Below are 114,232 nucleotides of genomic sequence, written 5' to 3'. Positions count from 1 at the left end.
CGGCCGACGGCATCGTCCCGCCCGTGAAGAAATGGCGCGACATCCAGTCGGTGTCGTCGCGCACCGCGAAGTGATAGGCGAGCAGCTTGTGCGCGAAGATGTGCACGAAGAGCTTGCCGTCGTCGTGCATCCAGCGCGCGATTTTGGCGAGCAGTTGCCCGTAGTTCTTCATGTGCTCGAACATCTCGATCGAGAGCACGCGGTCGAAACCGGCGTCCGCGGGATCGAAGTCGAACTCCACCACGTTGCCGGTCACGATGCGCAGATTCGTCAGCCCGCGCTGCGCCGCGCATCGCTCGATGAAGTGGCGTTGACCGTGCGAATTCGACAGGCCGACGATCCGCGCCGCCGGATACCGCTCGGCGAGCCAGAGCGACAGCGAACCCCAGCCGCATCCGAGGTCGAGAATGCGCTGGCCGTCCGCCAGCCTCGCGCGCTGCGCGTACAACGCCAGCATGGCCTCCTCTGCCTGCGAAAGCGTTTCGTCGCCACGCGGGTAATAGCCGCACGAATATTTGAGCCGCGGGCCGAGATGGGCCTCGAAGAAGCTGCCGGGCACTTCGTAATGCTGCGTGTTCGCCGCGAGCGTCTCGATTGCGATCGGGCTCGCGCTTAGCTCGCGCACCAGCGTGTCGTGGGCCGCCGCGCGCTGTTCGCCGTCATCCGCGTGTTCGGCGCGCAGGCGTTGCCGCATGAGCGAGCGCATGCCGGCCCGGATCAGCCGGTCCGGCAGCCAGCCGCGCTCGCAGCAGCGGATCAGCCAGGTGTCGTGGGGTGCCGCCGCCGAGGCCGGCGACGGTTGCGAGGTGGTAGCGGTCATGATCGCGTGCTCCGGTCTTCAGGGTGATCGGATCGAGTGGGGGAAGGGCCGGGCGCCGGCCTCGGAGGCCACGGAACGATGGCGCTGGTCGTGCGCATGTACTCGCGGTAGCCCGGCCGGCTTTGCACCAGACGCGCTTCGAGCAGCGGCAAGCCGGAGACCTTGAGCAGCAGCCATGCCATCAGGACGGGCGGGAACAGCGTCAGCCAGCCCCACGGCATGCCGATCGACAGGGCCGTGTAGGCGAGCCAGTGCACGCACTCGAAAAAATAGTTGGGGTGCCGCGAATAGCGCCACCAGCCGGCCCGACAGACCTGGCCGCCGTGGTCGGGATCCGCGAGGAACCGCTTGAGTTGCCGGTCGGAGGCCGTCTCTCCGGCGACGGCGGCGATCCAGATCGCGACTGCCGCGGCAATCGCGAACCGGGACGGGGCTGCCGCGCTGTAGGCGGGGATGAAGAACGCGATCGACAGCAGCATCGAGATCAGCGCCTGCAACTGGAACAGCCAGAACATGTTGCGCGGCGCGGCGTCGCCCCACTGCAGGCGGAACTGTCGATAGCGCGGGTCCTCCGGCTGCCCGCGATTGCGCCGCCACAGGTGCCGCGCGAGTCGCAGCCCCCAGATGCCGCCACCCGCGGCGACGAGCGCACGATTCAGTTCCGGGCCGGTCGCCAGCGCGGCGACGAACACGGCGACGCCGCCGAGCGTCGCGGCCCAGACCGGATCGATCATCCCGGCGTTCCGGGAATGCAATTGGGCAATCCATACCGCCGTGAAGGACAGGATCAGTCCGACGAAGGCGAGGACGGCAACGACGACGGCGGGCATACGGGCTCCGGGGGCGCGATATCCCCTTATACGGAGCCGGCGACCGAACGGATGCAGACGGATGCGACGAGATGCGGCGTGATCCCGTCGAGCGAGACGGCAGCGGGCGGCCCGCCGCCGCGCTTGACGTTTACGGGTCGAGCGCGCGTTGCGCGCGTCAAGTGGTGTGCATCGCGCCGGTAGCGAGCACCGGCCCGGTGGGTTGGCCGCTCGGCGAGCCGCCGTGGGGCTCGAGCGAGACGGCGAGCACTGCGCGTGCATCGAGTTGCGCGACGATCGCCGGCGGCAGCGTCATCGACGCCGGTGCGTTCGATGCGAATACGCCGAGCGAGATTGGTTTCGCATTCGGCGGAATCAGCCAGAGCTCCGTCGAGCGGTCCGCGGCGACGGCTGGCGTGTTCGCGGGCACCACGACCATCCGGGCACGCCGCAAGTCGACCGTGGCGGTCCACCGTGCGACGCCATCCGTTTGTGCCAGCGTGGCTGCCATGTAGTGGCTGTCCTCGGCAGCGGGGCGCGGCGGCGCTTCGCCCACCCGGAGCACGTTGACCGCGAGCAGCCCGAGCGCCGCCACGCTCGCGCCCATGCCGACCCAGCGCCACAGTCGCAGGCTGTCCCACCATCCGGCGGATGGCGCCGCGCTGCGTGGGCGCGGCGGCGGGATGAAGCCCAGTTGGTGCTGGATCCTCGTCCAGGTTCGCGCGGGCGGGTCGACGGGCGTGATGTCGTCCGCGAGCGGGGCGAGGCGGCGCTGCCAGCGCTCGAGCGTGGCTTGCAACGCCGGGTCGCGAGCGGCGGACTGCTCCAGCTCGCGGCGCGCGTCTGCGTCGAGCACGCCGAGGGCGTATTCGGCGCAGCGCAATTCGGGATCGTGATCGGCCGGCGTATTCATTGCTCCAGACACACCTTCAGCTGCATCAGGCTGCGCCGGATCCAGCTCTTCATGGTTCCGAGCGGCACACGCAGTCGCGCTGCCAGCTCACTGTAGGTCGCGCCGCTGAAGAAGGCCTCGCGCACCGCGCGGCCCTGCTGCGGATCGAGTTGCGCGAGGCAGCGCTCGAGGCGCAGGCGCTCCTGCGAGGCCTCCGCCAGCGCGGCGGGCGTCGGATCTTCGGCGGGCAGCGCCAGCGCCTGTTCGTCGTCGAGTTGCGCGTCGCGATGCTGCCGCAAGCGGTCGATCGTCTTGTTGCGTGCCAGCGTGATCAACCACGTCATCGCGCCGCCGCGCGTCGGGTCGAACGTATCGATGCGCCGCCATGCGGTGGTGTAGACCTCCTGGAGCAGATCCTCGGCTTCGCCGTGATCGTGAAGCATGCGCACGATTGTCCCGAATACCCGCGATGCGCTCAGCTGATACAGCTCCGCGAAAGCCGCCTGGTCGCCGGTTGCTGCCTGAAGCATCACCCGGTTCAGATGTTCTCGGCGCGCGAGATCCGCATCGGGGTCGCGCGAAGGGGCTGACTGATCGAAGCCGCTGGCACCGCTTGGCGTGTCGCTCATGCGAAGTGGATGGCGCGGACCGCCATGCTGTGAATGTCGAGCGAAATATAGCACTCTCGGATGCATGTGATCGAACGATCGGCGGCGCGCCCGCTGCACGTTGTGCAGCGCGGCGCCCGCTGTGATCTCCTCAACCAGATACGAGCGACGCGTCCGCGCGGATGCAGGCAGCCGCAACGTGCGGCGAATGCGGCCGACTACCGTCGGTTGAGTGCACAATGACCGGGTTTCGTGTCTGGAGCGTGATTCAATGAAGCGAAGTATCGTGGGCCGACCGCTGTGGGCGGCAGGCGTGATCGTGGCGGGCGCCGCCCTGGTGCTGGCGGGATGTGCAGGCCTTGCCGGCGGGCCCAGCGGGAATGCACACGTTCCGCAACCCGCGAAATCCGTCGATCTCGATCGCTACGTCGGCAGATGGTACGAGTTCGCGCGGTATGAAAACCGCTTCGAGCGCGGATGCGACGGCGTGACGGCCGAGTATGCGAAGCGGGACGACGGTCTCGTCGGCGTGCGCAATACCTGCCGCGAAGGCGGGCCGGACGGCCGCGCGCGAAGCGCCGACGGGCGCGCGAAGATCGTGGCCGACAGCGGCGGCGCGAAGCTGAAGGTGTCGTTCTTCGGGCCGTTCTTCTTCGGCGATTACTGGGTGCTCGATCGCGCCGACGACTACGCATGGTCGATCGTCGGTGAACCGTCGGGGCGGTTCCTGTGGATCCTGACGCGCGACGCGAAGCCTTCCGCTGAACAGGCCGCGGCGCTCGTCGAACGGGTGCGGGCGCTCGGTTACGACACGACGATGTTGCGGCGCACTGCGCATTAGGGCGACCGCACGCAGCACGCGTGCACGGCGCCATCGGGCCGGGGCAACGCCGAGCGCCGCGTACGCGCGCCGCCGTGACCGATGAAGGCGCGATGACGCCTTTGGGTCTACGTTCGCTGAACTTGAAAGCCGGTTCGTTGCCTTCGGCCGTTAACTGCTCGCCCGGATAATCAGTTCGCACGACATCGGTCGCTGGCCTTTGCGAAGCGTCTCGAACGCCGGCGGATCCTCCTGCAGAAGCTGGAAGATCCGCGCGGCCGCCGTGACGCCGATTTCACGCGCGGGCGGCCGCACGGTCGTCAGGCCCGGCGTCAGCATTTCCGCCATCGGATAGTCGCCGAAGCCGACGATCGCGCATTGCTCCGGCACGCGAATGCCCGTGCCGGGCGCGGACAGCAGCGCACCGAACGCGAGGTTGTCGTTCGCGAAGATGATCGCGTCGGCCGTGCGGCGGGCCGAACACAGCGCGAGCAGCGCCTCGCGTCCCGCGTGCATCGGCTGCGCTTCGGTCGGTGCAAACACGATCGGCTGACGCCCATGCTCGCGCATGATCTCGGTATAGCCATCGCACCGCTCGCGCGCGCTTGCGTCGCCCGCCGCGCTGTTCAGCACGAACGCGATGCGTTGATAGCCGCGTTCCACCAGATGACGCGCCGCGATGCGTCCGGCTTCCTGGTGCACGAAGCCGATCTGCAGCGGTTTGCGCCGCGGCTGGAAGTCCCACGTTTCGAGCACGGGCACCTGCGTCTGCTCGATCAGTTCCTCGGTGCCCGGGGAATGGAAGTGCGACGTGAGCACGAGTGCCGCCGGCGACCACCCGAGCAATCCACGCACCGCGTTCTCCTCGAGATCCGTCGAGAAATAGCTCGATGCGAGCAGCAACTGGTAACCGTGTGCGGTGACCTCGTCGCTGAAGCTCTGGATCGTGTTCGCAAAGATGGGCCCCGAGATGTTCGGAATGACCATGCCGATGACACGGCTGCGCGCCGAAGCGAGGCCGCCGGCGACGAGATTCGGCACGTAGCCGAGTTCAGCGACCGCATCGGCGATCCGCTCGCGCAGCGGCGCGGACAGCCGCGCCGGATCCTGGAAATAGCGCGACACGCTGATCTGCGACACGCCGACGTGCTCGGCCACGTCGCGCAGGGTCAGGCGTCCCGACGTGCGGCGGGGACGCGCATCGCTTTTAGTCGAATCGGACATATGTTCCGCTGATTTCGTTATTTGACGCGGCTCATTCGCCACGGGAAACTGCCTGCCAATGTTAGCGCTAACCAAACGTGGTCGCCAGCACGAAACGATGCACGGCCCGGTGGTGAGGCGCTGCTTTCGCGACAGGATATCGGATGACGACAGCTTCCCGCCTCATGCATCTTGGGGCCTTTCTGATGGAGACCGGACATCATGCGGCCGCGTGGCGGCATCCGGACGTGCAGGCCGATGACGGCACGGATTTTCGTGGGTATGCGGCGCTGGCGAGCACGGCGGAACGCGCGTGCTTCGACGCGATCTTCGTCGCGGACAGCGTCGCCGCGAACGTGGGCGACGGCGCCGCGCGATCGGCCCGTTCCGACCGGCTCGATCCGCTGACGCTGCTGCCTGCGCTCGCGGCGGTCACGGAGCGCATCGGCCTGATCGCCACGGCGACGACGACCTACAACGAGCCGTATCACATCGCGCGCAAGTTTGCGTCGCTCGACCACATCAGCGGCGGGCGGGCCGGCTGGAATCTCGTGACGTCCGACAACGCGGCGGAGGCGCGCAACTTCGGCCGCGCCGAACACGTCGGTCACGACGAGCGCTATGCGCGCGCCCGGGAATTCCATCGCGTCGTGACGGGCCTGTGGGACAGCTGGGCCGACGACAGCTTCGTGCGCGACAAGGCGAGCGGCGTGTACTACGACGCGTCCACGCTGCGCGTGCTCGATCATCGCGGCCCGCATTTCTCCGTGGCGGGCCCGCTCAACGTGCCGCGTCCGGTGCAGGGATGGCCCGTCGTCGTGCAGGCGGGCTCGTCGGAGGCGGGGCGCGACCTCGCCGCGCAGACGGCCGACGTCGTGTTCACCGCGCACGCACGGCTGGATGCCGCGCAGGCGTTCTACCGCGACATGAAGGCGCGTGCGGTTGCCGCGGGCCGCGCGCCGGGCGACGTGAAGATCATGCCGGGCCTGTCGGTCGTCGTCGCGCGTACCGACGACGAGGCGCGCGAGCGCTTCGATGCGCTGCAGGCGCTCGTCGATCCGGTCGCGGGCGTCGCGATGCTGGCGCGGATGCTCGGCAACTTCGACCTGTCCGGCTATCCGCTCGACGGTCCGTTGCCCGACTTGCCGCTCACGGACAGCGGCCAGCGCAGCCGCCAGGCGCTCCTGAGCGCGCTGGCCGGCGACGAGCGCCTGACGATCCGCGAACTGGTGCTGCGCATCGCGGCCGGACGCGGGCACGTGACGGTGGTCGGCAGTGCGACGACCGTGGCCGACCTGATGCAGTCGTGGTTCGAGCGCGACGCGGCCGACGGCTTCAACGTGATGCCGGCCGAACTCCCGGGCGGCCTCGAAGCGTTCTGTTCGCTCGTCGTGCCCGAGTTGCAGCGGCGCGGGCTGTTCCGCACGGCCTACACCGGCCGCACGTTGCGCGAGCATCTGGGGTTGCAGCGACCGGTGCGGGCGTAGCGCACCCATGCGTCCCGTCGAATCCATCCGATAAGGAATCTCCGATCATGAAATTTTCCCGACGTTCGTTTCTCCGCACCGCACAGGCCGCAACCGTGGCTGCATTCGCTGGACCATTCGCCGGCGGCGCGCGTGCCGACACCGGCCGCACGCTGCGCATCGGCTACCAGAAGGGCACGCCGCTCACGCTGCTGAAGGCGCAGCGCTCGCTCGACAAGCCGCTCGCCGCGCGCGGCTTCGACGTCGCATGGACCGAATTCCCGGCCGGCCCGCCGCTACTCGAGGCGATGAATGCCGGCTCGATCGATCTCGGCTATACGGGCTCGCCGCCGCCGATCTTCGCGCAGGCGGCGGGCAGCCGGATCGTCTACCTGGCGGCCGAACCCGCCGGCCCGCACAACGAGGCCATCATCGTGCTCGACGGCTCGCCGCTCAAATCGGTCGCCGACCTGAAGGGGCGGACGGTGGCATTCGCCCGCGGGTCGAGTTCGAACTACCTGATCGTCGCCGCGCTCGAAAAAGCCGGCCTCACCTATGCGGACATCAAACCCGCCTTTTTGTCGCCCGCCGACGCACGCGCGGCCTTCGAAGGCGGCAAGGTCGACGCGTGGGTCATCTGGGATCCGTATCTCGCGGTCGTCCAGCAGACGCTCGGCGTGCGCACGATCGCCGACTATGCGTCGGGCATCGTGCAGCCGTACAGCTTCTTTCTCGGTGCGCCGGATTTCGCGAAGGCCCACCCCGAGGTGCTGTCGGACGTGCTGTCGGCGGTCGCGCGCGGCGACGCGTGGACGGCCGCTCATCGCAGCGACGCCGCACAGTTGATTGCTCGCGAGATCGGCGTGCCGCAGCCCGTCGTCGAGCGCTATCTCGCACGATCCGCATTCGGGCTGCTGCCCGTCGATTCGACCGTGCTCGGCGCGCAGCAACGCGTTGCGGATACGTTCCGTCGAGCGAACGTCATTCCGCGTGCGATCCAGGTCGCCGACATTGCACACCCGGTTTCCTTCACCCGCTGACTCGATACTCCACTCGCTCGCAGAGCCGCTGTCATGAACCGACTCGCTTCCCGTACCGCCGCCATCCGTCCCGTTCGCCGCGCCGCCGCATTGCGCTGGCGCCTTCGCTTCACGCCCCGGCTGAAAACCGGGCTGCGCACGGCCGGTGCGGTCGCGCTCGCCTGCGCCAGCCACACCGGGCACGCGCAGTCGACGCTGGTCATGTACGGCATCGTCGATGCAGCTGTGCAGTACGGCCGCTTCAACAGCACGACCGGAACGACCGCGTCGGCGGCCAGCGGCAACCTGCAGGCGTCGCGCTTCGGGCTGCTCGGCAAGGAAGATCTCGGCGGCGGCTATCGCGCGAACTTCCGGCTCGAGACGGGCTTCAATCTCTACTCGGGGATGGGGGGCGGCGCGACGGAGTTCAATCGCGGCGCATCGGTCGGGTTGTCGGGGCCGTTCGGCAGCGTCGACGCCGGCTATCTGTACCTGCCGATCTACTGGGTGTTTCTCGCGTCCGACGTCGGCACGTACGGGCTCGCGAATCCAGCCGCGATCATGTCGCTCGAACACACGACGACGCTCGGTTCGAGCGGCACCGGCGGGTTCTACCGGAACGCGGTGCGCTACCGGACGCCGGAAGCGCTCGGGGGCTGGTCGAGCGAGATCGGTTATTCGTTCGGCGCGCAGGACCCTGCGGGGCAGACGCTGAACGCGCGCAACGTCGGCGCGAACCTCCAGTACGCGAAGAACGGCGTGCTGGTCGGCTATGGCTTCAACCGCTACCAGTACTATGCGAGCGCGACGGCATCCGACGCGTCGTCGCAGCTCACGCATGTACTGACCGCCGCCTACGATTTCGGTCGCATGGTGGTGGGCGGGAATTACGTGTATTCGAAGCGTACCGACGGCACCGGATGGTTCGCGTCCGCCGCGTTGCTCAACGCGCGCGTGCGCGTCGGGTTCGGCGACATCAACGTCGGCGTGTCGCGGCGTATCGAGAATGGCGATGCGCGTGCGATCGCTTGTGATGTCGGCTACGTGTACTACCTGTCGAAGCGCACGCAGTTGTATGGCTTCGCGACGACGATCCTGAACAACGGTCATTCGACACAAGGATTCGCGCTGCTGAACACCCCGGCGGCGACGGTGACGCCGGGGTTCGACCCATGGGCGGTGACGGCTGGCATTCGAACGTCGTTCTGATCGCGACGATCGACGGTTCAATTCAGCAGGCACCAGATCGCGAGGAGCGGCGCGTCGCCGGAGCGCATCGCATGCAGCGCGCCGGGCGGGTTGTGGATGCCGCCGCCGATCCCGGGATCGAACCAATCGCCGTTCTGCTGCCGGAATTCGCCGGCGGTCATCAGCACGTAGGCCTCCTCCGGCGCGTGGCCGTGATCGGGGTAACGCACGCCGGGCATCATCAGCGAGAAGCCGAGTTGAATGTCGTCGCGGCTTTCGGCGCCGCCGGGCCCGCAGATCATTCCGTTCACGTGCCCTTCGATGTAGTTCGGGCTACCGTCCTTTCCTGATGTACGGCGCGTCCAGCCGACGACCGGCTCCAGCGACACGATCAGCCGCGCGACGGCGGCGAACGTCGGGTTCACGCGTGCGACGGCCTGGAGCGCCGGGCCAAGCCATTCGCATGCGGGGTAGCGCACTGCGTTGCGCACGCCGTTGTCCGACGGCTGCTGCAATCGTGCGAAGACGTGCGGCGCGAACGCGCGCGCGGCGGCGGGCAGCCTTTCCGACTGGAACAGTTCGCCGGCGATCCGGACGAAATCCGCGATGGGCTTCGGACGTTCATGCATGCTGCTTGCTGCTCCCTGAGCGATGTGGGCCGATCAGCGAAAGTCTAGGCAGAAACCTGTCGGTGCGGGCAGCGAAAAAGCGTGACGGGCTTGGCATTGGCCGCCATCTGCGTGCCGCGGTTGCGGTTCGGTCTGCGCGCTGTCGATCGACCGCCGCCGGCACCCTGATATGGGGGTAGCGGGCCGTTCGTCGCGTACGAATGGTCCAAAGCAGCTCGCGAAGTCGCTGGCCTGATTTCTCGGTAGTTTCCCTTAAATCCCCGCGTCGGGATTTTCCCCTAGCGGACGCTTGCGCGCGCTGTACGCGCCGCCGGGCCGCCGCCCCCGCAAAATACAGCACAGCCGCGCCGGCATTGCGTTTCGCCTATTTCGCACCGTTTTGCGGCGATCACGCCTTTTCGCCCCGAAACGATGCATTACCAAAGGTATGGAAAAGCGCACAGAAAATGTATCTGGAGCGACGAAATTGGATTGATACGCTGCATTCACTGCATCAGCGCCGTCAACCACGCAGGAGCGGCATCGTGCCTACGCCATGGGGGCGATCGATGACGACTCGGACGAAGTTCACGGCTTTCCTTACCAGTCAGTCGGGATGACAGAATGGCTCCAAATATGACGTTTGCGCCGGGCGACGTACTTCCCCCCGGAGCAATCCACGCCGGCGATGCGCCGTCGATTGCACGGTCGAGTATCGCGACCGGAACGGACATCCTGACCGTCAAGCACCTGTCGAAGATTTTCGGTCCGAAACCCGAGCGTGCGATCGAGATGATGAAGCGCGGCGTCGGCCGCAACGAGATCTTCGCGGAAACCGGCAACATGGTCGCGGTCAACGACGTGAGCCTGAGCGTGCGCGCCGGCGAGATCTTCGTGATCATGGGGCTGTCGGGTTCGGGGAAATCGACGCTCGTCCGATTGCTGAACCGGCTGATCGAGCCAACGGCCGGGCAGGTCGTGCTCGAAGGCCGCGACATCGCACCGATGTCGACGCCGGAACTGCGCGACGTCCGGCGCCAGAAGATGGCGATGGTGTTCCAGTCGTTCGCGCTGCTGCCGAACCGCACCGTGCTCGACAACATCGCGTACGGGCTCGAAGTCGCGGGGATCAGGAAGGCGCAGCGCTACGAGCTCGCGCGCGCGGCGCTGGAGCGCGTCGGCCTCGGCTCGTACGAAAAACTGCTGCCGAGCGAGTTGTCCGGCGGCATGCAGCAGCGTGTGGGCCTCGCCCGCGCACTGGCGGTGAATCCGTCGGTGCTGCTGATGGACGAGGCATTCTCCGCGCTCGATCCGCTGATCCGCTTCGAAATGCAGAACGAGCTGCTGCGCCTGCAGAAAGAAGAGCAGCGCACGATCGTGTTCATCTCCCACGATATCGAGGAAGCCATCAAGATCGGCGGCCGCATCGGCATCATGAAGGACGGTTGCCTGATCCAGGTCGGCACGCCCGCCGAACTGATCCAGACGCCGGCCGACGCGTACGTGCAGGACTTCTTCCGCAACGTCGACGTGTCGCGCTTCCTGAAGGCGTCGAGCATGATGACGCCGGTCGGGCGCGGGCTGCTTCGCTGCGATGCGCTCACGCCGTCCGACCGCTATCTGAACCAGCTGATCGACAGCGGCGCGGAATGCGGCTACGTGTGCGACGAATCCGGCCGTTACCTTGGCTGCGTCACGCCCACCACGCTGCACCGATCCGGCGCGAAGCCGATTCGCGACGCGTTCCTGAACGACTTCAACGCGGTGTCGATCGATACGGACCTGCATCGGCTCGCGTCGATCGCGCTGACGCAGCAGCACGACGTGCCGGTGACGGACCGAGTGGGACAACTGGCGGGCGTCGTGTCCTGCCGGACGATACTCAAGCAGATGATGCAACGGAGGGCAGCATGAATTCGTCGGTGATCGGGACGTTCGCGGAGAACGTCGTCAACTTTCTGTTTCTGCATTTCCGCGGGGGCTTCGACACGTTCTCGGCGGGGCTCGGCGCGGTCGTGAAGCTGCTCGAGGACGGTCTCGCCGCCGTGCCGTTCATCGCGATGGTCGTGATCCTGGTGGGCGTCGCACTGTGGCGCCGGGGCGTCGTGTTTTCGATCTTCGTCGGTTGCGCGCTGCTCGTCATCCATTACATGGGCCTGTGGGCGCAGACGGTGTCGACCCTCGCGCTCGTCACCGCGGCGACGTTCTTCAGCCTCGTGATCGGTGTGCCGCTCGGCATCTGGGGGGGCGCGCAACAACCGGATCGGCATGATCCTGCGCTCGCTGCTCGACTTCATGCAGACGATGCCCGCGTTCGTGTACCTGATCCCGGCCGTGATCCTGTTCGGGCTCGGACGCGTGCCGGCGGTGATCGCGACGATCGTGTTCGCGATGCCGCCCGTCGTGAGGCTGACGACGCTCGGCATCAGGCAGGTCCGCGAGGAACTGATCGAAGCCGGCCGTTCGTTCGGCAGCACCGACTGGCAGCTGCTGTGGAAGATCCAGCTGCCGAACGCATTGCCGTCGATCATGGCCGGCGTGAACCAGACGATCATGATGGCGCTGTCGATGGTGGTGGTCGCGTCGATGATCGGCGCGGGCGGCCTCGGCGAATACGTACTGAGCGGGATCCAGCGTCTCGACATCGGGATCGGCTTCGAAGGCGGGCTCGGCGTCGTGCTGCTCGCGATCGTGCTGGATCGCCTGACCGAGAGCTTCGGCGTGAAGGCGAAGAAGAAGGTGAAAAGGCCGCTCGCGCGTGCCGGCAACGCGGGGCCGCGCGGCGCGGCACGGACCTGACGGATACGGCAGTCGAAGATCATCGAAGGACGATGAAGCGCCGCGGCCACGGTGCCGCGGCGGAACCGGTGTAGCAGTGCGTGGAGACCGGAAACGCCGATCGAAGGCGTTCCTCATCTTCGAAAGAATCGCGTGATTAAAAAGGAGTACTAGATGAATGTCCATACGTTAAAGTCGCTTCTGGCGAAACTTGCCCTATCGACGGTAGTCGCCTGCAGCGCAGGTGTGGGTGCCGCGTCGGCGGCGGAGCCGGTCAAGATCGCGGTCACCAACTGGGCGGACGTGCTCGCGGTGGCCAACGTCGCGAAGTACGTGCTCGAGACGCAGCTCAAGCAGCCGGTGCAGTTCGTGCAGGCCGACATCGGCATCCAGTATCAGGGCGTCGCGCGCGGCGATCTCGACATCATGGTCGGCGGCTGGCTGCCGGTCACGCACGGCGCGTACTACGCGAAGTACAAGAACGACCTGGATGACGTGGGCATTATCTACACCGGCGGCAAGAACGGCTGGGCCGTGCCGACCTACGTGCCGGAATCGGCGCTGTCGTCGATCGCCGACCTGAACAAGCCGGAAGTCAAGAGCAAGCTGAACGGCACGATCCAGGGCATCGAACCGGGCGGCGGCCTGATGCAGGCGTCGGAGCGGACGATCAAGGGCTACAGCCTGGACGGCTACACCCTCCAGGCGTCGAGCGAGGCCGGGATGCTGGCCAGCGTGTCGCGCGCGTACCAGTCGAAGCAGTGGATCGTCGCGACGGTCTGGAGCCCGCACTGGCTGTTCCAGAAGTGGCAGATGCGTTACCTGAAGGATCCGAAGGGCACGCTGGGCGGTGAAGAGCAGATCCACGCGTTCGCGTCGAAGAAGTTCGCGGGCAAGTTTCCGCGCGCCGACGTGTTCTTCAAGCACCTGAAGCTGACGCTGGCCGACGTCGAGGCGATCGAGTTCGAAGGCAACAGCACGAACGACTACGCGAGCGCCGCGAAGAAGTTCGTCGACACCCATCCCGAGAAGCTGAAGGCCTGGCTGCAGCAGTAAGGCTACGCGCGCGCGCTGGCCGATGCCGGCGGCCCGGGCCTGGGGCCGTCACGACGGCGCCGGCCTTGTAGCGCGCGGTGCATTGAATCCACGCAGCACGTCACGAATCGCGTCGCGGAGTCACCAAGTGAACGAGAACGCCCGTTTTTTTTCCGAAACGCTCCAGAGCCGCGATCCGGTGATCGCATCTGAAATCGCGTTGGAGTTGCGTCGCCAGCAGACGCAGATCGAACTGATCGCATCCGAAAACATCGCGTCCGCGGCGGTGCTGGAAGCCCAGGGCACCGTGTTGACGAACAAGTACGCGGAAGGCTATCCGGCGCGCCGGTACTACGGCGGTTGCGACCATGTCGACCGGATCGAGGCGCTCGCGATCGACCGCGCGTGCGCGCTGTTCGACGCAAGCCACGCGAACGTGCAGCCGCACTCGGGTGCGCAGGCCAACGGCGCGGTGATGCTCGCGCTCGTCAAGCCGGGCGATACGGTGATGGGGATGTCGCTCGATGCGGGCGGCCACCTGACGCATGGCGCGCGCCCCGCGCTGTCGGGAAAGTGGTTCAACGCGGTGCAGTACGGCGTGAGCCCGGACACGCTGCGCATCGATTACGACGACGTGTGCCGGCTCGCGCAGCGCCATCGGCCGAAGCTGATCATCGCGGGCTATTCCGCGTATCCGCGCGCGCTCGACTTCGCCGCGTTCCGCGAGATCGCGGACAGCGTCGACGCGAAGCTGATGGTCGACATGGCGCATATCGCCGGCATCGTCGCGGCCGGCCGCCACCCGAACCCGGTGCCGTTCGCCGACGTCGTGACGTCGACCACGCACAAGACGCTGCGCGGCCCGCGCGGCGGTTTCATCCTGACGAACCACGCCGACGTCGCGAAGCAGATCAACTCGGCCGTCTTTCCGGGGCTGCAGGGCGGCCCGCTGATGCACGTCGTCGCGGGCAAGGCGGTGGCCTTCGCGGAAGCCCTGCGCCCGGAGTTCGCGCGCTATATCGACCAGATGCTGCGCAACGCGCAAACGCTCGCACAGGTGCTGGCGGCCGGCGGCCTGACGCTCGTTACCGGTGGCACCGACAACCACCTGCTGCTGGTCGACCTGCGCGCGCGGCGCATTACCGGCATGCAGGCCGAGAAGGCGCTGGAGCGTGCCGGCATCACCTGCAACAAGAACGGAATTCCGTTCGATACGGAAAACCCGACCGTCACGTCCGGGATCCGGCTCGGCACGCCCGCCGGCACGACGCGCGGCTTCGGACCCGCGCAGTTCGAGCAGATCGGCGACATGATCCTCGCGGTCCTGGCGGCGCTCGAGCGCAATCCGGACGGGGACGAGGGCGTCGAGCGCGCGGTCCGGACTCGCGTGCGCGATCTGTGCGCCCAGTTTCCGATCTACGCACACGCGGAGGCGTTTGCGTGATCGCCGGAACCGGATCGGGCGGACGCATGGTTCGAACCGCATGACGAATCGATCGGCGTGGCTGCGCGGAACACGCGTGGCGCGCGCCGACGTCTTGTCCAGTGCCGGCTCCTGCGTGGCGACGGGAACCGGGCACCCACTCACCTGAATGAGGAATTGAAATGAGCTTCGAGGGCGTACACACACCGCTGGTCACCCCGTTCGACGCGGACGGCGAAATCGATCACGCACTGCTGGGCCGGCATGCGGCCGATCTCGCCGGCCGCGTGTCCGGCCTCGGCATCGGCGGCACGACGGGCGAATACTATGCGTTGAGCTTCGACGAGCGCGTGCGCACGTTCGACACGGTCGCGGCTGCTGCCGGCGGCAAGACGTTCCTGACCGCGGGCATCAACGCGACGACGACGAAGGAAGTGCTGCGCCTCGGCCGCGAAGCGAAACGTGCGGGGCTGGATGCGCTGCTCGTGGCGGCGCCGTACTACGCGCAGCCGACGCAGCAGGAACTGCTCGCGCACCTGCTCACGATCGACGACGCGCTCGACATGCCGATCATGCTGTACAACTTTCCGGCCCGCACCGGCACCGAAATCGGTGACGGGATTCTCGAGACGCTGCTCGGGCGCGAGAATTTCGTCGCGATGAAAGAGAGCACCGGCGACATCGCGCATCTGCATCACCTGTCCACGCATTTCAGCGGCCGGCTCGTGCTGAGTTGCGGCATGGACGACCAGGCGCTCGAGTTCTTCGCATGGGGCGCGCGCAGCTGGGTCGGCGGCGCGTCGAATTTCCTGCCGGAAGCACACACCGACCTGTTCGATGCGTGCGTCACGCGCGGCGATTTCGCGACCGGCCGCAAGCTGATGACGCAATTGCTGCCGGTGCTCGAACTGCTCGAGCGCAGCGGCAAGTTCATTCAGTACGTGCGTTACGGGTGCGAGCTCGCCGGTTTGCCGGTCGGAGTCGCACGCGCCCCGCTTGGCGCGCTGTCGGGCGACGAGCGCGACGCGTTCGCGAAGCTCGTGAAGCCGCTGCTGCGCAACGGCCGGTAATTCATCATGCGTTCGAATCTGGAATTCGCGCGGTTTCCGGCGCCGGACGGTATGAACGGCTGGTGGGAGAGCCTGCCGCCCGCACCGGACGCGCGCACCGTCACGTCCGACGGCCGGTTCGACTGGGTCGTCGTCGGCGGCGGCATCACGGGGCTGTGCGCGGCGCGCCGGCTCGCGGAGCTCGCGCCCGGCGCGTCGATCGCGCTCGTGGAGGCCGACCGGATCGGCCGCACGACCGCCGGGCGCAATTCCGGATTCTTCGTCGACCTGCCGCACGACATCAGCAGCGAAAGCTACTCGCGCAGCATCGACGAGGACCGCGCCGACGTGCGGTTCCAGCGCCACGGCATCGACTATGTGCGCGACATCGTGCGGCGCTTCGGCATCGATTGCGACTGGCGCGACGACGGCAAATTCCACGCGTCGGTCAACAGGAAGGGCGCCGCGGCGCTCGCGCATTTCGCGGACGGCCTGTCGCGCATCGGCGAAGCGTTCGAGTGGCTCGACCAGCCGGCCATCCGGGCCGTGACCGGCACCGACTTCTACACGGGCGCGCTGTTCACGCCGGGCTGCAGCACGGCGCAGCCGGCCGCGCTGATGCGCGGCCTCGCGGCCACGCAGCCGGACAACGTGACGGTGTACGAGCTCAGCCCGGTCACGCGGATCGAGCCGCGCGGCGACACGCGCGCGCTGCATTTCGCCGGCGGCACCCTCGTCGCAAAGCAGGTCATCCTGTGCACGAATGCGTACGCAGCGACCTTCGGCATCCATTCGAACGGATTGCTGCCCGTCTATACGTTCGCGTCGCTCACGCGGCAGATGCATGCCGACGAAGTCGCGAAGCTCGGCGGAACGCGGTCGTGGGCGGTGATTCCGGCCGATCCGATGGGCACGACGGTGCGGCGCCTGATCACCAATCGCATTTGCGTGCGCAACCATTTCGCGTTCAGGCCGGACGTGAGGGTGTCGCCTGCGGATCTCGCGAAGGCGCGGCATCTGCATCAGCGCTCGTTCGAGCGCCGCTTCCCGATGCTCGGTGGCGTCGAACTCGAATATACGTGGGGCGGGCCGCTGTGCCTGTCCGCGAACAACGGCGCGCTGTTCGGCAAGCGCGACGACGGTCTCTACGAGGCGATCGGCTGCAACGGTCTCGGGCTGAGCCGCGGATCGTCGTCCGGCAAGCTCATCGCCGAATACGCGCTCGGCGAATCGAACAGTTTCGTGCAGCAGTTGCTGAAGCAGCCGCATCCGCGGCCGCTGCCGGTTCGGCCGCTCGTCGACCTTGCCGTGTCGGCGACGATCTGGGCCAAGGAATTCTCGGCCGGTGCCGAGCTTTGATCATTGAGGAAACGACATGACGACCCATCAGGAGTGGAAGCAGAAGGCGAATGCGTTGTCGCTCGACGGCCGCGCGTTCATCGCGGGCGAGCGCAGTGCGGCGGCGTCGGGCGAGACGTTCGCGACGCTCAACCCGGCGTCGGGCAAGGTGCTCGCTGAAGTCGCGCGCTGTAACGAGCGCGACGTCGATCGCGCGGTCGCGGCTGCGCGCGAAGCATTCGAGTCGGGTGTCTGGTCGAAGTCCGCGCCCGCGCATCGCAAGGCGGTGTTGCTGCGCGTCGCGCAGCTGATCGACGAGCATGCGGAGGAACTCGCGCTGCTCGAGGCGCTGGAAGCCGGCAAGCCGATCGGCGAGTGCCTGGGGCTCGACATTCCCGAGTCGGCCGCGTGCATCCGCTGGCACGCGGAGGTGACGGACAAGCGCTACGACGCGTTGTCGCCGTCCGGCAGCGGTGTCGTCAGCATGATCACGCGCGAGCCGATCGGTGTCGTCGGCGCCGTGCTGCCGTGGAATTTCCCGGCGCTGATGCTCGCGTGGAAAATCGGCCCCGCATTGTCGGTGGGCAATAGTGTTGTCGTGAAGCCGGCCGAGCAGACGTCGCTGTCGACGCTGCGCATCGCCGATCTCGCGCGGGAAGCCGGCGTGCCGCCGGGCGTGTTCAGCGTCGTCACCGGGTTCGGCGGCGAGGCAGGCGAGGCGATTGGCCGTCATCCGGACGTCGATCTCGTCGCGTTCACCGGCTCGACCGCAACCGGCAAGCGCTTCCTGCACTACTCGGCCGATACGAACCTGAAGCGCATCGTGCTCGAATGCGGCGGCAAGAACCCGCAGGTGATCCTGCCGGACGTCGCGAATCTCGACGCGGTCGCCGAACAGGCGGTCGCGGCCGCATTCTGGAACATGGGCGAGAACTGCAGCGCCGGCTCGCGGATCCTCGTGCCGTCGAGCCGCAAGGCGGAACTGCTGGAGAAGGTTCGGGCGGTGCTCGACGGCTGGAAGACCGGCGACCCGCTCGACCCGGACGTGAAGCTCGGCGCGCTGATCGAGCAGAAGCACTACGACAAGGTGCTCGGCCATATCGAGAAGGCGAAGGCGGAAGGCGCGCACGTGGTTCGCGGCGGGCAGGCAATGCTCGCCGAAACCGGCGGCTGGTTCGTCGAACCGACGATCTTCGACCAGGTGACGCCCGAGATGAGCATCGCGCGCGACGAAGTGTTCGGGCCGGTCGTCTGCTTCATCGAGTACGACGACGTCGACGACGCGGTGCGGATCGCGAACGATACGTGCTACGGGCTCGCTGCGTCGCTCTGGACCGACAACGTGAACAGTGCGCACAAGGTCGCCGCGCGCATTCGCGCGGGAACGGTCACGGTTAACTGCTTCGGAGAAGGCGATCTTTCGACGCCGTTCGGCGGATTCAGGCAGTCGGGGTTCGGCGGCCGCGACAAGTCCGTGTACGCGCACGATCAATACTGTGAGCTGAAGACCACCTGGCTGAAGCTCGACTGAGTGTTGCCGAGCATGCGGCATCGCAGGCCCGTACGGCCCGCGATGCCGGTTGGCGGAGCGGTTTCGGCGGCGCGCGCTCTGCCGCCGATCGACCACGATGTCGTGCTGCACCCTGTTGCGCGGGCATGGTCATCGGCCGATCGCCGGCTCGCGCCCTGCAGGCGGCGCGCGAAGGAAGGCGCGATGTGCGCCCGGCGGCGTGCGGCGCATCGGCCAGGCGCGGAGCGGAGATGTCTGCCGAGCGTGCGTGTTGCGGCCCTCATCATCGCTTCCGATAATAGCGATGCGGTGCACAATCGATCGAAAATGGCGTCATCGTGACGCCGTTTGCGCGGCCGAGCCGCTCTTGCGAGCCGCCCGACCGATGTGCAGGCTGCAATATCAGCCAATTGAAAGGTTTGCGACGAGACTGACTGAGGGCAGCCGGCGGGACTGCCGTCGACGCGTTCGTCGGCGCAGCGTCCGACCGCCGTTTTGAGAGTGGAAGCCATGTTGAAGAAGCAATTGTTTGCCGACCGACTTCTCGCGCAGATGCCGTCGCTTCGCGCGCTGCGCTGCTTCGTGACGGCGGCGCGCTACGAGAGCTTCACTCAGGCCGCCGAAGTGCTGTGCGTGACGCAGGCCGCGATCAGCCGGCAGATCAAGGAGCTCGAGGATTCGCTCGACGTCGCGCTGTTCGAGCGCACGGGCAGGCATATCGCGCTGACGGATGCCGGGCGGGTCCTGTACAACGCGTCGTATCTGTCGATCATGAACATCGCCGAGGCGGCGGAGGCCGTGCGCCGGACCGACAAGCACGCGCTGATGGTCTGCGCATCGCACACGTTTTCCGCACTGTGGCTGTCGTCGCGATTGCCCGCGTTTCGCGAGCGGTTTCCGGATATCCAGCTGCACGTGATCGTCACCGAGCATTTCATGGAGCTCGACGGCCTCATCGAGCCTGACGTGATCATTACGAAGAACCCGCCGCGCGCCCCGGAGTTCGAAGCCGAACCGCTGTTTCACGACATCGTGTATCCGGTGTGCAGCCCGTCGTTTCGCGAGCGGCATTTTCATGGCCGGTCGCTGAAGCCGCTGGACCTGCTGTCGTGCCCGACGCTGAACCTGTCGATGCTCGGCCGCGCCCAGGTGTGCGAGCACGTCGACTGGCGCGTGTGGCGCAACTGGTTCCAGCAGAGCGACGGCACCGATACGCTGGCCGGGAGCAAGTATCTGGAAAGCAACGACTACCGGCTGCTCGTCGCGCAGGCCGAGGCCGGCGAGGGCACGCTGCTGGGCTGGCACCACCTCGTGCACCGGCAGATCGACGCGGGCGTGCTGGTGCGCCCGGTGCAGGATGTCCTCGTGTTTCGTGATCGCCATCATTACCTGATCACGCACAGGAATGCGCACTCGCGGCCGGAGTACCGACTGTTCCGTCAGTGGCTGCGTGACGAGGTCGCCATCATGATGCGCGACTGGCTCGATGCCGGCGTCGAGATCGGTCGATAGCACGCTGCCCCGGCCAGCCTCGATCGGCATCCGGCCCGCTCTGCTAGAACGTATAGGCGACGTTCAGGAACACGCTCAGCGGATTGAGCCGGAGCGTCGAGGTGGACACCACCGGCGTGCCGGTCGCGGTTTGTCCGTACAGCGTCAGGTGGGTCTTCACCGGCATGTAGTTGACCGAGGTGCCGACCGACCAGTGCTTCGTCAGCGCGTAATTCGCGCCGATCTCGAACACGGGGTTCCATGATGCGCTGAGGGTCGCGCGTGCCGAGCCGCCTGGCCCGAAGCTGTCTGAAATGAACTGGCTATTGGTCGCGCGAACCTGCGTGAACCACGTATAGTTCACGCCGATGCCGAGGTACGGACGGAATGTCGATGCGGCTGCAAAGAGGTGGTAGCGAAGCTCGATCGCGGGCGGCATCGGCCGTGTCGTGCCGAGCGTGCCGTACTTCTGCAGGGTGCCGTCGCCGATCAGGTTCACTTTCAGCGGCATGCCCAGAAGTATCGCGACACCCAGATTGTCCGTGACGTAATACTCGGTCGTGATGCCCATCGTGTCGGTCGAACTCGCATGTGCGCCGGTGCCGGCCACTTGCTGATCGACCGCGACGCCGCCGACACTTTGCACGGTCAGCGGCGTCGCGTCCCCCTGCGGCGCAATGTGCAGCCATCCCACCGACGTCGTGATGCTGCCGGCCGTCTGCGCATCCGCGCGGCCCGCCAGCGAAGCCAGGCAGATACAAGCCGCCACGTTTGCTGCACTCATCGTCCTGTTGAAATTCATCTCGTGTCTCCTCCGTCTCGATCCGTTTTGCGAATGACGATTCAGTTTTGAAAGTTCATACGGATTACTGATTAAATAGCTCGAACTACCTTGAAGCGCGATAGTCATCCGGGCGACTGGTAATCTTCCGTCGCCCGGAATCCGTCGTTGTCGGTCAGGCTGACCGCATCGGTTGCGCGGCGATCGAGATCGAGAATGCAAACGGGAAACGCCCGAGCACCGAGCGCGCGGCGGCCTCGAGCGCCGGGTCGCTCAGTGTGAGCGCGACCGACATCCTGCCTGCGTCGTCGGTGTTGACGTCGAGCGACGTGCACGGCGCGCCTGCCTGAGCCAACGCGGCGTGCAGCGCATCGCGTGTCTCGCGGCGCTTGAGCTCGGGCTTGAAGATCTTGCCGACGCCCGTGAGCGGGATGGCCTCCACGATCCGCACGTGCTTGGGCACCGCAGCCCGTTCCGCGATTTCCTGCTGCATGAACGCGGCCAGATCGTCCTCCGTCGCGTGCATGCCGGGCTTGAGCTGAACGTACGCGACGGGCAGCTCGCCGGCATGCGCATCGGGACGCCCGACGGCCGCGGCGACCTGCACGGCCGGATGCCGATGGAGCGGTTCCTCGATCGCCGCGGGATCGATATTGTGGCCGCCGCGAATGATCAGTTCCTTCTTGCGGCCGGTCAGCCAGAAGTACCCGTCGGCGTCGCAGCGGCCGAGGTCGCCGGTGTTCAGCCAGCGCCGGCCGTCGCCGAGATCGAGCCACAGCCCGTTGTTCTGGTCGGCACGCAGGTAGCCGCTGAACACGTTCGGCCCCGCGATGACGAGCAGCCCCACCTCGTTTGCCGCGCAATCGCGCACATACCGTCCCGCATCGTCCACGACGACCGTCTTCATCGCCTGGAACGGGAGGCGCAGCCCGATCGAGCCCAGCCGGCGCTCGCCGGTCGGCGGATTGACGCTGCTCACGCACGTTCCTTCGGTCAGGCCGTAGCCTTCGAGGATCCGGATCCCCGTTTTTTCCTGGAATGCCTTGAACACGCCGACGGGCATCGGCGCCGCGCCGCACAGGCCGTATTCGAGCGAATCGATCGCATGACCGTCGACGGGAACGTCGAGCAGCGACGCATAGAGCGTCGGGACGCCACTGAAGAAATTGATGCGATGGTGTTCGACGATTTCCCAGAAATGTTTGACGACACCGTCTCCCCGGTAGCCTTGCGGCGTCCCGAGCACGACATGGGCGCCGCGCGAGAACGGCAGCAGGCCGGTCACCATCGCGGCATTGACGTGAAAGAGCGGCAATCCGCAGAACGTCGTCTTGCCGGGGCCGATGCTGTCGCCGAGGAACCGGCTCGCGCTCCATGCGTTCGCGACTTCGTTGCCGTGGCTGCGCATCGCGATTTTGGGCAGGCCCGTGGTGCCGCCGGTACAGAAGAACGAGGACATGTCGTCGGGGCGGGCGCGGCGCGGATGATCCAGCGCGTCGCCGGATTCCCGCGCGATCGCCGTACCGAAGTCGTGGATCTCGATGTGGGCAGGCACCGCGGCGCGCAAGCCGCCATCGTCGCGCTCGCCCGCCAGAGTGCCGGGTGGCACCGTGCGGCCGCGCACACGATCCGCCGGATCGACCAGCACGAGGTGCCGCAGCGACTCGACCCGATCGACGATCGTGGCCGCTTTCTTCCAGAGATCGATTCCGGGGAACGGCGCGAGCGTGACGAGCACGCTCGCGCCGGACGCCTCGAGCAGCCTCGCGATCGCTTCGCCTTCCAGCAGCGGATTGATCGCGCAGACGATGCCGGCCGCCTGCCCGCCCCAGATCACGAAATGCGTTTCCGGAAGATTGGGCAGCACATAGGCGATCACCGAATTCGCGCGCACGCCGATGCGGGTGAACATGTTCGCCGTCCGCGTGATGTCGCGCACCAGCTCGCGATAGGTCCAGCGCTCGACGTCGCGGTGGGCGTCTGCGGTCGGAATGAAGGACAGCGCGGGCGCGGACGGGTCGATCGCCGCACCGGCGCAAATCATCTCGTACGTGCTGGCGGGCAGCGCCGGCGGAAGGCCCTGCGCTTCGATCGCCAGCACGTCGTCGTGGGTCGCGATGCCGTTCATGCCGCTTCGTCCATGATTTCGTTGCGTTGCACACCCAGATCGATCGTGCCGTCACGGCTCGCGATCCGCGCTTCGACGATGTCGCCGGCCTTCAGGTACTGCGTGCGTCCCGCCTGCACCTTCATGAACATCTTCCACTTGACCGATTCGGGAAAGAGCGCGACGGCCCGCTGCTTGAGCGGCGACGGAATGCTGAGGGCGCAGCCGGCCGGCGTACCGGTCGCGAGCAGGTCGCCGGCGTGAAGGTCGTGCACGCCCGACAATTCCGTCAACGTCTCGGCCGGGCCATAGACGAGGTTCGACGTCGAATCCTGCTGGCGCACCGCGCCGTTGACCGTCAACGTCAGGTCGAGCGCCTTCAGCTTCGGGAAGTCGCGCCGCTCGAGCAGGCACAGATAAGGGCCGACCGGGCCGAACGTCCGGAAGCTCTTGCCCTTGTAGAACTGCATCTGCGGGATCTGGACGTCGCGCGCGGAATAGTCGTTGACGATCACGGTGGCGGCGACGTAGTCGTGCAGGTTCGCGTCCGTGATCCGCTGGCGGCTCGTGATGTCGCGCTTGAGGACGAGGCCGAGCTCGATCTCGTAGTCGAGAAACCGCACGTGCCGCGGCTTCACGACCGGCGAATTCGCGGCGACGATGCAACTCGTCGCCTTCGTGAAGATCATGTTGAACTTCTTCGCATCCGGATCCATGCCGGATTCGATCATGTGCTGGCGATAGTTCGCGCCCTGGCAGACGAACTGCTGGTTGGCGGTGACGGGGGGCAGCCATTCCACGTCCGCCTCCGGAATCGTGGGTCCGTCGAGCGTGACGAGCCGCTCGACCGGGTTCGCCGCCAGAAAGCGTGCGGTCGTATCGAAGTCGCCGGGAATCGGCGTGACGGCGCCATCGGCGACGACGCCCCACTGGGCGCGGCCGTTGTGCCGGAAGTGCAGGACGAGCAGTGACATGAGTGGGTCTCTCGTGAGTCGAACAGGCGGTCGGAGTCAGGCGAACAGTTTTGCGAGGGTCAGCAGCTTGCCGAGCGTCAGATCGGGGCTGCGGCGCAGGTTGCGAAGCAACGCGGCGATGCTCGACGGCGTGAAGCGCGGCTTCGTGAAGCTGCGCGGCATCGTCGGGCCCCACTGCGCCATCGCTTCGCGGCTCACCGGATGGATACCGGTGGGTTCGTCGGCGGTAAACAGGTCGCCGTCGCAGTAGTGCTCGTGCTTGGCGCCCCACGGGTCTTGCCAGTAATCGAATACCTGGCTGCCGAGAATGTGCCGCCCGATGCCCCACGCGTGGGTCCAGCCGGCATCGCGCAGCATGCGCTGGCCCATGCCGAGCGCGTCGGTGTCGACGACCTCGAACGCGCTGTGGCTGTAGGTCGACACGAAGCCCTGCGCGAGCGCGAGCGTGTGATGGTCGGCCGGCGTGTCGCCGCGGTCGAGCCGCATGAACGCGACCGCCGGCGAACCGTCCGGCAGCACCTGGACATCGCTCGGGATGAAACCGAAATGCCGCGTGTACCACGCGCACGTTTCCTGGAAATCGGCGATCTCGAGCACCACGTGGCCGATCCGGACGATCTCCGGCGGCGCGGCGGGCGGGCGCTGCGTGTCGTTGATGCGAACGCGCGCATCCACGGAGTTGAACGCGAGCGGCGCGCGGTGCGCCAGCGCCGGCAGTCGCGTCATGCCGGCCACCGCATCGACGCGAAAACCGGCCGGATCGACGAGCCGCACGCGCTCGCCGCCGCCCGGCCACGCCGACGGCTCGATGCCCGACGCACCGGGCACGGCGGTCAGCGCATGGAGGTCCGCGCGGCTGTCGACCTCGAGCCCGAACCCGGCAAACGCCGGCTTGGGCGCGCGGCGCACCACGTAGCAGAAGCCGGACGCGCCGGTGGCGCGCAACAGCAGCAGGTCGGCATCGCGCGATGTGGTTCGCAATCCGAAGTCATTCAGGAAACGTTCGGCTTCGTCGAGATCCGGGCGCTCGAAGACCAGGTAGGCGAGGGCGGCGGCTTTCGTCGTCGGCCGCGGATGGCGGGCAGGCTGGGCGGTGGTGAGTTTCATGGCGATGGAGGCTCAGGAGGGACGGACGACGGATGAAACGGGAACGGGCATGGCGCGCGGCGCCGCGCCGAGCAGCGACAGGCTGTCGAGCACGATGCGCTCGACGTCGGCGGCCGGCCCGTCGTGGACGACGGTCTTGTCGGGGCGCACGACGGCCACCCAGCCGACCCGCGCCATGCCGGGAAGGAAGGTGCCGTCCAGGTCTTCCCAGCAATCGCGGCCGCCGCGATCCTGGCGCTGGCCGCGTTGCGCGATCCGCACGATGGTGCCGCCGGCGCCCGCCAGCGCGGCTGCGGCGTCCGCGGTGAGCCCGACGCGCGGGTCGCAGCCGAAGCCGACCAGCGTGTAGCCGTTGCCGAGCACGTCGTCGCTCAGGCGCGCGGTGCCGTCGGCGCCCCTCAGCCATCCCTGTGCGAGCGTTGCGCCGCGCGTGAGCTTCGCGCCCGAGCGGCCGCGCACGAAGAGCCCGGTGCGGAACGCGTTCTTCGGCTTGATGCGCAATTCCTCGAGTTGCGCGCGCAGCACCGGCACGCAGCGCAGCGCGCGCATCAGTCCGTGCGTGGCGAACGCCAGGGCCGCGTTGCGCGGCATCACCAGGCGCCCCATGAGTTTCGCGAGCCGGATCATCGCGCGCGCGTGCGGCCGGCGTTCCGCGTCGTACGTATCGAGAATGTGCGGATCGGCGCGGCCGAGCACCACCCATGCGAGCTTCCAGCCGAGGTTGGCCGCATCGCGCAGCCCGGCGACGAGCCCCTGGCCGACGAACGGCGGCGTGATGTGCGCGGCGTCGCCCGCGAGAAAGACCCGGCCGTTGCAGAATGCGTCCACCGTGCGCGCGTGGAAGCGATAGACCGCCTTGCGCTCGATGGTGAGTTCGTCGACGTTGCCCCACGGCGCGAGCAGTTCGCGAATGCGGGCATCCGACTCCATCTCGTCGCGGCGCTCGCCCGGGTGCAGCATGAACTCCCAGCGCTCGCGCGCGCCGGGCGCGACCATGTGCGGCGTCGGGCGCCGATGGTCGCAAATGAATTCGACATGATCGATCGGCTGCGGCACGTGACGCGCATCGACGATGAGCCAGTCCTCGGCATAGGTCTTGCCGTTGAACTGCTGGCCGATCAACTGGCGCACCTGCGAGCTTGCACCGTCCGCACCGACCAGGTAGCGGGCGCGGACCGTGTGCCCATGGCCATGCTCGTCGGTCAGCGACGCAACGACGCCGTCGCGTTCCTCGACGAAACCTTCGAACGTCATGCCGAGCGCGACGTGCACGTTGGCGCGCTCGCGCAGCCGCGCGCGCAGGCAGCGTTCGAGATCGGGCTGGTAGAACGTGACGAGTTTCGGATGGCCGTCGAGCGTGCCGAGCGTATCGATCCGCGCGAATTCACCGAGCGCGGGCGAGCGCATCCGGACGTACGGGATCGGCACCGTGTCGAAATCGCGTTCGTCGACGCCCGCCATCTGCAGGATGCGCAGCGCTTCGTTGTCGAGCGCGATGGCGCGCGGCGCCATGAAGATCCCGGTCGCCTTGTCGATCACCACGACCTTCACGCCGTAACGTGCCAGCAGGTTCGCGAGCGCCGCGCCGACCGGCCCGCACCCGACGATCAGGATGTCGGCCGCCGACGGCAGCCCGCACGCGCCGGACTGCGCCGCGCTGCCCGCGGCGCGCGAATGCGCGCCCCTTGCTTCAAATGTCTCCACCGTGTCTCCATTCGTCTGTCGATCTCGGCTGCCGCGTGCGATCGGATGTGTTTGATGACATTAAAGTCATAGATGATGACTTTGTCAATGTAGACATTTGAATCTATACTCGACCCATATCAGAACCGGATCCGTCATGTCGAACACTCCGAAACGCCGGGCACCCAAGCGTGCCGCCGCCGAGCCTGCCGTCGCCGTCGCTGCCGACGTCGCCGCGCCGGTTGCCGAAGAGCGCGAGCCGCGCGGGGCGCGGCGCAAGCGCGAAACCCGTGGCCGTCTGCTCGAGGCGGCGTTGAAGCTGATGGCTGAAAAAGGCATGGAAGGCGTCGCCATCAACGAGATCACCGAAGCCGCCGACGTCGGCTTCGGGTCGTTCTACAACCACTTCGAATCGAAGGAAGCGATCTACACGACACTCGTCGAGACGGTATTCGAGGAGTTCGCCGATTCGCTGGATCGCCTGGCGAGCGGCCTGTCCGATCCCGCGGAGATCATTGCGGTGGCGGTCCGGCACACGCTGATGCGGGCACGGCGGGAGCCCGTATGGGGTCACTTCCTGATACGCGAAGGTTTTTCCGCGCGGGTGCTGACGCTCGGCCTGGGCCAGCGCCTGCTGCGGGACATCGGGCGCGGCATCGCCGAGAAACGCTTCGTGGTCGCCGACCCGTTCATCGGCTTCCTTTCGGTTGGCGGTACGGTGCTGACCGCAATTGCGGCTGAGCTCAACTTCGTCGCCCCGGGCGCGCCGGCGGCCGGTGTGCTGCAGGAGCTCGGCTTCAGCGGCGAGCATTTCCCGGAACGCACGGCGGCCACGCTGCTGCAGACGCTCGGGCTCAAGCGCGCGGAAGCCGAGAAGATCGCGAGCCGGCCGCTGCCGGTCGTGGAAGCGGCCGAGACGGAGCAGTGACGCAGCGCCGTCGCCCGCTGCCAGGGCCCGGTGGGTCAATAGCGGATGAGCGGCAACACGGCGGCTTGGGCCGGAATGTGGCGGATGTTTGGCGAATTCCGGCCGGGTGGCCCTTTCTTACGCGTCGCTGAACGGCCGGATGGCCGGTGACGGCGTCGATGCGGCGCCGGTCGCGACCTCGATCAGCGCGACGCGGATCAAGATCGATCCGATCACCCCGTTCGTGTCGGTGGGTGATCGGTTCTGAACGGGATAAAACGGCACGCGCGCGAATCGCGAGCGGTCACGGCGCGCGCGGTCGCATCGGCCGGCATCTCGACGCCCGATAGATCCACCGTGGCGAGCCGTTCGCGGCGCGCGTCGCTCATGCTCGCGGCGAGGCATTCGAGCGGCGCGGCGCCGCCGACCGTATTGCGCAACTGACGGACCAGCTCGCAAGCGTCGTCGATACGCGATCGCTCCGTGCCCGTTTCCAGGCGCATGGCCGCCGACAGCGCGTCGAGTTCGTCGGTCGCGCAGCACGCCCGCCGCCTCGCGGCAATCAGGTCGTCTGCTTCGACGCCGCGCTTCGACACGAATGCACGGACGAGCTCGATGTATTCGGCCACCGCGGCGATCGCCCGGTTCGATACGGCGTCGAGCTTGCCCCGCTCCCACTCCGGCCATGCGAGCACGCTCACGCCGAGCGCAACGAGCGCGCCCGCGACGCTGTTCGCGACCCGTATGCCGGCGAGCAGCCAGGGCGATGCGACGGGCATGCCGAGATACGCAACGAGAATGAAATGCGGCGTGAGGAACAGGATGTATGACACATAGCTGACCGGCCGCGTGGAAAAGGTCCCGGTTGCGAGCGGGACGATCGCCAGCGCGAGAAGCGCCATGTTGTGGGACGCGAGCGCGACGCTCGATGCGACGATCGCGCCCAGGATCGTTCCGAATACCCGCAGGCCGGAAATTCTGACCGTGTGCGGCACGGTGGGCTGCATGACGAACAACGTGGTCAGCACGATCCAGTAACCTTGCTGAACGCCAAGCGCGCGGGCAAGGACGGCGGAGAGCATGGCCGCCACCGCCAGCCGTAGCGCATATCGCGCGACGCGTCCGTTTGCGCGAATTTCCGTCCGCGCCAGCGCCATGGCGAAGCCGATCGCCTGGAATGGGCGCGGCCGTTCGCGCGCGGCGGGCGGCGCCTGGTTTCGATCGCCGGCGCGGATATCGCCGATATCGGTGAACGCCGTCACGAGCGTCATGCACGATTGCAGCCATGCGCGCGCGTGGTCGTCGAGTGCCGAACCGTCCGCGCGCAGCGTCGCGCCGCGCACGTCGGCCGCGAGGCGGTTGCGCAGCCGTGCGAGCGCGGCGTCGCAGCCCGGCCGTTCGAGCACCGCATCGGCATGCGCATCGATCAACGCGACGAGCCGGTGCAGCAACGGAACGAGCAGGGCGGCCGTGGTGGCGCAGTCCGCGGGACGGTTGCCCAGCAGGCTTTCGAGGCCCGCCAGCAATGCGATCGACCTTTCACCGCCGAGTTGCCACGCCACGGTGGCCGTGCCGGCGCCGGTCGGCTCGGCTTGGGCCGTGCGCGTCATCGCGTCGAGTCGCGTTCGTAATGCGGCGCGATTCGGGCCGCTCGCGCGCCGCGGATCCTGTGCGACCGGCACCAGCGCGCGCACGAACGAACTCGCCGCATACAGGTAGGCGAAGGCTGCCCTGCGTGCGCGGGCCGCGTGGCTTTCCCGCCAGAAGCCCACGAGACAGACGACCGCCCACAGGCTTCCGCCGGCAAAGCTCGCGGCATACTGGGCGGGCGCCGGCCACGGATGCGCGGGAAACGCGGCCGACACCGCGCATGCGGTGGCGAGCAGCAATCCGCGCGTGCCCATCACTGCGCCGCCGAGCCGTGCGAGGCCGCCGATGTAGACCGCGACGCCCGTCAGCGCGACGGCGAGCCACCCGACCTCCGCGACAGTCGTCGCGCACGCGGACGCGAGCGCACCGATCGCACCGAACCACAACCCCGCGGCGATCCGCGCGCGGATCGATTCGGACGGATCGTCTGCAAGACACGTCCAGAACGTGGCGATCGCGGCCCAGCACAGCAACGGCGCGTGCAGCATGGCGGCGAGCAGCGCGGGCGCCGCGCAGATCAGCCCGGCCTTGAGCGCTGCCGAGAGCGGCAGGTGGTGCCGCCCGTCGCGCATGGCACGGGCGATCGTGTCGCGGATGCGCTTGATGACACTCATCGCATGCTCCTGCGTTATCGCGTGGTAACGGGCCTCGGCACCGGGATGACGGTGAGCGACCGAATGCCTTGCGCGCCGCGAACCAGTACGCCCTCGATGTCGGCGGTTGCCGACGGTCCGCTCATCAGCACCGCATAGTTGGCCGCGAAGAACTCGCTGCGGTGATACGCGTGATGCAGGTTGCCGACGATGTCCGCGGGGTCGAGCAGCGCGACCAGGTGCTGCGACAGGTAACCGAGCGCGTTGACGTTGTACTGGGTCTCGCTGAGCCATATCGAGCCAGTCTCCGCGACGGCGAACGCGGGGCGCACGATCCCGACGTCGACATCGTTCAGCGCGCGCGGATCGTCGATCGCCGCGAGGTCGCGGTTGCCGTCGAATTCGGGGGTCGCCGAGCAGAACACGGATGCGCCGGGAAACCGGGAGCGGATGAATGCGTCGAGCGACGTGCGCTCCGGCAATGCGCACCACGTGCCGCCGAGCCGCGCGAGCGACGCGCGAAACGTGTCGACGGCAGGCGGCAGGTTCGCGTCGAACATCGGCACCTGCGGCAGCGGCCGGCGGGCGGGGCGCACTTCGCGCAAACGGGAAAGCATCAGGTCTCGGCTGCTCATTTCTTGTTCCTCTTCAGATACCAGTCACGGAAAGTCTGCTCGGGCGCGTCGGGCACTTCGCGTTGCTTGCCCCACACGTTGAGCGGGTTGTAGAGCACGGCGCGCGGCAGCACCGATACCGCGGTGCCCGCCGTCTTGACGGCCGCGCGGTACAGCGCGGGCCGCGACAGCACCTGGCCGGCGACTTTCATCGCCTCCTGCTTGACGAACGGCAACTCGTGCTGTTCGGCCACGATCTGCCGCCACTTGTAGATTTGCTCGTGGATGTTGATCCTCACCGGGCACACGCTGGTGCAACTGCCGTTCATCGTGGACGCGAACGGCAGCGAGCTGTACTTGTGCAGGTTGAAGGTCGGGTTGATGATCGCGCCGATCGGCCCCGAGTACACGCCGCCATAGCTGAGGCCGCTGCTGCGACGATAGACCGGGCACGTGTTCATGCACGCGCCGCAGCGGATGCACTTCAGCGAGTACCAGAAATCGTCCATGCCGAGTCGCTCCGAGCGGCCGTTGTCGACCAGCACGAAATGCATCTCGCCGCCTTTTCTGGGCCCGCGGAAGTGCGACGTGTACTGCGTGATCGGCGAACCGATCGCGTTGCGCGACAGCATGCGGATGAACACGCCGAGATGTTCGAGCTTCGGAATCAGTTTTTCGATGCCGATCGACGCGATGTGCAGCGGCGGCACGTTGGCGCTGAGGTCCGCGTTGCCTTCGTTCGTGCACACGGTGATGCCGCCTGTTTCCGCGACCGCGAAGTTGCATCCGGTCATGCCCGCGTCGGCGTTCAGGATCAGCGGGCGCGTGGCGTTGCGCTGCGCTTCGGCCAGTTTGGGAATGCTGCTTTCGTTCGGATCGGTGCCGATCTTCTCGGAGAAGATCCTGGCGACGTCGGTCGCGAGCTTGTGCACGGCCGGCACGACGATGTGCGAGGGCAGCTCATCGTCGAGCTGCTGAATCTGCTCGCCGAGATCGGTCTCGACGACCGTGATGCCGCGCTCTTCCAGATACGGGCGCATCTCGCATTCCTCGGTCAGCATCGACTTGCTCTTGACGAGCAGCTTCGCGTTACGCCGCTTCAGGATCTCGTACACGATCCGGTTGTGTTCCTCGGCGTCTTTCGCCCAGTGGACGACGACGCCGTTGGCCGTCGCATTGCGCTCGAATTCCTCGAGATACTCGGGCAGGTGCGTGAGCGTGTGTTCCTTGATCCCCGAGGCGAGCGTACGCAGCTCCTCCCATTCGGGGATGCCGTGCACTTCGGCGTCGCGCGACGTGCGCAGCTCCCACAAGCGCTTGTCGTGGAACTGGATGTGTTTCTCGTCCGCGATGAATTTCTCGGACGCTCCGACGTGGTCTACGCGTTTCATGCTCGTGCTCCGTTCAGGATCTGCGCGATATGGATGAATTTCAGGCCGAGCCCGAGGCGGTCCGAGCAGCCTTTCTGGTGCATCAGACACGACGAATCGGCCGATACGATGTACTCGGCGCCGTTGCGCTGGTGGTCGCGAACCTTGTCCGCGCCCATGCGCGCCGACACGGGCGCCTCCGATACGCAGAAGGTGCCGCCGAAGCCGCAGCATTCGTCGGGGCGATCGGGCTGGATGAATTCGATGCCTCGCACGCCCTTGAGCAGCGTCAGCGGCTTCGAGAAGAACGGCTCGTCGATCTCCGACATCTTCGCGGTACGCAGCGCGCGCAGCGTGCCGCAACTGTTGTGCAGCCCGACCTTGTGCGGGAACTCGGCCCACGGGAATTCGCGCACGCGCAGCACGTCGTGGAGAAATTCGACGAGCTCGTACGTGTTCTTGCGCACGGCGACCGCGTCGCGCGTCTGGTCGGCGGCCGTGAGGTGGTCGCGCACGTGGTGCACGCAGCTGCCGCTCGGCGCGACGATGTAGTCATAGCCGGTGAAGTTCTTCACGAACAGGTTCTCGGTCGCTGCGGCCTGCTTTTCGCAACCGCTGTTGCCCATCGGCTGGCCGCAGCAGGTCTGGTCGAGCGGATAGTCGACATCGCAGCCCAGGCGCTCGAGCAACTGCAGCGTGGCGATGCCGACCTCCGGGTAGAACGCGTCGATGAAACATGGAATGAAAAGGGCGACTTTCATGGGATTCCTCGGTTGAGTCGAATGCTGGAAGCGAATGCGTCAGTGGTACGCGTGCACGCTGGACGCCTTGCCGCGGAACACCGAATACGCGACGTACGTGTAGAACACGATCAACGGCAAGACGAACAGCCCGGCTCCCCAGAACATGAACGTCTGGCTCGAACGCGGCGCGGCAGCCGCGTCGAGCGTGACGTCGAACGGCACGATGAACGGCAGATACGACGCGGCGAGCATCAGCACCATCGCGAGGCATCCGGCCGCGGCGAACAGATAGGCCGACGCCCCCTCGCGTCGCGCCGCGGTGGGCACGTAAAGGAAAGTCAGGCACGCGGCGATTGGCAGCGCGAACAGCAGCGGATGCAGGAGCCAGCGCGTTTCGACGGCCGCTTCGGTCAGCACGGTCGATGCGAGGATCGACAGGGCGAACAGCGCGGTGATCGGCGCGAGCCGGTTGATCGCATCGCGACCGAGGCGCTGCAATGCGTCGCGCCCCTTCAATACCAGCCACCCCGAGCCGAGCAGCGCATAGCCGAGCGCGAGGCTCGCGCCGCACCACAGCGCGAACGGCGAGCACCATTCGAAGCCGTTGCCGGCGTAGCGAAGGTGGTCGACCGGCAACCCCTGTGCGTAGGTACCGACGCACACGCCCTGCATGACGCTTGCGAGCAGCGAACCCGCGAACAGCAGCACGTCCCAGATTCGGCGCGAGCGGACCGCCTTGTGGCGGAACTCGATCGCGACGCCGCGCATGATCAGGCCTGCCAGCATCATGCCGAGCGGCGCGTACAGCGCCGGCAGCACGATCGAATACACCGACGGAAATGCGCCGAACAGGATCGTGCCGGCAATGACGAGCCACGTGCCGTTGCCGTCCCACACCGGCGCGATCGACGCGATCATCTCGTCGCGCGCATCGCCTGCAAAGGCAGTCAGCATGCCGACGCCGAGATCGAACCCGTCGAGCATCAGGTAAGCGACGAGCGCGAACGCGAGTTCGACGAACCAGAACCAGTTCATCATCAAAGTTCTCCTTATCGAATCTTGTGGATGTTCGGCGTCGGTGCGCGCTCCGGCCGCGCCGCGAGTGCATACGTCCGTTGAATGACGTGGCCGTTCCAGACCGTCAGCACGTTGCCGTCGGCGAGGCCGCGCTGCACGATTCGCACGATGTAGTACACGCCGAAGCAGAAAATGAACGCGTAGATGGCGACGAACAGTGCGAGCGTCGCGGCGGCGAAGTGCGCGGTGAGCCCGGGCGTGAGCGCGTCGGCGGTGCGCAGCACGCCCCACACGGTCCAGGGCTGCCGCCCGACTTCGGCCGTGAACCAGCCGGCCAGGATCGCGATGAAGCCGAGCGGGAAGCTGAGCGCGAGCGGCCAGAGCAGCCAGCGTCGTCGCTCCAGCTTTCCGCGCCGGGCAACGGCGGTGCCTGCCCACGCAAGCGCCAGCATGACGAGCCCGCACCCGGCCATGACGCGGAACGCGAGGAACGGAATCAGCACGGGCGGCCGGTCGGCCGCGGCGAAATCGGTCAGCCCGACTTCACGCGAGTCGACGGTGCCTGACGCGACGAGGCTGCCGAGAACGGGCACTTTCCATTCGAGGCGATTGCGCTCACGCGCGGCATCGGGAATCGCGAAGATCACTTCGGCGGCCGGCTGCTCGTCGGTCCAGCGGCCTTCGACCGCGGCGAATTTGGCCGGCTGATCGTCGTGCAGGTAGTCGCCGGTGAGGTGGCCGAACAGGATCTGCAGCGGGACGAGCACGGCGGCGAGGGTCACGGACATCCGTACCATGACGGTGGCCTCGATCCGGTAACGATCCTTCAGCAGATAGGCGGCGCCGACGGCAGCCACGCAAAATGCGGTCGTCAGATAGGCACCCAGCAGCATGTGCGGGAAGCGGACCCATACGACGTGGTTGAAGATGATCGCCGCCCAGTCGGTCGGCACGAATACGCCGTTTTGTACGACGTATCCGACCGGATGCTGCATCCACGAGTTGTTGACGAGAATCCAGAACGCCGACATCGTCGTGCCGGCGGCGACGAGGATGCACGACGTCAGATAGAACCACGGCCGCACCCGGGCGCGGCCGAACATCATCACGCCGAAAAACGTGGCCTCGAGCGCGAACGCGGTAAACGATTCGTAAGTGAGCAGCGGCCCCTGGATCGGGCCGCTCGCGCGGGACAGCTCGCTCCAGTTCGTGCCGAACTGGAACGCCATCACGATGCCCGAGACCACGCCCATTCCGAACGCGACGCCGAAAATCTTCAGCCAGAACGCGAACACGCGGCGGTATACGCGATTGCCGGTCGCAACGGACATGGCCTCGAGCACCGCGAGCCACGCCGCGAGCCCGATGGTGAACGACGGGAAGATGATGTGAAACGAGACCGTGGCCGCGAACTGGATTCGGGACAGCAGGAGTGCCGTTGCTTCCATGCGTACGCTCCATTGCGAGATTGCGTTGCAATGGAGTGTCGGCGTCCGGCATTTCTCGTGCGTTGCAGATTGCGGCTGCCGTGTTACATCTGAAATCGAACGTGCCGTCGACTGTGACGGCGCGTCATGAGCGTCATGCGCGGCCGGCCCGGCGGGCCGTCAGCGCAGCACGGCGGCGAGCGCGCGCGCGAGATCGGGCGTCTTCAGCGGTTTGCGCAGCACCATCCTGACGCCGAGCGCGTCGGCCTCTCGTTCGAGCGCCGGTGTGCTGAAACCGCTGCACAGGATGACCGGAAGGTCGTTGCGCCGCCGCGCGACGCGCGCCGCGAGCTGCAAGCCCGTCAGATGCGGCATCGCATGGTCGGTCACGACGACGTCGAAGCGGGCTGGATCGGCATCCAGGGCAGCCCAGGCGGCCTCGCTCGATGAAAATCCGACCGGTTCGTAGCCGAGATCGGCCAGCACCTCTTCCCCGAGCCGGACGAGCGCGTCCTCGTCGTCGACCAGCAGGACCACCTGCCCGTCGCCGTGAGGCACCGGGATCGTCTCGGCTTGCCGGGCCGGGCGCGCGTCAGCGGCGGGCAGATAAACGTCGAAGCGTGCACCTTCGCCGGGTGTGGAGTGGACGTCGACGGCCCCGCCGTGTTCGCGGACGATGCCGTCGACGAGTGACAGGCCGAGACCGGTTCCCTCGCCGGCCGCGCGCGTCGTGAAGAACGGATTGAAGATTCGCTCGAGGATCTCGGCCGGAATGCCGTTGCCGTTGTCCGCAACCGAGAGACGCACGAAACGGCCGGCGCTCACCGCGCCATGCGACAGCGAGCGCGGTGTCTCGATGCAGACCAGGTCGAGTTCGACGCGCAGCGTGCCGCCTGAAGGCATGGCATGGATCGCGTTGCTGCACAGGTTCATCACGACCTGATGCAGATGCGTGGCGTCGCCCAGAATGCACGCAGCGTGCGCAGGCATGCGCACGTCGAGTGCGACATGCGCCGGCAGCGTCTCGCGCACGAGCTCGATCGCCTCGTCGACCACCGCGCCGACATCGACGGGCACCCTGGCCGTCCGCCCGCTGCGGCTGAACGTCAGGATGCGCTCGACCAGCAGCCGCGCGCGTTCACCGGCCCTCAGCACCTGTTCGACGTAGCGGTGCGCCGGTGCGTCGGGCGCGACGCTGGCGAGCGCCCGATCGCCGAAACCGAGAATCGCGGCAAGGATATTGTTGAAGTCGTGCGCGACGCCGCCGGCAAAGGTGCCGAGCGCTTCGAGCTTCTGCGACTGCCGCAACTGGCGCTCGAGGCCATGTCGCGCCTCTTCGTCGGCCCGGCGTTGCGTGATGTCCTCGATCGTCGCGATGATCAGGTCTTCCGCGTCCGTGTCCGCCGGCTGATGAGCGGAAAACACGCGCGCCACGCTCATGTCGGCCCACACGACGCGGCCGTCCCGGTGCACGTAACGCTTTTGAAACCTGACGCGATCCTGACCGCGCACCAACTGGTCGATATGATTCTGCGTGAGTGCCCGATCGTCGGGATGCGTGATGTCCGATGCGCGCCGCTCAGCCAGCTCGCGGTCGCTGTAGCCGACCATCTGCTGAAAGGCGGGGTTGGCCATCAGGTAGCGGTCGTGCGCGCGCAGCACCAGGATCCCGACGGGGGCATTCTCGAATACGGTCCGCCAGCGCTGCTCGCTTGCGCGCATCGCCCGGCTCGCGTGTTCCAGCCGGCGCATGTACGCGGTCAGCACATACATCAGCAGAATCACGCACACGACGATGGCGCCGACGCGAAACGCCGTGTCGTGAACGAACCCGGCGAGTACGAGCAGGAGGGCGAGGCAGCCGGCCAGCATCATGGCCCGGTGGCGCCTGGCTCGCCAAAGCGTACGGTGATAGGGCGATGTGTGTTGCATTGGCGTTCAGTCCTGCATCGACGGCGGGTTTCGGCTGTCACGCGCGGCGCCGCTGCTTGAAACGGCGCAGGGAAGGACAGGCCGCCCGGGGTGCGCGGCCGGCCCGCTCATTCGGCGCTCGCGCTCGTCCAGCCCGCCGCCGCGCTCAATCGGGTAACCGGCGCGTCCATCACGTAACCGGCGCCGCGCACGGTACGGATGAAAACCGGATGCGACGGATCGGGTTCGATCTTGCGGCGCAGGCGCAGGATCTGGACGTCGATCGAGCGGTCGTACACGTCGTCGTACAGCCGGCTGGACTCGAGCAACCGGTCGCGGGACAGCACGCACCCGGGTGCGGCGAGAAACGCATTGAGCAGACAGAATTCTCCGTTGGTGAGCTCGACCGGGGCGCCGTCCGGATCCGTCAGCCGCCGGGTGCCGAGGTTCAACTCCCAGCCGCCGAATCGATACGCGCGGGCGTCGTTGTTGCGCCCGGTCGCCGGGGCGGTCGCGCCGGCCCGCCGGAGCAACGCGCGGATGCGTGCGAGCAGTTCGCGGTTGCTGAACGGCTTGGTCAGGTAGTCGTCGGCGCCGAGCTCGAGCGCCATCACGCGGTCGGCTTCGTCCCGTTTGCCGGACACGATGATGATCGGCAGGTTCGAGCGCGCGCGCAGCTCGCGGGCGATCTGCACGCCGTCTTCTCCCGGCATGCGCAGGTCGAGAATCACGAGATCGATCGCAAACGTGTTCAGCGCACCCGCCATTTCCTGGCCGGAAGCGGCCACCGTCACGCGGATGTCGTTGTCGGACAGATAGCCGGACAGCAGTTCGCGGATCGCCGGATCGTCGTCGACTACCAGCACGTGAGGAAGGTTGGCGTCCGTCATGGTGCGGATACTTGTCGGGGAATGGCTGAAATTATAGCCGGGGCGACGGTTCGAACGGGCGCTCGCGTGGCTGCTGGCTACGCTGGATCGTCGCGCCGGGCATCCTGCGCGCCGGTGCCCAGCAGTGCGACGCCGAGCGCAGCCGCCCAGCCGGTCGTGGACGGCATCCGGTCGGCGGCGCCCGCCGTGCCGCGTGCCGCCTCCGGTAGCGCGGCGGGTTCGGTGTGCAGGCAGTCGACGATGTGTCGAAACCCGGCATCGCGCAGCGCGTACAGATGAACCTCGACCCACAGCGGGAAACATTCCCAGCCGGCGGCAATCGCCGCGTAGTCGGCCGTGGTGCAGGCGCTGCCGCTCTCCGGTGCCGCCAGCCGACCTTTCGTGATCATTCGATCATGGTCGCGGCGAAGGATCTCGATCAGCACCTCGCGCTTGTGTTCGAAGTGCGCATAGAACGCGCCGCGCGTGTACCCGGCGCCCTCGGCGATCTGTTCGACGCTCGTATCGGCAAAGCCTTTCGCGATGAATAGCGCGCGAGCGGTAGCGATGAGCCGTTCGCGGGTGTCGAGCCTGCGTTGCTCGCGCGTGAGTCGGGCGGGTTTCATCGTGGTTTTGTCCATGCAGGTGGAAACGATCGAAGCGGCGCAACACCGCGCCGCGCGAAACGCCGGATCGACGCGGGAACGCCGGAGCGCCGATTCGTCGTTCGTCGGGATGGTTTCGCCCGACGATGTCGCTTGATCGGGCAGGGCACCGGCGCGAGGCCGATCGCCCAACCCGACCCGACCGCGCGCGTTTTCCCGGCCCGATTCAATCGCCGAGCGGATCCGGCGCGCCGCGCTCGGCGGTGGCTGGCGCGATCCGCCGGTCGGGTGTTCCAGCGCGGCATCCGGCGGGCGGCGGCGCGTGCGTGGCCGCCGCGCGAATGCCGGCGGCGATGCCGAGCGCGAGCGTGTCGAGCGCATGGCGATGCGCGTCCACGAGCGCGTCGTAGCCCGCCGACGCACCGGCCCGAACGATGCTGCGGCACGTCAGTACCGGCTGTCCGGAGCCGACGTCCACCGTCCACGTCGCATCGAGCAGCACGTGAGACGCCGGCCACGACTCGACACGCTGGACGTCCACGGCGACCCGATAGACCGGCGTGCCATCCGGATGGGCGACGCGGTGAACGTCGAACGTGTTCAGCCGGGACGTGACGCGCGTCGACAGTCCGTCGCGCATCTCGTCGCCGAGCGGCGCAACCCAGCGCTCCTGTTCCAGAATGTCGACCCGTTCGGGGCCGCGCTGCACCGCGAGCCGGTTGCCGTCCGCGGGCGCCGCCACGTGCACGCGCTGCATGTCGATCAGCCATGCGGGACGCGAGGCGTCGGTTTCGCCGCCCGCGCCATCCGCCATCCCGAGCGTATGGAACCGTACGGGCGGCGAGGTACAGGCGCCGAGCACGACCAGCGCGATGCACGTCGCGATGCGGATCGGCATCCGGTACGTGCGAAACGAATGCGGCGTCATTTCGGTTCTCCTTTCTTGCCGAAGAGCAGCGCTTCCGGATGCCGCTCGAGATAGTCGGCCAGCGTATTGAGCGACTGGAGCGTATGCGTGAGCGATTGCATCGCGTCATGAACGTCCGATTGCATCGGCGAATCCTGCCGCAGCGTCGCCTGCGCGGCGTCGAACGTGCGTTGCGCGGCCGCCAGCGTGTCGCGTGCCTGCGGCACGACTTGCTCGTCGAGGTGTCCGAACAACTGGTTCGCATGCTCGAGCGCACCGTTCAGGCTGTTGCCGATCTGGTCGAATGGAACCTTGTCGAGCTTTCGTGCGATGTCGGCGAGCTGCACCTGCAGTTCGTCGAGCGTGTTCGGAACGGTCGGCAGCTCGATCGGCGTGCGGCGCACGTCCACGCTCGCGCGCGGCGCTTTCGGGAACATGTCGAGCGCCACGTACAACTGGCCCGTGAGCAGGCTGCCGGTGCGCAACTGCCCGCGCAGGCCCTGCAGCACCAGGTGCTCGAGGAGGTCGTGGCCGCCGGCCGTATCGGGGGCCGGCAGCGCGGTGTCGCTGTGCCGGCTCAGTCTCGACGGATACAGCGCCATCGTGACCTTCATGCTGAACGTGCGCGAGTGCTCGTTGTACTCGATCCCGATGTTCGTGACCTGACCGAGCGCGATGCCGCGCAAATCGACCGGCGCGCCGACGGACAGTCCGCGCAGCGACTGGTCGAAGCGCATGACGACCATCAGCGGCGTGCCGTCGGGGTCGCGCATCGCATCGGCTTCGTCCTGCGCGAGCCGGAACGACGCGTTGTCGGCCGCCGGCGGTGCATCGGCTTGCCCGGGCGGCGACTGAAACGCGAGGCCGCCGACGACCACCGTCGCGAGCGACTGCGTGTTCAGCTTCAGGCCGTTCGAATCGAGCCGCAGGTCCACGCCGCTTGCGTGCCACCAGCGCGTCTGAGTGCCGACGTATCTGTCGTACGGCGCCTTCACGAACGCTTGCACGTCGACGCCCGTGCCATCCTTGTCGAGCGAGAAGCCGACCACCTGGCCGACCTGCAGGTGCCGATAGAACACCGGCGAGCCGATGTCGATCGAGCCGAGCGAATCGCCGTGCAGCAGGTAGCGGCGGCCCTGCTGGTCCGCGGTGACGGCGGGCGGTGTCTCGAGCCCGGCGAAGTCGGTCTGTTCATGCGGCGAGCGGCCGAGATCTGCGCCGATGTACGCGCCGGAGAGCAGCGTGCCGAGCCCGGAGATGCCGGTGGCGCCGATACGCGGCCGAACGACCCAGAATCGCGTATCGCGGTTCGCGAACTGCGCGGCGTCCTTGGTGAGCTGGACGCGCACGACCACGCGCTTGAAGTCGGGCGTGAGCGTGATGGCCTGCACCGTGCCGATATCGACGTCCTTGTAACGGACCTTGGTCTTTCCGGCTTCGAGGCCTTCTGCGTTCGCGAACGTGACGGTGATCGTCGGGCCGGTCGCGGCAATGCCGCGGTACACGAGCGCCAGCCCGATCAGCGCGCACACGAGCGGAACGATCCAGACGAGGGACGGGATCCAGCGGCTGCGCGGCCGGATCTCGGGTTCAGGCAAATCGAGGGGAAGCATCTTGTGAAGGGTCGTAGCGTTGTGACGGGCTTGCGCCCGTTCAGGTTCGAGGGCTGGCGGCGCAGCGGTGCGCGCCGTCCCAGATGAGTCGCGGATCGAACTGCATCGACGCGCACATGGTGAGCACGACCACTGCGCCGAATGCCAGCGCGCCGGGGCCGGGCGTGATCTCGGCGAACGAACCGAAATGCACGAGCGCGATCGTCAGCGCGACGACGAACACGTCGAGCATCGACCAGCGGCCCACGCGCTCCACCAGTCGATGGAGCCGCGCGCGTTCCAGCGGGCGCCATGGCGTGCCGCGATGCGCGGCGATGGCCTGCAACGCGAGAATCGCGAGCTTGAGCATCGGCACGAGCACGCTCGCGACGAACACGACGACGGCGAGCGGCCAGTCGCCGGACGTCCAGAAGTACGCGACGCCGGCGAGAATGGTGTCGTCCTCGGCGCGGCCGAGCGAGGTCGCATGCATGATGGGCAGCAGGTTCGCCGGAATGTAGAGAAGCGCGGCCGCGATGACGAGCGCGCCCGTGCGTGCGGCGCTGCGCGGGCGGCGTTCGTGCAGCGTCGAACCGCAGCGCGTGCAGCGCGCGTCGGCGGCTTCGGTAGGCGGTTGCACGCGTCCGCAGGTATGACATGCGACCAGCCCCGCGGCGCGGGCCGTGACGCTTGCCGGGCGGTGGCGCCGGGTCGCGCGGGTCGCGTTCGGTGCGTCCGCTGTGTCGGCCGTCACCGGCGCAGCGCGTCGCGGCGTGTGCCGCCGGCGCGATACCGCGGCGGCCGTGCCGCCGCCGCGCAGCGCGATGATTTCGTCGCGCGCTTCCCACAGGCCGCCCGGGTCGAATGACGCGAGAAAGCCGAGCATCACGGTGAGGGCGCCGAACGCGAACAGCGCGGGGCCCGGTATCACGTGCGCGACGCTCGTCATCTTGACGATCGTGACCAGGATGCCGAGCAGGAACACCTCGACCATGCTCCACGGGCGCAGCCGCTGCATGTTGCGCAGGACCGGCTCGAAGCGGGGCGGTACGCGGCCCGCGCGCAACGGTACGAGCACGTACAGCCACGCGGCGAGTTCCAGCAGCGGGAACAACATCGTCGTGCAGAACACGATCGCCGCCACCGCCGGTTGCCCGTGCAAGCGCAACGCGGCCACCGCGTCGGCCAGCGTCGCGTGCGATGCGATGCCGGCGGCGTCGAGCGCGACGATGGGAAAGGCCTGCGCGATGACGAGCGTGAACAGCGCGGCGAGCGCGATCGCGCACCGCCGGTCGAGCGCCGGACGGCCGTGCGCGCTGCCGCCCACGCGGGCACGGCACCTCGGGCAATGCGCAGCCAGCGCGCGCAGGCGCGGCGGCCGCCAAAACAGCAGGTCGCATTCGTGGCAGGCGACGAGGTTTTCGGGTTTCATCGGGAATCGATCATGCGGGGTCAAGGAGTGCCCGGCGCCGCGGTACTCGCGGTGCGCCGGGCGTCGAGGTCCGGGCCGGCGCCGGCCGAACGGCACGCGGCCGATCCGTCGACGCAAGCAGCCGTCATTGCCGGGCCGCGACTGCCGTGCGGGCGTCGGGCGGCAACTCGCCCATCGCCTGCAGCAGCGCGGCCGTATCGGTCATCCGACGGCTCGCGGCACGCACCGAATCGAGCTCCGCATTCAGGTACTGCCGCTCGCTCGCCCGTTGCGCGGTCATCGGCACCGCACCGAGCGCGCGGCGCTGCACCGTTTCGTCGAAGCCTTCGCCGGCCGCGCGCGCCGCGAGTTCGTTCGCGGCCAGCGCCTCGGCGTCGTTTTCCAGCGCGGCGAGCGAATCGGCGACGTCGCCGAACGCGGACAGCACCGTAGCCTTGTACTGCAGCACGGCCGCGTCGTACGCGTCGCGTGTCGCGCGGCGGTGAGCCAGCAGCGCGCCGCCGTGGAACAGCGGCTGCGACAGCCCGGCGCCGACCGCCCACAGCCCGCCCGCGCCCGACAGCAGCGCCGGCCAGCTGAAGCCGCCGCGCCCCATCGTCGCGGTGAGCGACAGGCTCGGGAACAACTGCGCGGTCGCTTCGCCGACGTCGGCCGATGCGGCCTTCACGGCGGCCGCGGCCGCGCGAATGTCCGGGCGCGCCTTCAGCAGGTCGGACGGCACGGCCATGGGCACGTGGGCCGGCAGCGACAAGCCGCTGAACGCCGGAATCGGCGGTGCCGCGTCAGGCGTACGGCCCAGCAGGATCGCCAGCGCGTGAACCGCGCGTGCGCGTTGCTGGCGCAACGGCGGCAGCGTCGCGGCGAGCGACGCGGCATCCTGCGCCGAGGCCAGCGCCTGCACGTGCGACATCGCGCCGAGCGCGTAGCGCTGCTGGTCCTCGCGCGCGGCCGCGTCGGCCACGGCGACCAGGCGCTCGGTCAACAGGATCTGGCGGTCGAGCGCCGCCGCGCCGATGGCGGTGCCGACGATGTTGGCCGCCAGCGCGCGCCGCGCCGCTTCGAGTTCGCAGCCGCGCACGTCGACACGCGCGGCGCTCGCCGCGTTCGCATACCGTGTGGCGCCGAACAGGTCGAACGTGTAATGCGCCTGCAGTTGTCCGACGAATACGTTGTAGCGCAGGTTTTGCGCGCCCGCGCCGGAAATGTCCGGCGTGCGCGTGCGGGCCACCTGCGCGTTCGCATCGATCGACGGCAGCGTCGACGCGCCGACCTGCGCGCGCAGTTCCTCCTGCGCGGCGGCGAGCGTCTTTTCGGTCGCGGCAAGGGTCGGATTCGCACGCAGCCCTTCGTCGACCAGCGCGTCGAGCGCGCTGGAGCGATAGAGCCGCCACCACTGCGGAACCGGCGCGGCGCCGACGTCGAATTGTTGCGCGACGCCCGCCGCTTCGGCGGTGCGCGGTGCCTGCGGCGTCGCGCTGTAGTTCGCCGGCGACGGCATCGCGGGCGGCGTGCTGCTCGGGGCCATCGCGCAGCCGCCCAGGCCGAGCGCGGCGCTCGCGGCGAGCACCGAGGTGATACGAGGGAATTTCATCAGCATGTCTCCGAGGAGGCGACGTCCATTGCGCGCGACTCGCGTTCGTCGCTGCGTACCTTGAAGCACGTCGCATAGAGGGCCGGCAGGAAGAAGACGGTCAGCACCGTCGCGATCGTGATCCCGCCCATCAGCGCGGTGGCCATCGGGCCGAAGAAGCCGGAGCGCAGCAGCGGGATCAGCGCGAGCACCGCGGCGGCGGCGGTCAGCATGATCGGCCGGAAGCGCCGCACGGTCGCGCCGACGATCGCGGTGAAGCGCGGCTGCCCGGCGGCGATGTCCTGGTCGATCTGGTCGACGAGGATCACCGAGTTGCGCATGATGATCCCGAACATCGCGATCACGCCCAGCAGCGCGACGAACCCGAACGGCTTGCCGAATAACAGCAGCGCGGCGACCACGCCGATCAGGCCGAGCGGCGCCGTCAGCACGACGATGAAGGTGCGCGAGAAGCGCTTGAGCTGGATCATCAGCAGCGTCAGCACCGCGATGATCATCAGCGGCATCTGCGCGTTGATCGACGTCTGGCCCTTCATGCTTTCCTCGGCGGCGCCGCCGATCTCGATCCGGTATCCGGCCGGCAGCGTGGCGCGCACCTTGGCGAGCGCCGCGTCGATGTCGCGCGTCACGCCGATGCTCGGCGCTTCGCCGCGCACGTCGGCCTGCACGGTGACGGTCGGCTGGCGGTCGCGTTCCCAGATCACGCCGTATTCGAGCGTGTCGCGCACGTGGCCGATCGTGCCGAGCGGCACCGGGCCGTGCGGCGTCGGGATCGCCAGGCCCGCGAGCTTCGACGGGTCGATGCGTTCGCGCTTCGGCGCGCGCAGGTCGACGTCGACCTGCTTGTCGCGCTCGCGATACTGCGTGACCGTGTAGCCCGACAGCGTCATCGCGAGGAAGCCCGACACGTCTTCCGACGTCACGCCGAGCTGGCGTGCCTTGAGCTGGTCGATGTCGAACGACACCGATCGCTCGGCCGGCTCGTCCCAGTCGAACTGCACGTTGCGCGTGCGGGCGTCGGCGCGCACCTGGTCCGCGACTGTCTCGGCGATGCCGCGTACGGTCGCGATGTCGTCGCCGCTGACGCGGAACTTGATCGGGAAGCCGACGGGCGGGCCGTTCTCGAGCCGCGCGACACGCGTGCGCACGGTCGGGAAGCTGCTCGCGAGCGTCGACTCGAGCCAGTGCGACAGGCGATCGCGCGATTCGATGTCCTTCGCCGTGATCACGAACTGCGCGAAATTCGGCTGCTGCAACTGCTGGTCGAGCGGCAGGTAGAAGCGCGGCGCGCCGGTGCCCACGAAATCGACGACGTGCGCGATTTCAGGCCGGCCGTCGAGCACCGTCTCGAGCCGCCTGGCCTCGCGCAGCGTCGCGTCGAACGATGCGCCTTCCGGCAGACGCATGTCTACCAGCAGTTCCGGCCGTTCCGAATTCGGGAAAAACTGCTGCGGCACGCGCGTGAACGCGGCCATCGCGATCGCGAACAGCACGGCCGTCACGCCGAGCACGACCCAGCGGCGCTCGATGCAGGCCGAGATCCATCCGGACAGGCGCCGGTAGAAGCCCGTGTCGTACACCGCGTCGCCATGCGCATGACCGTCGTGATGCGCTCGTTCGGGCAGCATGTGGTAGCCGAGCAGCGGCACCAGCACGACGGCCGCGAACCACGACACGATCAGCGCGATTGCCGATACCTCGAAGATCGAGCGCGTGTATTCGCCGGTGCTCGATTTCGCGAGCGCGATCGGCAGGAAGCCCGACACGGTGACGAGCGTGCCCGTGAGCATCGGGAACGCCGTGCTCGTGTACGCGAATGCCGCGGCGCGCGTGCGGCTCCAGCCCTGTTCGAGCTTCACGGCCATCATTTCGACGGCGATGATCGCGTCGTCCACCAGCAGCCCGAGCGCGAGCACCAGCGTGCCGAGCGACACCTTGTCCAGGCCGATGCCGAATACGTGCATGCAGAGCGCCGTCACGGCCAGCACGATCGGAATCGTGATGACGACGACCATGCCGGTGCGCAGGCCGAGCGACACGAGGCTCACGACCAGCACGATCGCGACGGCTTCGCCCACCGCTTCGACGAAGTCGTCCACCGAGTGCTTGACCGCGTGCGGCATGCTCGCCACCGCCGTCAGCTTCAGGCCGGCCGGCAGGCCCGTCTGCAGCTCGGCCGCTTTCGCATCCAGCGCCTTGCCGAGGTCGATCACGTCGCCGCCTTTCTGCATCGTGACGCCGATGCCGAGCACCGCGTGGCCGTTCGCCCGCATCTGCGTGACGGGCGGATCGTCATAGCCGCGCGTGACGGTCGCGACGTCACCCAGCCGGAACGTGCGGCCGTTCACGGTGACGAGCATGTCGGCGAGCGCCTGCGTGTCCTTGAACGCGCCGCTCGGCCGAACGAACACGCGGTCGTCCGAGGTCGTGATGGTGCCGGCCGGCGCGACGGCATTCTGTGCGTCGATCGCCTGCGCGAGCTGCTGCGGCGTGATCGCGAGGCGCGTCAACTGCGCGTTCGAGATCTCGACGAACACGTGCTGGGCGGGATCGCCGAAGTAGTCGACCTTCGCGACGCCCGGCACACGCAACAGCGCGGCGCGCAGCCGGTCCGCATAGTCGTGCAGTTGCGCGGGCGAATAGCCGTCGCCTTCCAGCGCGTAGATATTGGTGTACACGTCGCCGAATTCATCGTTGACGAACGGGCCGACGGTGCCTTTGGGCAGTGTCGAGCGGATGTCGCCGACCTTCTTGCGCACCTGGTACCAGGTCTCCGGTACCTGATCGACCGGCGCGGAATCCTTCATCGAGAAGAAGATCATCGACTCGCCGGGGCGCGAATAGCTCTTGATGTTGTCGACGTACGGCGCCGCCTGCAGCTGGCGGCCGATCCGGTCCGTGACCTGTTCCTGCACGTCGCGCGCCGTCGCGCCGGGCCAGTAGGTCTGGATCACCATCGTGCGGAACGTGAACGGCGGATCCTCCGATTGCGCGAGACGCGTATAGCCGATCACGCCGAAGATCGTCGCGAGGCCGATCAGGAAGATCACCAGTTGCTGGTGCTTCAACGCCCATGCGGACAGGTTGAAGCGGTCGTCGTCGCTCGGCGCGGTTCCGGCTTGGGCGCGATGTCCGTCGCCGGTGCCGTGCGGAGTGTGCGGAGCGTTCATGATGCGAGATCCTCCGCATGCAGCGGCGGCACGATGCGCACACGCTCGCCGGCACTGACCGTATGGACGCCCTGCATCACGACGCGCTCGTCGTTCGCGAGGCCGGACGTGACGGTGACCGTGCGTTCGTCGTAGCGGCCGATCGTCACCGCGCGCAGTTCGAGCGTGTCGCTGCCCTTGCGGACGACCCACACGGCCGGGGCTTCGCCGCGGTGAAAGAGCGCGGTGGCCGGCAGCGTGATCGCGCGGTCCGCAGCGGGCTCCGCGGTAGCATCGAACGTCACGTTCGCCGTCATACCGGAGCGCACGTCCGGCCCCGGCGAGAGCAGCGTCAGCTTCACGCGCCAGGTGCGGCTCTGCGGATCGGCGGCAGCGGCGACTTCACGCACGCGCGCATCGAGCACCTTGCCCGGAAGGGCCGTCAGGCTGACACGAGCGGGGCGACCGACCGCGAGATCCGGCAGGTCGCGTTCCGACACGTCGCACACGATGTCGAGATCGCCGCTCCAGTCGAGATGGAACACGGCCTGGCCGGGCTCGACGTTTTGCCCGGTATCGGCATCTTCGGACGTGATCACGCCGTCGTGATCGGCCGTCAGCGTCGCGTAGCGCAGGTGATCGCCGGCGAGCGCCATTTGCGCGAGCGCGGAATCGCGCTGCGCGACCGCCGACGCATACGCGTCCTGCGTCGTCTCGAGTTGTGCCGGTGCGATCAGGTTGGCCTGCGCCTGCGCACGATCGCGATCCAGTTGCTGTTTGGTGTACGCAACACGGTGCTCGGCCGCATCGAGCTGCGCACGCGCATTCAGCAACGTGTTGCGCAGATCGGCCGGGTCGAGCGTCGCGAGGGCCTGGCCGGCTTTCACCGTGTCGCCGATTCGCACGCGCCGCTCGACGATCTTGCCGCCGACGCGAAACGACAGCGGCGTCGAATAGCGTGCCTGAACCTGCGCCGGCAGCACACGCTGCGCCGTGCCGTTGTCCTCGTGCACCGCCAGCGCGACCACCGGCTGCAGTTCGGGCGCGGGCGTCTCGCGGGAATGGCAGGCCGTCAGCAGAATCGCGCAGCAGGCGATGACGACGGGCGCCCGCCGGGCCGGCGGGACGATGCGTGTCAGAAGCGGGCGCGTGAAGGTTCGCGCGTCAAGACCGGGTGATTTCACGATGTTTCCAAGACAAGTGAGGGTCAACTGAACAGGGTTGGGCGACCACGTGGGCGCCCCGATTCATGCAGATGCGGTGCGGCGCGTTCGTCGCTGTCGATTCTGCATATCAATCAGTACTGCGATATTTCAATTACGGCTTGCTCCGGCTGCAGGCATGCCGATTCCCTGTGCGGGGCAGACGCGAACGTGCGGATGCGCACGCAGCGCTTCGACCGGCGACCACCGCGCAAAGCCGAGCGGCACCGCTCGTCGTTGCGGCCGAAGCCGCGCGCGACACGACGGGTGACGAAGCGGCGGTTACGGCGTGCTCGGCGCTTTTGGCGCCGATTTCGCTTGCTGCCGCGCGTCGGGCACAGCCTCTCGACAGGAGCCGGATGCTGTGATTTTCGAGATTAGACTCATAACTGATAAAGTTGTCAAGTATGAGTGAGTAATCTAAAATTGCGCCATGCAGAAAGTTCTATCGAATAGAGGAAGAGGAGGCGGGCTCATGGACGATCGGACAGTGGGGCCCCTTCGGCCGGCCGGCAGCGCCGGTGTAGCGGCGCCGCGCCAGCCGCGCGGCGCTCGGCGCAAGGAGGCCACGCGCATGCGGCTGCTGCACGCGGCGTTCAGGTTGATGGCGGAAAAGGGGCCGGACAACGTGGCGATCAGCGAGATCACCGAGGCGGCGGATGTGGGGTTCGGTTCGTTCTACTACCACTTCGAATCGAAGGACGGCATCTTCGCCGCGCTGACGGAGTGGGTGTTCGACGATTTTGCGGACGGGCTCGAGCGTCTCGCGAACGGCTTGTCCGATCCGGCCGAGGTCGTGTCCGTCTGCGTACGCCACACGCTGATGCGTGCGCGCCGCGAGCGGCTGTGGGCCCGGCTCCTGATGCGGGAGGGCTTCTCGGTGCGCGCGCTCGACCACGGGCTCGGCCGGCGGTTGCGGCGGGATAGCGAACGCGGGATCGCCGCACGCCGCTTCGTCGTCGACGATCCGCTGATGAGCGTGCTGGCGATGACCGGAACGATTCTCGCGGCGATCGCCGCGGAGTGTCACGCGACGGCTGCGTCGGCGAGCGGCATGCCGGAGCGGGTGGCGGCCCTGGTGTTGCAGACGCTCGGCCTCACGCGCGCCGAGGCACACGATGTCGCGACCCGACCGCTGCCGCCGGGCGATTTTGCCATGGCGGATACGGCGTGACTGTTCGCGGCATGCCGTTGCCAGGGCGGCTGCGTCCCCGGTTCCCGCATCGTCATCGTGATCTGCGCCGTTGCAGCGATCGCAGCCTCCGGCGCCGGGCACCCGGTGGCCGGTTAGCTTATGCGGCCTGAAAGCAATGGGATGGACGCCCCAACCGGAAACGTCGCAGTCGTGCAAAAGTGGAATTGTGCGTGCACCACGTCAACGAATAGGCGCTCCCGTCATGATGGCTACGGTTATTGGCATCTATCCGGCAAAGAACGTGGTCCAGCTGCACGGCGGTAACGAGCGCGGCAGGGTGGTGCTGAAAACCTAGCCGAACGTGATGAACTGCGCCGACGACCACACCTTGCTGTCGTTGCGTTGCCGCCCAAAGAAATAGACAGGGCGGTAGCCGAACCCCGCATGGCCGGGCTCGACCTCGATGCTGCCGGAGAGATCGACGGGCAGCGGCTGGTCGGTCAGCCGCTCGAGCGCGACGAACAGCTCCGTTCCGCCAAGCGCATGCGTCGCCGTCCCACTCGCAAGCAGCTCCGCACCGCTGATCTCGAAACGGAATTCAGGCGCATGGACGAATGGATTGCGCTGCAGCGGATCGCCGACCTTCGCGAAGCTGTCGATCGTGCCTTCGACCACGATCGTCGCGGCGGCGAGATTGCCGATGTCGAGCTCGATGCTGTCGGCGTCGCCGTAGGTGTCGCTGTGGAATTCGACGTCGGTCGCGCCGGTGCGCCATGCCGATTCCTCGACATGCTCGAACCCGTTGGACCCGAAACGGTGGATCGTGCCGTTGACGATCCGGATCCGGCCGCGCCACGCGGCCCAGCGGTAGCGATCGCGAATGCGGGCGCCGCCCCAGCGCACCCGGACGAGGCGCTCCGCGTAGCCGAGTTCCGCATGCAGGTTGCGCTCCCAGAGCAGACCCTCGTGATCGTACGCGGCCACGTATTCCCACCCGGACTGGCCGAGCAGCCGGTAGTCGAGCCGCGCCGGCCCATGGTGCGCGAATGCGTCGCCTTGCCAGTGATCGCCGCAGCGCACGAGCAGCGCACTGTGCTCGCCGGTGGTCGCCCACGTGCGGCGCGCACGCAGTGCTTCGCCGACGTGCTTGCGGTCGAGTGCGGGTGCGAGTACGCCCGTCAGCCCGCCATGTACGCCGAAGACCTGCACGCCGGGTGCGCCGCCGCCCGGCCGGCCGCGATGTTCGTCGCCGCTGGCCGCGACGCCGAGCCGGTAGCCGCGTTCGATCACATCCTGATACAGCCAGCCGAAGTGGCCCCACGACGACGCGATCTCGACGAGCCGTTCAAGCTCGGGGTGGTGCCAGTCCGGAATGTAGCGGCGGCCGCCGACATGCGGCATCACGAGATGCTGCGCGGTATCGTCCGCATACGCATCCCACAGTTCCTCGACGGGCCAGCGGCCGAGCTCGACCGCCGTGCCCTTCATGTCCTCGTTCCAGACGAGCGTGCGATTGTGCTCGCCGCGCGTGTTGTACGGAAAATCCGGTCGAGCGTCGCCGAGGAACACCACGTTGTGATCGCCGCCGGCGGTCGAGCTGCCGCACCATTCCTGTACCGGATACACGACGAAGCGGCCCGGTTCGTTGAAGCGCTCGACCGCGTCGACGCCAAGCTGCCAGTTCTCGTCGGTGATCTGGAAGTCGTTCGCGGTATAGCCGAGCACGTCGATGCCGCCGATGTCGCGGGCGTAGCGCGCGTTGTACTCGGGGCTGTTGGTGCCGACCGTGTCATGTGCGTGCACATGCAGATCCGCATACAGCGCGCGCGGCGCGGGCAGCGACGCGTCGATCGTCAGCCATGCTTCGGCCGCGCGCACGTCCGGGCGCGTCGGCACGTCGGCGACGATGCGCAGCGTGCCCGCGTCGACGGGCAGGTCGTCCACCGCGCAGCTCGCAAAGTCCGCATCGGGCAGCGCGTGTTCGCGCCGGTAGACGATCTCGCCGCGAACGTCATACGCGACGACACGCGCATGGCCGCCGACCTCGCGGCACGCGTTGCCCCAGCGGTCCTGCAGCGACAGCCGGAATGGTGCGCGCGTGCCGGGCTGCACGAAGCGCGGGCCGTTCAGCAACACGTCGGAAGGCGCACCGGCACGGATGTCGATCGCTATGTCGCCGGGCACCGCGACGAAGCGCGACGTGCCGAGCGGATCGACGTAGAGCCGGAAGCGGAAGTTGTCTTCGGCGAAGGTCTGCACCCGCGTGCCGGGGCCGCGGCGGCGGTCGCCGAGGCGAATCACGATCCGGTCGCCGGCGTTCACGTAACCGTCGACGATGTCGACGATCACGGCTTTCTGGAACGGCCGCTCATGCCCCTTCTGGTCGAAGCGCACGTTCAGCGCCTGCACGGTGGCCGGGCTCTGGCCCGGCACGAGCGGCGCCGCGTGGTACTCCGCGCTGATGTAGTTCGCGGCGCTCGGGTCGCTCGTCTGGAACAGCGCCCAATCCGAATAGAACTTGAAGGTCGCCTTCAGCCAGCCGCCGTCGGCGATGCCGGACGAGCCGACCTCGTAGTCGAGCACGATCTCGCTCCACTCGCCGGCTTCGAGACGGGTGACGTTGCAGCGCACGCGTCCGGCGAACGGCAGGCGTTTGTGGCGTTCGTACAAGCCTTGCGGCGCGACGTGCGGGCCCAGGCGGTCGCGCAGCGCCGCGGCGCGCGCGTCGACGGTATCGATGGCGTCGTTGGATTCGTTCATGGTGGAATGCGAAATGATGTCGAGGGAAGGCGGCGCGCGTCAATGCGCGAACGGCCAGGGCGCACTTGCGTCCCAGACGGGAATGCCCATGTACGCGTACCACGGCGCGATCACGCAGAGGCCGTAGACGATCGCGATCAGCACCGCCACCGAGCCGACCTTCGCGTAGTCGGCCGTCGAGAACGCGCCGCTGCTGTAAGCGATGACGCCGGCGGTGATCTGCGTCGGCAGCAAATACGCGAAGCTGTCGGTATCGCTGACGAGCATCGTGAACGCGATCGGATGCAGCCCGAGGCGCGGTGCGAGCGCCAGCGCAATCGGCGCGATCATCGTGACGGCCGCGACATTGGACAACATGCCGATGCGGATCACGTGTGTGCCAAGCATCACGATCGCGATCGCCAGCCACCAGCCGTGCCCGCGCGCGGCGACGTAAACCTGATCGGCGGCCCAGCTCGCGAGCCCCGACGCGCTGATCGCCGACGATAGCGACAACGCACCGGCGAGCAGGAACAGCGTGCCCCAGATCGTGCGCTGTTCGACTTCGGCCCAGCCGAAGCGCAACACGCCGGGCGCGAACAACAGCGCGAGCGCGATCAGCGCGACGATTTCCGACGACAGGTGATGCAGCGGCTCGGTGGCCCACAACACGGCGACGGCCGCGAACAGCGCGAGCACGGCCCAGTCGTTGCGCGCGGCGCGCGGCTGCGCGGCGCGCATCGCCGCGATCGAGTCGGGGCCACCGGGAATCGCGACGGCGCGCGAGCGGAAATGGAATTGCACCCACGCTTGCGTGATCGCGAACATCCCCAGGTAGGGCCACTGCAGCTTCAGCCACGTCAGGTAAGAGATCCGGATGCCGAGCTGCTTCTCGAGCAAGCCGGACACGACCATGTTCGGCAGATGGGCCGTCAGGATGCACATGCCGCTGATCATCGCGCCGTACACGAGCGTCTGGATCACGATCGCCTTGCGTGCGGCGCGTTCGCGCGGCGTTTCGCCGAACAGCCGGACGATGCCGTTCGTGACCGGCAGCAGCGTCGCGGCACGCGCGTTCGCGGCCGGCACGACGAGCGCCATCACGCAGTTCACCGCGAACATCGCCCAGATCACGCCGTTGGCCGTGCGCACCTTCAGCCGGTCGAGCAGGAGCAGCGCGATGCGGCGGTCGAGCCCGCTCGCCTGCATGATCGCGGAGAACAGGAAGGCGGCGAGACACAGGAACACGACCGGCGCGGCGAAGCCGCTGGCCGCCTTCGGAAACGACGGGCTCGCGTGCGACAGCACGAGCAGCATCGGCAGCAGGATGCCGCTCACGCCGACGGGAATCGCCTCGGTGATCCAGACGATCGCGACCCACGCGACCACGGCGAGCGTCGCCTTGCCTTCCGCGGACAGATGCGCGGGCGCAGGCAGCCACCACGCGATCGCGAAGAACGCGATCCATGCGGCGGCGAAGCCGATCGCGGCGCGCCACTGCGCGCTGGGCGATCGGGCTGCCGGGTGCGGATCGGCGGGTCGGGGGGCTGCCGTCTCAGCCCGTGGCGGGCGACTTGCCTGCGTGCCGTCGAGCGGCGGCGTGCCGATTGCGTTTTCAGTCACTGCTATGCTCCCCGTGCGTCGGGCCCCGTGAAACTGAAACGGCAGCCCCGACCGTCTGTCGAGATGTCATAATACGTATTAATACAAGTTGAGCGATCCAATTGCTTTTCATATCGATATCGGGGATCGCGCATAGCGCGAGCCGAGCACGGAGAGGAACATTCGATGACGCTGGTGCGTGACGACGCGACGTCGCTTTACGAGCAGATCGCGACGACGCTGCGCGACGAGATCGAGCAGGGGATGTACGAGCCGACCGGCAAGCTGCCGTCCGAGGCGCAACTGAGCGAGCGTTTTCAGGTGAGCCGCGTGACCGTGCGGCTCGCGCTCGATCGGCTGGCCGACGCGCGTATCGTCGAGCGCAAGCAGGGCAAGGGCACGTTCGCCGCGAAGCAGCGGCTGAGGCACCGGCTCGATGTGCTGCGCGGGCTGCACGATTCGATCGCCGGGCAGCGCGCACGCGCGCGAATGGAGTTGCTGCGAATGGAAACATGTGACGTACCGCCGGGCTTGCAGCAAGTATTCGCCGCCGACGTCACGCGCTGCATTTATCTCGAACGCCTGCACTGGGTCGACGACGAGCCGATCGCGCTCGCGCAGACCTGTCTGTTGCCTGAGGCAAGTGACGTCGCTTATGCGCAGGCCGACAGCATGCCGACTTACGAACTGCTGGAGCAGTTGCTCGGCTGGCGCATTGCCGACGCCGACATGTCGGTGACGGCCGTGGCCGCGCCGGACGATATCGCCGCCCTGCTCAAGACCGGCAAGCTGGCGCCGCTGCTGGTGTTGCGGCGTACGTCTCGTCTGGCCGACGGCCGCACGTGTGAATCCACGCTGTTTCATATTCGGCCGGAGCGCTTCGACCTGGTGGTGCGAAGCGGTGTCGAAGCGCGATTTGTCGCCCATGGCGCGCCTTCCGCCGGGGATCACGACGATGGCGCCGCGCGGTGAATCGATCGGACAGTTCGTTCAGGCGCCTGGTAAATCCCGCCCTGATTCAGCTTCCCGATTTTTATTCCTCCCTGGAATTTCGCCGCTTCGTCATGTCGGCGGCACGGCTCGTGTCGACTGCCGGCCTGGCGCGTCACGGCAGCAGCAAGCTGCCGGTCAGCACTGACCCGGTTCATCGACGGCGTCATGCACGGCGCGAAGTTGCCCGGCTCCCGTCGGGCAACGCTGAATGCGCGATATAGAAAGCTCGAATACTTGGTTGGGCCCGCACGAAGGCTTCGCTAGTATCCGACGCTCCCATCGGAGCCGGAACCGGAAGGTTCCGGCTGCGCCGCCCGTTGCGGCGTTTCGCGACTTCCCAACTGCCGATATGTCTTCCCACTCGATTCCTGACGGCATCACGCGCCGGCTGGCCGCCGCGATTGCGTGCACCGAGCCCTCGCGTGATCCATCCGCCATCGCAGCCGCGCGGCGCGGGCTGCTCGATTTCCTTGCCGCCGCATTCGCCGGCGCACGCGACAACGGTTACCGCAAGCTGCTGGCGGTGTGCGGTCGCGATTCGGCCGGGGCAGCAGCGGTCATCGGCAGTGCGACACCGGCGTCGCCGCAATACGCGGCGCTGCTCAACGGTTACGCAGGCCACGCGCTCGACTACGACGACGTGCACAGCAGCGTGCGCGGCCATCCCGGCACCGTGCTGCTGCCGGCGCTGCTCGCGCTCGCGCAGGTGCGCGCACGCAGCGCGCTCGAACTGCTCGACGCATACGTCGTCGGCGTCGAGACGATGGCGCGGATCGGTCTCGCGCTCGGCAGCCGCCACTACGAACTCGGTTTCCACAACACCGCGACGCTCGGCACGCTCGGCGCGGCCGCCGCCGCGGCACGTCTGCTCGGGCTCGATGCGGCGGCCACCGACAACGCGCTCGGCATCGCCGCGACGCAGTCGGCCGGGCTGCGGCTGCAGTTCGGCAGCGAGGTCAAGCCATTGCACGCGGGCCTGGCGGCGCGCGCGGGGCTGTTCGCCGCCGAACTCGCCGAGGCGGGACTGGCCGGCGCGCCGGGCGCACTCGACGGCCCGGAAGGATTCTTCGCCGTATTCGGCGGTGGCGCGGCGCAGCCGGCGCGCGTGCTGGCCGACTGGGGCGCGCCGTGGCAGATCGTGTCGCCCGGCCTGTACTTCAAGCCGTGGCCCTGCTGCACGGCAACCCATTACGCGGTGCAGGCCGCGCTCGATCTGCGCGCTCGCCACCGCATCGCGCCGGCGGACATCGTTGGCATCGCGGTCACCTTCCCGCCGGGCGGCGACACGCCGCTGTCGAACCGGCTGCCGGCAACCGGCCTCGAAGCGCGCTTCAGCGTGGAGTACGCGGTGGCCGCCGCACTGACGGACGGGCCGCCCGGCGTCGCGACGTTCGCCGATGTGCCCGTGCGCGACGACCTGCTCGCGCTTGCCGGCCGCGTCACGCGGCATCACGACGCGGCCGCGCCGCGCGCGTCGACCGATCCCGCGACGCGCTTCTCGGTCGTCGAGATCGCGCTTCGTGGCGGTGACACGCTGCAGCAGCGCACCGAACGCCTCGTCGGTGCCGATGATCTCGCCGCGAAGTTCGCGGATGCAACGGCCCGCGATCCCGCGCTCGCGTTCGTCCCGGAACTGGTCGACACGATGCGAAGCACGGCCGATCTCGCACGCCTTTTCCACACCTTTACGTCGCTTCAATCATGAGCACCGATCGCAGCACACCTTCCCGCCGCCAGATGCGCCTGGGGCTGTTCCTCCAGGGCGCCGGACACCACGTCGCCGGCTGGCGCCACCCCGACGCCGAATCCGGCAGCGAGAACTTCGACCTGCTGCGCCGCGTCGTGCAGACCGCCGAGCGGGCAAAGTTCGACATGGTCTTCCTCGCCGACGGCCTGACGAGCGGCCCGGACGCGCATCCGTCGATGGCGATGCGCTTCGAGCCGCTGAGCCTGCTGTCGGCGCTCGCGATGCACACGCGGCACATCGGCCTCGCGGCGACCGCGTCGACGACGTACAGCGAGCCTTACCACATCGCGCGCGTGTTCGCGTCGCTCGACCACCTGAGCGGCGGGCGCGCCGCCTGGAACGTCGTGACGACCTCGTACGACCGCACCGCCGCGAACTTCACGCGCGGCAACCATCCCGATCACGCGCAGCGCTACGAGATGGCCGGCGAATTCGTCGATGTCGTGAAGGGGCTGTGGGACAGCTGGGACGACGACGCGGTCGTCAGGGACAAGGCGCGCGGCGTGTATTTCGACCCGGCGAAGGTGCACGCGCTCGATCACGCCGGACGCTTCTTCAACGTGAAGGGACCGCTGAACGCGTCGCGCCCGCCGCAGGGCCATCCGGTCGTGATTCAGGCCGGCTCGTCGGGCCCCGGCCAGGATCTTGCCGCGCGCACCGCGGAAGTGGTGTTCACCGCGCAGCAGACGCTCGAGGAAGCACAGGCCTTCTATCGCGACCTGAAGGGGCGGCTTGCGGCATACGGCCGCGGCGAGGACGCAACCGCCGTGATGCCCGGCGTATTTCCGGTGATCGGCCGCACCGAGCAGGAGGCCAAGGACAAGTATGCGCAGCTCCAGCAATGGACCGATACGTCGGGCGCGTTGACGCTGCTGTCCGACCGTCTCGGCCATGACGTGTCGAAGTATCCGCTCGACGGCCCGCTGCCCGACCTGCCCGAATCCGATCAGTTGAAGAGCCGCGCGAAGCTGCTGACCGATCTCGCACGCCGCGAGAACCTCACGCTGCGCGAACTCTACTACCTCGTCGCCGGCGCGCGCGGGCACCGGATCGTGTGGGGCACGCCGACGCAAGTCGCGGACGCGCTGGAGGAGTGGTTCGAGGGTGGCGCCGCGGATGGCTTCAACATCATGCCGCCTTATTTCCCGGGCGGACTCGACGATTTCGTCGAGCATGTCGTACCGGAACTGCAACGCCGCGGCCTGTTCCGCACCGAATACGCGGGCACGACGCTGCGCGACCATCTCGGGCTCGCGCGGCCGCCGAGCCGCTACGCAGCGCGTTGACTCAGACCGCGAAGCGCGTCAGGTCGAGTGCGATCGGCGCGCTGTCGCGGCTGGCGTGAGGGCTGCCCGCGGGGCCGAGCGCATGCGCGAGGAAAGCCCGCGTGCGCGCGCTTTGCGGTGCACGGAACAGTTGCGCGGCCGGCCCGTGCTCGACGATCACGCCCGCCTCGGTGAAGTAGACGACGTCGCTGATTTCCTCGGCGAACCGCATCTCGTGCGTGACGAGCAGGCAGGTCATGCCATCGCGTACGAGGTCGCGAATCACCGCCAGCACGTCGCCGACGGTTTCCGGATCCAGCGCGGACGTCACCTCGTCGAACAGGATCAGGTCGGGCTGCATCGCGAGCGCGCGGGCGATCGCGACGCGCTGCTGCTGGCCGCCCGACAGCTCGCCGGGGTACGCATGCGCCTTGTCGCCGAGGCGCACGCGCTCGAGCAGCGCGTGTGCGGTGCGCACCGCTTCGGCGCGATCGCGGCCGAGAATCCGGACCGGCGCGGCGACGAGGTTGTCGAGCACGCTCAGGTGCGGAAACAGGTTGTATTGCTGGAACACGAAGCCGACGCGCTTGCGCAGCGCGATTTCGTCGCGCTCGGATGCGAGCTGGTCGACGCGCGTGCCATCGACGTCGATCAGGCCGCGCTGCGGCCGCAACAGCCCCGTGATGCAGCGCAGGATCGTCGATTTGCCGGAGCCGGACGGCCCGATGATCGACACGGCCTGGCCGCGGTGCACGTCGAGATCGATACCGCGCAGCACGGGGGTCGTGCCGTAGGACAGGTGCACGTCGCGCAGGCGGACGAGCGGCTCGTCCGCGCCGCGCGGAGTTTCAGTGGAATGCATGACGTCGTTCGAGAAGGCGGGTGAAGCGGGCAATCGGGTAGCAGTACGCGAAAAACAGGCCGAGTACCGTGAAATAGACGACGACGGTGAAGTCGGCGCGCGCGACGGTGTTGCTCGCGACCTGCGCGGTGTCGAGCAGGTCGTGCACGCCGACGAGCGACGCGAGCGCGGTGGCCATCGTGATGCTCGCGTACAGGTTCATCCACGGCGGCAGCATGCGGCGCACGCATTGCGGCAGGATGATCCAGCGGAACACCTGCACGCGGCTGAACGCTAGCGAACGCGCGGCGTCCCACTGCGCGTGCGGAATCGACTGGATCGCGCCGCGGAAGATTTCCGCGAAGTTCGCGCTCGCCGGCAGTGCAAGGCCGAGCGTCACCTTGAACCAGTCCGGAAACGGCAGCGACGCGTGGCCGAGCCTGATTTCGAACGGGAATACGTAGGTCGAGAAATAGATCAGCACGAGCAGCGGCGCGTTGCGAAACACCTGCACGTACGCGCGCGCCGCAACGCGTGCGATGCCGAGCCGCGACAGCGTCAGCGGGCCGAGCACGAGGCCGGCGAGCGTGCCGAGCGCGATCGCCAGCGCGCTGATGCCGATGTTGACGAGCATCGCCTTGCCGAGCGCGGGCAGCCAGGTGGCGAGCGCGACGAGCGTCGGATGGTGCCGACCGGCAATAGCCAGCGCGACGACGGACAGCGCGGCCACAATTGCCGCGACCGCGGGCCAGCGCACGAGGCGCGCGGGCGAAGCGAGCGAGTCAATGGCCATAGCCGGGTATCCTCAAGCGGTGTTCGAGCCAGCGTCCCGCGAGGTTGACCGTGAACGTGAGCGCGCCGAAGAAGAGCAGGATCAGGATCATCAACTCGAGCACGTTGTCGCGCTGCGTCCAGATCATGATCGACGCATAGGTGACGTCGCCCACCGCGATCGCCGAGGCAACCGTCGTCATCTTCACGAGGTCGACCAGGTTGTTGACGAGCGCGGGCAGCGCGAAGCGCATCGCGAGCGGCAACTGCACGTACCAGAGCCGCTGGCGGCGGCTGTAGCCGAGCGACTGCGCGGCTTCGAGCGTCGCGCGCGGCACCGCTTCGAGGCCGGCGCGCAGCGCTTCCGCATGAAACGCGCCCTTGTGCAGCGAGATCACGATCACGCTCCAGATGAACGGCGTCAGCGGATTGCCGCCCAGACCGCGCAATGCGGCGCTGATCAGCATGTTGACGACGAGGAATGCGCAGAACAATTGCACGAGCGTCGGCGTGTTGCGGGTGAGCTCGACGAATGCGCGCGCGGGGCGCGCCAGTGCCGCGCGCGGCGACACCAGCAGCGCGGCGAGCACGACGCCGCACGCGAGGCTGCCGAGCGCGGTCGCGATCGACAGTTCGAGCGTCACGCCCATCCCGTGCACGAACGACGCGCGTTCGTCGGGGGCGAGCACGAAGCCGTAGTCGAGACCGAGCTTGCGGAGCGCATCGACGGCGGCGGCCGCCGTCATGTGCGTTGCGCCTTGAGCTTCGCGTGCAGGTCGAGCACGGCTTGCGATGGCGTCATGCCGTTCTTGCGCTCGACGTCGAGCAGCCAGCCGCTGCGATGCCAGTCCTGGACGATCCGGTCGAGTGCGTTCTGCGTATCGGTCTCGCCCTTGCGGACCCAAATGACCGACGGCGACGGAATCAGGTCGGTCGGCAGCGGCGTCGCATAGTCCTTCCAGTCCGGATTGCGCGCGACGAGCATGCGCAACGTCGGCGCGACGTGCACGGCGGCCACGCAGTTGTTGCCGCGAAGCGCGAGCAGCGATTCGGGCTGGCCGCGGAACGCCTTCACCTGCGCACCGTATTCCGTCGCGAGCGGCTTCGTGTAGTTGCTGCCTTGCGACACGCAGACCGGCTTGCCGCGCACGTCGGCCCAGGTCTTGATGCCGCTGTCCTTGCGCGTGATCAGCGCGCCGCCGATGAACTCGAACGGCGTCGGCGCATACGACAGGATTTCCGCGCGCTCCGTCGTCAGCTCCATGTTGGCGATCAGCGCGTCGACCTTGCCCTGCTGCAGGAACTGCACGCGGTTCGACGGCTGCACGGGCGTCAGTTCGACGTCGACGCCGAGCCGTTTCGCCACGTCGTTCGCCAGATCGACGTTGAAGCCGACCGGTTTTTGCGTCGCGGGATCGAGCGAGCCGAACGGCGGGCCCGACAGGATCACGCCGATCGTGATCTTGTGACGTTGATGGATGCGATCGAGTGTGCTGTCCGCGCGAGCCACGCCGGAAAAAGCGGAAAAAAGGGCGGCGACGAGCAGCGCGTGGCCCGACGTAGTGCGAAACGATCTGCTGAACATGGGAAAGAGAGACGTTGTTTGGGTGAGGCGGGGCGGCGCGTCGCGCGCCCGGTTGTCGGGAGCGTGTATTTTCGGGATGCGGAACGCATCCAGGAACCAAGAAATTCTCATACCGTTATCTGGTCCTCCGATTTACGCAGACGAACACGACGCTCGCACGACCGGAATGGCGATGTGGCGGAGGGCTTGCGAGCGAATCGGTGGCGATGATCGGGCACGCGTCGAATACCGCTGAATGTTGCTGGCGTTGCCGCGCGCGTTGCGCGACGCATACGGGATTCGATATCTGCGCGCGGCAGCGAAGCATCATACCAATCGGTATTTTGCGCGCGTCCGAGGTTGACTAAGATCAAGCCCTCGGGCGGACGCCCGTATCGCCAACCGGTCCGCCCACGCCTGAATCATGGACAACCGCACAGATTCCCCACCGCTCATTTCCCTGCCTGAAAGCGAGCACCGCCCACTCTCGGTGCGCGCGAAGGCGCTCGTGTTTGCCGATCCCGCGTCACGCGCCGTGCTGCGTTTCGTCGAGCAGATCGGGCCGAGCGCAAAGCGGCGCTTATCACGGCGACGAGACGCTGCTCGACTATCTCGCGCTGTTCGACCGTTACAAGGGCGCGCGCAACGTGCTCGTCGCGCATTCGCTCGGCACGGGCAGCACGCTCGCGTTGCTCGATCGGCTCGCGACGCTCGGGCGGCTGCATGAAGCAAGCGGGGCGCTGCTGCTCGGCACGCAGCTCGCGCGCCCGGTGACCCGGCCACCGGCATTGCCGGGCTGGCTCCTCGAATGGATCAAGCCGGTGTTCGCACGGCGGTTTCGGCGGCTTGCATGGCATCCGCAAGCCGATCCGGCGCTGGTCGCGTACGAGTCGCGCGTGGCGCGCCGCAACCGGATGACGACGTTCCAGGCCGTGCTGCGCGACGCGCCGTGGCCCGACGCGGCGCGGCTGGCCGTGCTCGACGTGCCGGTCGCCGTGCTGGCCGGCGATGCCGATGGATTGACGCCGCCGGCCGGCGGGCGCGCGCTGGCCGACGCGTTGCCGAATGCGACGTTCGACGTGCTGGCCGCCTGCGGGCACCAGTTGATGCTCGAGCGGCCCGATCAGGTCGGCGCCGCATTGCGTGCGCTGCTCGAGCGCACCGTTCAGCCGGCGCCGTCGGCGTGAGTGTCGATGTCTGCATCGGCCGATGGATCATGACAACCCGGCCCGGGGTTCGGGCAACGGTGGAAGAGGAGGCGTTTGATGTCTGAAGTCGAAGTTTCGTTGGATCGGCAGGACCGGCTCGTCCATGTGTCGGCCCGCGACCCGCTCGCGCAGCCGCTGTTCGACGAGCTGGCGTACGAGTACAGCAGCCGTTACGCGGCCTATATCCCGGAGGAGGAACTCGCCAGGGAGCTCGTGCGCTATCCGGTCGAAGCTTTCGCGCCGCCTCATGGCGCGTTCCTGCTGCTGTTGCGTGAGGGCCGGGCGATCGCGGGCGGGGCGTTCATGCGTCATCACACGCCGGCCACCGCGGAGTTCAAGCGGATCTGGGTGAGTCGCGCGCATCGCCGTCAGGGGTTGGCGCGGCGCGTGCTGGCCGAGCTGGAGGCGCAGGCGGTCCGGCAAGGCTACACGCGCGTGCATCTGGGAACCGGGCCGCGGCAACCCGAAGCGGTCGGCCTTTACCGGTCCTCCGGCTATACGCTGCTGTCGTCGCACGATTTCGGCGAGGACGCGCCGCCCGGTGTGTTGTTCGAGAAATATCTGCTGCCGGTTCAGCCGGTGCATACCGGCAACGTGGAATGAGTCGATGACGCCGGACGAGCCGCACGCGTGCGTGCACACCGAGCTTGCAGATGCCGTTGCCCGCGCGCGACCGTCCGGCCGGTTCGGCCGGCTCGTGCGACGGCGCGATGCGCGCGGTGCTTCGCACGACACCCGTGCCGACATCGTGCTGGGCATCTGCGTCGCGATGGGCTTTACCACGCTTCTCGATCAGGCGATCTTCACGCTTGCAGTGCCGGCGCTCCGGAGCGGACTGCGCGCGTCGACAGCGGAAATACAGCTGATCACGTCGGTGTATTCCATCGCGTTCGGTATCGCGCTCGTCCCGGCCGGCCGGCTTGGCGACGTGATCGGGCGCCGCCTGCTGTTTCTGGTCGGGCTCGCGATGTTTACCGGTTTCAGCGTACTGGGCGGATTGGCGGACGATGCGCGAACGGTGATCGCCGCACGCGTGCTGCAAGGGCTCGGCGCGGGGATGATCAATACGCAGATATTCGGCTTGATCCAGGACTTGTTCACCGGCACGGCGCAAGCCAGGGCGCTCGGGCGATACGCGATGGCAGGCGGCTTGTCGGCGCTCGTCGGCCCCCTTCTCGGTGGGCTGGTTCTTGCATCGGTTCCGCCGGGCATCGGCTGGCGGCTGCTGTTCCTCGTCAATGCGCCGTTCGGCGTTGCCGTCTTCTGCGTCGCGCTTCGGTATTTGCCGCGCCGCCGGCCGTCGGTTCGCCGGTTTTCGATCGACCTGATCGGGTTGATGCTTTTGTCCGCGATCACGCTCGCGCTCATGCTCGCCACGTTGGTCGGGAGTGCCGCGATGCCGTCGCGGCGCGTGTGCTTCGCGGTCGCGCTGGCCGGGCTGCCGTTGTTTCTCGCGTGGGAGGCCGCGTATCAGCGTCGCGGCGGCACACCGATTCTGTCGCGCAGTCTGGTCGGTTCGCGCGGCTATGTGCTCGGTACGATCGTCGCGATGTGCCAGTTTGCAGCGGGCGTCACGCTCGGGATGGTCAGTGCGCTGTTCTTTCTCGACGGCTTGCATGTCGACCCGCTGCGCTATGCCGCGCTGTCGATTCCTGCCGCGTTGGCATCGACTGCAGCGGCGATGTGGAGCTGGCGTTTCGTCCGCCGCTTCGGCCGCGGCGGGACCGTGCTCGCGATAGCGTGTCATGCGCTTGCCGTCGCCGCGCAAGGTTGCGCGGCCGAATTCCTCGAGATTCGCTGGATCGTCCTCACCTATCCCGCGATCGTGTTGCTGCAGGGCGTCGCCAGCGGCCTGATCCATGCGCCGAATCAGGCGATGACGCTCGCGGCGATCGGCCAGGATGAAGGGCGCGGGCTGGCTGCGGGGTTTCTGCAGTTATCGCAGCGGCTTGCGTGCTCGATCGGCATGTCGTGGGGAACCGGTGTGTTCCTGGTGCAGGCATCGTCTTCCGCCGGGTTGACGGCATACCGCGATGCATTCGTCGAAGTGCTGATGCCGATATTGCTGTTGGTCGCCGGCGCGTTCCTGGCGGCATGCGCGGACTGGGCAAGCAGACGAGCGCAGTGCCCAACGACGTGACCGGCAGGGCGATCGATGTTTTCGGTGCATGTCGACCTTTACGATATGTCATCCTGATTATGTGTATCTGTGTGCATAACGATTTCAAAAATGCTTGGTTTGCGCATGAATGGTTAACGCGCACTATTGGGCCTCGCGACACAGGAAATTAACCGTGTCGAACAAATCGTTCCAATCCGGCAAATCAGAGGCAGATGACTCGAAGCATCTGGCGTATCAGTGACAGACGAAGTAATCGACACATCCCCGCTTGATCCGCTCGCGCTGCCCATGTTCGACGAGTTGTCGGTCGAGTATTCCACGCGCTATCAGGACTTTCGCTCGGTGCCCTCGGCAGTCGTGCGCGATGAACTCCTGACGTACCCGGCCGAACTGTTTGCACCGCCCGACGGCGCGTTCGTGCTGATTCGCCGGGGCGACGAAGTCGTCGGCGGCGGCGCATTCCAGCGCTACGACGCAACGACCGCCGAGCTCAAGCGCATCTGGGCGCATTCCGGCGTGCGTCGTCAGGGCGTTGCGCGCCGCGTGGTGGCCGAACTGGAATCCCGTGCGTTGCGGCAAGGCTACCGGCGCGTCTATCTCACGACCGGATTTCGTCAACCGGAGGCCTCCGCGCTCTATGCCGGCACCGGCTATGTACCGCTATACGATCCGGCGATTGCACCGGAAGTGCATTGGCGGCTGCCGTTCGCCAAGGATCTGCTCGAGCCGGGCCGTACCGATCGTTTGCAGGATTTGAAGCCGGACCGGCCGTTGGGTCGGCCGTTCGGCGCATGACGGATGAACACTTCTACGGGATATCGAAACATGAATCGTCGTCGCGGAATCAGGCTGGCAGTGTCCGGCGCGCTTGCCCTCGTCGTCATGGGCGTGGCCGGCCTCGCACAGTCGGCGTCATCGTTGAATCTGAGCCCCGATCAGCAAGATCGCCCGCGCGGCACGCCGGATGCCGCGGCCATCAAGCTGATTCCGGAGAACTTCCGCTTCGTCGAGAAGGGCGTGCTGACGGTCGGGATCTCGGTGAGCGTTCCGCCGATCAGTGTGTATGCCACGGATGCGAAAACGATCGTCGGGGCCGATCCGGATCTCGCACAACTGGTGGCGGACGAACTCGGCCTGAAGCTCAAGCTCGTGCCGCTTGCATGGGCGGACTGGCCGCTCGCCGTCGCGTCGGGGAAAGTCGACGCGGTACTGTCGAACGTGACCGTGACCGAGGCGCGCAAGCAGAAGTTCGACTTCTCGACCTATCGCCGCGACGTGCTCGGCTTCTACGTCGAGCAGAACAGCGCGATCAAGCAGATTCGCGAGCCGAAGGATATTGCCGGACTGCGGGTCATCGGTGACTCGGGCACCAACCAGGAAAAAATCCTGTTGGCATGGGACAAGGAAAACGTCGCGCACGGGCTGAAGCCGATTCACGTGCTGTATTACGAGGATCCATCCGTGCGCACGCTGGCGCTGGCATCGGGGCGCGCCGACGCGATTTTCAGCGTCAATGCGGTGCTGGCTTACCAGGTGAGCCAGGGGGCGAAGATCAGGCAGGTCGGCGCGGTAAGCGGCGGGTGGCCTCGCACGGCAGAGCTCGCTGTCACGACTCGCAAGGACGGCGGGCTAGCGGCGCCCATTACCTATGCGATCAACGACCTCATTCAGAACGGCAAATACCGCCAGGTATTGAGCCGCTGGAATCTCGACAGCGAGGCGATCACCAAGGCCTCGACCAATCCGCCGGGGCTTCCCGATCTCTGATTCGGTCTTGAGCGGATGAAGCAGGACCGCCACCCGGAATGGCGTTTCGTAAATAGTATGTACTACTACTGAAAGGCAGCTCGCTACGTGCCTTCAATCGACAAGGGGCAGAGAAATCATGCGGCACAAACGGGGCGAAGGCGTTTCGCCGAAGACGCGCAGGACAGTGATATCGGTGGCGGTGGCGGCTGGCGTTTTTCATGGCGCGGCCTGGGCGCAGGAAGCGGGAGCGGGGGACGCAGCGGCAGCGGTCGCGACACCGGCGAGTAGCGCGGTCGCACCGGCATCGTCGGCTTCGGCCGCACCGGACGGCAAGGTACAGGTTCAGGATCGCGTCGTGATTACCGGTTCGCGCACCGAGACGCGCGCGAGCAAGAGCCTGACGCCGATCGACGTGATCGGCGGCGATCAGTTGCGCGCGACGGGGCAGACCAACCTGCGCGATGCGCTGGTGAAACTGTCGCCGTCGATCACGCGGACCTCGAACTCCGGCGATACCGGCGTATTGACCGACACGCTGTCGCTGCATGGCCTGACGCCCGACCACGTGCTCGTGCTGGTGAATGGCAAGCGCCGCCACACGACGGCCAACATCACGCTCGACCCAGGCCTGAACCAGGGCTCGACCGGCGTGGATATCGATACCATTCCGGTGGGCCTGATCGACCATATCGAAGTGCTGCGTGACGGTGCCTCCGCGCAGTACGGTTCCGATGCGATCGCAGGCGTGATCAACATCATCCTGAAGCGCAACACGCACGGCGGCGAACTCGCGACGACCAACGGACAGACGTATTCGGGCGACGGCTTCAAGACCAGCGAATCCGCGACGATCGGCCTGAACATCGCCGACAAGGGCTTCCTCGATCTGAGCGCCGGATTCGACCGGCAGAACCACACGATCCGCACGGGTCCCGACGACTATTTCGGGCGGTTTCCGCAGGGGCAGGGCTATTACAACCCGATCCTCGGCGACCCGTCCAGCTCGCGCGAGACGGTCGGCTTCAACGCCGGCTACTACCTCGGCGACGACGTCGAGCTCTACGGGTTCGGCACCTACGCGCACCGGAACGGGGATGCGTACCAGAACTATCGTCCACCGTCGGTCCTGCCGCAGGTCTACCCGAACGGGTTCGTGCCGGTCGAAACGATCAACGAGAACGATTACTCGGTGACGGCCGGAGTCAAGGGCAAGAACCTGTTCGGCTGGGCATGGGATCTGAGCACGACCTATGGCGGCGACTACAGCGTGTTCGGGATGCGCAATTCCGCCAACACGGGGTTGTACGCGGCAACGGGATCAACGCCGACCACCTTCCATCTGTCGACCGTCAGCAACACCCAGTTGACGAACAACCTCGACTTGTCGCGGGCATTCAACGTCCCGCTGCTGCCCGCACCGCTGAATGTCGCCGTGGGCGTCGAGCAGCGTCGCGAAACCTATACGATCCGCAATGGCGAGCAGGCATCGTGGATCGACGGCGGGTCGGCTGCGTTGCCGGGGCTCGCGCCGGTCAGCGCAAGCGACATCTCGCGCAACGTGATCGGCACGTACGTCGATCTGTCGACCTACCTGACGCCGAAGTGGCAGGTGAATCTTGCCGGGCGCTACGAGCACTACAACGACGTCGGCGACACGACCAACGGCAAGATCGCGACCCGTTACCAGTTCTCGCCGGCCATCGCGGTTCGCGGCAGCGTGAGTTCGGGCTTTCGTGCGCCGTCGCTGGCCCAGGAGTCCTATACCAGCGTGACCACGTCGCCGGCCTCGGTGGGCGGCATCCTGGCAACGACATCGCCCGGCGCGCGCCTGATCGGCGCGCAGGCGCTGAAGCCCGAGCAGTCGACCAGCTACAACTTCGGATTGGTGCTCAATCCCGTTCGCAACCTGCAGCTGACGATCGATGCGTACCAGATCAATATCCGTAACCGGATCGTTCTTGGCGGAACCGCGTCGGGTGCCGCGGCCATCGCCGCGCTCGAGGGGGCGGGCCTGAGCGTGCCGGGCTCGGTGCCGGCATCGGCGGTCAGCGCAAGTTACTTCACCAATGGCGCCAACACCCGCACGCGCGGGATCGACCTGGCCGGCACCTATCACACCGGGTTCGGTCGCTACGGCCAGGTGGACTGGGATTTCGGCGTGAACCTGAATACGACGTCGGTCACGCACGTGGCGAACGGATCGAACGGGAAGCCGTCGCTGAACGGACAGCAGATCGCGTCGCTGTCCACGACGACACCGAAGAACAAGATCATCATCGGCGGCACCTGGCGTCTCGACAAGTGGGCGGTCACGCTGCATGAAACGCGCTACGGGAAGACCTCGGGCGAGGGGACGTACTTCGTCGGTCCGAACGCGTTCTCGACGTCGCAGTTCGTTCACTACGAGGAAGCTGCCCGGTACGTGACCGACCTGGAAGTGCGCTATGACGTGACCAAGCAGTTTCAGATCGCGGCGGGCGCGCAAAACCTGTTCGACGTTCGTCCGAGCAAGCTGCCTTTCGAGACGCAACTGGAAGGTATTCAGTACAGCGGCGGCAGCACGATCGGCGTCAACGGCGGATTTTATTATCTGCGCGCGCGCTATCTGTTCTGATCGAACGACCATATCCATAGCAGAATTGACCGTAACGGGGCGTTGATCCGTTATCCATAATGACTGGTCTGCCCGGTGTTTTCCGCTGTATCGGCACCCGCCGGACGCCGCTTCGTTCCGGCGGGCCGGCCGTTCTAAAAGGTTGAGCTTCATGTCTTATTCCCTTTCGATTCTCGACAAAAGCCCGATTGCAGAAGGGGCGAGCGCGCACGATGCACTGAATTTCACGATCGCGCTCGCGAAGCGTGCCGAAGCGCTCGGCTACAAGCGCTACTGGATCGCGGAACACCACGGCGCGCCCGGGCTCGCGAGCTCGGCACCGGAAATCGTCGTGTCGCATTTGCTCGCGCACACATCCCGAATTCGCGTCGGATCGGGCGGCGTGATGCTTCAACATTACAGCCCTTACAAGGTCGCCGAATCGTTTCGCGTGCTGGCGTCCATCGCGCCGGGCCGCGTCGACCTCGGCGTGGGCAAGGCCCCCGGCGGGCTGCCGCTCTCCACGCGCGCATTGCAGTGGTTTCACGACAAGTCGAAGAAGCCGGATTTCGCCGGACAACTCGCCGAGCTCGATGCATTTCTCGGCGACGGCGTCGCGCCGGATCATCCGCTGGCCGGCGCGCTCGCGCTGCCTTCTCCTGCGGAGCCGCCGCAGCGGATCCTGCTGGGCGGCAGCCCGGAAAGCGCCGAACTGGCTGCGCGGCATGGGTGGCAGTTCTGCTACGCGGGCCATTTCAACGGCGACGTTGCCAATATCGAGCGGTCGATCGACGTCTATCGCGACGCGACGGGCCGCGTGCCGCTGCTCGCGCTGTTCGCGGTCGCCGCGGGGTCGTCCGAAGACGCGAAACGTCAGGTCGGCGCACTGAGGATCTTCAAGCTGCGTTTCGGAGACAGGCAGAGCGTCAACCTGCCAAGCGCGGAGGCGGCGGCCGACTTCGCGCGCCAGATCGGCGTGACGGACTACCGGATCGACGAACTGCATCCGCAGGTGCTGGCCGGTACCGCGCAAGAGGTGCACCGGGAGCTGGATGCGCTGCACGAGCGTTTCGGGATCGACGAGTTCGTGATCGACAACCCGGTGACGGACCCGGCGAAACGTCTCGCCTCGGTCGAGGCGCTGGCACGCGTCGAGCAGCCGATCGTCGTTTGACTGCGATTCACGCCTTTTCCATTCTTCGCATGCGGATCTGAACATGACCCAACGTAACCTGACATTCGGACTGATCCTTCACGGCGCCGGCGGCCACATGAATTCGTGGAAGCATCCGGCCGGCCCGGCGGACGCAAGCGTCAATATCGATTTCGTCACCGGCATCGCGCAGAAGGCCGAAGCGAACGGCGTGGCCTTCGTGTTCGTCGCGGACGGCCTCTACATCAACGAGAAGTCGATCCCGCATTTCCTGAACCGCTTCGAGCCGATCTCGATCCTGTCCGCGCTTGCGACGGCGACATCGAGGATCGGGCTCGCCGGCACGCTGTCCACGTCGTACAGCCATCCGTTCACGGTGGCCCGCCAGTTCGCGTCGCTCGACCTGATCAGCGGCGGGCGTGCCGGATGGAACGTCGTGACGTCGCCGCTCGAGGGTTCGGCGAAGAACTACGGCGGCGAACATCCGGATCATGCGCTGCGTTACGAGATCGCCGACGAATATCTGGAAACGGTGCAAGGCTTGTGGGACAGCTGGGACGACGACGCGTTCGTGCGAGACCGCACGAGCGGCCGCTTCTTCGACCGTGACAAACTGCACACGCTGAACCACAAGGGCCGTTTTTTCGAGGTCGCCGGGCCGCTCAACATCCAGCGCTCGCCGCAGGGGCAACCGGTGATTTTCCAGGCCGGCTCGTCGGATGCGGGCATCGAGCTGGCCGGCAAGTATGCCGATGCGGTGTTCACGCACGCGCCGTCGCTGGACGAGACGCGCGCATTTGCCGAGCGCGTGCGCGACAGCGCGGTGGCGCACGGCCGCGCGCGCACCGACGTGAAGATCTTCCCCGGCATCGGGCCGATCGTCGGCGCGACGCGCGAGGAAGCCGACGCGAAATACCGCACGATTCGCGACCTGCTGACGATCGACGAGGCGCTGGCCTACCTCGGCCGCTTTTTCGAGCATCACGACTTTTCGCAGTATCCGCTCGATGCGCCGTTCCCCGAGCTGGGCGAACTCGGCAGGAACAGTTTCCGCTCCACGACCGATCGCATCAAGGAAGAGGCCAGGAAAAACGGCTCGACGCTCAGGGAAGTCGCGCTTGAAGTCGCCACGCCGAAACCGGGGTTCATCGGCACCGGAGAGGACGTCGCGGACGAACTGATCCGCTGGTTCGATGCAGGCGCGGCTGACGGCTTCATCCTCGGCTTCCAGGTGCAGAAGGAAGGGCTCGATGATTTCGTCCGTTACGTGATTCCCGCACTCGAAGCGCGAGGCCGCTACGACCGCGCGTTACCGGGTGCCACGCTGCGCGACCATCTCGGCTTGCCGCGCCGCGCAAGCCGCTACGCAACCGCAGAGACCGCGTGATGAACGACCTCTCCCGGCTTGCCGGCCGCGCACCGTTCGTGCCCGACACCGCGGCGCCGGCGGGCCTTGACTACGCGGATTACCGCGTCGTTCCCGCCCGCTATCCGGCGAGAACGGCCGGCACCGTCGCGGCGATCGTGCTGATCGCGGCCGTCCTCTATTCGGTGCTCGGCAATCCGCGCTGGGGCTGGAACGTCTTTGCCCACTGGTTTTTCTCGGAAGCCGTGCTCGCGGGTCTCGGGCAGACGCTGCTGTTGACGGCGCTCGGTGCGGTGCTCGGCTTCGCGCTGGCCATTCCGCTCGCGCTCGCGCGGCTCTCGCGTTCGCCGCTGCTGTCGTCGTGCTCATGGGCGTACATCTGGCTGTTTCGCTCGATTCCAACCATCGTCCTGCTGCTGTTGCTGAACAATCTCGGCTATCTGTACGACACGGTCAGGCTGGGTATCCCGTTCACGGACATCGTGTTCCTGCGTGGCCCGACCACGGATCTGATCACGCCGTTCATGGCGGCCGTTCTCGGGCTCACGCTGACGCAGGCCGCGTTTGCGGCAGAGGCGATCCGCGGCGGCATCCTGTCGGTCGATCACGGGCAACGCGAAGCCGCGGCCGCGCTCGGGCTGCCGCGCGCGCGACAGACCTGGCGCATCGTATTGCCTCAGGCGATGCGCGCGATCCTGCCTGCCGCGTTCAACGACGTGATCGGCCTCGCGAAGGGCACCGCAGTCGTCTATATCCTCGCGATGCCGGATCTGTTCTACACGGTGCAGATCATTTACCACCGCAATCTGGAAGTGATCCCGATGCTGATGGTCGCGACCGTCTGGTATCTGGTGATCCTGACCGTGCTGTCGGCGATCCAGGTGCATATCGAGCGCCACTATGCGCGCGGTGCGACGCGCGATGCGGTCGCCGTGCCGGGCCTCTTCGCAGTCCTGCACAAAATCCGTCTTGCGTTCGAGGCATCGCCGTTCCGTCGCTCGGTGGCGGACACGCGGCCTGACGCTGCTGCCGCGCCGAGTGCGGAAACTGCCGGCTGGGCGAAGCAGCGCGTCGGCGCGGCCGTCGGCATTCATCGCGTATCGAAGAGCTTCGGGTCGTTGAATGTGCTCGACAACGTATCGCTGGCGATCCCGTCCGGGAGCGTGACGGTCGTGCTCGGGCAGTCGGGATCCGGCAAGTCGACGCTGTTGCGCACCATCAACCATCTGGAGCGCGTGGACGAGGGCTTCATCGACATCGACGGCGAACTGGTCGGTTATCGCCGCGACGGGCGCACGCTGTACGAGCTCAAGGAAAAGGACATCCTGCGCCGCCGCGCCGAAGTCGGCATGGTGTTCCAGAGTTTCAACCTGTTCCCGCATCTGACCGTGCTCGAGAACATCGTCGAGGCGCCGGTCGCGGCCGGCCTGCCGCGTGCCGAGGCGGAAGCGGAAGCACGCGCGCTGCTCGCCCGGGTGGGCCTGGCCGGCAAGGCCGACGCGTGGCCGCGCCAGTTGTCCGGCGGGCAGCAGCAGCGCGTCGCGATCGCGCGCGCGCTTGCGCTGAAGCCCAAGGTGTTGCTGTTCGACGAGCCGACTTCCGCGCTTGATCCCGAACTCGTGAACGAAGTGCTCGACGTGATTCGTCAGCTTGCCCGTTCCGGGACCACGCTGATCATCGTGACGCACGAAATCGGTTTCGCGCGGGAAGTGGCGGACACGATCGTTTTCATGGACGGCGGGCGCGTCGTGGAGTCGGGGCCGCCGTCGGCGGTGCTGGCGGCCCCGACGCATCCGCGCACGCGCGAGTTCCTGTCGAAGGTGTTGTCGTAGCGGGGCCGCGCATGGCCGCATGATCCGCCGGCGTATCGCACGGGCGACAGGGGCCGCGACCACCGCAAATGACGAAGGATGAAAAAGGTGAGCAACGTACGCATTGATCATATTGCGTTCCTGACGCCGGGCAATTATCCCGGCGAGGACGCGCGTGCGGGATTCGAGCGGACGCTCGAACTGTTCCGCGTGGGCGAGGCGCTGGGTTACGACAGCGCGTGGGTTCGGCAGCGCCATCTCGAGCGCGCCGTATCGTCGGCTGCCACGTTTCTCGCGGCGGCGAGCCAGCGGACGACCCGGATCGGGCTCGGCGCGGCGGTGATCCAGATGGGCTACGAGAATCCGTTTCGGCTGGCCGAGGATCTCGCGACCGTGGACGTGTTGTCGCACGGCCGGCTCAATGTCGGGCTCAGCGCGGGCGCGCCGAATCACGGCGCGCTGCTCGGCGAGCGCCTGTTCGATACCGATCCGGATCTGGTCGATTTCTCGCATGCGCGTGTGGCGCGCCTGCGCCGCAATCTCGCCGGCGATTGGCTCGGCGACGACGACACGTTCGTGGAGTCGGCCGCGGGCAGGGTGCGGCCGCGCGTGAGCCCTTATGCGCCCGGATTGACGGGCCGGCTCTGGTATGGAGGCGGTTCGAGGCGTTCGATCGAGTGGGCTGCCAAAAACGGCTTCAACCTGCTGATCGGCAATCTGACGACGGGCGAGGGGACGGACAGTTACGTCGATGCTCAACTCCGCCAACTCGAGCTGTATCGCGCGTATTGGAGCGAGTCCGTCGCTCCACGTATTGCGCTGGGGCGCGTGATCGTGCCGACCGACGGTGCGAATGCACGCGAGCGTGAACGCTATCGCGCATTCGCCGAAGGCCGCCATGCGCGCACGCTAGCGCCGCAGGGTGAGCGGCGCACGCTGTTCGCGCCGGATCTCGTCGGTACGTCGGACGAGATCGTCGAGCGGTTGCTTGCCGACCCGGTGGTCGGACAGGTGCATGAGTTGCGCCTCGAATTGCCTTACGACCTGCCGTTCGAGAATTACCGCCAGATCCTGGAGGACTTCATCACGCATATCGCCCCGGCACTCGGCTGGCAGCCGGTTGGCGGGAGAGCGTCCGCGGCGGCCTGAGGTGATCGACATGACCTTCCATCGAATGCAGCCCGTGATCGAAGCCGGCGATGCGCCGGATGCGGCCGGGCACGCCGTGCGAGCGCGGCGCTTACGCACGCCCCGTGACGCACGGCGAGCGGGCGGTGACGCACCTTCGACCTCGTTGCAACTGGACCGAACATGACAACCGCTTCTCAATCGCAGCTCGCGACAATCGGCCGCCCGCGCCGCTTCGGCAACAAGCAGACTCATCCCGTACGCCGCTTCGGCGGCATCGCGATTGCGATCGTCCTGCATCTCGTGCTGGTCTGGGCGCTCGTGAACGGGCTCGCCACCCGGGTCGTCGAGATCGTCCAGCAACCGATCGAAACGCGAATCATCGTGCCGGTGAAGCCGCCTCCGCCACCGCCGCCGCCGAAGCCGGTCGAGAAGGTCGTGTCGAAGCCGCGGGTGGCCCCGCCGCCGCCGCCGTTCGTGCCGCCGCCGGAAGTGCGCGTGCAGGCGCCGCCGCAGCCGACCATCACGCACCAGGACGTGCCGGCGCCGAGCGCCCCCGTACACGAGGCGCCGCCCGCGCCGGTGCCGGTCGCAAAGCCGGTGAACCGCGAGATCGGCGTGGTCTGCCCGAATTCGGACGAAGTCCGGTCTTCGATCGTCTACCCGTCGGAGGCGCAGGACAACAACATCACGGGCGATGTCACGGTCGAATTCACGGTGGACCCGGACGGCCGCGTCACGAACCTGCGGGTCGCGCAGCCGGCCGACCCGGTGCTCAATCGTGCGGCGCTCAACGCGGTCAAGCGGTTTCACTGCATTGCGCAGGGGGAGCCCGTACGCGTACGCGTCCCGTTTTCGTTCAACCTGAATTGATGCAGGCAACGGCAAGCCGTTCGACCTGACCGTTTTTCGAATCGACACATGACGTATACGGAGTCCTTATGAACCAACGCTTTCGCGCCGCGGTCGCGGCAAGTCTGATGATCACGGCCGGCATCGGCGGCACGCTGGTCGCACCGCAAGCCGTGCTTGCACAGCAAACGGCGGCATCCGCGCCGAGCCAGGTGGCCTCCGGCGGGGCGCCGACCTCCGCCGCGCCGGCTACCGCAACTGCGGCCGATCATGCGGTGCCGCCGCCCGAGCCCGCGACGTCGGCAACCGTCGAGAATCCGTACGGCCTGGGGGCGCTGTGGGCAAACGGAGATTTTGTCGCCCGCTTCGTGCTCGGGCTGCTCGTGGTCATGTCGCTCGGCAGCTGGTACATCATGATCACCAAGTTTGTCGAGCAGGCGCGCGCGAACGGCCGCGCGAAATCCGCCGACGAGCAGGTCTGGAATGCGCCGACGCTGGCCGAGGGCGCCGCCCAGCTCGACGATGCGTCGCCGTTCCGCTTCATCGCCGAGAATGCGATCGAAGCGGGCGAACACCACGACACCGCGCTGCTCGATTCGGTCGACCGCAATACCTGGATCGACCTGAACATCGAGCGTTCGATCACCAGCGTATCGAACCGGCTGCAGGACGGCCTGGCCTTCCTGGGCACGGTCGGTTCCACCGCGCCGTTCGTCGGCCTGTTCGGCACCGTGTGGGGCATTTATCACGCGCTGACCGCCATCGGCATCGCGGGCCAGGCGTCGATCGACAAGGTCGCCGGCCCGGTCGGCGAGGCGCTGATCATGACGGCGATCGGCCTCGCCGTCGCCGTGCCGGCCGTGCTCGGCTACAACTTCCTCGTGCGCCGCAACAAGTCCGTGATGGAGCGCGTGCGCGATTTCGGCGCGCAGCTGCACACGGTATTGCTCGCGGGCGGCAGGCGCGCAGCGGGCGGCGTCCCGACGCCGGCGGCACAGGCGCCGCAGGCGCTGGCTGTTCAGTCGTAAGCGGGGCGCGCCATGGCAATCAGTGTCGGCAGTGACGACAACGACGAGGTCATCTCGGCGATCAACACGACACCGCTGGTGGACGTGATGTTGGTGTTGCTGATCATCTTCCTGATCACGATCCCGGTGGTGACCCATACGATCCCGGTGCAATTGCCGGCGGAGCGCGTCCAGCCGCTGCAGACGCAGCCGAAAAGCGTCGAGATCGCGGTGAATCGGGAGGGCGACGTTTTCTGGGGCACGGAACATGTCGACTTGCCGACGCTGGTGGCCCGGCTGAAAGACGTCTCGGCGCAGGCGCCGCAGCCCGACGTGCACGTGCGCGGCGATCAGGCCACGCCGTATCAGTACATCGGCAAGGTGGTGACCGCGTGCGAGCGAGCCGGAATTGGCAAGGTCGCCTTCATTACGCAACCGCCCGCACGGGGCAGCCAGGGAGTTTGAACGATGAGCAGGAATGCAGGTGCCCGCGCGGGCAGGGACGACCCCGACGTGATGGTGGACATCAACACCACGCCGCTGATCGACGTGATGCTCGTGTTGCTGATCATGTTGATCATCACGATCCCGATCCAGATGCATTCGGTGAAGATGAACTTGCCGGTGGGGAATCCGCCGGTTCCGCCGCATCCGCCTCAGGTGGTGCAGATCGATGTCGGCGCCGACGGATCGGTCAACTGGAACGGCGTGGCGGTTCGCGGCGGAGCAGGGCTGGATGCGAAGTTCCGCGCAGTCGCGGCCGAAGCCGACCAGGACGAAATCCGCTTGCGCCCGGACAAGGCGGCGCCGTACCGCGCCGTTGCCGAAGTGCTCGCCTCGGCTCAACGCGAAGGGGCGACGAAAATCGGGTTGATCGGCAGCGAACAGTTCACGCAATGAATGGCGCGGCAGGTTCGTCGAGCGCCCGCGCGTCGGCGCGGGGTGGCAGGGCGCCGATCGTCGGGCCGGCAATGCGTGCCGTGCCGCCGCACCGATGAAGGCGACGCCGACATCGAAAGCTCGAGTAACTTGAACGTCAGTACAACCAATGAAAATGACATCATGAGCGAAGCGCAAACAGAGCGGGCCAACGGTCGGTCCACCCGGATTCACCTTGGCGCGACGATCCACGGCCCCGGTGGACATTACGCCGGATGGCGCCATCCCGACGCCGTGATCGACGCGAGCATCAATCCGGATTTTGCGAAGCGCGTGGCCCGCCAGGCCGAGGCGGCGAAGTTCGACTTCGTGTTCGTCGCGGACGGGCTGCACATCAACGCGAAATCGATCCCGCACTTCCTGAATCGTTTCGAACCGCTCACGCTGCTGTCGGCACTGTCGGCCGTCACCGAGCGGGTGGGGCTGGTGGGAACGCTGTCGACGTCGTACAGCGAGCCGTTCACGGTTGCCCGACAGTTCGCGAGCCTCGATCACCTGAGCCGCGGGCGAGCGGGCTGGAACGTCGTGACGTCGCCGCTTGAAGGCTCCGCACGGAATTTCTCACGCACCGAGCATCCGGAACATGATGAGCGTTACCGGATCGCCGACGAATATCTCGAGGTGACGAAGGGGCTCTGGGATTCATGGGAGGAAGACGCTTTCGTGCGCGACCGCGCGAGCGGGGTGTTCTTCGATCCGGCCAAGCTCCATACGCTCGATCACAAGGGCAAGTATTTCTCGGTCGAGGGGCCGCTGAACGTGGGGCGTACGCCCCAGGCTCGCCCGATCCTGTTTCAGGCCGGTGCGTCCGAAGCCGGCAAGCAGCTCGCGGCTGCGCATGCGGACGCGGTTTTCACCCATCACGATACGCTCGCTCAAGCGCGCGAGTTCTATGCGGATCTCAAGCAGCAGCTGATCGAGCAGGGGCGTCAACCCGACGATCTGAAGATTTTTCAGGGGATCGGCGTGATCGTCGGGCGGACAGCCGAGGACGCGGAGCAGCAATACCAGGAGAGCCTGAAACTGATCACGATCGGCAGCGCGCTCGACCATCTGGGGCGCTTTTTCGAACATCACGATTTCGGCCAGTATGCGCTGGACGAGCCGTTTCCCGAGTTGGGCGAACTCGGCAGCAACAGTTTTCGCAGTGGGACTGACGAGATCAAGCGCAATGCGCGCGCGCGGGGACTGACGTTGCGCCAGGTCGCGCTCGAAGCAGCTGCACCGCGGCCGCGTTTCATCGGTACACCCGAGCATATTGCGGACGGCTTGCAGGAATGGTTCGAAGCCGCCGCCGCGGACGGTTTCATCGTCGGCGGCGGTACGCCACGGGCATTCACCGACTTCGTCGAGCAGGTCGTGCCGATCCTTCGGGAGAGAGGCCTGTTTCGTAGCGAGTACGAAGGCACGACCTTGCGTGACCATCTGGGCGTGCGCCATCCGAGAAATCGCTATTCCGCTGCATGATTCGGCGCAAACGCGATTCGGTGGCGGGCATGGTCAAGTGCCCGCCCGGCGCGCAATGTGGCAGCGGCACGCAGTCCATTCAAGCTGCCGTCCCAGGATCTCGTTGACGATAAGCTTCATTGAATTCCGCCGCCCCCCTGCTTAGCCTTTGCGTTTCTGCACTAGAAACTTGGCCAATTTTCACTAACGTTGCCAGCACGTTGCGCGTTCGCAGTCTGGCCCAGCGCAGCGCGCAGGCTGCGCGCGAAGTGAAGCAGCTGGTGGAGGAAGCGGTGTCCGGCGTGGAAGCGGCGTTGGTGCAGCAGGCCGGTGAGACGATGGGAAAAATTGTTGCATACGCTGCCGACGTCCGGTCCGTCGTCTCGGGCATTGCGCGTTCGGCGACCGAGCAGACACACGGTATCCAGGAGGTTAATCGAGCACTCATGCAGCTCGACGAAATGGTCCAGGAGAACGTGGCGCTGGTGGAGGAATTGGCGGCTGCATCTGCCGCTTTGCAGACACAGGCAGATGCGCTGGCGCCGAACATTGGCAGATTCACAATAGACCGAGCATTCTTCCAAAATCACCTTTGAGGCGCCCGATGGTCCTAAACGGTCGGGTAAAAAGTGCCATTACATTGTTCATCGGTATTCGCGTCGCCGTCGCTAGGCGGAACCGGGATCTACGACTACGTCGCGAACAAGGTCGGGGACTACCACATCGGTGAACAACTGATTGCACAGTGCTGGGGCGTCGGGACGTCGCTCGTTTGGTCCGCGGTCGTGTCGGTGGTCGCATTCAAGCTCGTCGATATGACGATAGGTTTGCGAGTCGACGGCGAGGGTGAGCGCGAGGGGCTCGATGTCAGTTCGCACGGGGAGACTGCATACCATTCGTGACGATCAGCGTAGTCGCAAACGCGCCAGGCCGTTGCCGCCGATATCGGAATGCCGGGGAGCCAAACCTGGGCAGGATCGTGGGTAGGAGGCTACCTGCAACCGCGGGAATCTCACCCGGCGGGTCTCCGCGAGCGATGGTTGCAGTCTGCTGCCTGGATACCTGCCGCCGGTCGTTCAATACCCGGCATCCGCCTTGATGAAATCGACGAACGCGCGCAGCGGCGCCGGCACGAAGCGTCGCCCGGGATAGTACAGATACGGGCCCGAGAACGGCCGCCACCAGCCGTCGAGCACGGGCTCGAGCACGCCGCTCGCGAGATGCGGGCGCAGCCAGTCTTCGTACAGATGCACGATGCCGAGTCCCGCGCACGCGGCATCCACGACGAGATCGACGGCGCCGCCGATTTGTACGACCAGCGGCCCCGACGGCTCCACGCGCACGAGTTCGCCGTCGCGCTCGTACTCCCACGCCGGCATCGCGCCGCTCGCGAAGCGGCCGCGCAGGCACGCGTGACCGAGCAGGTCGCGCGGATGGGCCGGTCGGCCGCGGCGGTCGAGATAGGCGGGCGCCGCGGCAGTCGCGAAGCGTTGCGAGCGCGGGCCGATCGGCACGGCGATCATGTCCTGTTCGAGGCGCTCGTCGTAGCGAATGCCCGCGTCGCAACCGGCCGCGAGGATATCGACGAAGCGCTCGTCGGCCACGACCTCCAGGCGGATCTCCGGATACGCATCGAGAAAGCGCGGGACGATCGACGGCAGCACGAGCCGCGCCGCACTCATCGGAACGTTGAGCTTGAGCGTGCCGACCGGTTTCTCGCGGAACGTGTTGACCACGTCCAGCGCGGCCTCCACCTCGCTCAGCGCCGGCGTGAGCCGGGCGAGCAGGCGCTCCCCGGCTTCGGTCGGCGACACGCTGCGCGTCGTGCGATGCAGCAGCCGCACGCCGAGTTGCGCCTCCAGCCTGCGCACTGCTTCGCTGAGGCCCGACGCGCTTGCACCGGCCACGCGTGCGCCCTCGCGGAAGCCCTTTGCGCGGGCCACCGCGACGAACGCATTCAGATCGCCGAGATCGACTTGCATTGTTCGCCTTTTCGTACAGGTCGTGCGTATTATGACCGGTTATCGCGCAGTGCGACGCGGCGTAACCTGCGGTTCATTCTTCATTCGATGCAGGAGCAACGCCATGTCACCCATCGTTCAATCCGGTACGTTTTCCGTCGCGGGCCGCCGCGTTCACCGCCTCGGCTATGGCGCGATGCAACTGGCCGGGCCGGGCGTGTTCGGCCCGCCGAAGGACCGCGACGCGGCGCTCGCCGTGCTGCGCGAAGCCGTCGAAGCGGGCGTGGATCACATCGACACCAGCGATTTTTACGGCCCGCACGTGACGAACCGACTGATTCGCGAAGCGCTGCATCCGTATCGCGACAATCTGCTGATCGTGACCAAGATCGGCGCGAAGCGCGGCGACGACGGTTCGTGGCTGCCGGCATTTTCTGCCGACGCGCTCGCGGCCGCCGTGCACGACAATCTGCGCAACCTTGGCCTCGACGTGCTCGACGTCGTCAACCTGCGGATCATGTACGACGTGCACGGGCCGGCCGAGGGCTCGATCGAGGCACCATTGACGGCACTGGCCGAGCTGCAGCGCCAGGGTCTCGTGCGGCACGTCGGGCTCAGCAACGTGACGGCCGCCCAGATCGCCGAAGGCCGGCGGATCTGCGACATCGTCTGCGTGCAGAATCATTACAACCTCGCGCACCGCGACGATGATGACCTGATCGATGCGCTCGGACGCGACGGCATCGCGTACGTCCCGTACTTTCCGCTCGGCGGGTTCAATCCGTTGCAGTCGTCGACGCTCGATGCGGTTGCCGCGCGGATCGGCGCGACGCCGATGCAGACCGCGCTCGCGTGGCTGCTGCGTCGCGCGCCGAACATCCTGCTGATTCCGGGCACGTCGTCGGTCGCGCATCTGCGCGAGAATCTGGCGGCCGGTGCGCTAACGTTGCCGGAGGACACGGTGCGACAGCTGGATGGGGTCGCGGCGGCCGGCGGTTGAGGGGGCGTGTCGGCGGTTTTTTCGACGCGATGAGGTTCGCGCCGTTGCCACCGGGAATCGCGATACCGACGCGCATGCGCGCCGGCTTTCGGAGAGCGCGTATTCGTGAGAAGGAGATCGGTGGCGGTGCCGCCCGGCTGTCCGAACGTGGGTCCAGCGTGAGCCTGGAGGCGGCGCGCGGTCGGGCGACACCATCGACCGGCGGATGACCGCTTCAGCGAGCCTGCCCGAGCTGCTCGTCGATCGACCGCGTGAGCGGCGACTGCACGTCGCCGGTGTGCTTCGTCTGCACGGGTTCGATCAGCACGATCCAGCATTCTTCGTCAGCGACCGGATTGTGCAGCGTGCCGCGCGTCACCACGTGCATTGAGCCGGCCGGCAAGTCGACGACGCGGCCGCCTTCGTACTCAATCTTCAGATGCCCGCGCACGACGAAGAACAACTCGTCTTCATGCGCATGGTCGTGCCACACGAGCTGGCCGCGTACCTTTGCGACCTTCACGTACTGATCGTTGATCTGCGCGACGACCTTCGGCGACCAGTAGTCGGATACATCGGCGAACGCAGCTTCGAGGTCGAACGATTCGGCAAACGGAACGGCGGGGAGGGGCATCTCGTCTCCAGATCCAGGGGTACGCATGCAGTATCGAGACCGGCGCGAGGCCGGTCGTCGACAGGTAGGGAAAGCCGATTATAGGGACGCCGCCGCGACGCTGCACGACGGCGCCGCGCCGCCCTCAATGGGCCAGCGCGACCGCGAAGTCGCGGTACGTACGCAGCGGGCGACCGAGGATCGCGGTCAGCCGCTCGACGTCGCCGGCCTGGGGCACCATGCCGTCGCTCACGTAGCGTTCGGCCATCAGCCGCATCTCGTATGCCATCCATTTCGGGATGAAGCCGGCCAGGTTGTTCTCGAACGCGGCCGGATCGTCGCCGCCGTACGCGACCGGCCGGCCCAGAATCTCCGACCAGATCGACGCCAGTTGCGGGCCCGTCAGCGTGTCGGGGCCGACCAGGTTGAGCGTCTCGACCGGCAACTTGCCCGGCGCGTCGTTGCGGCGGATCAGTTCGAGCGCGGCAACTTCCGCGATGTCGCGCACGTCGACCATCGCGACGCCCTTGCTGCCGATCGGCATCGGATACACGCCGTGACCGACGATCACGTCCTTGACCATCCATTCGTTTTCCATGAAATACGCAGGCCGCAGGATCGTCGCGCCGAAACCCATCTGCTCGATCATCCGTTCGGCGCCGGACTTCACCGCGAAGTGCGGCACGTTCACGAAGCGGTCGGCGTGCATGACCGACAGATAGACGAGGCGCTCGATTCCCGCCTCGCGCGCCAGATTCAGCGCGATCAGCGCCTGCGTGAACTCGTCGCCCGCGACGCCGTTGAGCAGGAACAGCGTGCGCACGCCGGCGAATGCGGTGCGCAGCGCATCGAGATCGAGCATGTCGCCCTGGACGACGCTCACCGCGGCCGGGAAATCGGCCTTCGACGGATCGCGCACGAGCACGCGCACGTCGGCGCCGCGCTCGACAAGCTGATGGACGACGTGGCGGCCGACACGGCCGGTCGCACCGGTAACGAGAATGGTCATGATGTTCACTCCTGGGGTAACGGTTGAGTTGACTGCCCAGGTAAGTTAAGTGATCCACATATGATCCGGAAGATGTGATAAATAGACTCGGTGTCTCAATGGTGGAACACATGGACCTGCTCGCTCTCGCCGATTTCAATCTCGTCGCCCGTCACGGCAGCTTTGGCGAGGCCGCGCGCGCGGCCGGCCGCCCGAAGGCGACACTGTCGCGCCGCGTGACCGACCTAGAGAACAGCCTCGCACTGCGTCTGTTCGAACGCGGCTCGCGCGGCGTGACGCTCACGCAGGAAGGGCGCGCGCTGTACGAGCGCACGGGCGCGCTGCTCGCGGAGCTGGCCGACAGCGCGTCGGCGATCGCGTCGGGCAGCGAACGCCCGCGCGGCCGGCTGCGCATCAGCGCGCCGATGCTGTTTTCCCAGCTCGCGATCGGCAAGCTCGTGGCGACGTTCGTGGCGAAGTATCCGGACGTGCGCCCGGACGTGACGACGGAAGACCGCCCCGTCGACATGATCGACGAAGGTTACGACCTCGTGATCCGCGTGAACCCGGACCCGGACGAACGGCTGATCGGGCGCGTGCTGCTGCGCGACCGGCTGGTCGTCGTGGCGGCGCCCGCGCTGGCGCGGCCGGCCGGCAACGCGGCCGTACCGGCCGTCGTCCGAGGCGTGGACGACGGGCGCGCGGCCTGGGACGTCACCGGCCCGGGCGGCAGCTCGCGCATAGCGTTCGAGCCCGTCGCACGGCTGTCGTCGCTGCCCATCGTGCGCGATACGGTCAGGCTCGGCCTCGGCGCCGCATGCCTGCCGGTGTCGCTCGTGAGCCGCGATCTAGTCGCCGGCACGCTCGTCAGCTGGGGCGACGTGCCGGGGCCGGAAATCGCGTTGTGGGCGCTCTATCCGTCGAGGCGACTGTTGAGCGCACGCGTCTCCGCGTTTCTCGATCATCTGAAGGACGCGTTTCCGGCCGGCACGCCGGAGGACCTCGCCGCATACATCGAACCGGCGCGCTGAACCGGTGCCGCTCGCGATCCGATTGCCGCGACGATGCGGGCGCTACGTCCGGTCGCGATTGCGTGCGCGGGTCGCGCCGGTGATCACCGCGATGCCGAACAGAATGACGGCGACGATCTCGATGATGTGCTGCGATACGTGCAGCGTCATCAATCCCCACGCGACGCCGGCGATGAAAATGATCCAGCCGAGCAGGTAGATGAGCAGGGTCATCGCTGTTCTCCTTGTGGTTCGGGGTTCATCGGGCAAGCTGCCGCTGCGCGGCAGGCCGTTTCATCCGGCCGCTGCCGCACGCGCATGCAGACCGAGGCGTTCCATCAGACGCTGCGCGTCGAACGGCGCCTTCGTTTTCGCGTCGTTGTCGAAGTAGCAGTACACGTCGCGCGTTCGCGCGCGCGGCGGCGACAGGTCCGGCGCCGCGAGATGCGCATTGCGGGGCTGTTCGCCGCGGCTCCACGATTCGATTCTGCGCGCCCACTGTTCGAGCGCGGCGTCCGAATATTCGCCTGAGTACTTCGTTTTCGTGCCGTGCAGGCGCATATAGACGAAGTCGGCGCTGAGATCTTCCAGCTGCGGCCACGGTTCGGTCGAATCAGAAACGACGAGCGCGACCTTGTGGCGGCGCAGCAGCTTCACGAATGCGGGATCGGCGAAGCTCGCGTGGCGCACTTCGATCGCATGACGCAACGCGCGCGTTTCATCGACATGCACATAGGGTGTCCTGACCCGGCGATCGTGCTGCTTCGCGAGTGCGCGCGCGGCTTCGGTATCGTGCGGCAGCAGGCTCAGAAAGTGGTCGATGTGCTCGGGGTCGAAGCGCAGCGACGGTGGAAATTGCCACAGGATGGGCCCGAGTTTGTCCTTCAGCGCGAGCAGTCCCTGAGCGAAGAAATTTGCACAGGCGACGGTGGCCGAGTCATCGCGAAAGCGCAGCATGTGCGTCAGATAGCGCGCCCCTTTCACGCTGAATGTAAAACCGGGCGGCGTTTCGTCGTACCAGTGCTGCCAGCTGCCCAGCGATTGCAGGCTGTAATGCGTGCCGTTGATTTCAATCGTCTGCATACGATTGGACGCGTATTGAAGCTCGTCGGCCTGCTTCAATCCCTTCGGATAGAACGTGCCGCGCCAGCCCTCGTAGCGCCAGCCCGATATGCCGATGTGGATGTCGCCTGAAGTGCTCGTCACGTCGCTCCTCGCCGGGTCGATCGAACCGTGACGTGGGGAGCAATGCCCGTGCCTGCGCGCGGGACGCGTTTTGCTTGCGGCGGGCGGCCTCGGCGGCTACGACGGCCCGTGGATGGTCGGCGTGCTCAAGGACGCGACACATTCGTATGCACCGGGCATGCTCGCGACGTCGGTGTCGCTCGCGCTGGCCGCGCTGTTGACGTGGGGCCTGGCGGTTTATACGCGACATGGTTCGTCCGGAGGGGCGAGTGGCGCGTGACCCGTATGCGGACGAGGCACGCATGCACCGGCCTCGAATCGAGGGTGTTGCCGTTCTTTCCTGATGCTAGCGTTGACCAATAACCCTGCAAACATCAATTGAGCGGTAAGCTTTTCGCGTCAGCGTTTCCGCAGGATTTACTGCGATACTGTCCGCATTGACGCTTGGCGCACGCCCGAAACGGACATTTGAACTTAGCTACTACAACACAAAAAATTGATCATAATCATTATGTCAAATGAAGGATGCGAGGTCGCCACTCCCATCCGAAACATTGCTGCTCTCCACGACCTTCGGCACAATCGAGATCACTCGATCAAAATCACGGGGACAACCGGTTCGACCGGACCATCGACTCGTTGCATGCCGGCATCGCGATCTCGCAATACGCCCAAGGCCGCACTCAAGAAGTCCGCGCGCGTAATCGGCGATCGCGCGATCGCATCGGTGCGAGTCAATATAGTTTCAAATATCTATCCAACCCACATCACCGAGTACAGGCGAATCGTCAACAAGTTGCTTCGATTCGACACGTACTCGCCTCAGTCAGCGATCTACTGATTTTCCTGGAGAAACGCCATGAATTTAATCAAAAAGACCGATCAGTAGCCTGTCATATGATTCGATTTGCGTCGAATTTGTCGACAAGAATTTGCCAATAAACTCACGCTGGCGGTTCTTATACTCAACCCATTTCTCATCGTGCGAATCAATTGCCTGCCCGAGTTGCAGAGCGCCCTCCTCGACGTCCTGTGCGCTATAAAAATAGCCAAGTTCACGACAGAGGTGTGCATTATGAATCAATGCATATCCATTCCAACATACGTCAAAATAGAAGTAATTCAGCGCGAGCCCTGATTGATGGGATATTACGATGTCGGTGAATTCCGAAAGAAACTGCGGAGTGTTGTAATATCCGACAAAGCTGATTTTTGAATCTCTCACCAGGTCGAGGTGGTGCGCGATGCCAATAAATTCGGGGCTGTTTTTTGCAAGATGCTCCGTGTTCGTCGCGTGCACATAAGCTATCTTTTCGCCAAATTTCCGATAACCCAGTTCTGCAATCAGCAGCGGATAGAGGCAGAACTTCGTCACGTCGATATTCGGCTCCATGATGGAGAGACGCTTCGATTGCCCGGTTGGACGATACTCCCCGCGATGCGGAAGCGCTGCCGACCGCTCTTCGACGCACATCGGGTCCCAAACGAACGGGACTTCACGAACCGGCTGGCGCCGCAATACGCTGAAGTAGCTCGCGCTGGTATCGACAACTTGCGGGATGATCCACACCTGGTCATAACGTTGGTTGATGAATACCGTTTCCGCATGGCGTCGGCCAAAAATCATCGCCTGCATCATGTGCACGTATTCCGGCCCGCAGCAGTAGCTCACGACTTTTGTACCGCGTGCCTGCAGATACGCGGTTTGCTGCTGGTCGATTTGCCCCCCGAGTTCGATCAGCACATCCAGCGAGTCTTTCGCATCGTCGAACGAACGGATCGGATACTGCGTGGTATCCCACGGAAGTTCCGGTGTGATCTTGACGTTCGTGGTGTTGACGAGGGTGACCTGATGGCCAAGAGGCGAGTGTTGAAAGAGCTTCATCAGATACAAAGCGTTCTGCTTGATGCCGTTGACCCAGAGACTCTCTGCCGCGTGGTGAAGGCCAATTGTGATACCGATACTGAGTGAGCGTGCCAAACTCATGGGAGGTTCTCCAGGGTGCCCATCCGATAAAGAGTTAGATCATAGCGCTGCACTCGTCTCGAGCTGTCAAGAACTGTCAAAATCCGGCATGCGGCTCGGCACGGTTGACCCTGCCTCGTTTTCACGTACGGCATCCCATACAGCGGCGCGCAGGGTTTCGTATTCGAGGAAGTGCGGTCGTCAGTTGACGTGTATGTGCTGTCGATTGAAATCGCCTCGGATCCAGTCGACGATGTCCGGGGGGGCCTGAACGCGAAAATGCGCGCCTACCCGGGACATTTGTTAAATAGCTTGAGCGACCGCCAACGTGCGAATGATTTGCCGTACTATCCGCCCGTCATCCTGGCTGATGTCGAATGCGGTCGACCGACCTTGGGCAACGGCCACGGTTTTTCAACTTCGGGAGCTCGAGCCGGGCGCCGATTTCATTTGAACGCCAGGACCGATCATGTTCCAGTCCCCCGGAGATTCATTCGTCAACGGTTCGTTGCTGGGCTTGTGCGTCGAGGTTCCGCTTGCCGCGATCGTGTCGCTGGCGATGCACGGCGTGGACTGGAACGGGCCGCGCATCGCGATGCTCATCGCCACGCCGGTGCTGGTCGCGTGCATCACCCTGCTGACGCGCCCCGTCGCATTCAGCACGGTATGGAAGCACAAGCGCTCGCCGTTCGTGCTCGACGACAATTTACGCGCATCGATTTACGGCCGGCTGTGCGGGATTGCGATCGGCGTCGTGTTCGGCATCATGGTCGCGACGACGTTCGCCTGACCCGGTCGACCGGATCTCGAGACGAGCCTCACTGCAGGCGTGATGCCGGGTTCGCGCGCGGTAAACAGCGCCTTCGAAAGCACGTGTTCACCCGCATCCCCCACTCACACGGCCACCTTCTCATTGCCCCCGATCACGTCGCCGCGACCAGCGCATTGAACGACGTATCCCACAGCGGCGCGACATTGGCCGGCCCATCCAGCACACCGATCCGCGCGAATACATCTGCGACCTGCTGATGCTGCGCCACCACGTCGGGCGTCACCGGCAGCAGTGCGTAGTCTTCGCTGCGCTGGTCGAACATCGCGACGAGATCGGCAACCGGCACGCGCGTCTCGCGGTTCTGCACGAGCGCATAGTCGCCGAAATGCGCGTTCGCCCATGCATACGCGCGTCGAAACCGCAGCAGCAGATCGCCCGTCGCCGCGCGACGACGCGCATCGTCGAGCGTGCGCGGGTTCGCATAGACCGGAAAGTTGCCCGACAGATAGCCCTTCCCCGTCTTCAGCACGCGCGCACCGTAGCGATTGCGCGCGAGCTGGCCGTTGTAGCCGTAGATCGCCCATGCGTCGATGTCGCCGCGATCGTATGCGGACAAGCCATCGGTTGGCGACAGGTTGATCGGCTGGATATCGTCGAAGCCCAGGCCGGCCTCCGCGAGCTGGCGATACAGGAAGTAGTGCGACGTCGTCGCGCGCACGTACCCGACACGCTTGCCCTTCAGGTCCGCGATGCTGCGGATCGGCGTGTCCTTGCGCGCGAGCGTGACCTGGTTGTTCAGGTCTTCGCGCACGCGGGTGATGAGCCGCACGTTGGCCTTCTGTCGCGCGGCGAACACGGCCGGAATTTCGCTTCCCGAACCGATGTCGAGCGCATCCGCGTTGAGCGCCTCGATGTGCAGCACGCCGTTGTTCAGCTCGCGCCAGTCGATCCGGTACGGTGTGTCGGCCAGCCCGGCCGCCTGCAACAGCGCGCGCCAGCCGCCCTTGTAGGTTGCGACGCGCAGCGTGGTGCCGGCGAAATCGGTGTTGACCGCGGGCGTGGCGAACGCAGCCTTCGTGGCCCATGGCGCCGCCGCCAACGCGGCACCGCCAAGCAGCAAACGGCGACGTGCCGCCGAAATTGACGACATCGGATGCTCCTGTCGGTCGATCAAACGGGAAGTGAAAAGCGCTGCGTCAATGCAGCACCGGAAATCCGTGGCGCTCGGCCAGCAGTTCGAGGATGCGGCGCGCGTCGGTGACGAAGCGCACGTCGCCGAGCGTCTGTGCATCGTCAGGCGCCGGCTGGTCACGGCCGAGCACGAGGACCGGCAGCCCCTGGTGCGCATCGTCGAGCGCGTCGATCACCGCGTGCCGCGGCCGCTCGAAGCCGACACGTTTCACGTCGATTCGACTCGCGCGATCGGGCGCGCTCGCGAGCAGCCCCTCGATCGACAGTCCATGCGGGCAGACGAAGCGCTGGCCCGGATGCTTCGGATCGGCAAAGCCCGGTTCCAGCAGAAACAGCACATCGCGACTCATGACAGACAGCTCCCGTGTTCGTTGTTCAGCCGGGACGAATGCGCGTGGGCGCCCTTCCGTTCCCGGAGCATGCCGGCCCGAGGCCGGATGCCCGACTCTACCGGCATGCGTCGCATGGCCCTACCAACGTTTTGCGGAATCGATATGCGGCCGCGCGTAGCGCATCGGGCGTCCGCCGCCCAGCGGGCGTTGCGTAAAAACATCGCGCGCCGGGCCGCAGGTAGTGCGCACATCGAACGATTTCAGCGATCGATATGACGGCGCCCGCGTGTATCCGGTGCCCGACGTTCGCCGTTCGCGCGATACGTTCGCCGCAGCATGGGTGCCGGACGCGATCGCGGCGCACATGCAGGGCTTGCGGCAACGCATATTGCAAATCGGCCGCGCAGCGATTTGCAAACCACGGATCGACCGTTCGCCGGCACCGCCGTCATCAATAGGATCGTGATCCTCGCAGATGTACCCATAAAAAAGAGGATAGTCATGATCAAAAAAACGGTAGTCCTGGGTTTGGTTTCGATCGGTTCGGTCAGCGCGCATGCGCAGAGTTCGGTCACGTTGTACGGCGTCGTCGATGCCGGGTTCGCTTATACGAACAATCAGGGTGGCGCGAGCAACATCCAGCAGACGAGCGGCAAGCTGAGCGGCAGCCGCTGGGGCCTGAAAGGCGTGGAAGATCTCGGTGGCGGCGTGCAGGCGGTCTTCACGCTCGAAAGCGGGTTCCGGCCGAGCGACGGCGGGCTCGGCCAGGGCGGCCGCCTGTTCGGCCGCTCCGCATACGTGGGCCTCGCCAGCAAGGGGCTCGGCACGCTGACCTTCGGCCGCCAGTACGAGCCGATCACCGACCTCGTTGCGCAGTACTCGGGGTCCGGCTTCTGGTCGCCGGCCACGCACGTGGGCGACAACGACAACATGAACCAGAGCTTCCGGCTGAACAACGCAGTGAAGTTCCGCAGCGACACGATCGCCGGCTTCACGGCCGACCTGCTCTATGCGTTCAGCAACCAGGCCAACGGTGGCGCGGGCACCGGGTTCTCGAACAACAACGCGTGGGGCGCGTCGGCGAACTACGTGAACGGCCCGTTGTCGGTGGGCGCCGGCTATGTCCGCATCAATCATCCGAATTCGACGTCGAATACGAGCGGCGCGGTGGGCGGTGCGACCTCCACCACCGGCAACGACTACAGTGGCGGATTCTTCTACGGGCTGAACGGCGGCGTGCTCAAGCAGCAGATCGGCGTGGTCGGCGCGAACTACGCGCTTGGCCCGGCGACGCTGGGCTTCGCGTGGAGCCACACGCAGCTCGACTATCTCGACGGCTCGTCGCGCAAGTTCAACAACTACGACGCGAACGCGCGTTACCAGATCACGCCGGCCGCCACGCTGATCGGTGTCTATACGTTCACCGACGGGCGCGCGAGCGGCCTGCCGGGCACCGGCGGCCAGACGCTGAAGCCGCGCTGGCACCAGTTCACGCTCGGGTTCGACTATGCGTTGTCGAAGCGCACGGATATCTACCTGTCCGGCATCTACCAGCTCGCGGCCGGCGATGCGAGCACGGCAACGGCGGGCGGCTATCGCAAGATCGCGGCGATCTCGAACATCGGCAGCGCGTCGTCGACGAACCGCCAGGTCGCTTTCGTCAGCGGGCTGCGCGTGAAGTTCTGACGGCGCGCATCGGGCGCATCGGGCGCGGTGCAGCGTGGAGCGATAAGCAAAGCGGGAATCGTTGTTTGTCGCACCGGTTTCGGTTGCCGAGAATGGGCGTTTCCCCGCGCGCTGCCCCGGCGCACGATACGCGTTCGACCATGACCGACTCCCGTTTCCCGCCCCATCCACCGCGCAGCGGCCGGCGCGCAGCACTGCGCCGGCTCGCCGGCGGCTGGGCGGCAGCGATGCTGCCTGCCGGCGGCGCGCTGGCGAGCCAGCCGCCCGCACCACTCTCTCCGCTCGACGTGCCGCCCTGGACCCGCGGCCCAGGTGCGCCGCTACTGTCACCGCCCTACGGCATGCCGGGGCCGCACGAACGCGACGTGATCCGCCGCAGCGCCCGCACGCCGGCATTGCCCGGCTCCGGCTCGTCGATGACGCCGCTCGCCGACCTGTTCGGCGACATCACGCCGAACGGCCTCGTCTACGAGCGTCATCATGCGGGCGTGCCGGAGATCGATGCGCAGCGTCATCGCATCGTCGTGCACGGCCTCGTGCGCGAGCCGCGCGTGTTCACGATCGACGACCTGCTGCGCTTTCCGTCGGAGTCGCGGATTCATTTCCTCGAATGCTCGGGCAACACCGGCAGCGAATGGAACGGCCCGAGCGGGCTGCCCGTTCAGTTCACGCACGGGCTGCTGTCGTGCTGCGAATGGACGGGCGTCCGGCTCTCGACGCTGCTCGACGAAACCGGCATCGATCCGGACGCACGCTGGCTGCTCGCCGAAGGCGCCGACGGCGCGGCGATGACACGCAGCCTGCCGCTGGACCGGATCCTCGAGCGCGCGCTCGTCGTCTATGCGCAGAACGGCGAACGGCTGCGCCCCGAGAACGGCTATCCGGTACGGCTGATCGTGCCGGGATTCGAAGGCAACACGAACATCAAGTGGCTGCGGCGGCTGAAGCTGGTGCGCGCGCCGGAGATGACGCGCGAGGAAACGTCGAAATACACGAACCTGCTGCCTGACGGCTGCGCGCGCCAGTTCGTGTTCGAGATGGATGCGAAGTCGGTCATCACGCGGCCGTCGGCCGGCCATCGGCTCGCCGCGCACGGCTATTACCCGATCGGCGGCTACGCGTGGTCGGGACGCGGCCGGATTCGCGCGGTCGACGTCTCGGCCGACGGCGGCCGCACCTGGCGGCCCGCGCGGCTCGCGGGCGACGTGCGCGATCGCGCACTGACGCGCTTCGAAGCCGACTGGATCTGGAACGGCGAGCCCGCCGACCTGCAAAGCCGCGCCACCGACGACACCGGCTACGTGCAGCCGACCCGCGAGGCGCTCGTCGCCGTGCGCGGCGTCAATTCGCAGTACCACTACAACGGCATCCAGAACTGGCGCGTCGGCGCGGACGGCGAGGTGCGTAATGCGTAAACCGCTTGCCTGCCTGCTCGCCGCATCCCTGCTGGTTCCGAGCGCATTCGGCGCGGGCTACGGTCTCGGCCAGCCGGTCGACCGCGCGGCGCTCGCGGCGTGGGACATCGACGTCGCGCCCGACGGCAGCGGCCTGCCGCCCGGCTCGGGAACGGTCGCGCGCGGCGCTCACGTGTTCGCGGACAAATGCGCGATGTGCCACGGCGCCGGCGGCGAAGGCGGCGTCGGCGATCCGCTCGTCGGCGGCATCGGCTCGCTCGCGAGCGCCAAGCCGAAAAAGACGGTCGGCAGCTACTGGCCGTATGCGACGACGCTGTTCGACTACATCCGCCGCGCGATGCCGTACAACGCGCCGCAATCGTTGAGCGCGGACGAGGTCTATGCGGTCACCGCGTATGTGCTCCATCTGAACGGCATCGTGCCCGGCGATGCACGGCTCGACGCGCGCACGCTGCCACGCGTGCGGATGCCGAACCGCGACGGGTTCGTGCCCGATCCGAGGCCCGGCACGCTGTGACGCGGCTCGAACCACGCGCACGCACATCGTGCATGACACCGGGGCGATTCGCCGCCGCACGTGCCGCGCGTGGTCGTCCGGCCCCTGTCCAACCCGCAAGGAAGCTTTCATGAGCGACACGTCCCTCGCCGCTCCGGTCGCGCCGTCGCCGTTCGTCGACGTCCGCTCGCCGGCGGATTTCCCCGACAGCCCGGTGTCGCGCGTCCTCGCGCAGCCGCTGATGCTCGGGCTGTTCCTGCCGATCCAGGCCGGCGGCTGGAGCGCGTCGACGCTGCCGCGCACGACCGACTGGACCTTCGACTACAACGCCGACCTGGTCGCGCGCGCGGAGGCACTCGGCTTCGATCTCGTGTTCGCGCTGTCGCAGTGGTTGCCGAAAGGCGGTTACGGCGGCGTGTTCGACGGCCAGGCGCTCGACTCGTTCATGACGCTGGCCGCGCTGACCGCGCGTACCGAACGGATCATCCTCGTCGCGACGAGCCACGTGCTCTACGGGCCATGGCATCCGCTGCATTTCGCGAAATTCACCGCGACGCTCGATCACATCTCGCGCGGGCGCTGGGGCATCAACGTCGTGACCGGCCACCGCGCAATCGAGCACGAGATGTTCGGCTGGAACCGGATCGAACACGACCGGCGCTATGAAATGGCGGCCGAATTTCTCGACGCGGTCCAACAGTTGTGGGCGCAACCGGACAATTTCAGCTACACGCCGGCGCTGTCGAGCTGGCGGCTGGGCGGCGCATTCGTGACGCCGAAGCCGCGCTACGGCCGCCCGCTGCTGATCAACGCGACGGGGTCCGACGCGGGCATCGACTTCGCGGCACGCTATTCGGACATCGTATTCGTCACGAGCCCGGCCGGCCCCGACGCCGAACGCGCGATCGACGCACTGCCCGCGCATACCGCGCGTGTGAAGGCGGCCGCCGCGGCCCGCGGCCGGGCGATCCGCACGCTGCTCAACCCGCTCGTGATCTGCCGCGAAACGGCGGCCGAAGCGCGCGCGTACCGCGACGCAATCGTCGCGCATGCGGATGAAGGCAGCTTTCATCGCTTCGACAGCGATGCGCATGCGTGGCGCGGCGGCTTCGACCAGCGCTCGCAGGCGGCCGCGCGCGCGATCGGCGGCAATATCTCGATCACGGGCTCGCCCGAGGAAGTCGCCGAGACGATCGTGCGGTTGCATCGCGCGGGCATCGACGGTATCCAGCTGAGCTTCTACGACTTCAAGCCCGATCTCGACTTCTTTGGCGAGCGCGTGCTGCCGCTGCTGCGCGATGCCGGGTTGCGGCGCTGACGTCAGGCGGCCGTTTCGGTACGGGCGGCGGAGTCGTGGCGTACGGGCCGCCGCAGCCCCAGGTGCTCGCGCAGCGTATGGCCCGCATAGTCGTGGCGAAACAGCCCGCGGCGGCGCAACTCGGGCAGTACCAGCGCGATGAAATCGTCGAGGCCACCGGGCAACGTCGGCGCCATCACGTTGTAGCCGTCCGCGCCGTAACGCACGAAGCGCTCTTCGAGCTGGTCGACGATCTGTTCCGGCGTGCCGACGAGCTGCCAGTGGCCGCGCGCGCCGGCGACACGCAAATAGAGTTCGCGGATCGTCAGGTTTTCGCGGCGCGCGAGCTCGATCGTCAGCGCCTGTCGGCTCTTGCTGGCATTCGTCTCAGGCAGCGGCGGAATCGGACCGTCGAGCGGATACGCGGACAGGTCGAACCCGCCGGTGAGGCCGGATACGAGCGCGAGCCCGACCGTCGGGTCGATCAACGACTGCAGCGCGTCGAATTTCTCCTTCGCTTCGCTTTCGGTACGCCCCACCACCGGAAACACGCCCGGCATGATCTTCAGCGAATCGGGATCGCGGCCGAACGCCGCGAGCTGGCCCTTCACGTCCGCATAAAACGCGACCGCGTCGTCGAGCGTCTGCTGCGCGGTGAAGATCACCTCGGCCGTGCGCGCGGCCAGCCGCGTACCGGCCGGCGACGAACCGGCCTGCACGACGACCGGGTGCCCCTGCGGCGGCCGCGCGACATTCAAGGGCCCGCGCACCTGGAAGAAGCGGCCGCGATGGTCGAGCACGTGGCGCTTGCTGGGATCGAAGAAGCGGCCCGATGCGCGATCGCGCACGAACGCATCGTCGTCCCAGCTATCCCAGAGGCCACGCACGACATCCGCGAACTCCTCCGCACGCGCATAGCGTTCGGCGTGATCGAAATGCGCGTCGCGATTGAAATTGCGCGCCTCGTGCTCACTCGACGACGTGACGAGGTTCCAGCCCGCTCGACCGCCGCTGATGTGGTCGAGCGAGGCGAACTTGCGTGCGATGTGGAACGGCTCGTTGAAACTCGTCGACGCGGTGCCGACGAGGCCGATCCGCTCGGTGACGGCCGCGAGCGCCGACAGCAGCGTCAGCGGCTCGAATTGTGCGATGTAGCTGTGCGCGGTGCGGCTCAGGAACTCGACGTCGTCGCCACGCGTGCCCACGCCGTCGGCAAGGAACACGAGATCGAACTTCGCGGCCTCGGCCGCCTGGGCAAGCCGCACGTAGTGGCGAAAATCGACGCCCGCGTCGGCCTGCGAACCGGGGTGGCGCCATGCGGCGATGTGATGGCCGGTCGGGTACAGGAATGCGCCGAGATGCAGGTGTCCGGGGCGGGTCGTCATCGGGACGGATTTCCAAAAAAGAGGGCCGCACGCGGTCTCGTCAGAACACGCGGCCTTCGGTCAGGTGTGTCGTCACGCCGTTCAGCTCGTAGTCGCCGATCACGCGCGCCTTGTGCAACAGCGGGTTGTGGCTGAAGATCGTGCGCAGGTTGCGCCAGTGCCGGTCGAGGTTGTGTTCGCGCGCCGTCGCCGATGCGCCGCCGACTTCGAACAGCCGCTCCGCCGCATGCAGCGCCAGCTTGCTGACGATGAGCTGCGTGCGTGCCGTGGCGAGCGCGCTGTCGAGCACCAGCGCATGCGCATCGGCGTCACCGGCTTCGATCGCGTCGGCGGAACGGTCGAGCGCCCGCGCGTTTTCACGGACGAGCGCATCGATTGCATGACTGTGGGCGGACAGCTCGCCGACGACCTGCTGGATGAAATGATCGTCGCGCGCGGTCGGCGCCGGGCTGTGCAGCACCGGGCGGCCGTGCGCGAGCACGTAGCGGCGCGCATCGGCAACCACGTTGCGCACGATACCCGCACCCGTCGCGACGAGATGCAGCTGCCGCAGCGCGCCGCAATGGCGACCGACGAGCGTCGAGCCGTCGCGCGCGGCTACTTCATCCGCGAACACCTGCACGTCGTTCAGCAGCAGGCTGCCGCTCGCGGTCATGCGCTGGCCCATGCCGTCCCAGTCGTCGAGTACCTGCACGCCGTCCCGCGCGACCGGAATGATCACGGCGACCGCGTCACCCTGCTCGTTCTCCACGTTGATGCGCGCGAAATCGGCAAACGCGGTGCCGGTCGAATAGTATTTGCGGCCCGTCACGCGATAGTGATCGCCGTCCCGGCGCAACACCGTGGTGTTTTCGCCGGGCCGCGACGTGCCGCGCTCGGTCGACGCGCCGCCGAAGATCGCGCCGGCCAGCGCCCGCTCGAGCTGCACGTCGTTGAACGGTGTGCGCGGCGACAGCCGCAGCGTCTCGATCTGGTCGTAGTGGATCCGCAGCGCGTGCGCGAGATTCGAATCGGCGGCGGCCAGCGTCGCGATCGTGTCGAACAGGTCGACCAGCGTGCCGCCGAGGCCGCCGCGTTCCACCGGAATCCGCAGCACGCCCAGCGCCGAGCGGCGGAAGACCGCAAACCCCTCGAACGGCAGTTCGCGACGCGCCTCGCGTTGCGCGGCATCCTGCCCGATCGCGTTCGCGAGATCGGGTAGCGCGGCAAGCGCGTCGCGCAACGCGTCGCGCGGATCGACGGCATCACGGGCAGTCATTCGGCAGGTCCTTGTTCGGGAAGATCGGGCGCAGCGCAGCGCGATCGCGGCATGTGCGAACCGCCGCGTGCGCAGCACCGCAAAGTATAGGGACGCACCCGGCGCGCGTGAAAAGCCGATTTCAGCTTACGTTATGCAGGCGCCGGGAATTGCCGCGTGCGGTGACATCAGTGCTGGATGCCCCAGCGCCGTACGGTCACGCGTTCGAGCGTGTCGAACACGAGATTCTCGACGAGCAGGCCGATCACGATGACGGCCGCGAGGCCGGCGAACACGCGATCCGTATACAACTCGTTGCGGTTCTGGAAGATGTACCAGCCGAGCCCGCCCTGGCCCGCGCTCGCGCCGAATACCAGCTCGGCCGCGATCAGCGTTCGCCACGCAAATGCCCAGCCGACGCGCAGGCCCGACAGGATCGACGGCAGCGCGGCCGGCACGAGGATCAGCGCGATCTGGCGCAGGCCCGTGAGGCCGTAGTTGCGCCCCGCCATCTTCAGCGTGGCCGGCACGCCCGCGAAGCCCGTATACATGCTGAGCGCGAGCGGCCACAGCACCGCGTGCACGAGCACGAACAGCAGGCTGCCGGTGCCGAGCCCGAACCACAGCAGCGCGATCGGCAGCAACGCGATCGACGGCAGCGGATTGAACATCGACGTCAGCATCGCCAGCAGGTCGCGGCCGATGCGCGTCGATACCGCGAGCGATGTCAGCGCAAATGCAAAGAACACGCCCAGTGCGTAGCCGCGCAGCAACACGGACAGCGAGATGCCCGTCTTCACCAGCAGTTCGCCCGACTCGATGCCCTGCACGAACGCGGCCAGCGTCGCGCCGAAGGTCGGCACGAGCAGATCGTTCGCGACGATGCGCGCGACGATCTCCCATGCGGCAATCAGCACGAGTGCGATGACGCTGCGCCGAAACCATCCCGCCCCGGCGACGCGACGCCACAGCGGCGCCGGCACGGCACGTTCGGCGTCGGGCAGCGTGTCGAGCGTGCGTTCGTATTCGGCGCGCACGGGCGGCAGCGGCGGCAGGGCCGGATCGATCGTGCTCATGATGCGGCTTCCCCCGTCGTCGGGGCGTGGGTCGTGTCGGTATCGAACAGCAGGCGATGGATCCGCGCGACGTTGTCGCGGAAGTCGCCGGTGTCGACGTTGTCGAGCGAATGCTCGTGGCTGTTGAGCTCCGCACGCACGCGGCCCGGATGCGGTGACAGCAGCAGGATCCGGTTGCCGACGACGAGCGCTTCCTCGATCGAATGCGTGACGAACAGCAGCGTGAAACGGAATTCGTCCCACAGGCGCAGCAGTTCCTCCTGCATCTTGCGGCGCGTCAACGCGTCGAGCGCGGCGAACGGCTCGTCCATCAGCAGCACGCGCGGCTGCATCGCCAGTGCGCGCGCGATCGCGACGCGCTGCTTCATGCCGCCCGACAGCGTGTGCGGGTAGGCGTCGGCGAACCCGCTCAACCCGACCTTGTCGAGATAATGCAGCGCGCGCGCCCGCGCTTCGGCGCGCGACAACCTTGCGGCGGCGCGCAACGGAAACGCGACGTTTTCGACGACCGTCTTCCACGGCGGCAACTGGTCGAATTCCTGGAACACCACGACGCGGTCAGGGCCCGGCCCGCGCACCGGCCGGCCGTCGAGCGCGATCGAACCCGATACGGGCTCGATGAAGCCGGCGATCGCCTTCAGCAGCGTCGACTTTCCGCATCCCGACGGGCCGAGCAGCACGAAGCGGTCGCTGCCGTACACGTCGAAGCTGACCTGGTGGGTCGCGCGCACGATCCGCGCGCCGCTGCGGTATTCGAGGTTCACGCGGTCGATGGCGAGCAGGCGTTCACTGTGCGCGCCGGCCTGCGCGGCATCCGGCGCGGGCCGGCCGGCGACTTGCGCGTCGGGCTCGGGGTGGCCGGCAGGCGCCGCGCCGCCGCGTGCCGCATACGGCGGCAGCCAGGTTCGGGGAGAAGTGGCGTTCACGATCGAATCTCTTGCGGGTAAAGCATCAGCATGCGGCCAGCCCTTTCGCGGGCCAACCATCGATTGCCCATATCGAAACCGCACCGACGCATAAGCGTCGATCGCGGCGTCGAAGCGGCTCCGCTCAACTGCCGCCGGCCGTCGCCGGATCGTCGAAGAAATAGTCGCGCCACGACTTCGGTTCGTTGCGGATCGCACCGGTGCGGTGCATGAACTGCGCGAGCGCAAGCGTGTTCTGCGGCGCGGTCTTGAACTGCACCTGCGGATTGCGCAGGATCTTCAGCAGCAGCGCGCGATCGATCTTCGATGCGTTCACGCGGATATAGGTATCGGCCGCGCGCTCGGGATCGGCCGCGATCTGGCGCGCGGCTTCGGCCAGCGCGGCAACGAATGCGCGATAGGTTTTCGGATTGTCGTCGCGGAATTTCTCGGTGGCATACAGCACCGTCGCGGAGCTCGGGCCGCCGAGCACGTCGTAGGAATTCAGCACGATGTGCGCATTCGGGTTGCCGGCGAGTTCCTGCTCCTGAAACGGCGGATTGCCGAAGTGGCCGGTAATCACGCTGCTGTTCGCCAGAATGGCCGCCGTTGCGTCCGGATGCGGAATCGCCTGCGTGAGCGCGTCGAGCTTGTCGAACTGCTTGTCGCCCCACTGCTTCGCGGCCGCGTACTGCAGCACGCGCGACTGCACCGACACACCGACGGCCGGCACAGCGATGCGGTCCTTCGTGCTCAGGTCGGCGATCGTCTTCACGTTCGGGTTGCTGCTGACGAGGTAGTACGGGAAATTGCCGAGCGACGCGACGCCCTTCACGTTCTGCCGGCCGCGCGTGCGGTCCCACACGGTCAGCAGCGGCCCGACGCCCGCGCCCGCGATGTCGACCGCGCCGGACAGCAGCGCGTCGTTCACGGCCGCGCCGCCCGACAGCCGGACCCAGTCGACCTTGATGTCGAGGCCGGCCTTGCGCCCTTCCTTTTCGATCAACTGCTGGTCGCGCGCGACGTTCAGCATCAGGTAGACGACGCCGAACTGCTCGGCGATGCGGATGCGGCCTTCCGCGTGTGCGGCTTGCGGGGCGAGTGCGCCGGCGAACGCGAGCGCTGCGGTCAGTGCGGCCGCCAGCGCGCGGCGCGCCGGCAAAAACGAAAACGGCATCGGAACTCCAGTCAGGATGGGGCGGATGATTGACGCGGCGGAACGCGGCTCAGAAAGGCGCGTCGCCTTCGATCGTCGTGCGGTACAGCTTGCGGCGCAGATGGTCGGGCGTGCCGGCGGCGAGATGCATCAGCGAACGGTTGTCCCAGAACACGAGATCGTGCTCGCGCCACTGGTGCCGGTACACATGCTCGGCACGCACGCTGTGTGCGAACAACTCGTCGAGCAGCGCGCGGCTTTCGTCGTCGGGCAGCCCGACGATGCGCGTCGTGAAATGCTCGCTGACGAACAGCGCCTTGCGGCCCGTTTCCGGATGCGTGCGCACGACCGGATGCACGACCGCGGCAACCTGCGCGATCTGCTCGGGCGACAGGTTCGGCCGCCACGGGCTGCGCGCCTGCAGCTCCGCATAGCGCGCGAGATACGTATGCTCGGCGCGCCGCCCTTCCACCGCGCGGCGCAGATGGGCCGGCAGCGTGTCCCACGCGAGATGCATGTTCGCGAACAGCGTGTCGCCGCCTTCGGCCGGCAGTTCCTGCGCATGCAGGAGCGAGCCGAGGCTCGGCTTCTCCTTGTACGACAGGTCGGAGTGCCAGAAATGGCCCGCATCGCCGAGCCCGATCGGCTTGCCGTTCTCGACGACGTTCGACACGATCAGCACCTCCGGGTGGCCGGCGAGCGCGAACTGGTGCAGCACGTGGATCTGCAGCGGGCCGAAGCGGCGGCTGAACGCGATGTGCTCGTCCGGCGTGATGCGCTGGTCGCGAAACACCAGCACGTGATGGTCGAGATGCGCGCGATGAATGCGCGCGAAGTCGCCGGCGTCGAGCGGTTGCGACAGGTCGAGGCCGACCACTTCGGCACCGAGCGGCGCATCGAACGGCACGATGTCGAAATGCTGCGCCGCAACGCGCGGCCGCGACGCGGGCGGATGCCCGGCGGAAAGCGATGCGTCGTCGCGGATGGCGGTAGTCGTCACGGCACGGCCCCCTGATTCGGTCAAAACGCGAATCTACGAGTGCGTGCCGCACCGCGTCAACGAAGCGATTCCGATACGTTTATCTGCTGCGCTGATAAAGATCGCTGCTCCCGCATACGGCGCGGCAGCGGGCGGCGGTCTCTCGTGCGGAAACGGCCGGCCGCGGCGGCCGTCACGATTCCGTCGACGGGGCCGGTAAGTGCACGGCGCCTTCCGGATACCGGATGTCGATCAGCCCGCTCTTGTCGCGGATGCCTAGCGGCGGCACGGCTTCCACGCTCGCGCGATCGATGCCTTCGCACACGGCCAGGTTCGTGTTGGTCCGGTAGTACACGCGCTCGTCGTCAACCGCGAAGGCCCAGTTCAGGAAGCGCAGGCTTCTGGGGGCGATTCCCGGCAGATTTCGATTTCAGTTCGATTGCCGCATTCCGGTACGTATTAATGGCGGTGGGTGGCTGAGGGCGTCCATTTGAATATATGACGCGCCCGGCGGACGCAATGCGGCGAACGCTCTAAATCGACGTGCCGTGAAAACGAGCTTTAACGAGCCAATCGGAAATTTTCGGGATCGTTTGCCGCTTCAGCTTTTGTGAAGCGTGATGACAAAATCAGATCGAGAACCGATCGATATTGGAAGCGTGTGCAGACCGTTGGTCAACGGTCTGCACTGAACGGATGTGCCGTCTATTGGAATATTGGGCGGCCCTCGGAACAAGCTGCTATTGAAACAAAATCCCGCGCCGCTGATAACTGACAACATTGACAGGGATTGTTCCAATTCGAGTGGCTACCGAGCCGACGACAGCACCGCCCATCTGGAAATCAGCGAATGATCCTTTACGCGTGACGCCATTTTGCCAATGTAGGCAGTTCGCGCTCGGTGACCGGATCATCCAGCCGGAGCCAGCTATAAAACGTGCCGTGCCATCCCGGAACCGGAAGCGGGGCCGTGCAGCGAATGTCCGCGAGGCCCTGCCGATAGGCCTGAAACGGCCAGAATAGCGGCATGATGCGGCGCGCTTCCATGTCCTGGCGCAATTCGGCCGGTCCGCCCGCGTCGGACACGATATCGCAGTGGAACGCCCAATCCTCTTCGCTCCAGGCGAGAAATACACTGGGCGCGCCGGCGGCATCGAACATCAGCACCGCGTCCTGATTGGGGCGCCAGTAGTATTCGACGATGCCTTCCCGCGCGGCCACCTCATCGATCAGTTGGACGATGCGTGGATCCCGGTAGGTCGCCCCCGCTTCATGCAGGCTGATGTGCCCGCGGGCCGCGCAGCACTTGCGTTTCGCGTCGTCCAGCGCGGTTGCCAGCTTGCGGGCCATCTCGACGTCGGTTTTCTTCAGGTAGCAATCGATCAGTCCCGCGTTGAACGCGGCCACCGCCGCGCGCTCGTCGGCGATGCCGGTGAGCAGGATTTTCGTGCAGTTCGCGTTGCGGATGGAGGTCAGGAACTGGATGCCGTCGACCTCCGGCATCGAATAGTCGACGACCACCGCGCCCACCGCCTCGAATCGGGCAGGATCGGCAAGCGCATCCTCGCCGATCGCATTCCCGCCGGTTTTCTCCGCGCCGAAATAGTCCGCAGCCGTGGGGGGCATCTCCGCGTCACGCGACGACACGAAGTCGAGCGCCGCCCGCGGGTGCGTAAAAAAGTGGTTCAGGCGTTCGTCCGGAAATGCGCCCCGCAGCGCCTGCAGGAAATCCGGATTGTCGTCGACAAATACCACGGACACGGGGTAAAGCACCGGCTGCCTGACGAAGGGTTGCATAAGAGTCTCGATAAATCAGCAGAAAAAGAGGCGGTATCGGCGGCGATTTGCCGCGAATGATTATTGCGGCAATTATCCGGCGAAAGTAGGACGCACATCAACTGCTCGTCATCCGCTCATTCGTCATATTACGAGCGCGCCGCTCGGCAGAATTGCACGGGGAGAATCGGGCCATTCCTTCTCGTTGAAGGAATGCGCCGCTACCGCCAGTAGCGATTCAAGGAGTTATTCATGTTGACGCGAGACGCGATTCTTCACGTCCTTTCCAACGAAACGGCCCATCTTTCCGAGAAAACCTTCCACCATGTGATGGACATTTACCTCAAGGATTCCAATGCCTTCATGAATACCTATTTCGCACGCTATTTCGAATGGCAGGGCGTGTGCCGTGAGCGCTGGTTTCACGAATGCATCCACGACAACCTGATGGGGGCCGGCGGCGCATTCGTGACGAAGCGTGCGCATCAGGAATACGTCCACGAGACGTTTCCGTTCCAGCGCGTCGATTGCTTTCTCAATACGTTCGAGGTTCGGCAATGCTCGGCCTATCTGCTGTTCCGCTTCTGCGTGGACGGGCGGCAGGTGTCGCTGGGGTATCAGCAGATCGTGTTTGCCGGTTCGGACAAGCGGATCCGCCGGTTTCCGCCGGGCATCATCGAGCGGGTCAAGGCGTATGAGCTGATCCTGCCGTCCAGCGCGAACTGAATGTGAGACCGCCCTACCCGACGCGATAGCGCGGGGGGAGCGCCGGCGGACCGTTCAATGTCGGGTCCGCCGGCGCGCCGGGCTCCGGCAGCCGAATCGTGAACGTGGTCCGCACGCCGGGGACGGATTCGCACGTGATCGTGCCACCGAGCGCTTCACACGCGCGGCGGCAAAAACTCAGGCCCATGCCGGCGCCGCGACCGTGCGACTTGGTCGAGAAAAAGGCGTCGAAGATTTGAGGGAGCACATCGGGGGCGATGCCCGGGCCCGTATCGCTGAAACGCACGACGCAGTAACCGTTGCTGCGATGCGCGTCGATCTCGATCTGCCCACGGCCGTTTGCGTGGATCGCGTACAGCGCGTTTTTCAGCAGATTGAAGATGACGAAGATCACGAGCGAGTCGGAGCCGAAAAACCGGATGTCCGTATCGATCGCGTCGACCGATACGCGGTCCCGCTCACCCGGACGGAACGGAAAGCGATCCACGGCGGCGTCGACACAGGCCCGTATCGGATAGGCCGCGAAGCTGTGGCGATCGAGTCGGTCCAGCGTAAAGGACGCCAGCGACATCTCGACCACCGTGCTGGTGGTGTCGACCTGGCGCCGGATCGACGACGCGAGCGTCGGCAGCCGCTCCAGTTGCCCGGGATACAAGCCGTCGGCGCACAACCGGTGCTCCACCGCCAGCCGATAGCCGCGCACCAGCACCGGCAGGACCGAGCGCAGCTCGTCCGCGTGCAGGCCGATCGCCGCGAGCGGCGTGGCCACTTCGTGCGCGACCGTCGCGGCCAGCAGATAGGGGCCCATCAGCCCGTAGCGGACGATCGACGTCGCGAGTATCCCGAGACTGATCGCGATAAACAGCACCCCGACCGGATAGAAGTCGACGCCGTAGTTCACCGCATAGTCGGTCGCCGCGAGCGAGTAGAGGCCCAGGCTGACGAGGCATTGCGTGAGCAACTGCCGGACGTCTCGAGCCCGCCCCTGACGTCTTGCCTCGATCAGAAGCCAACCGCTGCGGCAGACCAGGAGTACCGTCTGCGCGACGTGCAACGGATGCAGCGGGCCCGCGTTGGGATACGGGCCAAAGAAATGCGGGCGGAATCCATCGACGACCGCGTTGCTGGTGACCAGCAGCACGGCCAGCAGGACGCAGAGTCCGTAGGACGCGAATATGACCGGCCGCTCGTCCCGACGCGATACGACTTCCGTCACGAAATGATAGAAGGTCGTCGGCAGAAACAGGATGAACAGATAGCCGGCCTTGACCAACACGTTGGCGACGTCCGCGTCGGTCGTCTGGAACAGGAAGGCCCACGTTCCCTGCCAGACGAAGGTCGTCGCGCACATCAGGACGAACGGGACGGAGACCCGCGTGAGCCCCTTGGTGGCCAGCACGTAGAGGCCAAACCCGAGAAACAACGCGGATACGAACGCAGGCAAGATCGAGTACATATGCGTGAATCCAGCATGTTGACGGGTCGCGCACCACTGAACTGTCCTGGCCGGTGCCGTTCGCGAGAGTAGCACGCCGAGCCAGGCGTGCGAGCGCGGCGGGTTTGTCCACGGGGCTGCCGCGCATCACGACTGTTGCGCGCGCGGTGCCGTATGCCGGGTAGCGTTGACCAGAATGAAATTGTCGCGGTTTGCGAAGCGAGGTTGTCACTTCGCCGTTCAACGTTGGCCGGAAGGTGCGAAGGCCTCGTGAATTCATGCGGCTGCACGTCGCGAATGCACGTTGTCACTGGCCGTGGTCTCGCGAAACCCCGTATCGACTCCCCTGCGCTGCCGTTGCCGCGTGGGCAGCCTCTGTCGCGCGTCGTGCGAACCCTGATTTTTGGTCACGCATCCATGTCGTCACGATAATTTTTCTTATCACAATAGCGCTATTGAAGATCGGAACTCGCATTTGCGCAAACGCCCCGCATGCAACGGGGCGTTCGCGTTTCAGCGCCCGATCGGCAACCCGGTCGGCTCGATCCAGCCCAGCTTGTAAGCGATCAGCAGCGACAGGAACAGCGTGACCGACAGCCCGACGCGCGCTGCCAGCGACCATGCCATCCGCTTGGACTTGCCGCGATCGTGATTCATGAAATACAGCGCGAAGATCAGGCTCGCGATGATCATCGCGAATGCCACGGAAACCAGCAGAGTTTTCATTGGTGATGCCCTTGAAGATCGGAATCGGCCTGAATCAGTTCGGCCAGTTTGTGCCGCTCGTCGGCGAGCGCGCCGACGCCCGACGCCGGCCAGTCCAGCGCGACGCCGTTGCCCAGCGAATCGCGCACGAGCGCCTGGTAGCGCCGGTCGTTGATCCGGCCGTGGTCCATCGTCTCCGAGATCTCGCGCCGGAACGGCAGCGGGAAACTCGCGTACGCGCGCGACAGCGCCGCATATTGTCTCGCATCGATCTCTTTCGACGATGGTATGACAGTCCAGATCACCACGGCCACGATGGCCGTGAACGGGATCGCCGTATAGCGAAGAATGAACTTGATCGGGGTCATGAAACGGTGGGCAGAAGTGATCGCGAATGCGCGCGGCGCGCCCATACGGTAGCGAAACCGCAATCGGGCCGCAGTCAGGCCGCGCCGGACGACATTGTACTGAAAGCCCTATTCGACTAACAGAGTATGATAATGGCATTATCATGGTCGTCACATGATTCGAGAAACCCGGCACCGGTGCGCAGGCGGCGTGCCCGCCCTGCCGTCCGGTGCCGGTCGTCATGTCCATGCCCGCGACCCGCGGCGATTGAGCGAAGCCCCTGAGCCCCTATGCCAGCGCAGTACTTTCGAAACCTGACGGGAAAACACCGCAGCGCGACCGCGAACCGTCAGCTCGGGTTCTCGCTGGCGTTCGTCGCCGGCGCGGCCAATGCCGGCGGCTTCCTCGCGGTCAAGCAATACACGTCGCACATGAGCGGCATCGTGTCGGCGATCGCCGACCAGGCGGCGCTCGGCGACGTGCGGCTCGCGCTGGCGGGCATCAGCTCGCTGGGGTCGTTCCTGATCGGCGCCAGTTGCTCGGCGATCCTCGTCAACTGGGGCCGCCGTCGCGGCCTGCACAGCCAGTACATGCTGCCGCTGCTGGTCGAGGCCGCGCTGCTGCTCCTGTTCGGGCTGCTCGGCAGCCACCTCGCGCTGTGGGAAACCTTCTTCGTGCCGGTGACCGTGACGCTGCTGTGCTTCATCATGGGGTTGCAGAACGCGACGATCACGAAACTGTCGGGCGCGGAGATCCGCACGACGCACATGACCGGCATCGTGACCGACCTCGGCATCGAGCTCGGGAAGCTGTTCTACTGGAACCGGTCGGCGGTCGACGTCGACGCGCATGCGGTCATTGCCAACCGCTCGAAACTGCGGATTCACGCGACGATGCTCGCGTCGTTCTTCATCGGCGGCCTGGCCGGCGCGATCGGCTTCAAGCATGTCGGCTACGTGTCGACCGTACCGCTTGCCGCGGTGCTCGTCACGCTCGCGATCGTGCCGGTGATCGACGACCTGCTCGTATTGCTCCGGAGCAGGCGCTGATCGCGCACCGGAGCGCGCTTTCGGCGGCGGCGCCGAAGGCGGATCGATTATAATTTGATTAACATACCGACCACCCTCGCCTCGCAATGGAAACGAAAACCGCCCGCCTGACCGTCCTGATCGACCCCGCGAAAAAGGAAGCCTTCGAGATGCTCTGCGCGGAGCAGGATCTCACGCCGTCGCAAGTCGTGCGGCAACTGATCCGCGAGTATCTCGACCGCCACGGCGTGACGTACAAGACCAAGAGCGCGCTCGGCAAGCGCGTGAAGTAACGGCCGGCCGGACAGGCCGCGCCTGCCTGCAGGCTACGCGCCGATCTCCCATCGCCCGTGCGGCTGCGCACGCATTACCAGCCGCTGCGGGTCGACGCTCTCCCCGGCCTTCATCCGCCTCGCCGTGGCCGCCAGCTTGAGCTCGCCGGCCCGCGCACACGCAAGGGCGCGTTCGAGCAGGATCCGCAGCGACGGCAGCCGGCTGCCCCCCTTCCATGCGAACGCGATGAAGTTGTTGTCGTCGCCGCACGGCGCCAGCGTGTACGACGCGCCGAATACGGAGCGCAACTGCTCGAGATGCTCGGGCAGCGCGGGATCGTCGTCCATGAAGTTGATTGCCAGCACGCCGTTTTCGCCCAGGCGCGCGTGGCATGCGGCAAGGAATGCGGCGCCCGTACAGCGGCCCCGCATGCCGTCGGCGACGAACGCGTCGTGCAGGATCACGTCCGTCCGGACATCCGCCCTTGCCAGATGATCCGCGCCGTCGGCGCACACCACCGTGAACCGGCCGTCATCAGCGGGAATCCTGAAAACGTCACGCAGCGCGATCACGTCCGGGTTGATCTCGACCGCGTCGATCGTCGCGCCGGGCAGGTGCCGGTAGCAGTACTTCGCCAGCGAACCGCCGCCGAGCCCGAGCATGCAGATGTGCGCGGGCTCGGGCTGCAGCAGCAGAAAGCCCATCATCACGCGCGTATAGCCGAGCTCGAGCCGGCCCGGATCCCGGAGCGACATGAAGCTCTGCGTGCCGAAATGGTCGAAGTGCAGTGAGAGCGCGTGCTGCGTCTCCAGCACGAATGGCCGGCCGTCGTTCAGCGGCGTCGCCAGGAACCTGACGAACGCGTCGTAGGAAATTCGATCCTCGGCCATGAACGGGCTGTCGATTGCTGACGGTCGATGGGAGCGCGCGCGCTCAGACTTTCTTCAGGTAGCAGGCCTTCAGCATGAAGCCACCCATGTCGGTCTTGCAGTCGACCTCGTGATCGCCGCCGACGAGCCGGATGCTCTTGACCTTGGTACCCATCTTAAGCGTGATCGACGAGCCCTTCACGCGCAAATCCTTGGTCAGCACGACCGAGTCGCCATCCGACAGCACGTTGCCGTTGGCGTCCTTGACGACGTCGCCCGCCGGTTCGTCGCCCGTTTCGGCGCCGGCGCCGGCCGACCATTCATGGCCGCAGTCCGCGCATACGGTCAGCGTGCCGTCCGGGTAAGTGTTTTCCATCGCGCATTGCGGGCAGGCGGGGGCGGCGTTCATTGCAGCTTCCATTCAGGGGGAGTTGAGTCGTCGATAAAAAGGCCGGACACGCTGGCAGCGTCGCCCGGCCCGCCTGAAGGCACGCGCCGACGGGTCGGCGAGCCGCCTCCGGCGCACACGACATTATAATGCAATACACATATCTTGGCATCTGTATTATAATCAGCGTTTTCGCGCCGTTCGCCGGACTTGCCGCCAGTTTCACCGAGAATGCCGGCACATGAATGCAGGATGCACATGCCCCTGCGGCGCTGCCGGCTTACCGGCGTCATGCGGAAAAGCGCGTTTCTCCCGTGCCTGGCGCACCGCCGGCCCGGCGCCGCACACCGATCCCGACGTTCCGTCCAGAGGCTCTCCGACATCGTGGCAACCGTTGTGTACGTTGAAATCGGTCCCGCGTGGAACCGCAACCGCGGCTACGCCGCACGAGCAGCAGCCGTCGATGCGGCGCGCGGCTTCGAAAGCGACATCCTGCTGATCGCGAACGGGATCAGCAGCGACGCGAAGGACAGCGCCGCCGTCGCGGCGCTGCAGGTGCACGGCGGCACGTCCGCCCAGGTGCTGGCCACCGGCCCCGACGAGGAGGCGGCGCTGCAGGCGCTGCTGCCCGTGCTGCAGGCGAGCTGAGCGGCGCGCCGCCCGATGTCACGGCACCCCGCCCACCCCGAATCCCCTTTTCACGAGGAAGCGATGAGCGACAACTTCACGCCCAACCCCCCGAACCTGTCGGCCTCCGCCATCTGGGCGCTCGAGCGTCTCGCCGACGTCCGCTACGGGCGCGATGCGCCGGCGCTCGGCTGGTCGATCGCGAGCGAACTCGTGAGCGCGGGCTTCGTCAGCCATCCCGCACACGGCCGCTCGGGCGCGTCGATCACGGCCGAGGGGCGGACCTTCCTGAAGAACCGGAAGTAGACCGCCGGCGGCCGCGAATCAGCTTGATCCCTCGGGGCATCATGTCGAGTGCCGGACGCACATCGGACGGGCGTCGCACCGCATGAAAGCGCGGTTATCGCGCGGAAAGACGATGGAATGGCGTCCGCTTCCCGTACGGCGTCGTCGATGCGGCGGCATCACCTCCGGCCGCCCGCACCGCAGCCCGTCCGTGCAAGGGTTTTGCTATCATTCCGGCTCCCTGTCTTGCCGAATTGGACTGCCCGCCCGCAGCGGGCCGCCGTCGCCTGCCGTCAATCGCACGTCGTCGCTCGCCGAGGAACATCGCCGGCCGATCTGCCTGCCGGTGCGTGAACGGGACCCAACCAGCGCGGCATCGACATGCCGACGGCCTGACCTTCCCATGCTCCTCCTGTCCGGAAGCCACGATGCTGCCCGTCTCCTCCCCGCCCGTTCTCGACACGCCGCGTCTCATCCTCGAAGGCCATCCGCTCGGCGACTTCGAAGCGCTCGCCACGATGTGGGCCGAGCCGCAGGTCGTCGAGCACATCTTCAACGGCACGCCGTCCGCGCCGCGCGATTCGTGGATGCGCATGCTCGCGTATCGCGGGCTGTGGCCGCTGCTCGGCTATGGGTACTGGGCGATTCGCGAGAAGGCGTCGGGCCGCTATGTCGGCGATCTCGGCTTCGCCGATTTCCACCGGGTCATCGAGCCGTCGATTCGCGGCGTGCCGGAAGCCGGCTGGGCCCTTGCGACGTGGGCGCACGGCAAGGGTTACGCGACCGAGGCGCTCTCGGCCGCGCTGGCATGGCTCGACGGGCAGCACCGGTTCGAGCGCAGCGTGTGCCTGATCGCGCCGACCAACGTCGCGTCGATCCGCGTGGCGGAAAAGGCGGGTTATGGGGAGCCGGTACCGATCCGGTTCAACGACACCGACTCATTGCTGTTTTCGCGCGCGCGCCGCTAGGCTGCCGGCGTCACCGGTGACGTGGGCGTGCCGTCTGGACGGCACCGGCGCGCCCTCGCCGCTCACTCCACGACCGGTTCGTACAGGGTCGTAAAGAGCCCGTGGTCCATCGGCCAGCAGTTGCCGCGATCATCGCGCAAGATCCAGTCACCCGACTTCACCGAACGCCAGCCTTCCGGTGTGGCGATCGCGCGTCCGCCTTCACGGGTTTCCACCCGATCATGGTCGCCATCAGCGAACCACCGTGTTGCATCGACATAACTGATGCGTTTTCGAAATCGCATACCGCCACCGAAATGTTGAGACCTGACCGGCACGTTCAAGGACCTGTCCGTGTCAATGCGTGTACGGCGCGAAGCGCCGTGAAATGGATGAGCGCCACGAATGGGATCGGGCGGCCATGACATCCGCCCCGGGCGATGGCGGCTGGGGCGCCAGCCGGGTGTCGTGCAACGCCTCCCGGCCCGCCGCGACGCGTGCCTCCAGCGTTTCCCGTGCGGTGATCGAGATCCGGATATCGATCTCCCGCATTCTCCCGATCGCCGCGTGAACCTCGTCGGGTTGATCGGGTGACAGCGCCAGCAAGAACGCCGAACGTGTTTCTGCGGCCAGGACGGCCTCGCTCCAGTCGGCGTCGGCGACCGCGACTTCGATCGCGTTCGTGAGTGAATCGAGGCTCCGGATGATTTGAAGCGGTGTCATTTCGCATTCCTGTCAGAACATCGTTCCGGCCAGACGTTTGCCGCCGGAAAGGCGGGTGACGTCGACATCGATTCGCGCGCGTCGAGCACCGGCAGTGCCGTGCCGAACGGACGCACCGGGCGAGCAATGGCACGCTGCCGGTCACCGCCACCGCGTTGGCATTCCCTTCGACGGCCGGCCGGAAGCCGGTGCGCGTGATGCTCGCCACCGAGTCGCCACGATTGTAAGGACCTGTCCGTTGCCCGTTTCGTAATATTTTGTAATGATATGTCGAGCAATCTTTACCGGCTGGCGGCCCGCGCGGGGGCGCTTTCCATGCGCCATTTTTCCGCAAACGTTTTCGCGCGAACGACACCGCGCCTGCGGTCCTTGCCGGTGATGAACCGGATCCCGCGCCTGACCTTATCGCCCAACCATCGCCCCGTTCCGCGACGACACGCTTCCCCCTCTTCGCCCCTTTGCGTGGCTGCATGGGCGGGGTGATGCGCGTGCGGACCGGGCGGCCGAGCGATGCAGATTTCGCCACATTCCACCGGATTGTTCGGACGTATCATGCGCGTCTCTTCAGCCACCCCATGGTCGGACTGGGCTTGAACGCTCGCCACTTTCCCGTTTCATCCCCTCGTTTAGCGATGCCCATCCGAATCCTGCTCGTCGAAGACGACGTTCAATTGTCCTCACTGATCGCAGACTATCTGCGCACGCATCAGTACGAGGTGGACCGCCTGTTCGACGGCACCGACGCCGTCGCCACGATCGTCGCGCGTCACCCCGACCTGGTGCTGCTCGACATCAACCTGCCGGGCAAGGACGGCTTCGAGATTTGTCGCGAGGCACGCATGCAGTACGACGGCATCGTCATCATGATGACGGCCCGCGACGAACAGTTCGACGAGTTGCTCGGCCTGGAATTCGGCGCGGACGACTTCCTCCGCAAGCCGGTCGAGCCGCGCATCCTGCTCGCGCGGATCAAGGCCCACCTGCGACGGGTGCGCATGCGCCCGGACGACGTCGAGCCGGCATCGCCGCATCGTTTCGAGTTCGGCAAGTTTTCGATCGACCGGGCCGATCGCAAGGTTCGTCTTCCCGACGGTAGCGCACCCCGCCTGACGTCGACCGAGTTCGACCTGCTGTGGGCGCTCGTCTGCCGCGCCGGCGAGGTGGTCAGCCGAAAGGACCTGACGCTGCTGCTGCGCGGCATCGAGTTCGACGGCTTCGACCGGTCGATCGACGGCCGCATTTCGAAGCTGCGCCGCAAGCTGCGTGACGACCTGACGGAACCGAAGCGAATCAAGACGATTCGCAGCAAGGGCTATCAGTTCAGCAAGCACGCGTGGGACTGACACGCTGCGCTCAGGTGCCCGTCGTCTTCTCGCTGCGCGCGGTGACGGGCGTCTCGGGGGCGCGCGCGAGCCGCTGCGCGAACACCTTCAACCCTTCGAGCAACGGCGTCAGCGCGTCCCACAGCGCTTCGTCGTGCAGCAGCCGGTACGCGCCGCGCACGCCGGGTGCGACATGCTCGTGCTGCGCCGGCTGCCACGCGCCGACGTGATGCAGCGCGTCGGCGGCCGCGAACACGGCCTTGCCGAACTGTTCGGGCGGAATGCGCGACAGCGCCATCAACAGCGCCGCGAGATTCTGCATGCCGCTCTGCATGCCCGGCTTGTCGAGCGCATCGACGAACGTGTCGGCCAGCCGCGCGTTCGCGCTGACGACCTCGGTCGCCAAATGCAGGAATCCATGCTGGTGCAGGCTGCCGAGCAAATGCTCGAGCGCATCGTGCGCGCTGGGCGCCGGTTGCGGCGGTGTCGTATCGGGGGACTGGCGTTCGGTCATCGGCTTTCTCCGGTTGGGACGCCACGCGGCCGCCGCGACGGCGGCCACGCGCGCCGGTTGCATGCGCGGGTTTCATCGGCGAGCCATGCGGCCCGCGTGTCGAGCGGCCGGGCCGGTACGCAATGACCGGCCGCCGCCCTACCGCATGTTTCCCGTATGGCCCAGCGAATAGCGGCCCGGCTGCGGCCACACCGTCAGGCCGTGCGGCTCCATGCCGACGGGAATCTGCCGGACCGCGCCGCTCGTGGTGTCGATCGCGTAGACGACGTCATCGAAACGGCCCGACAGCCACAGCGTGGTGCCGTCCGCGCTGACGTTGCCCATGTCGGGGCTGCCGCCGCCGGGAATCGGCCAGGTCGCGACCACCTGGCGGCTCGCGAAATCGAGCACCGATACGCTGCCCTTGCCGTGGCGCGGCCCATGGACGCGATTGGAGCCGCGATTCGCGATATAGAGCTTCGTGCCGTCGCGGCTCGGGTACAGGCCGTGCGTCCCGACGCCCGTCGGGATGAAGCCGATCTTCGTGAAGGCGTCGCCATCGACGACGTATACCCCGTCCGCCATCATGTCGGCGACGTAGAACACCTTGCCGTCGGGCGACACGCGAATGTCCTGCGGCATTCCTTTCCGGTCGAGCTCGAGATAGCCGACCACCTTGCGGTTCACGAAATCGATCTTGGCCAGCTTGCCGCCGAACTCGCACGTGAAGAGCGCATACCGGCCGTCGATCGAAAAGTCGGCATGGTTGATGCCCTTGCATTGCGGCACATCGAGGCTCGATTTCAGCGCCATCGTCTTCGGGTCGCGGAAGTCGAGCCGCGCATGTGCCTCGGCCACCACGATCGCATCGTGGCCGTCCGGCGTGAAATACATGTTGTACGGATCGTCGACGTTCACTGGCTGGCCGGGCTTGCCCGTCTTCGGGTCGATCGGCGTCAGGCTGCCGTCGGTTCGCCCTTCCGCATTGTTCGCGACCCACAGCGTCTGCAGGTCCCAGGCCGGCACGACGTGCTGTGGGCTACGGCCAACGGCGAACCGGTCGACGACCTGATACGTGGCCGGGTCGATCACGTAGACGTCGTTCGATCTCAGGTTCGGCACGTAGATGCGCGGCAACGCGCCCGCTACCGCCGCGCTCATGCGGCCGACCTGCGCCTCGCTGTACAGGTTGTCGGGATGGACGACGGGCGGCATGCCGGGTACGGTCGCGACGGCGGCCGCCGCGATCGCCCCGCGGGCACCGACGGCCAGCGCCGCCACGATGGCGGCCGCGGGACGGGAGAAGCGAAGATGACGGCGAAAGCGCGGTTGCATGACG

General features: G+C 66.7%; 105 protein-coding genes and 3 pseudogenes (1 of these 108 cut by a window edge). 50 read left to right on the top strand and 58 right to left on the bottom strand.

Annotation, left to right across the window (positions count from 1 at the left end; genetic code table 11):
- The 4 genes from CFB47_RS35325 to CFB47_RS35310 all read right to left on the bottom strand — a co-directional run.
- Positions 1–820 carry the 5' portion of a cyclopropane-fatty-acyl-phospholipid synthase family protein gene (locus tag CFB47_RS35325; protein ID WP_089464009.1) on the bottom strand. Its footprint begins 281 nt before the window's first position, so 820 of the gene's 1,101 nt are visible here — the first part of the coding sequence; its start codon is at positions 818–820; its stop codon lies beyond the left edge, outside the window.
- On the bottom strand, positions 817–1,650 hold the full coding sequence (locus tag CFB47_RS35320; RefSeq protein ID WP_089464008.1) for a DUF1295 domain-containing protein: 834 nt from the start codon (positions 1,648–1,650) through the stop codon (positions 817–819). The genes CFB47_RS35325 and CFB47_RS35320 overlap by 4 nt, the downstream gene beginning before the upstream one ends.
- Positions 1,651–1,807: 157 nt before the next feature.
- On the bottom strand, positions 1,808–2,542 hold the full coding sequence (locus CFB47_RS35315) for an anti-sigma factor domain-containing protein (RefSeq protein WP_089464007.1): 735 nt from the start codon (positions 2,540–2,542) through the stop codon (positions 1,808–1,810).
- Positions 2,539–3,150 carry a sigma-70 family RNA polymerase sigma factor gene (locus CFB47_RS35310; RefSeq protein WP_089464006.1) on the bottom strand — a complete coding sequence of 204 codons (612 nt, stop codon included), beginning with the start codon at positions 3,148–3,150 and terminating at the stop codon, positions 2,539–2,541. Before CFB47_RS35310 ends, CFB47_RS35315 begins: the two co-directional genes overlap by 4 nt.
- A 250-nt stretch (positions 3,151–3,400) precedes the next feature.
- On the opposite strand from CFB47_RS35310, the gene CFB47_RS35305 reads away from it, so the two are divergent.
- Positions 3,401–3,970: a lipocalin family protein gene (locus CFB47_RS35305; RefSeq protein WP_089464005.1), complete on the top strand. Its 570-nt coding sequence runs from the start codon at positions 3,401–3,403 to the stop codon at positions 3,968–3,970.
- Positions 3,971–4,120: 150 nt separating this feature from the next.
- Here the strand turns inward: CFB47_RS35305 and CFB47_RS35300 are convergent, their stop codons facing one another.
- Positions 4,121–5,173, bottom strand: coding sequence for a LacI family DNA-binding transcriptional regulator (locus CFB47_RS35300; protein WP_089464004.1), 1,053 nt, complete (start codon positions 5,171–5,173; stop codon positions 4,121–4,123).
- Between the two features lie 143 nt (positions 5,174–5,316).
- On the opposite strand from CFB47_RS35300, the gene CFB47_RS35295 reads away from it, so the two are divergent.
- Genes CFB47_RS35295 through CFB47_RS35285 form a run of 3 tightly spaced genes read left to right on the top strand, consistent with a single transcriptional unit; the run spans position 5,317 to position 8,846 of the window.
- The gene (locus tag CFB47_RS35295; RefSeq protein ID WP_089464003.1) at positions 5,317–6,639 is read left to right on the top strand and encodes an LLM class flavin-dependent oxidoreductase; all 1,323 of its coding nucleotides are present in this window, start codon (positions 5,317–5,319) and stop codon (positions 6,637–6,639) included.
- Between the two features lie 47 nt (positions 6,640–6,686).
- Positions 6,687–7,658: a sulfonate ABC transporter substrate-binding protein gene (locus CFB47_RS35290; protein WP_089459387.1), complete on the top strand. Its 972-nt coding sequence runs from the start codon at positions 6,687–6,689 to the stop codon at positions 7,656–7,658.
- A gap of 33 nt (positions 7,659–7,691) precedes the next feature.
- A complete protein-coding gene (locus tag CFB47_RS35285) occupies positions 7,692–8,846 on the top strand; it encodes a porin (RefSeq protein ID WP_089464002.1) in 1,155 nt (384 codons plus the stop codon).
- A 17-nt stretch (positions 8,847–8,863) separates the two neighbouring features.
- On the opposite strand, the gene CFB47_RS35280 is transcribed toward CFB47_RS35285, so the two are convergent.
- Positions 8,864–9,454 (bottom strand): dimethylsulfonioproprionate lyase family protein, encoded by a 591-nt coding sequence (locus CFB47_RS35280; RefSeq protein WP_089464001.1) that lies wholly within the window; start codon positions 9,452–9,454, stop codon positions 8,864–8,866.
- Between the two features lie 603 nt (positions 9,455–10,057).
- Between CFB47_RS35280 and CFB47_RS35275 the strand changes: the two genes are divergently transcribed.
- The 8 genes and pseudogenes from CFB47_RS35275 (at position 10,058) to CFB47_RS35240 (ending at position 20,078) form a co-directional block, all read left to right on the top strand.
- Positions 10,058–11,347 carry a glycine betaine/L-proline ABC transporter ATP-binding protein gene (locus CFB47_RS35275; RefSeq protein WP_089464000.1) on the top strand — a complete coding sequence of 430 codons (1,290 nt, stop codon included), beginning with the start codon at positions 10,058–10,060 and terminating at the stop codon, positions 11,345–11,347.
- Positions 11,344–12,232, top strand: a pseudogene (locus CFB47_RS35270) (ABC transporter permease). The gene CFB47_RS35275 and the pseudogene CFB47_RS35270 overlap by 4 nt, the downstream one beginning before the upstream one ends.
- 153 nt (positions 12,233–12,385) lie before the next feature.
- Positions 12,386–13,267 carry a glycine betaine ABC transporter substrate-binding protein gene (locus CFB47_RS35265; protein ID WP_089463999.1) on the top strand — a complete coding sequence of 294 codons (882 nt, stop codon included), beginning with the start codon at positions 12,386–12,388 and terminating at the stop codon, positions 13,265–13,267.
- A 127-nt stretch (positions 13,268–13,394) separates the two neighbouring features.
- A complete protein-coding gene (gene glyA / locus CFB47_RS35260; protein ID WP_089463998.1) occupies positions 13,395–14,690 on the top strand; it encodes a serine hydroxymethyltransferase in 1,296 nt (431 codons plus the stop codon).
- Positions 14,691–14,851: 161 nt separating this feature from the next.
- Positions 14,852–15,739, top strand: coding sequence for a dihydrodipicolinate synthase family protein (locus CFB47_RS35255; protein ID WP_089463997.1), 888 nt, complete (start codon positions 14,852–14,854; stop codon positions 15,737–15,739).
- Between the two features lie 6 nt (positions 15,740–15,745).
- Positions 15,746–17,077, top strand: a complete 1,332-nt coding sequence (locus CFB47_RS35250; RefSeq protein ID WP_089463996.1) for an FAD-binding oxidoreductase — start codon at positions 15,746–15,748, stop codon at positions 17,075–17,077.
- 16 nt (positions 17,078–17,093) lie between these two features.
- Entirely contained in the window at positions 17,094–18,587 is a 1,494-nt protein-coding gene (locus tag CFB47_RS35245; RefSeq protein WP_089463995.1) for an aldehyde dehydrogenase, read from the top strand.
- 489 nt (positions 18,588–19,076) lie between these two features.
- The gene (locus CFB47_RS35240; RefSeq protein WP_089463994.1) at positions 19,077–20,078 is read left to right on the top strand and encodes a LysR substrate-binding domain-containing protein; all 1,002 of its coding nucleotides are present in this window, start codon (positions 19,077–19,079) and stop codon (positions 20,076–20,078) included.
- Positions 20,079–20,121: 43 nt separating this feature from the next.
- Here CFB47_RS35240 and CFB47_RS35235 read toward each other — a convergent pair whose 3' ends face one another.
- From CFB47_RS35235 to CFB47_RS35215, 5 genes are all read right to left on the bottom strand, one after another.
- Entirely contained in the window at positions 20,122–20,859 is a 738-nt protein-coding gene (locus tag CFB47_RS35235) for an OmpW family protein (RefSeq protein ID WP_089463993.1), read from the bottom strand.
- A gap of 154 nt (positions 20,860–21,013) precedes the next feature.
- On the bottom strand, positions 21,014–22,966 hold the full coding sequence (locus tag CFB47_RS35230) for an acyl-CoA synthetase (RefSeq protein ID WP_089463992.1): 1,953 nt from the start codon (positions 22,964–22,966) through the stop codon (positions 21,014–21,016).
- The gene (locus CFB47_RS35225; RefSeq protein ID WP_089463991.1) at positions 22,963–23,919 is read right to left on the bottom strand and encodes a fumarylacetoacetate hydrolase family protein; all 957 of its coding nucleotides are present in this window, start codon (positions 23,917–23,919) and stop codon (positions 22,963–22,965) included. The genes CFB47_RS35230 and CFB47_RS35225 overlap by 4 nt, the downstream gene beginning before the upstream one ends.
- Before the next feature lie 36 nt (positions 23,920–23,955).
- Positions 23,956–25,026, bottom strand: a complete 1,071-nt coding sequence (locus CFB47_RS35220; protein WP_089463990.1) for a VOC family protein — start codon at positions 25,024–25,026, stop codon at positions 23,956–23,958.
- Between the two features lie 12 nt (positions 25,027–25,038).
- Positions 25,039–26,730, bottom strand: a complete 1,692-nt coding sequence (locus tag CFB47_RS35215) for a bifunctional 3-(3-hydroxy-phenyl)propionate/3-hydroxycinnamic acid hydroxylase (protein ID WP_089463989.1) — start codon at positions 26,728–26,730, stop codon at positions 25,039–25,041.
- 136 nt (positions 26,731–26,866) lie between these two features.
- Between CFB47_RS35215 and CFB47_RS35210 the strand changes: the two genes are divergently transcribed.
- Both CFB47_RS35210 and CFB47_RS41410 read left to right on the top strand, forming a co-directional pair.
- Entirely contained in the window at positions 26,867–27,637 is a 771-nt protein-coding gene (locus tag CFB47_RS35210; protein ID WP_089463988.1) for a TetR/AcrR family transcriptional regulator, read from the top strand.
- 106 nt (positions 27,638–27,743) lie between these two features.
- Entirely contained in the window at positions 27,744–27,884 is a 141-nt protein-coding gene (locus CFB47_RS41410) for a hypothetical protein (RefSeq protein ID WP_179259039.1), read from the top strand.
- Here the strand turns inward: CFB47_RS41410 and CFB47_RS35205 are convergent.
- From CFB47_RS35205 to CFB47_RS35135, 15 genes are all read right to left on the bottom strand, one after another.
- Positions 27,850–29,880 (bottom strand): FUSC family protein, encoded by a 2,031-nt coding sequence (locus tag CFB47_RS35205; RefSeq protein WP_089463987.1) that lies wholly within the window; start codon positions 29,878–29,880, stop codon positions 27,850–27,852. The two genes, CFB47_RS41410 and CFB47_RS35205, sit on opposite strands and share 35 nt — an antisense overlap.
- A gap of 14 nt (positions 29,881–29,894) precedes the next feature.
- Positions 29,895–30,494, bottom strand: coding sequence for an LUD domain-containing protein (locus CFB47_RS35200; RefSeq protein ID WP_089444238.1), 600 nt, complete (start codon positions 30,492–30,494; stop codon positions 29,895–29,897).
- Positions 30,491–31,864: a lactate utilization protein B gene (locus CFB47_RS35195; protein ID WP_089463986.1), complete on the bottom strand. Its 1,374-nt coding sequence runs from the start codon at positions 31,862–31,864 to the stop codon at positions 30,491–30,493. Before CFB47_RS35195 ends, CFB47_RS35200 begins: the two co-directional genes overlap by 4 nt.
- A complete protein-coding gene (locus CFB47_RS35190) occupies positions 31,861–32,604 on the bottom strand; it encodes a (Fe-S)-binding protein (protein ID WP_089444236.1) in 744 nt (247 codons plus the stop codon). Before CFB47_RS35190 ends, CFB47_RS35195 begins: the two co-directional genes overlap by 4 nt.
- A gap of 39 nt (positions 32,605–32,643) precedes the next feature.
- Positions 32,644–33,624, bottom strand: coding sequence for a cytochrome d ubiquinol oxidase subunit II (gene cydB / locus CFB47_RS35185; protein WP_218829436.1), 981 nt, complete (start codon positions 33,622–33,624; stop codon positions 32,644–32,646).
- Between the two features lie 11 nt (positions 33,625–33,635).
- Complete coding sequence (locus tag CFB47_RS35180; protein WP_089463985.1) at positions 33,636–35,051, bottom strand: cytochrome ubiquinol oxidase subunit I; 1,416 nt, start codon at positions 35,049–35,051, stop codon at positions 33,636–33,638.
- A gap of 159 nt (positions 35,052–35,210) precedes the next feature.
- Positions 35,211–36,905 carry an ATP-binding protein gene (locus CFB47_RS35175; RefSeq protein ID WP_179259038.1) on the bottom strand — a complete coding sequence of 565 codons (1,695 nt, stop codon included), beginning with the start codon at positions 36,903–36,905 and terminating at the stop codon, positions 35,211–35,213.
- 164 nt (positions 36,906–37,069) lie between these two features.
- Entirely contained in the window at positions 37,070–37,831 is a 762-nt protein-coding gene (locus CFB47_RS35170) for a response regulator (protein WP_089444233.1), read from the bottom strand.
- Positions 37,832–37,908: 77 nt separating this feature from the next.
- The gene (locus CFB47_RS35165; RefSeq protein ID WP_089464308.1) at positions 37,909–38,436 is read right to left on the bottom strand and encodes a TetR/AcrR family transcriptional regulator; all 528 of its coding nucleotides are present in this window, start codon (positions 38,434–38,436) and stop codon (positions 37,909–37,911) included.
- 205 nt (positions 38,437–38,641) lie between these two features.
- The gene (locus CFB47_RS35160; protein WP_089463983.1) at positions 38,642–39,343 is read right to left on the bottom strand and encodes a membrane integrity-associated transporter subunit PqiC; all 702 of its coding nucleotides are present in this window, start codon (positions 39,341–39,343) and stop codon (positions 38,642–38,644) included.
- A complete protein-coding gene (locus tag CFB47_RS35155; RefSeq protein ID WP_089463982.1) occupies positions 39,340–40,935 on the bottom strand; it encodes an intermembrane transport protein PqiB in 1,596 nt (531 codons plus the stop codon). The genes CFB47_RS35160 and CFB47_RS35155 overlap by 4 nt, the downstream gene beginning before the upstream one ends.
- Positions 40,936–40,975: 40 nt before the next feature.
- On the bottom strand, positions 40,976–42,346 hold the full coding sequence (locus CFB47_RS35150; protein WP_089463981.1) for a paraquat-inducible protein A: 1,371 nt from the start codon (positions 42,344–42,346) through the stop codon (positions 40,976–40,978).
- Between the two features lie 124 nt (positions 42,347–42,470).
- On the bottom strand, positions 42,471–43,937 hold the full coding sequence (locus tag CFB47_RS35145; RefSeq protein WP_089464307.1) for an efflux transporter outer membrane subunit: 1,467 nt from the start codon (positions 43,935–43,937) through the stop codon (positions 42,471–42,473).
- Complete coding sequence (locus CFB47_RS35140) at positions 43,937–47,107, bottom strand: efflux RND transporter permease subunit (protein ID WP_089463980.1); 3,171 nt, start codon at positions 47,105–47,107, stop codon at positions 43,937–43,939. Before CFB47_RS35140 ends, CFB47_RS35145 begins: the two co-directional genes overlap by 1 nt.
- Positions 47,104–48,270 (bottom strand): efflux RND transporter periplasmic adaptor subunit, encoded by a 1,167-nt coding sequence (locus CFB47_RS35135; RefSeq protein WP_089463979.1) that lies wholly within the window; start codon positions 48,268–48,270, stop codon positions 47,104–47,106. The genes CFB47_RS35140 and CFB47_RS35135 overlap by 4 nt, the downstream gene beginning before the upstream one ends.
- A 592-nt stretch (positions 48,271–48,862) precedes the next feature.
- Between CFB47_RS35135 and CFB47_RS35130 the strand changes: the two genes are divergently transcribed.
- Positions 48,863–49,462, top strand: coding sequence for a TetR/AcrR family transcriptional regulator (locus tag CFB47_RS35130; protein WP_373453171.1), 600 nt, complete (start codon positions 48,863–48,865; stop codon positions 49,460–49,462).
- Positions 49,463–49,774: 312 nt separating this feature from the next.
- Here CFB47_RS35130 and CFB47_RS35125 read toward each other — a convergent pair whose 3' ends face one another.
- A complete protein-coding gene (locus CFB47_RS35125; RefSeq protein WP_089463977.1) occupies positions 49,775–52,183 on the bottom strand; it encodes a hypothetical protein in 2,409 nt (802 codons plus the stop codon).
- A gap of 39 nt (positions 52,184–52,222) precedes the next feature.
- A complete protein-coding gene (locus CFB47_RS35120) occupies positions 52,223–53,785 on the bottom strand; it encodes an anion permease (RefSeq protein ID WP_256946829.1) in 1,563 nt (520 codons plus the stop codon).
- Between the two features lie 165 nt (positions 53,786–53,950).
- Between CFB47_RS35120 and CFB47_RS35115 the strand changes: the two genes are divergently transcribed.
- From CFB47_RS35115 to CFB47_RS35105, 3 genes are all read left to right on the top strand, one after another.
- On the top strand, positions 53,951–54,736 hold the full coding sequence (locus CFB47_RS35115; protein ID WP_089463975.1) for a GntR family transcriptional regulator: 786 nt from the start codon (positions 53,951–53,953) through the stop codon (positions 54,734–54,736).
- A 370-nt stretch (positions 54,737–55,106) separates the two neighbouring features.
- Complete coding sequence (locus CFB47_RS35110; protein ID WP_089463974.1) at positions 55,107–56,462, top strand: MmgE/PrpD family protein; 1,356 nt, start codon at positions 55,107–55,109, stop codon at positions 56,460–56,462.
- Positions 56,459–57,790: an LLM class flavin-dependent oxidoreductase gene (locus CFB47_RS35105; protein WP_089463973.1), complete on the top strand. Its 1,332-nt coding sequence runs from the start codon at positions 56,459–56,461 to the stop codon at positions 57,788–57,790. The genes CFB47_RS35110 and CFB47_RS35105 overlap by 4 nt, the downstream gene beginning before the upstream one ends.
- A 1-nt stretch (position 57,791) precedes the next feature.
- On the opposite strand, the gene CFB47_RS35100 is transcribed toward CFB47_RS35105, so the two are convergent.
- Genes CFB47_RS35100 through CFB47_RS35085 form a run of 4 tightly spaced genes read right to left on the bottom strand, consistent with a single transcriptional unit; the run spans position 57,792 to position 60,966 of the window.
- Positions 57,792–58,631, bottom strand: coding sequence for an amino acid ABC transporter ATP-binding protein (locus CFB47_RS35100; RefSeq protein WP_089463972.1), 840 nt, complete (start codon positions 58,629–58,631; stop codon positions 57,792–57,794).
- Complete coding sequence (locus tag CFB47_RS35095) at positions 58,618–59,403, bottom strand: amino acid ABC transporter permease (protein WP_089463971.1); 786 nt, start codon at positions 59,401–59,403, stop codon at positions 58,618–58,620. Before CFB47_RS35095 ends, CFB47_RS35100 begins: the two co-directional genes overlap by 14 nt.
- Positions 59,393–60,127: an amino acid ABC transporter permease gene (locus tag CFB47_RS35090; protein WP_089459370.1), complete on the bottom strand. Its 735-nt coding sequence runs from the start codon at positions 60,125–60,127 to the stop codon at positions 59,393–59,395. The genes CFB47_RS35095 and CFB47_RS35090 overlap by 11 nt, the downstream gene beginning before the upstream one ends.
- Positions 60,124–60,966, bottom strand: a complete 843-nt coding sequence (locus tag CFB47_RS35085) for a transporter substrate-binding domain-containing protein (protein ID WP_089459369.1) — start codon at positions 60,964–60,966, stop codon at positions 60,124–60,126. Before CFB47_RS35085 ends, CFB47_RS35090 begins: the two co-directional genes overlap by 4 nt.
- Positions 60,967–61,457: 491 nt before the next feature.
- Between CFB47_RS35085 and CFB47_RS35080 the strand changes: the two genes are divergently transcribed.
- The 17 genes and pseudogenes from CFB47_RS35080 to CFB47_RS35000 form a co-directional block, all read left to right on the top strand.
- Entirely contained in the window at positions 61,458–62,132 is a 675-nt protein-coding gene (locus CFB47_RS35080; RefSeq protein ID WP_256946828.1) for an alpha/beta hydrolase, read from the top strand.
- A 78-nt stretch (positions 62,133–62,210) separates the two neighbouring features.
- Complete coding sequence (locus tag CFB47_RS35075; RefSeq protein WP_089459368.1) at positions 62,211–62,756, top strand: GNAT family N-acetyltransferase; 546 nt, start codon at positions 62,211–62,213, stop codon at positions 62,754–62,756.
- A 4-nt stretch (positions 62,757–62,760) separates the two neighbouring features.
- Positions 62,761–64,293 (top strand): MFS transporter, encoded by a 1,533-nt coding sequence (locus tag CFB47_RS35070; protein WP_089463970.1) that lies wholly within the window; start codon positions 62,761–62,763, stop codon positions 64,291–64,293.
- A 219-nt stretch (positions 64,294–64,512) separates the two neighbouring features.
- Complete coding sequence (locus CFB47_RS35065; RefSeq protein WP_179250262.1) at positions 64,513–65,070, top strand: GNAT family N-acetyltransferase; 558 nt, start codon at positions 64,513–64,515, stop codon at positions 65,068–65,070.
- 30 nt (positions 65,071–65,100) lie between these two features.
- On the top strand, positions 65,101–66,042 hold the full coding sequence (locus CFB47_RS35060) for an ABC transporter substrate-binding protein (protein ID WP_089463969.1): 942 nt from the start codon (positions 65,101–65,103) through the stop codon (positions 66,040–66,042).
- 118 nt (positions 66,043–66,160) lie between these two features.
- Positions 66,161–68,638 (top strand): TonB-dependent siderophore receptor, encoded by a 2,478-nt coding sequence (locus tag CFB47_RS35055; RefSeq protein ID WP_089463968.1) that lies wholly within the window; start codon positions 66,161–66,163, stop codon positions 68,636–68,638.
- Positions 68,639–68,789: 151 nt separating this feature from the next.
- On the top strand, positions 68,790–69,791 hold the full coding sequence (locus CFB47_RS35050) for an LLM class flavin-dependent oxidoreductase (RefSeq protein WP_089464306.1): 1,002 nt from the start codon (positions 68,790–68,792) through the stop codon (positions 69,789–69,791).
- A 43-nt stretch (positions 69,792–69,834) separates the two neighbouring features.
- Positions 69,835–71,157 carry an LLM class flavin-dependent oxidoreductase gene (locus tag CFB47_RS35045; protein WP_089463967.1) on the top strand — a complete coding sequence of 441 codons (1,323 nt, stop codon included), beginning with the start codon at positions 69,835–69,837 and terminating at the stop codon, positions 71,155–71,157.
- On the top strand, positions 71,157–72,968 hold the full coding sequence (locus CFB47_RS42085; RefSeq protein WP_089463966.1) for an amino acid ABC transporter permease/ATP-binding protein: 1,812 nt from the start codon (positions 71,157–71,159) through the stop codon (positions 72,966–72,968). Before CFB47_RS35045 ends, CFB47_RS42085 begins: the two co-directional genes overlap by 1 nt.
- A 78-nt stretch (positions 72,969–73,046) precedes the next feature.
- A complete protein-coding gene (locus CFB47_RS35035) occupies positions 73,047–74,096 on the top strand; it encodes an LLM class flavin-dependent oxidoreductase (RefSeq protein ID WP_373453170.1) in 1,050 nt (349 codons plus the stop codon).
- A gap of 162 nt (positions 74,097–74,258) precedes the next feature.
- Complete coding sequence (locus CFB47_RS35030; protein ID WP_089463965.1) at positions 74,259–74,948, top strand: energy transducer TonB; 690 nt, start codon at positions 74,259–74,261, stop codon at positions 74,946–74,948.
- A gap of 68 nt (positions 74,949–75,016) precedes the next feature.
- The gene (locus CFB47_RS35025; protein ID WP_089463964.1) at positions 75,017–75,955 is read left to right on the top strand and encodes a MotA/TolQ/ExbB proton channel family protein; all 939 of its coding nucleotides are present in this window, start codon (positions 75,017–75,019) and stop codon (positions 75,953–75,955) included.
- A 12-nt stretch (positions 75,956–75,967) separates the two neighbouring features.
- The gene (locus tag CFB47_RS35020; RefSeq protein ID WP_089459359.1) at positions 75,968–76,399 is read left to right on the top strand and encodes a biopolymer transporter ExbD; all 432 of its coding nucleotides are present in this window, start codon (positions 75,968–75,970) and stop codon (positions 76,397–76,399) included.
- Between the two features lie 3 nt (positions 76,400–76,402).
- A complete protein-coding gene (locus tag CFB47_RS35015; RefSeq protein WP_089463963.1) occupies positions 76,403–76,834 on the top strand; it encodes a biopolymer transporter ExbD in 432 nt (143 codons plus the stop codon).
- Between the two features lie 162 nt (positions 76,835–76,996).
- On the top strand, positions 76,997–78,340 hold the full coding sequence (locus CFB47_RS35010) for an LLM class flavin-dependent oxidoreductase (RefSeq protein WP_089464304.1): 1,344 nt from the start codon (positions 76,997–76,999) through the stop codon (positions 78,338–78,340).
- A gap of 206 nt (positions 78,341–78,546) precedes the next feature.
- Positions 78,547–78,915: pseudogene (locus CFB47_RS35005) on the top strand (methyl-accepting chemotaxis protein); the annotation flags it as partial.
- Between the two features lie 48 nt (positions 78,916–78,963).
- A pseudogene (locus CFB47_RS35000) lies at positions 78,964–79,221 on the top strand (ammonia channel protein); the annotation flags it as partial.
- Positions 79,222–79,395: 174 nt separating this feature from the next.
- On the opposite strand, the gene CFB47_RS34995 reads toward CFB47_RS35000, so the two are convergent.
- Positions 79,396–80,301 carry a LysR family transcriptional regulator gene (locus CFB47_RS34995; RefSeq protein ID WP_089463961.1) on the bottom strand — a complete coding sequence of 302 codons (906 nt, stop codon included), beginning with the start codon at positions 80,299–80,301 and terminating at the stop codon, positions 79,396–79,398.
- Between the two features lie 103 nt (positions 80,302–80,404).
- Between CFB47_RS34995 and CFB47_RS34990 the strand changes: the two genes are divergently transcribed.
- Entirely contained in the window at positions 80,405–81,280 is an 876-nt protein-coding gene (locus tag CFB47_RS34990; RefSeq protein ID WP_089463960.1) for an aldo/keto reductase family oxidoreductase, read from the top strand.
- Between the two features lie 214 nt (positions 81,281–81,494).
- On the opposite strand, the gene CFB47_RS34985 is transcribed toward CFB47_RS34990, so the two are convergent.
- Together CFB47_RS34985 and CFB47_RS34980 are read right to left on the bottom strand one after the other, a co-directional pair.
- Positions 81,495–81,893, bottom strand: a complete 399-nt coding sequence (locus CFB47_RS34985; RefSeq protein ID WP_071336112.1) for a cupin domain-containing protein — start codon at positions 81,891–81,893, stop codon at positions 81,495–81,497.
- A 124-nt stretch (positions 81,894–82,017) separates the two neighbouring features.
- Positions 82,018–82,881 carry an SDR family oxidoreductase gene (locus CFB47_RS34980; protein ID WP_089464303.1) on the bottom strand — a complete coding sequence of 288 codons (864 nt, stop codon included), beginning with the start codon at positions 82,879–82,881 and terminating at the stop codon, positions 82,018–82,020.
- A 110-nt stretch (positions 82,882–82,991) separates the two neighbouring features.
- Here CFB47_RS34980 and CFB47_RS34975 point away from each other — a divergent pair, with 110 nt between their 5' ends.
- Positions 82,992–83,891, top strand: coding sequence for a LysR family transcriptional regulator (locus CFB47_RS34975; RefSeq protein WP_089463959.1), 900 nt, complete (start codon positions 82,992–82,994; stop codon positions 83,889–83,891).
- 42 nt (positions 83,892–83,933) lie between these two features.
- Here CFB47_RS34975 and CFB47_RS41405 read toward each other — a convergent pair whose 3' ends face one another.
- Together CFB47_RS41405 and CFB47_RS34970 are read right to left on the bottom strand one after the other, a co-directional pair.
- Positions 83,934–84,104 carry a hypothetical protein gene (locus tag CFB47_RS41405; protein ID WP_162999306.1) on the bottom strand — a complete coding sequence of 57 codons (171 nt, stop codon included), beginning with the start codon at positions 84,102–84,104 and terminating at the stop codon, positions 83,934–83,936.
- Between the two features lie 60 nt (positions 84,105–84,164).
- Positions 84,165–85,076, bottom strand: a complete 912-nt coding sequence (locus tag CFB47_RS34970) for a DUF72 domain-containing protein (RefSeq protein WP_089463958.1) — start codon at positions 85,074–85,076, stop codon at positions 84,165–84,167.
- A gap of 70 nt (positions 85,077–85,146) precedes the next feature.
- On the opposite strand from CFB47_RS34970, the gene CFB47_RS34965 reads away from it, so the two are divergent.
- Complete coding sequence (locus CFB47_RS34965; RefSeq protein WP_089459354.1) at positions 85,147–85,335, top strand: hypothetical protein; 189 nt, start codon at positions 85,147–85,149, stop codon at positions 85,333–85,335.
- A 585-nt stretch (positions 85,336–85,920) separates the two neighbouring features.
- Here CFB47_RS34965 and CFB47_RS34960 read toward each other — a convergent pair.
- Complete coding sequence (locus CFB47_RS34960) at positions 85,921–87,042, bottom strand: DUF2827 domain-containing protein (RefSeq protein ID WP_089463957.1); 1,122 nt, start codon at positions 87,040–87,042, stop codon at positions 85,921–85,923.
- A 448-nt stretch (positions 87,043–87,490) separates the two neighbouring features.
- Between CFB47_RS34960 and CFB47_RS34955 the strand changes: the two genes are divergently transcribed.
- Positions 87,491–87,811: a hypothetical protein gene (locus CFB47_RS34955; protein WP_089444203.1), complete on the top strand. Its 321-nt coding sequence runs from the start codon at positions 87,491–87,493 to the stop codon at positions 87,809–87,811.
- Positions 87,812–87,944: 133 nt separating this feature from the next.
- Here CFB47_RS34955 and CFB47_RS34950 read toward each other — a convergent pair whose 3' ends face one another.
- The 3 genes from CFB47_RS34950 to CFB47_RS41400 all read right to left on the bottom strand — a co-directional run bounded on the left by CFB47_RS34950 (position 87,945) and on the right by CFB47_RS41400 (position 89,874).
- Positions 87,945–88,943 carry an ABC transporter substrate-binding protein gene (locus tag CFB47_RS34950; RefSeq protein WP_089464302.1) on the bottom strand — a complete coding sequence of 333 codons (999 nt, stop codon included), beginning with the start codon at positions 88,941–88,943 and terminating at the stop codon, positions 87,945–87,947.
- Between the two features lie 46 nt (positions 88,944–88,989).
- A complete protein-coding gene (locus CFB47_RS34945) occupies positions 88,990–89,334 on the bottom strand; it encodes a DUF3088 domain-containing protein (protein ID WP_071336123.1) in 345 nt (114 codons plus the stop codon).
- Positions 89,335–89,454: 120 nt separating this feature from the next.
- Positions 89,455–89,874, bottom strand: coding sequence for a hypothetical protein (locus tag CFB47_RS41400; RefSeq protein WP_179250256.1), 420 nt, complete (start codon positions 89,872–89,874; stop codon positions 89,455–89,457).
- Between CFB47_RS41400 and CFB47_RS34935 the strand changes: the two genes are divergently transcribed.
- The 4 genes from CFB47_RS34935 (at position 89,818) to CFB47_RS34920 (ending at position 94,231) form a co-directional block, all read left to right on the top strand.
- Positions 89,818–91,002, top strand: coding sequence for a porin (locus CFB47_RS34935; RefSeq protein ID WP_089463956.1), 1,185 nt, complete (start codon positions 89,818–89,820; stop codon positions 91,000–91,002). The genes CFB47_RS41400 and CFB47_RS34935 overlap by 57 nt on opposite strands.
- Positions 91,003–91,142: 140 nt before the next feature.
- Complete coding sequence (soxC, locus tag CFB47_RS34930; RefSeq protein ID WP_089463955.1) at positions 91,143–92,417, top strand: sulfite dehydrogenase; 1,275 nt, start codon at positions 91,143–91,145, stop codon at positions 92,415–92,417.
- Positions 92,410–92,934, top strand: coding sequence for a c-type cytochrome (locus tag CFB47_RS34925; RefSeq protein ID WP_089459348.1), 525 nt, complete (start codon positions 92,410–92,412; stop codon positions 92,932–92,934). Before soxC ends, CFB47_RS34925 begins: the two co-directional genes overlap by 8 nt.
- A gap of 109 nt (positions 92,935–93,043) precedes the next feature.
- Positions 93,044–94,231, top strand: a complete 1,188-nt coding sequence (locus CFB47_RS34920; RefSeq protein WP_089463954.1) for an LLM class flavin-dependent oxidoreductase — start codon at positions 93,044–93,046, stop codon at positions 94,229–94,231.
- A gap of 2 nt (positions 94,232–94,233) precedes the next feature.
- Here CFB47_RS34920 and CFB47_RS34915 read toward each other — a convergent pair whose 3' ends face one another.
- The 8 genes from CFB47_RS34915 to CFB47_RS34885 form a co-directional block, all read right to left on the bottom strand.
- Complete coding sequence (locus CFB47_RS34915) at positions 94,234–95,595, bottom strand: LLM class flavin-dependent oxidoreductase (RefSeq protein ID WP_089463953.1); 1,362 nt, start codon at positions 95,593–95,595, stop codon at positions 94,234–94,236.
- Positions 95,596–95,635: 40 nt separating this feature from the next.
- Positions 95,636–96,853, bottom strand: a complete 1,218-nt coding sequence (locus CFB47_RS34910; RefSeq protein ID WP_089463952.1) for an acyl-CoA dehydrogenase family protein — start codon at positions 96,851–96,853, stop codon at positions 95,636–95,638.
- Positions 96,854–97,020: 167 nt separating this feature from the next.
- A complete protein-coding gene (locus CFB47_RS34905; RefSeq protein WP_089429657.1) occupies positions 97,021–97,908 on the bottom strand; it encodes an ABC transporter permease in 888 nt (295 codons plus the stop codon).
- Positions 97,905–98,894: an ABC transporter ATP-binding protein gene (locus CFB47_RS34900; RefSeq protein ID WP_089463951.1), complete on the bottom strand. Its 990-nt coding sequence runs from the start codon at positions 98,892–98,894 to the stop codon at positions 97,905–97,907. Before CFB47_RS34900 ends, CFB47_RS34905 begins: the two co-directional genes overlap by 4 nt.
- A gap of 64 nt (positions 98,895–98,958) precedes the next feature.
- A complete protein-coding gene (locus CFB47_RS34895) occupies positions 98,959–99,990 on the bottom strand; it encodes an ABC transporter substrate-binding protein (protein ID WP_089459343.1) in 1,032 nt (343 codons plus the stop codon).
- 49 nt (positions 99,991–100,039) lie between these two features.
- The gene (locus tag CFB47_RS34890; RefSeq protein ID WP_089444193.1) at positions 100,040–100,969 is read right to left on the bottom strand and encodes a TauD/TfdA family dioxygenase; all 930 of its coding nucleotides are present in this window, start codon (positions 100,967–100,969) and stop codon (positions 100,040–100,042) included.
- Between the two features lie 172 nt (positions 100,970–101,141).
- Positions 101,142–101,303 (bottom strand): hypothetical protein, encoded by a 162-nt coding sequence (locus tag CFB47_RS41395; protein WP_179259036.1) that lies wholly within the window; start codon positions 101,301–101,303, stop codon positions 101,142–101,144.
- Positions 101,304–101,806: 503 nt separating this feature from the next.
- Positions 101,807–102,745, bottom strand: coding sequence for a response regulator (locus tag CFB47_RS34885; protein WP_089463950.1), 939 nt, complete (start codon positions 102,743–102,745; stop codon positions 101,807–101,809).
- A 231-nt stretch (positions 102,746–102,976) separates the two neighbouring features.
- On the opposite strand from CFB47_RS34885, the gene CFB47_RS34880 reads away from it, so the two are divergent.
- Complete coding sequence (locus CFB47_RS34880) at positions 102,977–103,450, top strand: thioesterase family protein (RefSeq protein WP_089444191.1); 474 nt, start codon at positions 102,977–102,979, stop codon at positions 103,448–103,450.
- A 13-nt stretch (positions 103,451–103,463) separates the two neighbouring features.
- Here CFB47_RS34880 and CFB47_RS34875 read toward each other — a convergent pair whose 3' ends face one another.
- The 3 genes from CFB47_RS34875 to CFB47_RS34865 all read right to left on the bottom strand — a co-directional run bounded on the left by CFB47_RS34875 (position 103,464) and on the right by CFB47_RS34865 (position 105,958).
- Positions 103,464–104,906: a sensor histidine kinase gene (locus CFB47_RS34875; protein WP_089463949.1), complete on the bottom strand. Its 1,443-nt coding sequence runs from the start codon at positions 104,904–104,906 to the stop codon at positions 103,464–103,466.
- A 492-nt stretch (positions 104,907–105,398) separates the two neighbouring features.
- A complete protein-coding gene (locus CFB47_RS34870) occupies positions 105,399–105,611 on the bottom strand; it encodes a twin transmembrane helix small protein (protein WP_006489184.1) in 213 nt (70 codons plus the stop codon).
- Positions 105,608–105,958, bottom strand: coding sequence for a hypothetical protein (locus tag CFB47_RS34865; RefSeq protein ID WP_089444220.1), 351 nt, complete (start codon positions 105,956–105,958; stop codon positions 105,608–105,610). The genes CFB47_RS34870 and CFB47_RS34865 overlap by 4 nt, the downstream gene beginning before the upstream one ends.
- A gap of 270 nt (positions 105,959–106,228) precedes the next feature.
- Between CFB47_RS34865 and CFB47_RS34860 the strand changes: the two genes are divergently transcribed.
- Positions 106,229–106,987 carry a YoaK family protein gene (locus tag CFB47_RS34860; protein ID WP_089444189.1) on the top strand — a complete coding sequence of 253 codons (759 nt, stop codon included), beginning with the start codon at positions 106,229–106,231 and terminating at the stop codon, positions 106,985–106,987.
- An 86-nt stretch (positions 106,988–107,073) separates the two neighbouring features.
- Positions 107,074–107,259, top strand: coding sequence for a ribbon-helix-helix protein, CopG family (locus tag CFB47_RS34855; protein WP_021158209.1), 186 nt, complete (start codon positions 107,074–107,076; stop codon positions 107,257–107,259).
- Positions 107,260–107,292: 33 nt separating this feature from the next.
- On the opposite strand, the gene CFB47_RS34850 is transcribed toward CFB47_RS34855, so the two are convergent.
- The gene (locus tag CFB47_RS34850) at positions 107,293–108,129 is read right to left on the bottom strand and encodes a spermidine synthase (protein WP_089463948.1); all 837 of its coding nucleotides are present in this window, start codon (positions 108,127–108,129) and stop codon (positions 107,293–107,295) included.
- A gap of 43 nt (positions 108,130–108,172) precedes the next feature.
- Positions 108,173–108,517: a zinc ribbon domain-containing protein YjdM gene (locus CFB47_RS34845; protein ID WP_089463947.1), complete on the bottom strand. Its 345-nt coding sequence runs from the start codon at positions 108,515–108,517 to the stop codon at positions 108,173–108,175.
- Positions 108,518–108,880: 363 nt separating this feature from the next.
- On the opposite strand from CFB47_RS34845, the gene CFB47_RS34840 reads away from it, so the two are divergent.
- The 3 genes from CFB47_RS34840 (at position 108,881) to CFB47_RS34830 (ending at position 110,376) form a co-directional block, all read left to right on the top strand.
- A complete protein-coding gene (locus tag CFB47_RS34840; protein WP_179250258.1) occupies positions 108,881–109,144 on the top strand; it encodes an HPr family phosphocarrier protein in 264 nt (87 codons plus the stop codon).
- A 63-nt stretch (positions 109,145–109,207) separates the two neighbouring features.
- Positions 109,208–109,429 carry a hypothetical protein gene (locus CFB47_RS34835; protein ID WP_089463946.1) on the top strand — a complete coding sequence of 74 codons (222 nt, stop codon included), beginning with the start codon at positions 109,208–109,210 and terminating at the stop codon, positions 109,427–109,429.
- A gap of 407 nt (positions 109,430–109,836) precedes the next feature.
- The gene (locus CFB47_RS34830; RefSeq protein WP_089463945.1) at positions 109,837–110,376 is read left to right on the top strand and encodes a GNAT family N-acetyltransferase; all 540 of its coding nucleotides are present in this window, start codon (positions 109,837–109,839) and stop codon (positions 110,374–110,376) included.
- Between the two features lie 62 nt (positions 110,377–110,438).
- On the opposite strand, the gene CFB47_RS34825 is transcribed toward CFB47_RS34830, so the two are convergent.
- Positions 110,439–110,693 (bottom strand): hypothetical protein, encoded by a 255-nt coding sequence (locus CFB47_RS34825; RefSeq protein ID WP_256946850.1) that lies wholly within the window; start codon positions 110,691–110,693, stop codon positions 110,439–110,441.
- Positions 110,694–110,712: 19 nt separating this feature from the next.
- A complete protein-coding gene (locus CFB47_RS34820; protein ID WP_256946827.1) occupies positions 110,713–111,078 on the bottom strand; it encodes a hypothetical protein in 366 nt (121 codons plus the stop codon).
- Positions 111,079–111,710: 632 nt separating this feature from the next.
- Here CFB47_RS34820 and CFB47_RS34815 point away from each other — a divergent pair.
- A complete protein-coding gene (locus tag CFB47_RS34815; RefSeq protein ID WP_089459335.1) occupies positions 111,711–112,421 on the top strand; it encodes a response regulator in 711 nt (236 codons plus the stop codon).
- A 10-nt stretch (positions 112,422–112,431) separates the two neighbouring features.
- Here CFB47_RS34815 and CFB47_RS34810 read toward each other — a convergent pair whose 3' ends face one another.
- Positions 112,432–112,914 carry a DUF1641 domain-containing protein gene (locus CFB47_RS34810; protein ID WP_089463943.1) on the bottom strand — a complete coding sequence of 161 codons (483 nt, stop codon included), beginning with the start codon at positions 112,912–112,914 and terminating at the stop codon, positions 112,432–112,434.
- A 138-nt stretch (positions 112,915–113,052) separates the two neighbouring features.
- Complete coding sequence (locus CFB47_RS34805) at positions 113,053–114,228, bottom strand: YncE family protein (RefSeq protein ID WP_179259035.1); 1,176 nt, start codon at positions 114,226–114,228, stop codon at positions 113,053–113,055.
- Positions 114,229–114,232 lie beyond the last annotated feature (4 nt).

The sequence above is a fragment of the Burkholderia sp. AU27893 genome, from assembly GCF_002223205.1.
Taxonomy (GTDB): Bacteria; Pseudomonadota; Gammaproteobacteria; order Burkholderiales; family Burkholderiaceae; genus Burkholderia.
This window is presented reverse-complemented; position numbering and strand designations above follow the sequence as displayed.

Bases quoted from the DNA above. Each gene is read 5' to 3' on its own strand.
- CFB47_RS35320 (WP_089464008.1), bottom strand. From the start codon at position 1,650: ATGCCCGCCGTCGTCGTTGCCGTCCTCGCCTTCGTCGGACTGATCCTG.
- CFB47_RS35315 (WP_089464007.1), bottom strand. From the start codon at position 2,542: ATGAATACGCCGGCCGATCACGATCCCGAATTGCGCTGCGCCGAATAC.
- CFB47_RS35310 (WP_089464006.1), bottom strand. From the start codon at position 3,150: ATGAGCGACACGCCAAGCGGTGCCAGCGGCTTCGATCAGTCAGCCCCT.
- CFB47_RS35305 (WP_089464005.1), top strand. From the start codon at position 3,401: ATGAAGCGAAGTATCGTGGGCCGACCGCTGTGGGCGGCAGGCGTGATC.
- CFB47_RS35300 (WP_089464004.1), bottom strand. From the start codon at position 5,173: ATGTCCGATTCGACTAAAAGCGATGCGCGTCCCCGCCGCACGTCGGGA.
- CFB47_RS35295 (WP_089464003.1), top strand. From the start codon at position 5,317: ATGACGACAGCTTCCCGCCTCATGCATCTTGGGGCCTTTCTGATGGAG.
- CFB47_RS35290 (WP_089459387.1), top strand. From the start codon at position 6,687: ATGAAATTTTCCCGACGTTCGTTTCTCCGCACCGCACAGGCCGCAACC.
- CFB47_RS35285 (WP_089464002.1), top strand. From the start codon at position 7,692: ATGAACCGACTCGCTTCCCGTACCGCCGCCATCCGTCCCGTTCGCCGC.
- CFB47_RS35280 (WP_089464001.1), bottom strand. From the start codon at position 9,454: ATGCATGAACGTCCGAAGCCCATCGCGGATTTCGTCCGGATCGCCGGC.
- CFB47_RS35275 (WP_089464000.1), top strand. From the start codon at position 10,058: ATGGCTCCAAATATGACGTTTGCGCCGGGCGACGTACTTCCCCCCGGA.
- CFB47_RS35265 (WP_089463999.1), top strand. From the start codon at position 12,386: ATGAATGTCCATACGTTAAAGTCGCTTCTGGCGAAACTTGCCCTATCG.
- CFB47_RS35255 (WP_089463997.1), top strand. From the start codon at position 14,852: ATGAGCTTCGAGGGCGTACACACACCGCTGGTCACCCCGTTCGACGCG.
- CFB47_RS35250 (WP_089463996.1), top strand. From the start codon at position 15,746: ATGCGTTCGAATCTGGAATTCGCGCGGTTTCCGGCGCCGGACGGTATG.
- CFB47_RS35245 (WP_089463995.1), top strand. From the start codon at position 17,094: ATGACGACCCATCAGGAGTGGAAGCAGAAGGCGAATGCGTTGTCGCTC.
- CFB47_RS35240 (WP_089463994.1), top strand. From the start codon at position 19,077: ATGTTGAAGAAGCAATTGTTTGCCGACCGACTTCTCGCGCAGATGCCG.
- CFB47_RS35235 (WP_089463993.1), bottom strand. From the start codon at position 20,859: ATGAATTTCAACAGGACGATGAGTGCAGCAAACGTGGCGGCTTGTATC.
- CFB47_RS35230 (WP_089463992.1), bottom strand. From the start codon at position 22,966: ATGAACGGCATCGCGACCCACGACGACGTGCTGGCGATCGAAGCGCAG.
- CFB47_RS35225 (WP_089463991.1), bottom strand. From the start codon at position 23,919: ATGTCACTGCTCGTCCTGCACTTCCGGCACAACGGCCGCGCCCAGTGG.
- CFB47_RS35220 (WP_089463990.1), bottom strand. From the start codon at position 25,026: ATGAAACTCACCACCGCCCAGCCTGCCCGCCATCCGCGGCCGACGACG.
- CFB47_RS35210 (WP_089463988.1), top strand. From the start codon at position 26,867: ATGTCGAACACTCCGAAACGCCGGGCACCCAAGCGTGCCGCCGCCGAG.
- CFB47_RS35205 (WP_089463987.1), bottom strand. From the start codon at position 29,880: ATGAGTGTCATCAAGCGCATCCGCGACACGATCGCCCGTGCCATGCGC.
- CFB47_RS35200 (WP_089444238.1), bottom strand. From the start codon at position 30,494: ATGAGCAGCCGAGACCTGATGCTTTCCCGTTTGCGCGAAGTGCGCCCC.
- CFB47_RS35195 (WP_089463986.1), bottom strand. From the start codon at position 31,864: ATGAAACGCGTAGACCACGTCGGAGCGTCCGAGAAATTCATCGCGGAC.
- CFB47_RS35190 (WP_089444236.1), bottom strand. From the start codon at position 32,604: ATGAAAGTCGCCCTTTTCATTCCATGTTTCATCGACGCGTTCTACCCG.
- cydB (WP_218829436.1), bottom strand. From the start codon at position 33,624: ATGATGAACTGGTTCTGGTTCGTCGAACTCGCGTTCGCGCTCGTCGCT.
- CFB47_RS35180 (WP_089463985.1), bottom strand. From the start codon at position 35,051: ATGGAAGCAACGGCACTCCTGCTGTCCCGAATCCAGTTCGCGGCCACG.
- CFB47_RS35175 (WP_179259038.1), bottom strand. From the start codon at position 36,905: ATGATGCTGGCCGGCTGCCTCGCCCTCCTGCTCGTACTCGCCGGGTTC.
- CFB47_RS35170 (WP_089444233.1), bottom strand. From the start codon at position 37,831: ATGACGGACGCCAACCTTCCTCACGTGCTGGTAGTCGACGACGATCCG.
- CFB47_RS35165 (WP_089464308.1), bottom strand. From the start codon at position 38,436: ATGAAACCCGCCCGACTCACGCGCGAGCAACGCAGGCTCGACACCCGC.
- CFB47_RS35160 (WP_089463983.1), bottom strand. From the start codon at position 39,343: ATGACGCCGCATTCGTTTCGCACGTACCGGATGCCGATCCGCATCGCG.
- CFB47_RS35155 (WP_089463982.1), bottom strand. From the start codon at position 40,935: ATGCTTCCCCTCGATTTGCCTGAACCCGAGATCCGGCCGCGCAGCCGC.
- CFB47_RS35150 (WP_089463981.1), bottom strand. From the start codon at position 42,346: ATGAAACCCGAAAACCTCGTCGCCTGCCACGAATGCGACCTGCTGTTT.
- CFB47_RS35145 (WP_089464307.1), bottom strand. From the start codon at position 43,937: ATGAAATTCCCTCGTATCACCTCGGTGCTCGCCGCGAGCGCCGCGCTC.
- CFB47_RS35140 (WP_089463980.1), bottom strand. From the start codon at position 47,107: ATGAACGCTCCGCACACTCCGCACGGCACCGGCGACGGACATCGCGCC.
- CFB47_RS35130 (WP_373453171.1), top strand. From the start codon at position 48,863: ATGCGGCTGCTGCACGCGGCGTTCAGGTTGATGGCGGAAAAGGGGCCG.
- CFB47_RS35125 (WP_089463977.1), bottom strand. From the start codon at position 52,183: ATGAACGAATCCAACGACGCCATCGATACCGTCGACGCGCGCGCCGCG.
- CFB47_RS35115 (WP_089463975.1), top strand. From the start codon at position 53,951: ATGACGCTGGTGCGTGACGACGCGACGTCGCTTTACGAGCAGATCGCG.
- CFB47_RS35110 (WP_089463974.1), top strand. From the start codon at position 55,107: ATGTCTTCCCACTCGATTCCTGACGGCATCACGCGCCGGCTGGCCGCC.
- CFB47_RS35105 (WP_089463973.1), top strand. From the start codon at position 56,459: ATGAGCACCGATCGCAGCACACCTTCCCGCCGCCAGATGCGCCTGGGG.
- CFB47_RS35100 (WP_089463972.1), bottom strand. From the start codon at position 58,631: ATGCATTCCACTGAAACTCCGCGCGGCGCGGACGAGCCGCTCGTCCGC.
- CFB47_RS35095 (WP_089463971.1), bottom strand. From the start codon at position 59,403: ATGGCCATTGACTCGCTCGCTTCGCCCGCGCGCCTCGTGCGCTGGCCC.
- CFB47_RS35090 (WP_089459370.1), bottom strand. From the start codon at position 60,127: ATGACGGCGGCCGCCGCCGTCGATGCGCTCCGCAAGCTCGGTCTCGAC.
- CFB47_RS35085 (WP_089459369.1), bottom strand. From the start codon at position 60,966: ATGTTCAGCAGATCGTTTCGCACTACGTCGGGCCACGCGCTGCTCGTC.
- CFB47_RS35075 (WP_089459368.1), top strand. From the start codon at position 62,211: ATGTCTGAAGTCGAAGTTTCGTTGGATCGGCAGGACCGGCTCGTCCAT.
- CFB47_RS35070 (WP_089463970.1), top strand. From the start codon at position 62,761: ATGACGCCGGACGAGCCGCACGCGTGCGTGCACACCGAGCTTGCAGAT.
- CFB47_RS35060 (WP_089463969.1), top strand. From the start codon at position 65,101: ATGAATCGTCGTCGCGGAATCAGGCTGGCAGTGTCCGGCGCGCTTGCC.
- CFB47_RS35055 (WP_089463968.1), top strand. From the start codon at position 66,161: ATGCGGCACAAACGGGGCGAAGGCGTTTCGCCGAAGACGCGCAGGACA.
- CFB47_RS35050 (WP_089464306.1), top strand. From the start codon at position 68,790: ATGTCTTATTCCCTTTCGATTCTCGACAAAAGCCCGATTGCAGAAGGG.
- CFB47_RS35045 (WP_089463967.1), top strand. From the start codon at position 69,835: ATGACCCAACGTAACCTGACATTCGGACTGATCCTTCACGGCGCCGGC.
- CFB47_RS42085 (WP_089463966.1), top strand. From the start codon at position 71,157: ATGAACGACCTCTCCCGGCTTGCCGGCCGCGCACCGTTCGTGCCCGAC.
- CFB47_RS35035 (WP_373453170.1), top strand. From the start codon at position 73,047: ATGAAAAAGGTGAGCAACGTACGCATTGATCATATTGCGTTCCTGACG.
- CFB47_RS35030 (WP_089463965.1), top strand. From the start codon at position 74,259: ATGACAACCGCTTCTCAATCGCAGCTCGCGACAATCGGCCGCCCGCGC.
- CFB47_RS35025 (WP_089463964.1), top strand. From the start codon at position 75,017: ATGAACCAACGCTTTCGCGCCGCGGTCGCGGCAAGTCTGATGATCACG.
- CFB47_RS35020 (WP_089459359.1), top strand. From the start codon at position 75,968: ATGGCAATCAGTGTCGGCAGTGACGACAACGACGAGGTCATCTCGGCG.
- CFB47_RS35015 (WP_089463963.1), top strand. From the start codon at position 76,403: ATGAGCAGGAATGCAGGTGCCCGCGCGGGCAGGGACGACCCCGACGTG.
- CFB47_RS35010 (WP_089464304.1), top strand. From the start codon at position 76,997: ATGAGCGAAGCGCAAACAGAGCGGGCCAACGGTCGGTCCACCCGGATT.
- CFB47_RS34995 (WP_089463961.1), bottom strand. From the start codon at position 80,301: ATGCAAGTCGATCTCGGCGATCTGAATGCGTTCGTCGCGGTGGCCCGC.
- CFB47_RS34990 (WP_089463960.1), top strand. From the start codon at position 80,405: ATGTCACCCATCGTTCAATCCGGTACGTTTTCCGTCGCGGGCCGCCGC.
- CFB47_RS34985 (WP_071336112.1), bottom strand. From the start codon at position 81,893: ATGCCCCTCCCCGCCGTTCCGTTTGCCGAATCGTTCGACCTCGAAGCT.
- CFB47_RS34980 (WP_089464303.1), bottom strand. From the start codon at position 82,881: ATGACCATTCTCGTTACCGGTGCGACCGGCCGTGTCGGCCGCCACGTC.
- CFB47_RS34975 (WP_089463959.1), top strand. From the start codon at position 82,992: ATGGACCTGCTCGCTCTCGCCGATTTCAATCTCGTCGCCCGTCACGGC.
- CFB47_RS41405 (WP_162999306.1), bottom strand. From the start codon at position 84,104: ATGACCCTGCTCATCTACCTGCTCGGCTGGATCATTTTCATCGCCGGC.
- CFB47_RS34960 (WP_089463957.1), bottom strand. From the start codon at position 87,042: ATGAGTTTGGCACGCTCACTCAGTATCGGTATCACAATTGGCCTTCAC.
- CFB47_RS34955 (WP_089444203.1), top strand. From the start codon at position 87,491: ATGTTCCAGTCCCCCGGAGATTCATTCGTCAACGGTTCGTTGCTGGGC.
- CFB47_RS34950 (WP_089464302.1), bottom strand. From the start codon at position 88,943: ATGTCGTCAATTTCGGCGGCACGTCGCCGTTTGCTGCTTGGCGGTGCC.
- CFB47_RS34945 (WP_071336123.1), bottom strand. From the start codon at position 89,334: ATGAGTCGCGATGTGCTGTTTCTGCTGGAACCGGGCTTTGCCGATCCG.
- CFB47_RS34935 (WP_089463956.1), top strand. From the start codon at position 89,818: ATGATCAAAAAAACGGTAGTCCTGGGTTTGGTTTCGATCGGTTCGGTC.
- CFB47_RS41400 (WP_179250256.1), bottom strand. From the start codon at position 89,874: ATGCGCGCTGACCGAACCGATCGAAACCAAACCCAGGACTACCGTTTT.
- soxC (WP_089463955.1), top strand. From the start codon at position 91,143: ATGACCGACTCCCGTTTCCCGCCCCATCCACCGCGCAGCGGCCGGCGC.
- CFB47_RS34925 (WP_089459348.1), top strand. From the start codon at position 92,410: ATGCGTAAACCGCTTGCCTGCCTGCTCGCCGCATCCCTGCTGGTTCCG.
- CFB47_RS34920 (WP_089463954.1), top strand. From the start codon at position 93,044: ATGAGCGACACGTCCCTCGCCGCTCCGGTCGCGCCGTCGCCGTTCGTC.
- CFB47_RS34915 (WP_089463953.1), bottom strand. From the start codon at position 95,595: ATGACGACCCGCCCCGGACACCTGCATCTCGGCGCATTCCTGTACCCG.
- CFB47_RS34910 (WP_089463952.1), bottom strand. From the start codon at position 96,853: ATGACTGCCCGTGATGCCGTCGATCCGCGCGACGCGTTGCGCGACGCG.
- CFB47_RS34905 (WP_089429657.1), bottom strand. From the start codon at position 97,908: ATGAGCACGATCGATCCGGCCCTGCCGCCGCTGCCGCCCGTGCGCGCC.
- CFB47_RS34900 (WP_089463951.1), bottom strand. From the start codon at position 98,894: ATGGTTGGCCCGCGAAAGGGCTGGCCGCATGCTGATGCTTTACCCGCA.
- CFB47_RS34895 (WP_089459343.1), bottom strand. From the start codon at position 99,990: ATGCCGTTTTCGTTTTTGCCGGCGCGCCGCGCGCTGGCGGCCGCACTG.
- CFB47_RS34885 (WP_089463950.1), bottom strand. From the start codon at position 102,745: ATGCAACCCTTCGTCAGGCAGCCGGTGCTTTACCCCGTGTCCGTGGTA.
- CFB47_RS34880 (WP_089444191.1), top strand. From the start codon at position 102,977: ATGTTGACGCGAGACGCGATTCTTCACGTCCTTTCCAACGAAACGGCC.
- CFB47_RS34875 (WP_089463949.1), bottom strand. From the start codon at position 104,906: ATGTACTCGATCTTGCCTGCGTTCGTATCCGCGTTGTTTCTCGGGTTT.
- CFB47_RS34870 (WP_006489184.1), bottom strand. From the start codon at position 105,611: ATGAAAACTCTGCTGGTTTCCGTGGCATTCGCGATGATCATCGCGAGC.
- CFB47_RS34865 (WP_089444220.1), bottom strand. From the start codon at position 105,958: ATGACCCCGATCAAGTTCATTCTTCGCTATACGGCGATCCCGTTCACG.
- CFB47_RS34860 (WP_089444189.1), top strand. From the start codon at position 106,229: ATGCCAGCGCAGTACTTTCGAAACCTGACGGGAAAACACCGCAGCGCG.
- CFB47_RS34855 (WP_021158209.1), top strand. From the start codon at position 107,074: ATGGAAACGAAAACCGCCCGCCTGACCGTCCTGATCGACCCCGCGAAA.
- CFB47_RS34850 (WP_089463948.1), bottom strand. From the start codon at position 108,129: ATGGCCGAGGATCGAATTTCCTACGACGCGTTCGTCAGGTTCCTGGCG.
- CFB47_RS34845 (WP_089463947.1), bottom strand. From the start codon at position 108,517: ATGAACGCCGCCCCCGCCTGCCCGCAATGCGCGATGGAAAACACTTAC.
- CFB47_RS34835 (WP_089463946.1), top strand. From the start codon at position 109,208: ATGAGCGACAACTTCACGCCCAACCCCCCGAACCTGTCGGCCTCCGCC.
- CFB47_RS34830 (WP_089463945.1), top strand. From the start codon at position 109,837: ATGCTGCCCGTCTCCTCCCCGCCCGTTCTCGACACGCCGCGTCTCATC.
- CFB47_RS34820 (WP_256946827.1), bottom strand. From the start codon at position 111,078: ATGACACCGCTTCAAATCATCCGGAGCCTCGATTCACTCACGAACGCG.
- CFB47_RS34815 (WP_089459335.1), top strand. From the start codon at position 111,711: ATGCCCATCCGAATCCTGCTCGTCGAAGACGACGTTCAATTGTCCTCA.
- CFB47_RS34810 (WP_089463943.1), bottom strand. From the start codon at position 112,914: ATGACCGAACGCCAGTCCCCCGATACGACACCGCCGCAACCGGCGCCC.
- CFB47_RS34805 (WP_179259035.1), bottom strand. From the start codon at position 114,228: ATGCAACCGCGCTTTCGCCGTCATCTTCGCTTCTCCCGTCCCGCGGCC.